This is a genomic window from Maricaulis parjimensis, from assembly GCF_016817355.1.
GTDB lineage: Bacteria > Pseudomonadota > Alphaproteobacteria > Caulobacterales > Maricaulaceae > Maricaulis > Maricaulis parjimensis.
The window spans coordinates 1-115343 of record NZ_JADOTT010000004.1 but is presented as its reverse complement, the minus strand read 5'-3'; the positions used below and the strand labels follow the sequence as shown (position 1 = coordinate 115343).

102 protein-coding genes and 4 tRNA genes (1 of these 106 running past the window's edge) are annotated in these 115343 nt (G+C 61.3%); 47 read left to right on the top strand and 59 right to left on the bottom strand.

Translation table 11 applies throughout. The annotated features are described in order from the left end of the window. From I0K07_RS08130 to I0K07_RS08050, 17 genes are all read left to right on the top strand, one after another. Positions 1-7167: the 3' portion of an Ig-like domain-containing protein gene (locus I0K07_RS08130; protein ID WP_203292342.1), read on the top strand. 2340 nt of this gene lie to the left of the window's left edge; 7167 of the gene's 9507 nt are visible here — the last part of the coding sequence; its start codon lies beyond the left edge, outside the window; it ends in the stop codon at positions 7165-7167. 96 nt (positions 7168-7263) lie between these two features. Beyond that, positions 7264-8862, top strand: coding sequence for a GspE/PulE family protein (locus tag I0K07_RS08125; RefSeq protein ID WP_203292341.1), 1599 nt, complete (start codon positions 7264-7266; stop codon positions 8860-8862). Continuing rightward, a complete protein-coding gene (locus I0K07_RS08120) occupies positions 8859-10067 on the top strand; it encodes a type II secretion system F family protein (protein ID WP_203292340.1) in 1209 nt (402 codons plus the stop codon). The genes I0K07_RS08125 and I0K07_RS08120 overlap by 4 nt, the downstream gene beginning before the upstream one ends. A 1-nt stretch (position 10068) precedes the next feature. Then, complete coding sequence (gene gspG / locus I0K07_RS08115; protein WP_238934681.1) at positions 10069-10497, top strand: type II secretion system major pseudopilin GspG; 429 nt, start codon at positions 10069-10071, stop codon at positions 10495-10497. Continuing rightward, positions 10466-10966 carry a type II secretion system protein gene (locus I0K07_RS08110; RefSeq protein ID WP_203292338.1) on the top strand — a complete coding sequence of 167 codons (501 nt, stop codon included), beginning with the start codon at positions 10466-10468 and terminating at the stop codon, positions 10964-10966. Before gspG ends, I0K07_RS08110 begins: the two co-directional genes overlap by 32 nt. Further along, on the top strand, positions 10959-11354 hold the full coding sequence (locus I0K07_RS08105; protein ID WP_238934680.1) for a type IV pilus modification PilV family protein: 396 nt from the start codon (positions 10959-10961) through the stop codon (positions 11352-11354). The genes I0K07_RS08110 and I0K07_RS08105 overlap by 8 nt, the downstream gene beginning before the upstream one ends. After that, positions 11351-11965, top strand: coding sequence for a prepilin-type N-terminal cleavage/methylation domain-containing protein (locus I0K07_RS08100; protein ID WP_203292336.1), 615 nt, complete (start codon positions 11351-11353; stop codon positions 11963-11965). The genes I0K07_RS08105 and I0K07_RS08100 overlap by 4 nt, the downstream gene beginning before the upstream one ends. Positions 11966-11967: 2 nt before the next feature. Next, entirely contained in the window at positions 11968-12909 is a 942-nt protein-coding gene (locus I0K07_RS08095; protein WP_203292335.1) for a hypothetical protein, read from the top strand. Next, positions 12906-13478, top strand: coding sequence for a hypothetical protein (locus I0K07_RS08090; protein ID WP_203292334.1), 573 nt, complete (start codon positions 12906-12908; stop codon positions 13476-13478). Before I0K07_RS08095 ends, I0K07_RS08090 begins: the two co-directional genes overlap by 4 nt. After that, entirely contained in the window at positions 13462-13878 is a 417-nt protein-coding gene (locus I0K07_RS08085; protein ID WP_203292333.1) for a hypothetical protein, read from the top strand. The genes I0K07_RS08090 and I0K07_RS08085 overlap by 17 nt, the downstream gene beginning before the upstream one ends. A gap of 28 nt (positions 13879-13906) precedes the next feature. Further along, positions 13907-15967, top strand: a complete 2061-nt coding sequence (gene gspD / locus I0K07_RS08080) for a type II secretion system secretin GspD (protein ID WP_203292332.1) — start codon at positions 13907-13909, stop codon at positions 15965-15967. A 45-nt stretch (positions 15968-16012) separates the two neighbouring features. Further along, the gene (locus I0K07_RS08075) at positions 16013-16786 is read left to right on the top strand and encodes a type II secretion system protein GspK (RefSeq protein WP_203292331.1); all 774 of its coding nucleotides are present in this window, start codon (positions 16013-16015) and stop codon (positions 16784-16786) included. Between the two features lie 39 nt (positions 16787-16825). Then, complete coding sequence (locus tag I0K07_RS08070) at positions 16826-19945, top strand: FG-GAP-like repeat-containing protein (RefSeq protein ID WP_338041045.1); 3120 nt, start codon at positions 16826-16828, stop codon at positions 19943-19945. 108 nt (positions 19946-20053) lie between these two features. Next, a complete protein-coding gene (locus tag I0K07_RS08065) occupies positions 20054-21205 on the top strand; it encodes a tetratricopeptide repeat protein (RefSeq protein ID WP_203292330.1) in 1152 nt (383 codons plus the stop codon). Positions 21206-21218: 13 nt separating this feature from the next. Then, positions 21219-22457: a tetratricopeptide repeat protein gene (locus I0K07_RS08060; protein WP_203292329.1), complete on the top strand. Its 1239-nt coding sequence runs from the start codon at positions 21219-21221 to the stop codon at positions 22455-22457. Positions 22458-22586: 129 nt separating this feature from the next. Further along, a complete protein-coding gene (locus I0K07_RS08055; protein ID WP_203292328.1) occupies positions 22587-23057 on the top strand; it encodes a hypothetical protein in 471 nt (156 codons plus the stop codon). A 23-nt stretch (positions 23058-23080) separates the two neighbouring features. Continuing rightward, positions 23081-24259, top strand: coding sequence for a hypothetical protein (locus I0K07_RS08050; RefSeq protein ID WP_203292327.1), 1179 nt, complete (start codon positions 23081-23083; stop codon positions 24257-24259). Positions 24260-24325: 66 nt separating this feature from the next. Here I0K07_RS08050 and I0K07_RS08045 read toward each other — a convergent pair whose 3' ends face one another. After that, positions 24326-25255 carry a hypothetical protein gene (locus I0K07_RS08045; RefSeq protein ID WP_203292326.1) on the bottom strand — a complete coding sequence of 310 codons (930 nt, stop codon included), beginning with the start codon at positions 25253-25255 and terminating at the stop codon, positions 24326-24328. A gap of 93 nt (positions 25256-25348) precedes the next feature. Here I0K07_RS08045 and I0K07_RS08040 point away from each other — a divergent pair, with 93 nt between their 5' ends. Genes I0K07_RS08040 through I0K07_RS08030 form a run of 3 tightly spaced genes read left to right on the top strand, consistent with a single transcriptional unit; the run spans position 25349 to position 28185 of the window. Continuing rightward, positions 25349-26566 carry an aminotransferase class I/II-fold pyridoxal phosphate-dependent enzyme gene (locus I0K07_RS08040; RefSeq protein ID WP_203292325.1) on the top strand — a complete coding sequence of 406 codons (1218 nt, stop codon included), beginning with the start codon at positions 25349-25351 and terminating at the stop codon, positions 26564-26566. Between the two features lie 9 nt (positions 26567-26575). Then, positions 26576-27292 carry a class I SAM-dependent methyltransferase gene (locus I0K07_RS08035; protein ID WP_203292324.1) on the top strand — a complete coding sequence of 239 codons (717 nt, stop codon included), beginning with the start codon at positions 26576-26578 and terminating at the stop codon, positions 27290-27292. Continuing rightward, a complete protein-coding gene (locus tag I0K07_RS08030; RefSeq protein WP_203292323.1) occupies positions 27292-28185 on the top strand; it encodes a hypothetical protein in 894 nt (297 codons plus the stop codon). The genes I0K07_RS08035 and I0K07_RS08030 overlap by 1 nt, the downstream gene beginning before the upstream one ends. Positions 28186-28216: 31 nt before the next feature. Here the strand turns inward: I0K07_RS08030 and I0K07_RS08025 are convergent, their stop codons facing one another. From I0K07_RS08025 to I0K07_RS08000, 6 genes are all read right to left on the bottom strand, one after another. Beyond that, complete coding sequence (locus tag I0K07_RS08025; RefSeq protein WP_203292322.1) at positions 28217-29068, bottom strand: MBL fold metallo-hydrolase; 852 nt, start codon at positions 29066-29068, stop codon at positions 28217-28219. Next, on the bottom strand, positions 29065-29850 hold the full coding sequence (locus I0K07_RS08020) for a TatD family hydrolase (RefSeq protein ID WP_203292321.1): 786 nt from the start codon (positions 29848-29850) through the stop codon (positions 29065-29067). Before I0K07_RS08020 ends, I0K07_RS08025 begins: the two co-directional genes overlap by 4 nt. A 4-nt stretch (positions 29851-29854) precedes the next feature. Continuing rightward, on the bottom strand, positions 29855-30898 hold the full coding sequence (locus I0K07_RS08015; protein ID WP_203292320.1) for a DNA polymerase III subunit delta': 1044 nt from the start codon (positions 30896-30898) through the stop codon (positions 29855-29857). Beyond that, positions 30895-31527, bottom strand: coding sequence for a dTMP kinase (tmk, locus tag I0K07_RS08010; protein ID WP_238934679.1), 633 nt, complete (start codon positions 31525-31527; stop codon positions 30895-30897). The genes I0K07_RS08015 and tmk overlap by 4 nt, the downstream gene beginning before the upstream one ends. Positions 31528-31534: 7 nt before the next feature. Further along, positions 31535-32680: a serine hydrolase gene (locus I0K07_RS08005; protein WP_203292319.1), complete on the bottom strand. Its 1146-nt coding sequence runs from the start codon at positions 32678-32680 to the stop codon at positions 31535-31537. Between the two features lie 99 nt (positions 32681-32779). Further along, on the bottom strand, positions 32780-33664 hold the full coding sequence (locus I0K07_RS08000; RefSeq protein WP_203292318.1) for a septal ring lytic transglycosylase RlpA family protein: 885 nt from the start codon (positions 33662-33664) through the stop codon (positions 32780-32782). 338 nt (positions 33665-34002) lie between these two features. Here I0K07_RS08000 and I0K07_RS07995 point away from each other — a divergent pair, with 338 nt between their 5' ends. Both I0K07_RS07995 and I0K07_RS07990 read left to right on the top strand, forming a co-directional pair. Beyond that, positions 34003-37293 (top strand): TonB-dependent receptor domain-containing protein, encoded by a 3291-nt coding sequence (locus tag I0K07_RS07995; RefSeq protein WP_203292317.1) that lies wholly within the window; start codon positions 34003-34005, stop codon positions 37291-37293. Between the two features lie 120 nt (positions 37294-37413). Beyond that, positions 37414-37501: transfer RNA gene (locus I0K07_RS07990), tRNA-Ser, on the top strand. Between the two features lie 22 nt (positions 37502-37523). On the opposite strand, the gene I0K07_RS07985 is transcribed toward I0K07_RS07990, so the two are convergent. The 4 genes from I0K07_RS07985 to I0K07_RS07970 all read right to left on the bottom strand — a co-directional run bounded on the left by I0K07_RS07985 (position 37524) and on the right by I0K07_RS07970 (position 42615). Continuing rightward, the gene (locus tag I0K07_RS07985) at positions 37524-39014 is read right to left on the bottom strand and encodes a RimK-like ATPgrasp N-terminal domain-containing protein (RefSeq protein WP_203292316.1); all 1491 of its coding nucleotides are present in this window, start codon (positions 39012-39014) and stop codon (positions 37524-37526) included. Further along, the gene (locus I0K07_RS07980; protein WP_203292315.1) at positions 39011-39511 is read right to left on the bottom strand and encodes a GNAT family N-acetyltransferase; all 501 of its coding nucleotides are present in this window, start codon (positions 39509-39511) and stop codon (positions 39011-39013) included. Before I0K07_RS07980 ends, I0K07_RS07985 begins: the two co-directional genes overlap by 4 nt. Next, a complete protein-coding gene (locus I0K07_RS07975; protein ID WP_203292314.1) occupies positions 39499-41043 on the bottom strand; it encodes a bifunctional GNAT family N-acetyltransferase/carbon-nitrogen hydrolase family protein in 1545 nt (514 codons plus the stop codon). The genes I0K07_RS07980 and I0K07_RS07975 overlap by 13 nt, the downstream gene beginning before the upstream one ends. Before the next feature lie 96 nt (positions 41044-41139). Next, the gene (locus tag I0K07_RS07970) at positions 41140-42615 is read right to left on the bottom strand and encodes a methyl-accepting chemotaxis protein (RefSeq protein ID WP_203292313.1); all 1476 of its coding nucleotides are present in this window, start codon (positions 42613-42615) and stop codon (positions 41140-41142) included. A gap of 245 nt (positions 42616-42860) precedes the next feature. On the opposite strand from I0K07_RS07970, the gene msrP reads away from it, so the two are divergent. Beyond that, complete coding sequence (gene msrP / locus I0K07_RS07965; RefSeq protein WP_203292312.1) at positions 42861-43871, top strand: protein-methionine-sulfoxide reductase catalytic subunit MsrP; 1011 nt, start codon at positions 42861-42863, stop codon at positions 43869-43871. 2 nt (positions 43872-43873) lie between these two features. After that, a complete protein-coding gene (locus I0K07_RS07960; protein ID WP_203292311.1) occupies positions 43874-44548 on the top strand; it encodes a protein-methionine-sulfoxide reductase heme-binding subunit MsrQ in 675 nt (224 codons plus the stop codon). Here I0K07_RS07960 and I0K07_RS07955 read toward each other — a convergent pair. Beyond that, on the bottom strand, positions 44491-44973 hold the full coding sequence (locus I0K07_RS07955) for a hypothetical protein (protein WP_203292310.1): 483 nt from the start codon (positions 44971-44973) through the stop codon (positions 44491-44493). The genes I0K07_RS07960 and I0K07_RS07955 overlap by 58 nt on opposite strands. A gap of 119 nt (positions 44974-45092) precedes the next feature. On the opposite strand from I0K07_RS07955, the gene I0K07_RS07950 reads away from it, so the two are divergent. From I0K07_RS07950 to I0K07_RS07935, 4 genes are all read left to right on the top strand, one after another. Further along, the gene (locus I0K07_RS07950) at positions 45093-46220 is read left to right on the top strand and encodes a M14 family metallopeptidase (RefSeq protein ID WP_420828483.1); all 1128 of its coding nucleotides are present in this window, start codon (positions 45093-45095) and stop codon (positions 46218-46220) included. Next, entirely contained in the window at positions 46217-46681 is a 465-nt protein-coding gene (locus I0K07_RS07945) for a YaiI/YqxD family protein (RefSeq protein WP_203292308.1), read from the top strand. The genes I0K07_RS07950 and I0K07_RS07945 overlap by 4 nt, the downstream gene beginning before the upstream one ends. Before the next feature lie 72 nt (positions 46682-46753). Next, positions 46754-48616, top strand: a complete 1863-nt coding sequence (locus tag I0K07_RS07940; RefSeq protein ID WP_203292307.1) for a M2 family metallopeptidase — start codon at positions 46754-46756, stop codon at positions 48614-48616. A gap of 70 nt (positions 48617-48686) precedes the next feature. Then, positions 48687-49148, top strand: coding sequence for a hypothetical protein (locus I0K07_RS07935; protein WP_203292306.1), 462 nt, complete (start codon positions 48687-48689; stop codon positions 49146-49148). On the opposite strand, the gene I0K07_RS07930 is transcribed toward I0K07_RS07935, so the two are convergent. Continuing rightward, a complete protein-coding gene (locus I0K07_RS07930; RefSeq protein WP_203292305.1) occupies positions 49145-49726 on the bottom strand; it encodes a HupE/UreJ family protein in 582 nt (193 codons plus the stop codon). The two genes, I0K07_RS07935 and I0K07_RS07930, sit on opposite strands and share 4 nt — an antisense overlap. Before the next feature lie 150 nt (positions 49727-49876). On the opposite strand from I0K07_RS07930, the gene kynA reads away from it, so the two are divergent. The 4 genes from kynA (at position 49877) to I0K07_RS07910 (ending at position 54133) form a co-directional block, all read left to right on the top strand. Further along, complete coding sequence (gene kynA, locus I0K07_RS07925; protein WP_203292304.1) at positions 49877-50725, top strand: tryptophan 2,3-dioxygenase; 849 nt, start codon at positions 49877-49879, stop codon at positions 50723-50725. Positions 50726-50741: 16 nt separating this feature from the next. Further along, positions 50742-51977: a kynureninase gene (kynU, locus tag I0K07_RS07920; RefSeq protein WP_203292303.1), complete on the top strand. Its 1236-nt coding sequence runs from the start codon at positions 50742-50744 to the stop codon at positions 51975-51977. Between the two features lie 113 nt (positions 51978-52090). Next, a complete protein-coding gene (locus I0K07_RS07915; protein ID WP_203292302.1) occupies positions 52091-53476 on the top strand; it encodes an L-serine ammonia-lyase in 1386 nt (461 codons plus the stop codon). Between the two features lie 129 nt (positions 53477-53605). Beyond that, positions 53606-54133, top strand: coding sequence for a hypothetical protein (locus I0K07_RS07910; RefSeq protein WP_203292301.1), 528 nt, complete (start codon positions 53606-53608; stop codon positions 54131-54133). A gap of 100 nt (positions 54134-54233) precedes the next feature. Here the strand turns inward: I0K07_RS07910 and I0K07_RS07905 are convergent, their stop codons facing one another. The 5 genes from I0K07_RS07905 to I0K07_RS07885 form a co-directional block, all read right to left on the bottom strand. Next, positions 54234-55301: an efflux RND transporter periplasmic adaptor subunit gene (locus I0K07_RS07905; protein ID WP_203292300.1), complete on the bottom strand. Its 1068-nt coding sequence runs from the start codon at positions 55299-55301 to the stop codon at positions 54234-54236. A gap of 4 nt (positions 55302-55305) precedes the next feature. Continuing rightward, the gene (locus I0K07_RS07900; protein WP_203292299.1) at positions 55306-58389 is read right to left on the bottom strand and encodes an efflux RND transporter permease subunit; all 3084 of its coding nucleotides are present in this window, start codon (positions 58387-58389) and stop codon (positions 55306-55308) included. Between the two features lie 133 nt (positions 58390-58522). Next, positions 58523-59182, bottom strand: coding sequence for a CoA transferase subunit B (locus I0K07_RS07895; protein ID WP_203292298.1), 660 nt, complete (start codon positions 59180-59182; stop codon positions 58523-58525). After that, on the bottom strand, positions 59182-59886 hold the full coding sequence (locus I0K07_RS07890; RefSeq protein WP_203292297.1) for a CoA transferase subunit A: 705 nt from the start codon (positions 59884-59886) through the stop codon (positions 59182-59184). The genes I0K07_RS07895 and I0K07_RS07890 overlap by 1 nt, the downstream gene beginning before the upstream one ends. A 61-nt stretch (positions 59887-59947) precedes the next feature. Next, on the bottom strand, positions 59948-60862 hold the full coding sequence (locus I0K07_RS07885; protein ID WP_203292296.1) for a YihY/virulence factor BrkB family protein: 915 nt from the start codon (positions 60860-60862) through the stop codon (positions 59948-59950). 116 nt (positions 60863-60978) lie between these two features. Here I0K07_RS07885 and I0K07_RS07880 point away from each other — a divergent pair, with 116 nt between their 5' ends. After that, on the top strand, positions 60979-61971 hold the full coding sequence (locus tag I0K07_RS07880; protein ID WP_203292295.1) for a helix-turn-helix transcriptional regulator: 993 nt from the start codon (positions 60979-60981) through the stop codon (positions 61969-61971). Positions 61972-62008: 37 nt separating this feature from the next. Here I0K07_RS07880 and I0K07_RS07875 read toward each other — a convergent pair whose 3' ends face one another. Next, entirely contained in the window at positions 62009-62260 is a 252-nt protein-coding gene (locus I0K07_RS07875) for a hypothetical protein (protein WP_203292294.1), read from the bottom strand. 336 nt (positions 62261-62596) lie between these two features. Here I0K07_RS07875 and I0K07_RS07870 point away from each other — a divergent pair, with 336 nt between their 5' ends. Beyond that, positions 62597-63808: a pentapeptide repeat-containing protein gene (locus tag I0K07_RS07870; protein WP_203292293.1), complete on the top strand. Its 1212-nt coding sequence runs from the start codon at positions 62597-62599 to the stop codon at positions 63806-63808. Here the strand turns inward: I0K07_RS07870 and I0K07_RS07865 are convergent. Then, positions 63805-64893 carry a CaiB/BaiF CoA transferase family protein gene (locus I0K07_RS07865; RefSeq protein WP_203292292.1) on the bottom strand — a complete coding sequence of 363 codons (1089 nt, stop codon included), beginning with the start codon at positions 64891-64893 and terminating at the stop codon, positions 63805-63807. The genes I0K07_RS07870 and I0K07_RS07865 overlap by 4 nt on opposite strands. Positions 64894-64986: 93 nt before the next feature. On the opposite strand from I0K07_RS07865, the gene I0K07_RS07860 reads away from it, so the two are divergent. Further along, positions 64987-66303 (top strand): diguanylate cyclase domain-containing protein, encoded by a 1317-nt coding sequence (locus I0K07_RS07860; protein WP_203292291.1) that lies wholly within the window; start codon positions 64987-64989, stop codon positions 66301-66303. An 18-nt stretch (positions 66304-66321) separates the two neighbouring features. Here the strand turns inward: I0K07_RS07860 and I0K07_RS07855 are convergent, their stop codons facing one another. The 3 genes from I0K07_RS07855 to I0K07_RS07845 form a co-directional block, all read right to left on the bottom strand. Next, positions 66322-66612 (bottom strand): hypothetical protein, encoded by a 291-nt coding sequence (locus I0K07_RS07855; protein WP_203292290.1) that lies wholly within the window; start codon positions 66610-66612, stop codon positions 66322-66324. 76 nt (positions 66613-66688) lie between these two features. After that, positions 66689-70189 carry a transcription-repair coupling factor gene (mfd, locus tag I0K07_RS07850; protein ID WP_203292289.1) on the bottom strand — a complete coding sequence of 1167 codons (3501 nt, stop codon included), beginning with the start codon at positions 70187-70189 and terminating at the stop codon, positions 66689-66691. A 19-nt stretch (positions 70190-70208) separates the two neighbouring features. Continuing rightward, on the bottom strand, positions 70209-70502 hold the full coding sequence (locus I0K07_RS07845) for an FAD assembly factor SdhE (RefSeq protein WP_203292288.1): 294 nt from the start codon (positions 70500-70502) through the stop codon (positions 70209-70211). Positions 70503-70579: 77 nt separating this feature from the next. On the opposite strand from I0K07_RS07845, the gene recG reads away from it, so the two are divergent. Beyond that, the gene (recG, locus tag I0K07_RS07840; RefSeq protein ID WP_203292287.1) at positions 70580-72664 is read left to right on the top strand and encodes an ATP-dependent DNA helicase RecG; all 2085 of its coding nucleotides are present in this window, start codon (positions 70580-70582) and stop codon (positions 72662-72664) included. Here the strand turns inward: recG and I0K07_RS07835 are convergent. Continuing rightward, positions 72656-73327 (bottom strand): DUF502 domain-containing protein, encoded by a 672-nt coding sequence (locus I0K07_RS07835; protein WP_203292286.1) that lies wholly within the window; start codon positions 73325-73327, stop codon positions 72656-72658. The two genes, recG and I0K07_RS07835, sit on opposite strands and share 9 nt — an antisense overlap. A 140-nt stretch (positions 73328-73467) precedes the next feature. On the opposite strand from I0K07_RS07835, the gene I0K07_RS07830 reads away from it, so the two are divergent. Continuing rightward, entirely contained in the window at positions 73468-74670 is a 1203-nt protein-coding gene (locus tag I0K07_RS07830) for a DUF3089 domain-containing protein (protein ID WP_203292285.1), read from the top strand. Positions 74671-74676: 6 nt separating this feature from the next. Here I0K07_RS07830 and kdsA read toward each other — a convergent pair whose 3' ends face one another. After that, entirely contained in the window at positions 74677-75525 is an 849-nt protein-coding gene (gene kdsA / locus I0K07_RS07825) for a 3-deoxy-8-phosphooctulonate synthase (protein WP_203292284.1), read from the bottom strand. Between the two features lie 132 nt (positions 75526-75657). On the opposite strand from kdsA, the gene I0K07_RS07820 reads away from it, so the two are divergent. Further along, complete coding sequence (locus I0K07_RS07820; RefSeq protein WP_203292283.1) at positions 75658-77118, top strand: cryptochrome/photolyase family protein; 1461 nt, start codon at positions 75658-75660, stop codon at positions 77116-77118. Here I0K07_RS07820 and I0K07_RS07815 read toward each other — a convergent pair. Further along, entirely contained in the window at positions 77115-77717 is a 603-nt protein-coding gene (locus tag I0K07_RS07815) for a DUF6134 family protein (protein ID WP_203292282.1), read from the bottom strand. The two genes, I0K07_RS07820 and I0K07_RS07815, sit on opposite strands and share 4 nt — an antisense overlap. Positions 77718-77816: 99 nt before the next feature. Between I0K07_RS07815 and I0K07_RS07810 the strand changes: the two genes are divergently transcribed. From I0K07_RS07810 to metC, 3 genes are read left to right on the top strand one after another with little or no spacing between them, the layout of a single operon-like run. Further along, complete coding sequence (locus I0K07_RS07810; protein ID WP_338041044.1) at positions 77817-78821, top strand: cysteine synthase A; 1005 nt, start codon at positions 77817-77819, stop codon at positions 78819-78821. Then, positions 78818-79642, top strand: a complete 825-nt coding sequence (locus I0K07_RS07805; RefSeq protein ID WP_203292280.1) for a sulfurtransferase — start codon at positions 78818-78820, stop codon at positions 79640-79642. The genes I0K07_RS07810 and I0K07_RS07805 overlap by 4 nt, the downstream gene beginning before the upstream one ends. A gap of 2 nt (positions 79643-79644) precedes the next feature. Then, positions 79645-80796: a cystathionine beta-lyase gene (gene metC / locus I0K07_RS07800; protein ID WP_203292279.1), complete on the top strand. Its 1152-nt coding sequence runs from the start codon at positions 79645-79647 to the stop codon at positions 80794-80796. Positions 80797-80923: 127 nt separating this feature from the next. Here the strand turns inward: metC and I0K07_RS07795 are convergent. From I0K07_RS07795 to I0K07_RS07745, 11 genes are all read right to left on the bottom strand, one after another. After that, positions 80924-81000 (bottom strand) — tRNA-Arg (locus I0K07_RS07795). A 29-nt stretch (positions 81001-81029) separates the two neighbouring features. Further along, on the bottom strand, positions 81030-81335 hold the full coding sequence (locus I0K07_RS07790; protein WP_203292278.1) for an ETC complex I subunit: 306 nt from the start codon (positions 81333-81335) through the stop codon (positions 81030-81032). 55 nt (positions 81336-81390) lie between these two features. Further along, positions 81391-81467 (bottom strand) — tRNA-Pro (locus tag I0K07_RS07785). A 40-nt stretch (positions 81468-81507) separates the two neighbouring features. Then, on the bottom strand, positions 81508-82062 hold the full coding sequence (locus I0K07_RS07780) for a DUF192 domain-containing protein (RefSeq protein WP_203292277.1): 555 nt from the start codon (positions 82060-82062) through the stop codon (positions 81508-81510). Between the two features lie 252 nt (positions 82063-82314). After that, positions 82315-82839 carry a cold-shock protein gene (locus tag I0K07_RS07775; RefSeq protein ID WP_203292276.1) on the bottom strand — a complete coding sequence of 175 codons (525 nt, stop codon included), beginning with the start codon at positions 82837-82839 and terminating at the stop codon, positions 82315-82317. Between the two features lie 335 nt (positions 82840-83174). Further along, a complete protein-coding gene (locus tag I0K07_RS07770; RefSeq protein WP_203292275.1) occupies positions 83175-83678 on the bottom strand; it encodes a 6-pyruvoyl trahydropterin synthase family protein in 504 nt (167 codons plus the stop codon). Between the two features lie 101 nt (positions 83679-83779). Further along, the gene (locus I0K07_RS07765) at positions 83780-84202 is read right to left on the bottom strand and encodes a hypothetical protein (RefSeq protein ID WP_203292274.1); all 423 of its coding nucleotides are present in this window, start codon (positions 84200-84202) and stop codon (positions 83780-83782) included. 92 nt (positions 84203-84294) lie between these two features. Beyond that, positions 84295-84369 (bottom strand) — tRNA-Glu (locus I0K07_RS07760). 66 nt (positions 84370-84435) lie between these two features. Continuing rightward, entirely contained in the window at positions 84436-86286 is a 1851-nt protein-coding gene (gene recJ / locus I0K07_RS07755) for a single-stranded-DNA-specific exonuclease RecJ (protein ID WP_203292273.1), read from the bottom strand. Positions 86287-86303: 17 nt separating this feature from the next. After that, positions 86304-87257, bottom strand: a complete 954-nt coding sequence (glpX, locus tag I0K07_RS07750; protein ID WP_203292272.1) for a class II fructose-bisphosphatase — start codon at positions 87255-87257, stop codon at positions 86304-86306. 48 nt (positions 87258-87305) lie between these two features. Beyond that, the gene (locus I0K07_RS07745; RefSeq protein ID WP_203292271.1) at positions 87306-87644 is read right to left on the bottom strand and encodes a hypothetical protein; all 339 of its coding nucleotides are present in this window, start codon (positions 87642-87644) and stop codon (positions 87306-87308) included. Positions 87645-87727: 83 nt separating this feature from the next. Here I0K07_RS07745 and phaC point away from each other — a divergent pair, with 83 nt between their 5' ends. Beyond that, positions 87728-89629 (top strand): class I poly(R)-hydroxyalkanoic acid synthase, encoded by a 1902-nt coding sequence (gene phaC, locus I0K07_RS07740; protein ID WP_203292270.1) that lies wholly within the window; start codon positions 87728-87730, stop codon positions 89627-89629. A 3-nt stretch (positions 89630-89632) separates the two neighbouring features. On the opposite strand, the gene I0K07_RS07735 is transcribed toward phaC, so the two are convergent. The 5 genes from I0K07_RS07735 to I0K07_RS07715 form a co-directional block, all read right to left on the bottom strand. Beyond that, positions 89633-89965: a twin-arginine translocation signal domain-containing protein gene (locus tag I0K07_RS07735; RefSeq protein ID WP_238934678.1), complete on the bottom strand. Its 333-nt coding sequence runs from the start codon at positions 89963-89965 to the stop codon at positions 89633-89635. Positions 89966-90062: 97 nt separating this feature from the next. Further along, complete coding sequence (locus I0K07_RS07730) at positions 90063-90578, bottom strand: DUF6702 family protein (RefSeq protein ID WP_203292268.1); 516 nt, start codon at positions 90576-90578, stop codon at positions 90063-90065. Positions 90579-90600: 22 nt separating this feature from the next. After that, on the bottom strand, positions 90601-93039 hold the full coding sequence (locus tag I0K07_RS07725) for a M1 family metallopeptidase (RefSeq protein ID WP_203292267.1): 2439 nt from the start codon (positions 93037-93039) through the stop codon (positions 90601-90603). Between the two features lie 68 nt (positions 93040-93107). Then, the gene (locus tag I0K07_RS07720; protein WP_203292266.1) at positions 93108-94430 is read right to left on the bottom strand and encodes a polymer-forming cytoskeletal protein; all 1323 of its coding nucleotides are present in this window, start codon (positions 94428-94430) and stop codon (positions 93108-93110) included. 59 nt (positions 94431-94489) lie between these two features. Continuing rightward, entirely contained in the window at positions 94490-95263 is a 774-nt protein-coding gene (locus I0K07_RS07715) for a DUF4097 family beta strand repeat-containing protein (RefSeq protein ID WP_203292265.1), read from the bottom strand. 266 nt (positions 95264-95529) lie between these two features. On the opposite strand from I0K07_RS07715, the gene I0K07_RS07710 reads away from it, so the two are divergent. Continuing rightward, positions 95530-97182 carry an AMP-binding protein gene (locus I0K07_RS07710; protein WP_203292264.1) on the top strand — a complete coding sequence of 551 codons (1653 nt, stop codon included), beginning with the start codon at positions 95530-95532 and terminating at the stop codon, positions 97180-97182. 148 nt (positions 97183-97330) lie between these two features. On the opposite strand, the gene I0K07_RS07705 is transcribed toward I0K07_RS07710, so the two are convergent. The 5 genes from I0K07_RS07705 to I0K07_RS07685 form a co-directional block, all read right to left on the bottom strand. After that, on the bottom strand, positions 97331-97990 hold the full coding sequence (locus I0K07_RS07705; protein ID WP_203292263.1) for a hypothetical protein: 660 nt from the start codon (positions 97988-97990) through the stop codon (positions 97331-97333). A 93-nt stretch (positions 97991-98083) separates the two neighbouring features. Continuing rightward, positions 98084-99271 (bottom strand): hypothetical protein, encoded by a 1188-nt coding sequence (locus I0K07_RS07700; RefSeq protein WP_203292262.1) that lies wholly within the window; start codon positions 99269-99271, stop codon positions 98084-98086. After that, entirely contained in the window at positions 99271-100671 is a 1401-nt protein-coding gene (gene lpdA, locus I0K07_RS07695; protein WP_203292261.1) for a dihydrolipoyl dehydrogenase, read from the bottom strand. The genes I0K07_RS07700 and lpdA overlap by 1 nt, the downstream gene beginning before the upstream one ends. A 146-nt stretch (positions 100672-100817) precedes the next feature. Then, a complete protein-coding gene (locus tag I0K07_RS07690; protein WP_203292260.1) occupies positions 100818-101417 on the bottom strand; it encodes an HD domain-containing protein in 600 nt (199 codons plus the stop codon). An 83-nt stretch (positions 101418-101500) separates the two neighbouring features. After that, the gene (locus I0K07_RS07685; protein WP_203292259.1) at positions 101501-101872 is read right to left on the bottom strand and encodes a cupin domain-containing protein; all 372 of its coding nucleotides are present in this window, start codon (positions 101870-101872) and stop codon (positions 101501-101503) included. Positions 101873-101937: 65 nt separating this feature from the next. Between I0K07_RS07685 and I0K07_RS07680 the strand changes: the two genes are divergently transcribed. After that, positions 101938-102360: an ACT domain-containing protein gene (locus tag I0K07_RS07680; protein WP_203292258.1), complete on the top strand. Its 423-nt coding sequence runs from the start codon at positions 101938-101940 to the stop codon at positions 102358-102360. Positions 102361-102408: 48 nt separating this feature from the next. Then, positions 102409-103086, top strand: a complete 678-nt coding sequence (locus tag I0K07_RS07675; RefSeq protein ID WP_203292257.1) for a 2OG-Fe(II) oxygenase — start codon at positions 102409-102411, stop codon at positions 103084-103086. A 172-nt stretch (positions 103087-103258) separates the two neighbouring features. Here I0K07_RS07675 and I0K07_RS07670 read toward each other — a convergent pair whose 3' ends face one another. The 10 genes from I0K07_RS07670 to eno all read right to left on the bottom strand — a co-directional run bounded on the left by I0K07_RS07670 (position 103259) and on the right by eno (position 111878). Further along, positions 103259-103495, bottom strand: coding sequence for a hypothetical protein (locus I0K07_RS07670; RefSeq protein WP_203292256.1), 237 nt, complete (start codon positions 103493-103495; stop codon positions 103259-103261). Positions 103496-103860: 365 nt separating this feature from the next. Further along, positions 103861-105153 carry a pyruvate dehydrogenase complex dihydrolipoamide acetyltransferase gene (locus I0K07_RS07665; protein WP_203292255.1) on the bottom strand — a complete coding sequence of 431 codons (1293 nt, stop codon included), beginning with the start codon at positions 105151-105153 and terminating at the stop codon, positions 103861-103863. Between the two features lie 22 nt (positions 105154-105175). After that, entirely contained in the window at positions 105176-105580 is a 405-nt protein-coding gene (locus I0K07_RS07660; RefSeq protein ID WP_203292254.1) for a GFA family protein, read from the bottom strand. Next, the gene (locus I0K07_RS07655; protein WP_203292253.1) at positions 105577-105984 is read right to left on the bottom strand and encodes a hypothetical protein; all 408 of its coding nucleotides are present in this window, start codon (positions 105982-105984) and stop codon (positions 105577-105579) included. Before I0K07_RS07655 ends, I0K07_RS07660 begins: the two co-directional genes overlap by 4 nt. Before the next feature lie 3 nt (positions 105985-105987). Continuing rightward, positions 105988-107376 (bottom strand): pyruvate dehydrogenase complex E1 component subunit beta, encoded by a 1389-nt coding sequence (locus I0K07_RS07650; protein ID WP_203292252.1) that lies wholly within the window; start codon positions 107374-107376, stop codon positions 105988-105990. 33 nt (positions 107377-107409) lie between these two features. After that, positions 107410-107820 (bottom strand): hypothetical protein, encoded by a 411-nt coding sequence (locus I0K07_RS07645; RefSeq protein WP_203292251.1) that lies wholly within the window; start codon positions 107818-107820, stop codon positions 107410-107412. A gap of 12 nt (positions 107821-107832) precedes the next feature. After that, the gene (locus I0K07_RS07640; RefSeq protein ID WP_203292250.1) at positions 107833-108504 is read right to left on the bottom strand and encodes a hypothetical protein; all 672 of its coding nucleotides are present in this window, start codon (positions 108502-108504) and stop codon (positions 107833-107835) included. A gap of 2 nt (positions 108505-108506) precedes the next feature. Beyond that, a complete protein-coding gene (gene pdhA, locus I0K07_RS07635; RefSeq protein WP_203292249.1) occupies positions 108507-109511 on the bottom strand; it encodes a pyruvate dehydrogenase (acetyl-transferring) E1 component subunit alpha in 1005 nt (334 codons plus the stop codon). Positions 109512-109746: 235 nt separating this feature from the next. After that, the gene (locus I0K07_RS07630) at positions 109747-110052 is read right to left on the bottom strand and encodes an FtsB family cell division protein (protein WP_203292248.1); all 306 of its coding nucleotides are present in this window, start codon (positions 110050-110052) and stop codon (positions 109747-109749) included. A 554-nt stretch (positions 110053-110606) separates the two neighbouring features. Continuing rightward, positions 110607-111878: a phosphopyruvate hydratase gene (gene eno, locus I0K07_RS07625; protein WP_203292247.1), complete on the bottom strand. Its 1272-nt coding sequence runs from the start codon at positions 111876-111878 to the stop codon at positions 110607-110609. A 265-nt stretch (positions 111879-112143) separates the two neighbouring features. On the opposite strand from eno, the gene I0K07_RS07620 reads away from it, so the two are divergent. Further along, positions 112144-112587, top strand: coding sequence for a hypothetical protein (locus I0K07_RS07620; protein ID WP_203292246.1), 444 nt, complete (start codon positions 112144-112146; stop codon positions 112585-112587). 82 nt (positions 112588-112669) lie between these two features. On the opposite strand, the gene rpmF is transcribed toward I0K07_RS07620, so the two are convergent. Together rpmF and I0K07_RS07610 are read right to left on the bottom strand one after the other, a co-directional pair. Then, positions 112670-112852 carry a 50S ribosomal protein L32 gene (gene rpmF / locus I0K07_RS07615; protein WP_138509963.1) on the bottom strand — a complete coding sequence of 61 codons (183 nt, stop codon included), beginning with the start codon at positions 112850-112852 and terminating at the stop codon, positions 112670-112672. A 133-nt stretch (positions 112853-112985) separates the two neighbouring features. Continuing rightward, complete coding sequence (locus I0K07_RS07610; protein ID WP_203292245.1) at positions 112986-113627, bottom strand: head GIN domain-containing protein; 642 nt, start codon at positions 113625-113627, stop codon at positions 112986-112988. A gap of 127 nt (positions 113628-113754) precedes the next feature. Between I0K07_RS07610 and I0K07_RS07605 the strand changes: the two genes are divergently transcribed. Further along, entirely contained in the window at positions 113755-115143 is a 1389-nt protein-coding gene (locus I0K07_RS07605) for a pyridoxal phosphate-dependent decarboxylase family protein (RefSeq protein ID WP_203292244.1), read from the top strand. Positions 115144-115343 lie beyond the last annotated feature (200 nt).

Below are 115343 nucleotides of genomic sequence, written 5' to 3'. Positions count from 1 at the left end.
AATATTTCGGACAATGATGTTACGGCCACGACGACGGATCACACGGACTTTGGCTCGGTGGATCTGGGTTCTACCCAGACCCGGACCTTCACCATCACTAATACTGGTGACGACACTCTGACCCTGGGCACCGACGCGGTCAGCCTGATTCAGACAGAGAGCCAGTTCGAGGTGACGACACAGCCGGCGACAAGCCTGGCAGCGTCCGCGACGACGACTTTCGTGATCACCTACACGCCAACTGTTGTGGGTGCGCGGAATGCCACGGTGAGTATCGCCAGTGACGATGCGGACGAGAATCCGTTCGAGTTCGCCATCCAGGCAGAAGGGACGGGGGGTATCGAGGCCAATCTCACCGGCAATGGCATTGATATCGTGGACGGCGACAGTGCGCCTGCAGCCGCGGACGGAACCGATTTCGGAACGGTGCAAGTCGGCGACACGGTTACTCAGACCTTTGTTATCGAGAATACCGGCACCACGACCATGACCCTGTCGCCCGCGCCGATCGAGGTTTCCGGTCAAAGCGTCGGCAGCACGACGGTGGATGTGTTCGGGTCTTCGGATTTCACCATCACCAGCCAGCCCAGTACCACAATCACGGCAGGTTCCACGTCCAGCTTTGTCGTGTCCTACACGCCGAGTTCGACCGGCACGGTTTCCGCAACCACGATCGCCTTTGGTACTGATGACCCGGACGAGCAGCGCTATGAGTTTGCGGTCACCGGTTTCGCAACCACCCCGGAAATCGCGGTATCCGGCGAAGGCAATGATATCAGCGATGGTGACAGCACGCCGGTCGCGACCGATGGGACGCTGTTCGGCAGCTATAACGAGGATTCCGGATCGGAAGCCCAGACCTTCACCATCGCCAATAGCGGTGACGGCCTGCTGACCCTGGGCAGCGATGCCGTCAGCGTCAGCGGTACAAATGCGGCTGACTTCACGGTGACCTCGCAGCCAGCCACCACGGTGGCCGCGTCCGGTGGCAGCACGACGTTCGAGATCACCTTTGATCCGAGCGGGACGGGCAGTCGTACCGCGACGGTCTCGATTGCCAATGATGATCTGGACGAAGCGCCGTTCACCTTCGATGTGGAAGGTGAGGGGCTGGATATCACGCCGCCGGCCGCTTTCTCCGTGGCGTTCGATGACAGCACGATCAATGCCGCCGAAGCGGGTTCGACCAGTTTCACCTTCACGGGTGCGGAAGTCGGCGCGAGCTATGACTTCTCGATTTCCAGTTCCGGTGGGGGTTCTGCCGTCACAGGGTCTGGCACCGTCGCCAGTGCCGGCGAACAGATCAGTGGTATCGATGTGTCCGGCCTGGGCGATGGCACGCTGACCCTCTCGGTCACTCTGGAGGATGCTTCCAGCAATTCCGCCGGACCAGAGACGGATACGGCCACGCTGGACCAGACGGCTCCGACGGTCACCATTTCAGGCCCGTCCGCCACTCAGACCGGTGCGTTCACGGCCACTTTCACATTCTCTGAAGACGTGACGGGTTTCGCTCTGGCGGACATTTCAGTGGGCAATGGTTCGGCGTCCGCCTTCGCGGGTTCGGGCGACAGCTATACCGCCACCATCACACCCGCTGCGGACGGGTCCGTCACGGTGGATGTGGCGGCAGATGCGGCCACTGATGACGCGGGCAATGGCAGTACGGCGGCGACGCAATTCTCGGTCGAGGCCGATATCACGGCACCAACATTGGCCATCACCGGCCCGTCTTTGACGCAGACCGGGGCGTTCACGGCGACTTTCACGTTCTCTGAAAGTGTCACGGGCTTTGCCTTGGCCGATATCAGTGTCGGTAATGGTTCGGCCTCTGCCCTGGCGGGTTCCGGCGATACCTATACGGCCACCATCACGCCTGCAGCTGACGGGACTGTGACCATTGACGTGGCGGCAGATGCGGCGACGGATGATGCCGGCAATGGCAATACGGCGGCCACGCAATTCTCTGTGGACGCGGATGTCACGGCGCCGGGCGTCACGATTTCGGGGCCTTCGAGTGTGCAGAATGGGGCCTTCTCGGTCACCTTCACCTTCAGCGAGGATGTGACCGGTTTCACCGTGGCTGACGTCTCGGTCACCAATGCCAGCCTGTCCGCCTTCTCCGGTTCCGGCGACACCTATAGCGTGACGGTCACGCCGGCCAGTGATGGCAGTGTCGCAGTGGACGTCCTGGCGGATGTCACGGCGGATGCTGCCGGCAATGGCAATACGGCCGCGACCCAGTTCTCTGTGGAGGCTGACCTGACGGCACCGACGGTGGGCATTTTCGGTCCGTCCGGGGCACAAACCGGTGCTTTCGTCGTGACCATAAGCTTCTCCGAGGATGTGACGGGCTTTGCCCTGGCGGATATCTCGGTGGGCAATGGATCGGCGTCCGGGCTCTCAGGGTCCGGCGGTGACTATACGGCGACCATCACACCGAGTGCCTCGGGCACGGTGACCGTCGATATCGGTGCCGATGGTGCCAATGACGAAGCCGGCAATGGCAATACGGCGGCAACCCAGTTCAGCGTGGAAGCCGACCTGGATCCGCCGAGTGTGTCGATCAGCGGCCCGAGTGCCAGCCAGACCGGTGTGTTCTCCGTCACCTTCACCTTCTCGGAAGATGTGACCGGTTTCGCCCTCGCGGACATCAGTGTGGGCAATGGCTCGGCTTCGTCCTTTGCGGGGTCGGGGGACACGTATACGGCGGATATCACGCCTGCAGCGGACGGGTCCGTGACGGTGGATGTTGCGGCGGATGTCGCGACGGATGATGCCGGCAATGGCAATACCGCTGCCACCCAGTTCTCGGTCGATGCGGATATCACTCTGCCGACCCTGGCCATCACTGGACCGTCTGCGGCACAGACCGGTGCCTTCACGGCGACTTTCACCTTCTCGGAAGATGTGACCGGGTTTGACTTGGCCGACATTTCCGTGGGGAATGGTGTCGCATCCGGCTTCGCTGGCTCTGGAGACAGTTACACCGCCACGATCACTCCGTCGGCTGACGGGACAGTGACGGTGGATGTGGCCGCCGATGCCGCGACGGATGATGCGGGTAATGGAAACCAGGCTGCCAGCCAGTTCACGCTGGAAGCGGACATCACGGCTCCGACGGTGACGATCACCGGCCCGTCTGCCACTCAGACCGGGGCTTTCACAGCGACCTTCACCTTCTCTGAAGATGTGACGGGCTTCGCGCTCGCCGATATCAGTACCGGCAATGCAACAGCTTCCGGGCTGGCGGGCTCTGGCGATACTTACACCGCCACCATCACGCCAGCGGCGGATGGCGCGGTCACGGTCGATCTCGCCGCCGACAGTGCGTCGGATGATGCGGGCAATGGCAACACGGTCGCCACCCAATTCTCCGTTGAGGCCGACATCACCTCGCCGAGTGTCACGGTCACGGGGCCGTCGACAACGCAAGCCGGCGCCTTTACGGCGACCTTCACGTTCTCTGAAGTTGTCACAGGTTTCGCCCTAGCGGATATCACGGTTGGAAATGGTGCGGCTTCTGCCTTTGCTGGCTCTGGCGATACCTACACAGCAACGATTACACCTGCGGCAGATGGATCGGTCACCGTTAATGTCGCGGCAGATGTGGCGACTGATGACGCCGGCAATGGAACATCTGCCGCTAGTCAGTTCTCGGTCAATGCTGACCTCACGGCTCCGAGCCTGACGATTTCTGGTCCCAGCGCTGCGCAGACAGGGGCTTTCACGGCCACCTTCACCTTCTCCGAAGCCGTCACGGGTTTTGCCCTGGCAGATATCAGCGTGGGCAATGCCAGTGTGTCATCCCTGTCGGGCTCAGGTGACACTTATACCGCCACGGTTACGCCGGCGGCTGATGGCGCTGTAACAATCGATGTGCCGTCGAATGTCGTCGTTGACACGGCAGGCAATGGCAATGCGGCCGCATCCCAGTACACGGTTGAGGCCGACATCACCGCGCCGGGCGTGGCGATCAACGGCCCCTCCGGTACGCAAACGGGTGCCTTCACCGCCACCTTCACCTTCTCCGAAGATGTCACCGGGTTTGCCCTGGCGGACATCTCTGTCGGCAATGGCGTGGCGTCGGGGCTGTCCGGTACCGGCGATGCCTATACGGCCACGATCACGCCGACGGCCGATGGGACTGTCACGGTCGATGTCGCTGCAGATTCGGCTTCGGATGATGCCGGTAATGGCAATACCGCCGCGACCCAGTTCTCCGTCGAGGCCGATGTCACAGCACCCAGTTTGACAATTACCGGACCTTCGGCAGCCCAAATCGCTGCTTTCACGGCGACCTTCACCTTCTCTGAAGACGTCACGGGTTTTGCCCTGGCTGATATCAGCGTCAACAATGGTGCGGCCTCTGCCTTTGCGGGTTCCGGTGACACCTATACCGCCACGATTACGCCGTCTGGTGATGGCAGCGTGACGCTGGATGTGGCGGCCGATGCGGCAACGGACGACGCCGGTAATGGCAATACCGCCGCCAGCCAGTTCTCGGTTGATGCGGATATCACCACGCCGGCGCTCGTCATTTCTGGTCCCTCCGACATTCAGACGGGCGCTTTCACGGCCAGCTTCACCTTCTCTGAAGAGGTCACGGGCTTTGCCCTGGCCGATATCAGCGTCGGTAATGGTGCGGCCTCAGACCTTGCCGGATCCGGTGACAGCTATACCGCTACGATCACGCCGTCCGCCGATGGCAGTGTTACGGTGGATGTTGCGGCGGATGCGGCCTCTGACGATGCTGGCAATGGCAATACGGCGGCGGATCAATTCTCCGTCGAGGCTGATATCAGTCTGCCGACAGCCGATAGTCTCGTGATGTCCGATACGGATCTCCGCCTTGAAGATGTTGGCGGGAACCTCACCATCACCGTCGGTTTCTCCGAAGCCATGGATCCGGACGAAGCGCCCGAGTTCGCGTTTGATCCGGGTATTTCGGACACGCTGAGTTTTGTGTCCGGTGTCTTCTCTGACGGCGACACGGTCTATACCGCCACATTCTCGATCAGCGATGAGGGGGCCAGTGTCGCCGACGTTGATGTCACGGTCAGCGGCGCCATGGATGCAGCCGGTAATACTTCGCCGGATGCGACCTTTGCCGATGTCTTCTCCATTGAGATGCGTCGTGGCTCGATCGAGGTCGTGGAAACGATTGACGGTGCGATCGACGGCAGTTTTGCCTTCACCGGTGATCTGGGTGCGTTCACGGTGGACACGTCCAGCCAGACGGGATCTGAATTCTTTGATGACCTGGTTGAAGGCACTTACGCCTTTGCCGTGTCGGCCACGGACGGTTTCACCCTGCAGGACATCGTCTGTACCGGCGGTACGACGACGGTTGATGTCGCGGCCGGCAGCGTGTCCGTGACACTGACGCCGTCGGACGCGGTGAGCTGTGACTTCCAGACCCTGGCCGATCCGGACATTGACGAGACGACGATTCCGGAAGTGACGATCGAATTGCCGGTTGAAACCGATGATCCGACCACCGAAACAGTGAGCTTCAGCCTCGATAATGTCGGCGGCGAGGCCTTCTTCTTCACCGCCTCGACGGATGTCGACTGGCTGACCATCGACCCGACATCCGGTGCCATTCCGGCCGAGGGCTCCCTGGAGTTCACGATCGAATTCACCGATGCGGTGCTGGATCTCGATCCGGGGACCTACACGGCTACGATCACGATCACGGAAACCGCCAGCGGTTCGTCCAACAAGGATTATGCGGGCGCGGAAACCCTGACCACGCTGGCCATCCCGGTCACAGTCACCTTGGAGCCGCGCGAGGGTAATCTGACCATTGTCGCAACCACGGCGCCGATGGAGGCCGGGGAAGGGCAGTTCAACTATGCCTCGACTTTGGACGGTCTGAACGGATTGAGCCTGAGCACGTCCGGTGGCACGGCCTCCTCGTCCACCCTGACAATCGAGCGGGGCAGCTATGAGCTGACCCAGCTGGCGTCGGAAGGCTGGGATCTGGCCTCGATCAGCTGTTCCGGTGACACGGATGGCGGATCGGTTGTGGATCTGGACAATGGCATGGTGACGATCGACCTCGATGCCGAGGAAGAAATCGTCTGCACCTTCGCCAACCGCCGGAATGAGGACTTCATCCGTGGCATCACCCTGTCGGCCATTCGCAGCTTCATGGCGGCTCGGGCCGACCTGATCCTGACGAATGGTCCGGATGTGTCGACACGGATGCGGGGTGACCGGGCTGGTGCAACACCGACCCGCTTCGCCGCCGATTTCCGTGATGGCCGGTTCACCGCGGATCTTTCCACCAGCCTGAGCGCGATCCGCCAGGCCACGGAGGCCAACAATCCGCAGGCCCCGGGACATCAGCAATTCTCACTGGCCGGGCAGTCGGGTCTGACCAGTGTTGATGTCTGGATGCAGGCGAGCTTCTCCAGCATCAATGACAACCGGGCCGGCCTGAATTCTGATACCGATTTCGGTCTCTACTATCTGGGTGTCGATGCCATGGCGTCGGAGAACATCCTGGTTGGTGTACTGGTCCAGTTCGACCATGCCGCCACGACGACCGGAGAATGGCGCAGCCGGGTTGAGGGGGATGGCTGGATGGTTGGCCCCTACATGGTCGCCCGTCTCAACGAGATGGCCTATCTGGATGTGCGGGCTGCCTGGGGGCAATCGGACAATACGGTAAACCCGATCGGGCTTTACACGGATGCGTTTGAAACCACGCGCTTCCTGTTTGAATCCCATCTCACCGGCGATCTGACACGGGGCAATTGGCGGCTTTCGCCCGAGATTGGCCTGGCCTATTTCTCTGAAACCCAGGACGCCTATACCGACACTCTGGGCATCTACATTCCCAGTCAGGACCTGACGATCGGTCGCCTGAATGTCGGTCCGGAGATCGCCTACCGCTTCAATGGTGCCGATGGGTCCTATGTGGAACCCTATGTCCACCTCAACGTTGTCTATGATTATGACGATGCGGACGTGTTCAATCTGAGTGGCCAGCTGCAATCGCTCGGCTTCATGCGGGGCGATGCGCGTCTCGGCGTCAATGCCCAGCTGGGTAATGGCGGTCTGATCTCCGGCGAGATTTCAATTCTCGGCCTGGGTGAGGGCGAGTTCGAGGCGAACAGCGCCATGATCCGGGTCCGTTTGCCGCTCAGCCTGCAATAGACCGGCGAACCGGCCCTGTCCGTGCCAACTGCGTACGGACAGGGTCGCTCGTCAGGCCGGGCGTGCACATTTTGCGAACTCGGTTAGATTGCTCTCATGTCCCATGACCTGGCCCGACTTCACGATCTGCAAAACGACGGTGTCCTGTCACCGGCGGATGCGGGGCATGCGGCGGAAGTCCTGCGCCGGACACATGAACCGCTCGACCACATCCTGACCCAACTGGGGCTGGTCACGGAGTCGATCCTGGCAGAATGTTTTGCCGGCAAGCACGGCATTTCGGTCTGGCAAGGGGAATTGGACGATGAGTTCGTCACGCTGCCGGATTGCCTGAACCCGGATTTTGTCCGTCGGGAGCGTGTCATACCCGTTTCACGAACTGACACATCCATCCGGATTGCCATGGTGGATCCTGAAAACGCCGCCGGGCTGGCGGGGCTGGGATTTGCGCTGCAGGCGGCGGTGGACCCGGTCGTGGTCACGGCCAGCCGTTTCAATCAGTTGCTCGAACAGGCTCTGGAAAACCAGAAGAGTTCGGGTTCCGTGACCGCGATCGACGTGCCGGATGTGTCGGCGGATACGGACCGGTTGCGGGACATCGCCAGTGCCGAACCGATTATCCGGCTGGTGAATTCCACCATCGCCAGCGCGGTGGAGGCCGGGGCCTCTGATATCCATATCGAGCCGGGGAGTCGCGATGCGGAGGTCCGCTTGCGGATTGATGGCGTCTTGCGGCCGCGTGAAAAGCTCGCCTTGCCCCAGGCGCTCGCCTTTGTTTCCCGGGTCAAAGTGTTGGCCGACCTTGATATCGCTGAGAGACGCCGGCCGCAGGATGGCCGGATATCCATTCCTGTTGCGGGGCGAAGCGTGGATCTGCGTGTGTCGGTCATTCCGTCCCAGCACGGGGAAAGCCTTGTCGTTCGCCTGCTGGACCCCGAGGCCAGTCTTCGGGATCTGGAACATCTGGGGTTTTCAGGCCAAGTGCTGAGCGTGGCACGCCAGGCCATCGCCAAGCCGCATGGCCTGGTGCTCGTCACGGGGCCGACGGGCAGTGGCAAGACCACGACACTCTATGCCTTCCTGCGTGAGCTCGCGGATGGCCACCGCAAGATCCTGACCATTGAAGATCCGATTGAATACCGGCTGTCCGGGATTGCCCAGTCCCAGACCAATGCCGCCATCGGCGTGACCTTTGCCAGCGCTCTGCGATCCTTCCTCCGTCATGATCCGGATGTCGTCATGGTGGGTGAAATCCGTGATGCGGAAACCGCCCGGACCGCCGTCCAGGCAGCCATGACGGGCCATCTCGTCCTGTCCACGATCCATACCAATGACGCCCCGTCGGCGATCGTGCGCCTCATGGATATGGGGATCGAGGACTATCTGGTCGCTTCGACCTTGTCGGCGGTCTTTGCCCAACGGCTTGTCCGGCGACTGTGTCCGGATTGCCGGGGCGAGGGATGTGCGGCGTGCGGGCATGACGGCTATCGCGGGCGGCTGGCCCTGGCCGAAGGGTTCGCTGTTGATGAGCGCGTCAGACAGGACATACAAACCGGACTCGATGAGGCGCGTCTTCGCGAAACGCTGAAACGGCAGGGCTATCGCCCCATGCTGGATGAGGGACGCGATCGCGTTGCGCAGGGCGAAACGTCGGAAGCGGAAGTGCGGCGGACAGTGGGATGGACCGGTGCATGACGATGCAGGTCTGGCGGTATACAGCAGAACAGGCGGACGGCCGGATCATCCGGGGCGAAGCCACCGCAGCGAGCCGCCAGGAGGCGGTGCAGCAGATCCGGACCCTGGGTGCCATCCCGGTAAAGGTGCAGCCCGCAAACGCCACGGGTGTATTCAGCTTTCGCGCGCAACGCCGGTCCCTGTCTTTACGCGAAACCGTCGATCTCGTACGTGGCATTGCCGATCTGGCGTCGGCCGAGCTCCCGCTCAAGGATGTATTGGCCAGTTTGGGTGAGCGTGAAAAGCGGCCCGCCCTGAAAGCCGTGATTGCCCGGCTGGAGGCCCGGGTGCGCCGCGGGGACAGTCTCAGCACAGCCGTCAAGGAAGATCCGGCGGGCCTGCCGCGATCCGTCTACGCGCTCGCCGAGGCGGGTGAGGAATCGGGACTTCTGGCCCGAAATTTCACGGATCTTGCTGAACAATTGGAGCGTGATCTTGATCTTCGGGGCGAGATCATCGGCCAGCTGGTCTATCCGGCCATCCTTCTGGTCGTCTTCATGGGGACTTTGCTGTTTCTCGCCCACTTCATCCTGCCAACTTTCGAGACGGTGTTTGCCGATGCCGGTGCGGAACCACCGGGGCTGACCGGTTTCGTGATCGCCGCGGGGGCCTTCATCCGGGGCTGGGGCGTCTGGATCCCGGTCGGTATCGTGGGCCTTGCTGTTCTGGTCCAGGCGGCCGCCCGCCTGTTTCCCGGCCAGGTGGACCAATTGCTGGCGCGCTTGCCCGCGTGGGGTTGGATACGATTGCGCCTGGACTCCGTAAGGTATTGTCAGGCGCTCGGCCTGTTGTTGTCGGCCGGGCGACCGCTGGCAAAGGCCGAGCCCATTGCACGCGAGGCTATTGAGTCTGCCGGCCTGCGGTCCCGCCACGCCCGTGCGGCCGACCGGGTGAGGGCAGGCGATGTGTATTCCAGCTCGCTTGAGGCGGTTCGCGCTCTTCCGGACGATGCCCTGCGACTGATCTCAATGGGCGAAAAGACCGGCCATCTCGATACCATGCTGATGCGCGCGGCGGCCCTGTATGACCGCGAAGTCCGTGCACGGTTGAAGGCCTATGTCGAATTGATCGGTCCGGCCATGATCATCATACTGGCCTTGTGCATCGGTGGCGTGATCGCCTCGGTCATCATCGGCGTCCTCAGTCTCAATGAAGCGGTTTTCTGATATGAAACAGGTCAATCAACGCAGTTCGGACGCCGGTATCACGCTGTTTGAAATCCTTGTGGTGATGGTCATCATTGCCTTGCTGGCAACGATCGTCGCGCCGCGTGTGATCGGTTATGTGGGACGCTCCAAGGTTGATGTGGCAGAGGCCCAGATGGCCTCCATCGCAACATCGCTGGAACTCTATTATCTGGACATGGGGCAATACCCTGATGCCGAGGAGGGGCTCGTCGCCCTGGTCGAGGCTCCCGAGGATAATCCCGCCTGGCAAGGGCCCTATTTCAGTAATGTGTCGGGGCTGACCGATCCGTGGGGGCGTCCCTATGGCTATGCCCTGAATGCGCAGACGGAACGCTATATCCTGTCGACCCTCGGCAGGGACGGGGAAGTGGGGGGTGATGGCGAAGATCGCGATCTCACCCGCAGCTAGTCGCCCGGCGCTTGGCGGCCACGACCGGAATTCGGGATTCACGCTGTTCGAACTCCTTATCGTTCTGGCGATCATGGCGGTTCTGGCAAGCTTTACCGGGCTGGCTGTCATCCGCGCCGTTCAGGGGAATGTCCTGGAGCGGACGGCCGCTGGGCTGACCCAGGATTTGCGGCGTGCCCGCCGTGATGCTGTCCAGCAAGGCGTTGATGTCCAACTCGAGGTGACGGAAACAGGTTACCGGATCTGGACGGACGGCGACGCACAGGCGCTCATGGCCTGGCCTGCCGATGTGGAAGCCAGCTTGGCCTTTGACGAGGGGCAGGGGTGGCAGCGGGTTTCCAGCGTCGCCATTCCCCAACAGGGGATCCCGCTCTTCCTGTTCCGCCTGGTCCTGACGCAGGGCGATCAGAGGCAGACCATCCAGCTTGACCCGATCAGTGGTGAGGTGCGGCATGACCGGAATGACTGAAAGGCAAGTCCGCCAGTCCGGCTATGCCCTAACCGAAGTCCTTGTGGCCGGAGCGATCGCCTCAGCGGTCATCATGGCAGGCATGGGCGGGCTTGGACTGAGTGCGCGTGGAAGCAACCGCGCGGATATGGCCCGTCAGGACGTTTTGGAGGCCCGCAATATTACCGCGCGGCTTCGTGCAGGGATCGACCCGGCTCAGATCGCCGAAGCCTATCCTGATTGGCAGATCGACATTTCCCCCCATGACCGGCCGGTCGATCCGCTGACGGGGGCAACCCTCAGCCAAGCGCGCTTGCTGCGCCCGCATGCCGGTTCCGCCGATTTCACCCTGTTCCTGGTTTTTTTGGAGGCCGGGCCGATCGGTCAGGAAGAGGGCGGGCAGCCATGAGGCGGGCGTCTGATCACGAGGCTGGATTCACCCTGCTTGAAGTTCTCATGGCAGGCGCAATCCTGGCGGCCATCGCCGCGCTTATGCTGCCGGTTATCCGTATTGCCAGCCAGGCAGAAACGCGTGTGACCGAACGGGTCGATGTACGAAACACGCACGCTGCGCTGGAAGAGAGTATGCGGGAGTTGCTGGCGCAGGCCCAGACGGCTAGCGCTGACATGCACGGCCAGCTGCTCGCGGGCGACAGTGTCCAACTCAGCTTCCTGACCCGTCCGCGTGGGCATGACGGACTGTATATGGCCGTTCTTGCACTCCAGTCCGACGGGGTTGAAATTTCGGTGTCTCCCTATCCTGATGGCACGGCCTTCCGGACCCGTTTCACCCTGCCGAACCAGGACTTGCGCCTTCATTATTTCGGCGACCCTGCCGACGGGCTTGCGCCGGTCTGGATGGATGAGTGGGACCGGGAATGGATGCCGAGACTGGTCGTACTGGACATGACAAGGCAGGACGGGCAGTTACGCAGGATCGAAGCCCTCGTCGGGGGACAGGCGCCGGTTGATTGCGAATATGATTCCGGGCAGGGGATTTGTTTGGGGGCGGATTTTTGAGTGTGCAGTCGCAGGTAACCAGGCTGGCAGAGGCAAGTGCCGATATCTGGCGTTGGGCGCTGGATGTCGTTCGCTCGGGATTGCCAGAGGGGCTGCAAGGCCTCGGTTGGCGGCTCGATGCCGGTCTTTGGTCCGTGGGCGAGGATGGCACGCGCAACGCAATCGGCATTCGTGAGATATCCTGGATGGGGCAAAGCCGGATCCGGCCTGCCGACAACAGGACGGTTGCCGCTCTGCCCCGTCAGGTCTTGGTGCTTGCTGAGGCCTTTCAGTTCCGCACGGACCTTACCTTGTCGGCGATGGCGGCGCGACGGGGGCGTGAGGCTTTGGACTTGCGGCAGGACCGGTTCATGCCGTTGGCGGACGGGCAGGGTGTTTACGCGTTCGAGGTTGATGAACTGGACGCTGAGGCGCGTGTCCCCGTTTCGCTCAGGATTGCGCGGCAAGCGCAGCTATCCGCGTTGGTCGATGGGTTCCAGCCTGGGGTGTGCTGGGAACTTGCCGGTGAGCTCGGACCGCGCGGCGAGAGCCGGTATGTCTTTAGCAAGGGTGGTCACCGGCCCGCATCCGGTCTCTTGAAATTCGGATTGGTTTATCTGCTTGCCCTGGCTGCGCTTCTGGTCTGGTCAGACCGTTTCGAGCGCTCCGCCGATGCAGCCCTGGCCGATCGCGGTGGCCAGCTTGAACGCATTCGGGTCCTGAGAGGTGAAAGCGAGTTGCTGGACCGGATTGAGTCGGCGCGCGAACTGGCCGGTGAGCCGGTTTATCTGGGCGATGTCATGTCGGCTTTGGCCACACTGCCTGATGCGCTGGCGGAGGAGCAGAGGCTTGAACGCGCGCGTCTGGGGCATGCCGGCTCGTTGGAACTGCTGCTCTCACGGGGTGAAGGCGAAGCGCTACAAGCGACCACACAGACACTTCAGACCGGCGAGGGCGAACCATGAGATTGCCTCTCGCCACACTGCCGCACGCTGCGCGGCCCCTGATTGCCTGGAGTCTGGTTCTCGGTGTTGCACTTGGCCTGGTCGTTCCGCTTGCCGGGCTCTTTGTGAACATGCTGGTCCAGTATGATAGTCTGGCTCGCCAGTCCGCGGAGGCCGGGATACTGGAGGCGCGCATCCAGGAAAATTGGGACGAGCTGCAATCGCGCGCCGGGATTTCCGCGGCCACGGATTTCGACCTTCAGGCCGCAAGGAACCCGGTCGCAGCCCGCAGCCGCTTCGCTGGACAAATGGAGACCCTGGTCCGCGCTCTGGATGAAGCCGGAATTCAAGTGATGTCGGCTGGTCCGGTCATCGAGGATGAATTGGGTGATGGCTGGCGGGAAGACCGCTTCCTGTTGCGGATGCAGGGGAATTCGGATCTGATCCTGACCCTGTTATCCCGTCCGGATCTGGCAGGCTTGGATACCGTCCGGTTTGACCTCAATGCCCACCCGGAACCCGGGCAGGTCCAAATCGATTTGGAGTTTCGCCTTGTCAGCGCGGAGGTGGATGATGCCCAGGACCGCTGACCTTCTGACAGGCATTCTGGCGGCCGGTTCGCTGGCGATTGTCATTGCCGGTGTTTGGCCGGCATCTCGTGCTGACCTTGCTGACCAGCCAGTCTTGCAGGGGCAGCCTGTCACCGGGCCTGTTGCCGGTGACTGGATTCCGGCCCTGTCCGGACGCATTGCCAGGGCGGAACGGCCGGTTCGTACGGTCACACAGGACCGGGACCCGCTCGCCGGGTTTGAATTGATCGGTCTGGTTGAAACCGGCGATGCGCAATGGGCGCTGATGGCCGGGAACGGCGAAAGCCATACGCTGGAAGTCGGCGACTGGCTGAACGGGTATGAATTGGTGCAAATCCTTGCAGACAGGGTAGTATTCGCCCTAGACGGGGATCAGCGCAGCTTTGAGCTCAATCGCTGACCAGGTTGCGGATACGGGGAATCCGGTGATGGTGTTTCGCAGTTTCATGCTTTCGGTCTCAGTGATGGCCGCCAGCCTTGCCCTTTCGGGTTGTGAAACCCTGGTGCCGGATGCCAGCCGGATTCACGCGGATCGCTATCCGCAAGCCGAGGCCGATCGAGCCGGGGCAGCGGCGACCAGTTCCAGTGCTCAGAGCCAGACTGCCGACACTTCGGAAACCGCAAACAGTCAGGCGCAGGTTGATGAGGGTGGCGCGGATCGTCTGGTCTATTTCGAGCAGTCGAACGGACCACGTCTGGCTGCGACAGCCGGCCGGAGCGCCGATCCCAACCGGACGCTGCGTCTGAATTTCGTGGACGCACCGGTGGTCGAAGCTGTCCGCACGATTGTGGAAGAGGCGCTTGGCGAGACCGTCATGGTGTCGGACGGGGTGGGCGGCCGGATCACCCTGACCTCTCAGGAGCCCGCCGCCGTTCCGGTCGCTCTGTCGGCGCTGGAAGCCGTGCTCGCTGAATCCGGTCTGGCCCTGATCGAACGGGAAACCGGTTATCTTTTGACGCGCGCGGATACGGCGCAGCCCAATCTGCCGACCCAGTCCGGCCAGCTGGGTTATGGCGGCCGGATCGTTCCGGTCGTCAATACCGATCCGTCATCCATCCTCTTGCTGATCGATCCCTTTCTGACGGACCAGTTGGAGGCCATTCCGTTGGATGAGGCCGGTGTCATCGTGCTGGCGGGACCGGGCAGTGAGGTCCAGTCTGCGGAAAGTGCCATTCGAACCTTTGACCGGCCTTTCCTCACCAATCGCGTCTTCGGCATGTTTGAGCTTCGCTATGTGAATGCGCAAACGGCGAAGACGGAAGTGGATGCGGTGCTGGAAGGTCTGGGCGTGTCTCGCAATGCAGCGCGGACCATTGCCTTGCCGCGTCTCAACCTTCTCTTCGTGACCACACGTGACCGTGGCCATTTCAATCAGGTTCAGGATTTCATCGAACGCTTTGACCGTCCTTCGGGCGGTGATACGCGCCGGCTGCGCTATTACGTGGCGCGCAATGCACCGGCTGCGACGCTGGCTTCCCAGATTTCAGCCGCCTTCGCCGGCAGCGCAGCAGGTTCGCAGAATGGCGCTGAACCGAGATTTGCCGGTGACGACCAGGCGCCAGGAGCGGGGGATTCCGAGGAAGAAGGGCGTCTCGCCATCATTCCGGATCTGTTGAACAATGCCCTGATCATCCGCGCGACGGACCAGGAATATCGCGAAATCATTGAACTGGTAGAGCGGATGGATGTCATGCCGCCCCAGGTTCTGATCGAGGCGACCATCGCGGAAGTCCGGCTGGTGGATGGGCTGGATTTCGGTGTGCGCTGGTTCTTTGAATCCCAGAGCGGGGAAGGGGATTCCGTCACCAGTTTCATCGACAATGAATCCGGCACGAACACACCGGTCTATCCGGGCTTCAACTATGCGTTCACGGGGACCAATTTCCAGGCCACGCTGAGCGCACTCAATTCGATCACGGACGTGACCGTGTTGTCGGCTCCGTCGATCATGGTCCAGAACAATCAGACCGCGCACCTCCAGGTCGGCGACGAAGTGCCGATCGTGACGCAGACGGCCACCTCTGTTGCCGAGAACAATGCCCCGCTCGTTTCCTCGATCGAATTGCGCGAGACGGGCGTGATCCTGGAGGTCACGCCGCGGATCAATGCCAGCGGGTTGGTCGTCCTGGATGTAAACCAGGAAGTGTCCACGGTTAGACCGACCACGACATCGGGGATCGACTCACCGACCATCCAGAAACTGGAATTCACGAGCACGGTCGCCGTGCGTAGTGCCAACACGATTGCGCTGGGTGGCCTGATCCGGGAGACGCGCTCCGACAATGAAGCCGCCATCCCGCTGATCAGCCGGGTTCCGGGACTGGGCAATGCCTTCCGCAATCGCCAGATGTCCAGTGAACGTAGTGAACTTGTTATCTTTCTGACGCCGCGGATTATCAACAATGATGATGACGCGGCTGCCGCGCTCCAGCATTTGCGGCGCGAGCTGGAAGCGCTCGAAGCGCGGCAACAGGATCTGTTCGACTAGATGATCGGCCCGGCCCGGATATCCCGAAGCCGGGGGTCCGCCCTTTTGATTGTCCTCTGGCTGAGCCTCTTGCTCTCCGTGATCCTTTTGGCTGTGACCGTGCTGGTGCAGTCGCAGATTCGGGTTGCGCGGTTTGAACGGGAGGCGGCACAGACGCGTGAAATCCTCCGCTCTGCGCTGGATATTGCGGCGTTTGATACGGCCTTGATCGGTCGCACAGCGCTCGCCGAGTTTCCCCGCACGATCAGCGTGGCGGGGCAGACGGTTCTTGTGGATCTTTCGCCCTCCCAAACCCTGCTGGATATCAATCTGGCCAATGATGAGGACTGGATGGCGTTGTGGATCCGTCTGGGCGAGTCGGAGACGGCCGCCCGGCGATTGGCGGACCATATTCTCGATTGGCGGGACCCGGACACGCTGCCTCGCGCGCTCGGCTTCGAAGGCAGTGACGGCGATCACGCCCCTCAGAACCGTCCTTTTGTCAGTGTCGAGGAATTGGGACGCGTGGCTGGTGTCAATCCGCAAAGACTGGCGTGTGTGCGGCCTTATGTGACCGCGCTTGGAGCGACTCGCATGCCGGAACTGGATGACCTGCAAGGGGCTGAAGCCCTGACCATGGACGGTATGCGAACCGTTTTTCGGGCCCGAGTGACGGGAAGGGGCGGGCGCGTTGAAAGCATGACCGGGCTTGCGCTCTTTGCCAGGGGGCAGGACCGGCCTTTTGAGTGGGTCAGTTTCGGCGTTGACCGGCCTTTGTCCGGAAGCTGTGGAGAAGAGGCCATGTCTGCTCTGGATACGCAACCGGACGCATGGCATTAAAGGTCACGGCTGGGGACGCCGGGTTGGGGGAGTTGGAACGTGCAGGCAGGTAATCTCATTAAACGCGGAACATCCGCGCGTCTGCTGTTTGCGGCCATTCTGGTGGCGGTGCTCGCCATCTTTTTCTGGACCCAATCGCGTTACCCGTCGCTCGATGAGAAAGCGATGATGGGTGGGGCCATCCAGCTCGAGGACCCGCTCAGTTTCGAGGCGCTTATCCCGCTCAGCCCGGATATGGGGCCTGTTGAACGCGTGTCGGTGTCTACGGTGAACTGGATCGACACCAACAAGAAGGGGATGACGTTCGGTGTCCTGTTCGGCTCCGCCTTCCTGACCCTGCTCGGATATCTGCGGCGCCGGCATTTCGCCGGACCCTTTGCCAATTCGCTTTACGGCATGTTTCTCGGGGCGCCTTTGGGGGTGTGCGTGAATTGCGCCGCACCAATCGCGAAGGGGCTTTACCAGGGCGGATCCCGGGCGGAGACAACCTTGTCGGCCATGGTCGCATCCCCGACCCTCAATGTGGTCGTGCTGACGATGGCTTTCTCGCTGCTGCCTTTCTACATCGCGGTCACAAAGGTCGCGCTCAGCCTCGGCGTCATCCTGGTCGCTGTGCCGATCATCTGCCGCTTCATCCCGGAAGAGAAACTCCTTCACTCCGTCAAGAAAACGGGCCCGTCACCCATCCCGCCCATGCTGGCCGCCGATGCGGAAGACAGCGTGGATGACGGAAGTCTTCCTCGGTCCTTTATTGAATTCCTGCGGGATTTTGCCCGGAATCTCTGGTTCATCGTCCGCACGACTCTGCCCCTCATGCTTCTGGCCGGATTCCTGGGGGCATTGGCGGCGAGTTTCCTGCCGGCCGGGGCGATCGCGTCGTGGGATTTCGGTCCGCTCCAGGCAGCCATTGCGGCTATTGTCGGGACCTTTTTTCCTGTGCCGATCGGGTTTGACGTCGTGCTGTCCGGCGCGCTCCTGAACGGGGGTGCCAGCCATGGCATGATCATGACCCTGGTCTTCTGCCTGGGCAGTTTTTCGATCTACTCCTTCTTCGTCGTTTCGACCTCGATCGGCTGGCGGGCCGGGTTCATCCTTGGCGGAACCATCATGGTTCTGGGTTTTCTGGCCGGTCTCGGTGCGGACGGCTGGCACCGCTACCAGACCGAACGGGCCCTGCGGATCCTGACGGAGGATTTTGCCCAGACCGACATTCAAACGGATCTGACAGATTTGGCCCAAACAGTTGATGCGGACGTGCCGGTGGCCAGCGGTCAATCGGAAACGTCGGGGGCAAGCCTGACGGTCCAGCGGACACCTTTCCAGACGTCGACCGGGCTAGGAGCTGACGGGTTCACCCGGATCGAGGCCGCTGAGCTGGGAATTGATCATCCCATCGAATTTTCCTTCGCCGACATGTGGCCCCCCTTCTGGGAAGGTCGCAGCCTGTCATCCGGCGATATCGATGGCGATGGCGATACTGATCTGGTCTATGCCTCAACGCATAATGGGCTCTACATCTATGCGAATGATGGGAGCGGCCGTTTCGAGCCGGTCGTGCTGGATCTGGGCCAGGTCGCCCATCTTCCGGTCTTCAATGCCGTGCTGGTCGATATCGACAATGATGGCTGGCGTGACCTCTTCCTGACAACCTACCGGCGGGGCCTGTATATCCTCCCCAATGAGAATGGACGGTTCAATCCGGACGGCTTGCGTCAGGTCACGAACCGGGATGATGCGATCCTCGCCCTGTCGGCTAGTTTCGGCGATGTGGACCGTGATGGAGATCTCGATCTTGCACTCGGAAACTGGGCAGCGGGCTGGTATCGGCGTGTTCCCGGTGAGGAGAGCCGCAACCGTATCGTGTTCAATACGGAAGAGGGGCTGACCGGCGATGCCTTTCTCGATCTGCCCGGCATTCCGGGGGAGACGCTGTCGATCCTGTTCAGCGACATGAATCAGGACGGTGCCCTCGACCTCCTCGTCGCCAATGATTTCGAAGTGCCCGATTATTTCTATCTCGGGAATGGCGAGGGCGGTTTCGAGGCAATCACCCGTCAGTCCGGTCTGATCCCGGAAACCACAACGACCACGATGTCGCTGACCACAGCGGATCTGGATAATTCCGGACGCTATTCCATCTATGCGGCCCAGATTGCAGGCCGCGCTTCGGGAATTTCCAATCGGCTCCACATGCAACCGATTGAGCGGTATTGCGATGGAATCCAGGATGAAACGGCCCGGGAAACCTGTCAGCTGAACATGGATATCAAGCGCTGGTACCGGCCGGGCAACAGCCTGGATCCGTCCTATGCCAGCCGGTGTGCCACGCTGAACGAGCCTTACCGGTCTGAATGCCAAGGCATGCTGGTGAAAGATATCGCCATCCAGAACCAGAATCCGGCCCTGTGTGAACTCATCCCGGTGGGTCAGGAGCGGGCGCGGGCCTATTGCGATATCCATTTCATGCCATCGCGGCCGATGACGCCGGAAGAACAGGACGCGGCCATTCCGCAAATCCTAGCCCGGAATGTCCTGCTGGAACCGGTGGGTGATGGCCGGTACGCAGAGACAGCCGGTGATCGCGGGCTGGAAGTCGGGGGGTGGAGCTGGGATGTCTCCACCGGCGATTTCGACAATGATGGTTGGCAAGACCTCTATATCGTCAACGGAACCTGGGTTCCCAATGAGGTCACGCCGTCGAACATTTTCCTGCGCAATCAAGGCGGTGGACAGTTCGAAGAAGAGACGGCCGCTTGGGGGCTGGATGATTATCTGATTACGGCCGCCGCCAATCTGGTCGATATCGACCAGGATGGTGATCTGGATGTGTTCACCGTGCCGGTGAACGGCCCGCCGATCGCCTTCATCAACAACCAGACCGGCCAGAATGCACTGTCCGTCTCGCTCGAGGACCATGTGGGTAATCGGGACGGTATCGGGGCGAGACTCGAGCTGCGCCAGGGCGAAACGCGCCAGGTGCGCGAGCTGCAGATCGGCGGGGGGTTCATGTCATTTGATGCGCCCATTGCGCATTTCGGGCTGGGAGATGCGGACCAGGCGGACAGTCTGACGATCATCTGGGCTGACGGCAGCACGACCCAAATCAGTGATAACCTCACAGCGGGTGCGAACTATCACATTATCCGCCGGAGCCGCTAAGCGGTCCGGCGAGGAATTGACCCAGGAGGGACGACGTTGAGACGAGAGCTCCTTGGAGCGATGGCTGGTGCAGGCCTTCTGCTTCTGATTATTGCCGGATACTTGGTCGTGCGTTCATCGGGCGCTCCGGATGCCGAAGCGATCGCCGCGCAGATGCAGGAGGCCGAGGCCGCCTATGCTCGCGGGGAATATGCTGAGGTCGCCGGCATCCTGGAAGCACCGGCGGAAGCCGGCAATCCGTTGGCCCAATTCCGCCTGGGCATGATGTACCGTCAGGGGTTCGGCGTCGGGGTCGACCGGGAACTGGCCATGGGTTGGCTGGAGGCGTCCGCCGGCAACGGCTATGAGGATGCGATCGAGCCGCTAATCGAGATCTATCTTGAAAAGGCGTCAGAGGCCGACACGCTGGAAGACGGGGTGGAATGGTTTGACCGGGCCGCCCAGCGCGGCAGTGTCGATGCTCAGGCCGTTCTGGGGTCCTACTATCTCACCGGCACGGCCGTTACGCGGGACACGCGCCGGGGCATCTCGCTCCTGGAGCAGGCAGGTGAGGCGGGGGATCTGCGCGCCCAGACCAATCTGGGTTATGCCTATATGCAAGGTGTCGGCGTGCCGCGTGACTACGAGCGGGCCTTCCAATGGTACCGTATGGCCGCTGAAGCCGGCCTTGTCCGCGCGCAGCCGGTCCTGGGCATGATGTATCAGAATGGACAGGGGACGGATGTCGATCTCGCCGAAGCCATCCGCTGGTATCTCAATGCCTATGATGCCGGTGCCAATGGGGCGGATGCCTTGTTGGGCAATCTGGTGGTGGCTGGAAGCATGTCAGCACGTGAGCCTGGAGAGGCCGTTGTCTGGGTGGCGGCAAGTGCCACACACGGCAATTCTGATGCGCTTGACTGGCTGGAAAATCAGGCTGACGAAGGCAATTCTGATGCGCTCAGCGCACTCGCCGCATTGTATGATGAGGGTGAAGTCGTGCCGCAAAACCAGGCCCGCGCCCTGGATTATTACGCCCGGGCAGCTGAGGCCGGAATTGCCCGCGCCCAGCTGGAAATGGCTGTTCGTTACGCGGCTGGAGAAGGGGTTGAGCAGGATTATGTCCAGGCGCACATCTGGGCCAATCTTGCCGCGGCGGCAGGCCTGGAAGGGGCCACGAATGAGCGCAATCTGATCGCGCAATTCCTGACTCCGGAGCAGTTGGCTGAAGCCCAGGCGCGTGCCACGCAATGGCGCGAGGAGCATGCCCGCGATGGCTAGGTGTCTTGTTGCCATGCTGGCTGCGCTGAGCCTGGTGGTTTGGGCACCGCAGAGCGATGCGCAGACGCGGAATACCCAGGCAGTGGAACGCGCCGAATCCCTCATTGCGCAGGCCCAGTACGTGCAGGCCCGGGATGTTCTGGCCGAGCCGGCACAGAACAATAATCCAGCTGCTCAGGCCTTGCTGGCACGCTTGTACGAGCGGGGCTGGGGGGTGCCTCAGGATTTTGCTCAAGCAGCGCAGCTCAACCGTGCTGCTGCGATGGCCGGTGATCCAATGGCGATGAATGCGCTCGCGCGTGCCTACGCAGAGGGTCTAGGTGTGGAGCAGGACCGGGCGCTCGCTCTGGACCTCTTCCGACAGGCGGCGCAATCCGGCGAGGCGCGTTATCAGGCAGACTACGCTGTTGCCTTGGAAACCGGTTTGGGCGAAGCCGGGCGACCAGAACTGGCCGTTGAGTGGTACCAGCGTGCTGCAGATCAGGACTACATCCCGGCTGTTACCAGTCTTGGTGTCCTTCATTTGGAAGGCAGTGGTGTGCCCCGAAACCCGGAAACTGCGCTGGAATTGTTCGAGCGCGCCGCTGATGCGGGCGATGCGCGGGCGCAGAACAATCTCGGTCTCATGTACGTGCGGGGAGAGGATGTTGAACGGGATTATGATCGCGCTTTTGCCCTGTTTCAGGCTGCGGCGGATCAAGGGCTTCAAGCCGGGTTGAACAATCTGTCCGTCATGTATGAGAACGGGTTTGGCGTTGCTGTGGATGAAGCCCGGGCCCGCGAATTATTGGCGGAGGGGCGCCGGGTTGGCGGATTGTCGCTTCAATCCCGGCTGCAGGAACTGGGGATGCCGTTCGACCAGCGGATCATGCCGGATGATTGGACACGCCCCCCACAGGCCAATGAGGTTTTGGCTGCGGCCAATGGTGACCCTGTTGCGGGATATCGCATGGCATGGCGGGAATTGAATGGGTATGGGGTCCGTCAGGATATCTATGCGGGACTGTCTCGGCTGGAAGCACTGTCTGCTCAAGGTCTCGGCAGCGCCCGTCTTCTTCTCGGACTCATCCATGCAAACGGCTTCGGCGTGCCGCAGGATTATGCAGAAGCTTATGTCTGGTTCAGCCTTGCCGCCTATGGGGGGGCGGGCCTGGCTCCTCTCTTGCGTGATGAATTGGCGCTTCAACTGCCTCCCGCAAGGGTTGAGCATGCGCAATCGCGTGTTCAGGCTTATCTAGAGGAATTCGAATAGGGCGCCGAGCGTGTTCAGCTTTAGGTTTATACAAGACGACGCGATGTTTCTGAGGCGAATTCCTCAAAATTTGTGTGCAATTTCTGCGCGCCGTGTCTATTGTAGCGTCGAATTGCAACAGGATTCGGTATGAAGCCCTTCGCCACGAGATTGTCTGGCCTTGCCACCAGTTTGGCTATTGGCATGGTCATGTGCGGCTTGACCCCGACAGCTGACGCCCAGTCAGACCGGTCTGTTCGGCAGTACCGGATCCAGGAACAGGTTGTAGGTTCACGCCTGCGCTTCGATGCAGATCCGGCTCTTTTCAATTTCACGCTCAGCGTGGCCGGGCCGGACGGGTATTATGGTCAGGTGACATCGGCCCGTGTTCCGCCAAGCTTCCGGCTTGCGGATCATGGTCAGGTGCCGGATGGCCTTTACCAGTTTGAGATGACGGCGGCGACGCCGGAGCGCCGACAAAGTGCTTCGCCACGTGAAGCTGCATACAACGGTCGGGAGCCCAATTCGGGCACGGCCTATCTCGGTTACAGTTACACAGGTTCGTTCCGGGTTGTGGACGGACGCATCATCGAATTCGACCAGTCCGAACAAGAAGGCTAGTTCGGCACCAGGAGGGGCTCAACATGAAGAAATTTCTGACTCGGACCGCGCTGACAGGCGTTCTCGCGGCGACGGCCATGGCGGCATCAGCGACAAGCGTGAATGCCGATCAGGTCTTCGTCGACGATGTGATTATCCAGCAGAGCCTTTGCGTCGGCTTTGACTGCGTCAATGGCGAGAGTTTCGGTTTCGATACCCTGCGCCTGAAGGAAAACAACCTTCGCATCCATTTCGACGACACCAGCAACTCTGCCAGCTTCCCGAACAATGACTGGCGAATTTTGGTCAATGATACGTCCAATGGTGGCGGCAACTACTTCGCTATCGAAGACTCCACAGCTGGCCGCCAGGTTTTCCGTGTCGATGCCGGTGCTCCGTCCAACTCGCTGCGGATTGATTCTGCTGGTGATGTCGGTATCGGGGCCGACAATCCGGTAGTGGAGTTGCATGTTCGCGACGGTGACAGTCCGACCCTGCGCCTTGAACAGGATGGCTCGGCCGGCTTCACGGCCCAGACGTTCGACCTCGTCGCCAATGAGGCCAACTTCTTTATTCGCGACGTGACCAACGGGTCTCAGCTTCCCTTCCGGATCAAGCCGGGTGCGGATACGGATGCACTGTTCATCGCGGCCAATAACAATGTTGGTGTTGGCACTGACAATCCGGGGGCAGCTCTTCACGTCCGTGGAACGGATGGTGCCACAAGCCTCAAGGTTGAGGAGGTGGGTAGCGCCGGCTATCGAGAGATGCTCAACCTAACTAACAATGGTGGATCTTGGATCACCATGACAAACTCCGCGACAACGCGGAACTGGTATTTGGTCCACGAGGATACCGCTCCGCAGCGCTTCATCATCGATACTGACGACACTGCAGGACCAGAATTCCTCCTTACAGGCGATGGTGACCTGACCATCCGTGGGGAACTCACTACTGCCGGGTCCTGCTCGATCGGTTGTGACCGGGTCTTCGCCGATGATTATGAACTGGCCTCGATCAGCGATCATGAAGCTGCGATGTGGAATAATGGCTATCTTCCGGGAGTTGGCCCCACGGCGGAAGACGGACCGTTCAATGTGTCGCAGAAAATGGGTGGCATGCTTAATGAGCTTGAGCACGCCCACATTTATATCGCTCAGCTGAATGCGCGCGTGAACGAGCTTGAAGCTGCGATCCTGGCGAGTGCGGCTGACAGCCAATAGAAAGCATTCTATCCCTTTCCACGGGTCGTTGCCTTAGCCACGCTGATCCCATGCAACAGCCAAGCGCTAATTCGAGACTCGTGGGAAGGGATATTTGCCATTGGTCACGGCGCGGACGTGCGCTTGGAAGCGTTCATTTGAACCTTCGAGTTGCATGCTGAGAAATGCGTCGAAAGCCTCAGCGCTTGCAAAAATCTCACTCCGCGAAAACAGTTTCGTTCTCAGATAGTGCATGAAGACAATCTGTTCGAGATCGTCAGGGTAGAGCTGATCCGCCAGCGGGTCGTTGGGGAAGTTATAGCGCATGGGCAAAGCCAGGGTCGGCAGATCCAAGGATGAGCACGTCAATGCAAGCCCCACTTGATAACACCAGACATCCCCCACTTCCGCCCGAACGAGCGGGCGAAGGCTGCGTTCCCGGGTGTCGAATGCTCGCAATTGCTTTGGCGATCCCGCAAACACGCCATAATTGATGTAGAAGGGGGCCTCAGCCCCCGTCTGAGGTCGTTTCAGCGTGTAGCTGTATTCAGGCGTGAACGATCGTCCAAGCAAGCGACGATAAAAGTAGCTCCAGTCCTTCACCGCATCGCCACTGCCAGCATCCCAGGGAAAATGGTAGTGAGCGATGACACCCGCGACAGCCTGCGTGGTCATGACCTGGCCAATAAGCTCGTCCATCGGTGCGAGAATGGCAACGTCGGCATCAACCAGCACGCTCACATCGGCGCTGTCATCGATGAGTTCAAACCGTCGTTCATGCTGCGCTTCATGGTAGGGGTTTGGTGCGCCCGGTTCATGGGCGAAGCAAACCTCAATGCGGTCGAAATAGGGGGCCCACTCACTCGGAAGCTCGTTTGTTTGATGGTCCCCAAGTGATGCGACCAAGCGTGCCTGCTGATAGTCGCCACCCAGAAAATCCAGGCATTTTCGGAAGAACGCGATCTGTGACAGAAAAGAATCGTTGAGACTGCCGCAGATCAGAAATTCGAGCTTCATTCGGGACTCTTCAAGGAGGATAATTGGCTGGTTTTGTTCGTGAACAAAGGGCTCGTCTAGGGTCAATGCAGATTGCAGAAGAGCTGTAATGCCATGAGAAAATCAAAAAAGGATGGGTCAGGGAAGGCGCATGTCGCGTCGACGATCAATGAGCCTCTCTATGTAAACCGCCCTGTGGCGGTGAACAAGCAGGGCTTCTTGTCGCGTTTTGATGAAATCTGGGATGCGCGCTGGTTCACCAATGACGGACCGATGGTGCAGGAGCTTGAGCACGAACTCGCAAAGTATCTGGGGGTAGGGCACTGCGTTCTTGCAAGCAACGGCACTGCCGCGATGGGGTTGCTGATTGATGCGTTGGGGCTTGGAGGGAAGGTGGTCCTGCCGGCCTTCACATTTGTTTCGACTGCGCACCTGTTGGCCCTGAGGCGAATGGAACCGGTATTCTGTGACATTTATCCAGATGGGCATGATCTTTCGGTCGAACATTGCCAGGAACTTCTGTCCGACGAGACCTCTGCGGTCATTGCCACGCATATTTGGGGGCGTCCTGCCAAAATCGAGTCATTGCAAGCTCTGTGTGACGAGGCTGGCATCCCCCTCATCTTCGATGCGGCCCACGCGTTCGGAACGCGTCATGGAGAGCGAATGATTGGTCGTTTCGGTCGTGCCGAAGTGTTCAGTTTCCACGCGACCAAGCTTTTCCATACATTCGAGGGTGGAGCTGTGACAACCGAATGCAGTGAATTGGCGGAGCGCTTGAGGCAGCTCAGAAATTTTGGCTTCACTGAATATGATCAAGTCGATTGTATCGGGACCAATGCGAAAATGTCCGAAGTCCATGCGGCGATGGGCTTGGCTAATTTGGAGTCCATTGAGTCGATTATGATGGGCACGCGCGATGTCTATGAAGCGTATGAGCGCGGGTTGCGTTCTATCGAAGGGCTGACCCTCGCAAGGCCGCGGAGCAAAGCGGAAACCAATAATTATTATGTTCCTGTCCTTGTCGATGAAGCGAAGTTTGGTGTTACACGAGATAAACTCGTGTCAGTCCTGCACTCCGAAAACGTATTGGTTCGTCGATACTTTTACCCAGGCTCCCACAGGCTTGCGCCCTACAAGGCAATAGTGGGTGATATGATCAGCCTTCCCGTCACCGACTTTGTCAGCGAGCGGATCATGGTCCTGCCCGGGGGTGCCAGCTTGACGGTTGAAGATGTTGAGGCAGTTTGTTCTTTGTTGGAGCGAATCCATTTGAAACACGCAGACAAGGGCGATCGGCCGCCCTTGTCGGATAACCCTGGTTTGGGATGACTTCCTGGCATGGACTGGAACAAACAGTATCGCGACCGCATCTTGAAGAGCCCGGGTGAGGATTACCTGTCCCAAGTCGGCCATACCGAACAGGGCCAGCCCATAACGCAGGAACAGTTCGAGAATCTTTTCAGTCAGATCGTCCAGATCCTGGATATAGGACCGGATGACTGGGTTCTGGACCTTTGCTGCGGCAATGGGCTGTTCACGCAACGACTCGCGAAACTGGCCAAGGGTGCGGTCGGTGTCGACATGTCAGCGGAGCTCATCGACATTGCCCGGTCGGACCATGCGGCTCCGAATTTGAGCTATTACACGGCCGACGCCCGATGCATCGATTCACTGCCTCTGGCTTCCGACACCCGTTTCAGCAAGGTCATCATGTATGCAGCGCTGCAGCATTTCCAAGAAGATGACTTGCGCGTGCTCTTGCAGAAATTGATAGGTCTGACCAAGCCGAAATCGGTTTATTTAATTGGTTTTATTCCCGATTTTGACTTAGCTGACCGCTTCTACAATACGCCTGAACGCCGTGCGGAACGAGATCGCCGAATTGCTGATGGCACCGATCCAATCGGAGAATGGTGGAAGCGCGATACCTTGCGTCGATGTGCACGGGAGGTTGGACTGGACTGCATGTTTGAAGATGTGCCAGCCGGTCTTCACGCGTCTTGCTACAGGTTTCACGCTGTTCTGAAACGCCCTGAGAGCGAACATTCGGGCTGATGGCAAATCTGGATGAGAATCCTTACTTCAAGCCGGACTATGCGCACGTGGCGGCTCGTGGTCTCCGTGTCGTTCAACTTCAATCCATCAATACGGCGGTCATTGTACGCCCAACTCCGGTCGGGCAAGCATTTGACGCGATTGGACCTTACCCCTTAGCCAGGGTGAGGGCGCCTGTTTGTGTTCAGGGGCTCAGGGACGAGTTGAAAGATAATGGACTTGTCACTCTGTCCTGGGTTCAGGACCCGTTTGAAGTGCTTCCTCCGGAAGCGAAAGGGTTTGACCTCAAAAGGGCCTACAAAATCCACCATGTCTATGATCGCGAACGCGGGGATCCTGTTTTTCCCGGCATCCACCAGCGAAACACAAAACGCGCCCTGAAGCTTTGCAGCGTCCGTGAGATCGATCTCCAGGACCATTTGGAGGCTTGGTGCGGGCTCTATGATAACCTCATCCAGCGGCAGTCACTGACAGAAGCGCATGCCTTTGATCAGGCTTATTTTGAGAGCCTGGCGAACATAGTGGGTTTTCGGACACTTGGGGCCTTCGTGGATGAAACGCTCGTGTCCGCGCATATATGGTCTTGCGCTGGTGACCGGGCGTACAGCCATCTCGCTGCTTCGTCGGCTACGGGTTACAAAGCGGGCGCTGCCTATGCCGTCAATGCGTTCGCATTGTCACATTTTGCCGGCTACCGGTTCCTCAATTTTGGCGGCGTTCCGGATGGAGGAAATGCCGAGGGTTTGGAAGGGTTCAAAAAAGGGTTCGCGAACACGACCAGGGAGGCATTCCTTTGTGGCGCGGTCGGGGACAGAGCTGAATATGATGCGCTCAATTTGGTCGGCGCTTCCGGAAAATCCAGATCGAGCTACTTCCCAGCATATCGCGCATAATGAATATTATGAGAAATGTGATGTGAGCGTATCAGGGCTCCAGACGGAGTTCTCTAGCGACACATGTAATCTGCAATCCATCATAGCCGGCATGTACATGAGCGGGCAGCTGAGCGGACAAACGCGCATGATCCAGCGTGATGTGCATATTGGTCAGAACGCCCAGCGATACGCCGGCACGATCGATTTCATCCAAGGTCTCGGACAGACAGAAATGCGTGGGATGCGGTTCTTCGCGCAGCGCGTCGACGATCCAGCATTGAACGCCGTCCAGCAAAGGCCGCGAGCTGTCAGGCAGCTCATTGATGTCCGGCGAATAGGCCAAGGCGCCGATCCGGAATCCCAATGAGTGAATCCGGCCATGGCGCTGCGTAATCGGAATGATCTCCACAGGCCCGCCAGGACCGGTGACGGTCAGGGCTTCGCCACTCGCCGGCATGGCCCGCTTGTCCAGGATGGGTGGATAGCCGGAACCGGGCGGGGTTTCGAACGTGTAGCCGAACCGGCGGGACAGCGTTGAATCCGTGGCTTCGTCCAGCCAGACCGGAATCCGTTCCCGCTGCAGGTAGGCAAAAGCCCTGAGGTCATCAATGCCATGGGTCTGGTCGGCGTGATCGTGCGTGAACAGGACGCCGTCCAGGCGCGGCACGCAAGCGGACAACATCTGTTCACGGAAATCGGGTGATGTGTCGATGACAAGACGTGTGACAGCGGAACCCGCTTCAAGATCAGCGAGGCTCGCGGCGCCTTCCACCAGAACCGAACACCGCCGGCGCCGGTTTTTCGGATTCGCCGGGTCACAATCGCCCCAATCCCCATTGGCACGAGGCACACCGCCAGACGATCCCGTGCCCAGCAAGGTTATCCGTGTTGCGCGGCTCATTGCGGGCGGGACACCCGGTCAAACAGGGCAAAGAAATTCTCGGTTGTGCGGTGTGCGCAGGTCTCGATGTCCCAGCCTTTGACCGATGCCAGTCCTTGGGCCACATCCGGCAGGAAGGCCGGTTCGCAACGCCTGCCGCGATGCGGCACCGGGGCGAGATACGGGCAATCGGTTTCCACGATGACCTTGTCGTCCGGCACGCAGTCACGAAATACGGCTCGGACATCTTCCGCCTTCTTGAAGGTGATAATGCCGGAGGCTGCGAAGAAGGCACCCAGTTTGGCACCGCGGCGAGCCAGATCTGCACCGCCCGTATAGCAATGCAGCAAGGGCCGGAAGGCCCCCTTCCCCATTTCCTCTTCCAGCAGATCGGCCATTTCATTATCGGCATCGCGCGTGTGCAGGATCAGTGGCAGATCGGTTCGGCGGGCCGCCTCGATATGGGTCCTCAAACTGCGGTATTGTTCATCGCGCGGCGAATAGCCGTAGTGAAAATCCAGCCCGGTTTCACCTATGCCGACGACCTTGGGATGCTGGGCGATTTTAACCAGTTCCTCGACGGGTATATCCGGGCGGTCCTTGGCGTGATGAGGATGGGCACCGATTGTGCAGTATATGTCCTCATGCGCGTCTGCGATGGCAGAAACGGCTTCAAAGTCGGATAGTTGACAGCAGATTGTGATCATCCGCTGCACGCCGGCATCGCGGGCTCGCTGGATCACATCTTCGAGGTCCTCGGCGAATTGCTCGCCATGCAGATTGACGTGGCTGTCGATAAACATGCGCTCAGACGGTTTCCTTGCGGGCGGCGTTCCGGGCCAAGCCCAGCGCCGTCAATGCGGTCTGTTTGGGATCCAGATAGAGCGCGTCGGCATCACGAACAAGCGCAGCGAGATCCCGCCAGGCTTTCAGCCAGCCCGTGACGTCCTCACCGGCGGCAGCCCGTTGCCGGGCCTGGTCGCGGAGGCCCTGTGCCAGAGCTTCATAGAACAGGCCGCGCAGAGCCTCGCCGCCCTTCCCGCTTATCCGGTCAGCCAGCGTGCGCATTTCCGGCTCGGCCAGTGTGGCGCCGCGTGCGAGGGCAGACTGGACATCCCGCGCCAGCGCCACGCCGCCCGATACGGACAGGGCGAGTGCCCGCCCCGGTGCGCCATGGGCCAGTCTCGCCGCAGCTTCGGCATCCGGCCCGGCAATCGCGTGCTCGCGGGTGAGCCATTGCGTCGTCTGTTCCGGGGTGGGCGCCCGCAAATCCAGGCGCCGGCAGCGTGACCGGATCGTGGCGGGAAGCCGTCCGGGCGTATGGGTTACGAGGAAGAGAACGCCGCGTTGAGGCGGTTCCTCCAGTGTCTTGAGGATCGCATTGGCCGCATTCGTGTTCATGTCGTCAGCGCTATCGACAATGCAGACACGCCAGCCCCCTTTGGCGCCGGAGCTTTTTTCAAAGAAATGCGGGGCTTTGCGCGCCTCTTCCACGGTGATTTCGGCTCGCCAGCGCTTGCGCTTGTCGTCCCAGGGTGGCCGTAGCAGAAGAAGATCAGGATTGGACTGGGCTTCCAGCAATTTGCAGACGGGATCCTGCGGGCTGGCCCCCAGGGGGCCAAAGGCTGCGTCCGGAGCGGCCCCGAGAATGCGCCGGGCAGCCCGCCAGGCCAGCGTTGCCTTGCCCACGCCCTTGGGGCCGGTGATCATCCAGGCATGATGGAGGCGGCCGCTTTCCCAAGCCCGGGCAAAACTGGTCTCAGCCGTTTCATGGCCGAACAGGTCATAGCGATCACGCGGCGCGAGACAGCCGGGTTGAACGTCCGAACCAATGTCCGGATCCTGGCTCATACCGTCTGGCCCAGGCGTGTTTCGATCGCGGCGATCGCCTTGCTGGCGACGACATCCTGCGTATCAAGGGCGTTGAGAACCTCGCACCGGTTCGGCTCTTCGGCGGCAATATCAAGAAAGGCCTGGCGAAGCTTGTCGTGGAACTGGGTATCAAAGCGTTCAAACCGGGTCGCGTCTTCGCCCCGCGCGACGGTGCGCGCCAGACCGATTTTGGGATCAAGATCGAGAATAAGCGTGAGATCCGGCTGGAAATCTCCCAGAGCGGCGGTATGGATCTGGGATATCCGCTCGGCCGGGACACCGCCGGCAACGCCCTGATAGGCGCGCGTGGAGTCGGCGAAACGGTCGGAGATCACCCAGCAGCCACGGGCCAGTGCCGGTTCGATCAGGCGCTCGACATGGTCCACTCGAGCCGCATACATGAGCAAGGCTTCGGTCACGGGGGACCAGCGGTCCGTTGCGCCATTGAGAAGAATGTCGCGCAAGACTTCCGCACCCGGCGTTCCGCCGGGTTCCCGTGTCACCACGACCTCAATGCCCTGACTGTCGAGCCAGCGCTTGAGAGCCTGGATCAGGGTCGTCTTGCCGGCACCCTCGCCGCCTTCCAGGGTCAAAAATCGTCCGCGCATGATGGCATCAGCCCCGGATCATGTGCGCCAGAGCGGCACCGATACGCCCCATCAGGCCTTTGCGCGCCACATCTTCGGTCGCCACGAGCGGATATTCGTGGGTTTCATAATCCGGTGCCTCAACGCGCAGCGTACCCACGACATCACCGGCCGCTATCGGTGCGACCAGCGGGCCGTCATAATTCACGGTGACGCGAAGATCGCGGCGCGAACGGCGGTGCAGACCGGCCGTGACATCACCCTGCACCTGCAGGCCGATACTGTCAGCCTCGCCCATGAAAACTTCGGCGCGATGGTCGACCGCATCGCCATCCGAGAAGAGATGATAGACACCGTAATCACTCAGCGCTGCGCGCATCATTCGCTCGGCTTCGGTCGCACGATCGGCATTCGACGGCATGCCATTGAACACGATGATGCGGCGTTCGCCATCACGTTCGGCCGAACCGACCAGGCCATAGCCACTGTCTTCGGTATGGCCGGTCTTCAACCCATCGGCACCGGAGAACACGCCCAGAAGCGGGTTCCGGTTGTACTGGCGGATGCCGTTATAGGTGAATTCCCGTTCGGACCAGAGACCGTAATAGTCGGGATGGTCGCGGATCAGGATGCGCGCCAGCTCGGCCAGATCCCGTGCGCTGATCATCTGGCCCGGGTCCGGCCAGCCGGTCGCATTGGCAAAGCTTGCACTGGTCAGGCCCAGCTCATGGGCCCGGTCCGTCATCATGTCGGCAAAGGCGCTCTCACTGCCACCGATCGCCTCGGCCAGCACAATGCACGCATCATTGCCGGACTGGATGATCACACCATGAAGCAGGTCTTCCACGCGTGCCCGGCTGTTGACCTCGAGGAACATGGTGGAGGAACCGGAAGCGGCGCCGCCTGTGCGCCAGGCATGCACCGAGACCGGCAGCTCGTCATCGAGGGACAGGGAGCCCGCTTCGAGCGCTTCGAGCACCATCAGCACCGTCATCATTTTCGACATGGAGGCCGGCGGCATGGCTTCATCGCCATTGTGGTTGAACAGGACCTCGCCTGTTTCATAGTCCATGATCACGGCATGACTGGCTTCGGTCTGGAAACCGGGCTGTGCCAGGGCCGGAGCGGCCGCGGTCAGGAAAATGAGGGCAATTGTCCCGAAAATCTTGCGCACGTCTGGGCTCCTCCGCCGGAATCGAGTGGGTCAGGTTCGATAAGTCCAGCATAGAAGCGCGGCAAGAGCATGGCGTCCAGCGCGCGGCGTGTCTTGAACTCAGTGAAGGTCGACAATTCGGGCGTCATAAACGCCCCAATCCGCCAGTGTGGAACGCGCAGCATGGGCAGAGCCCTCATCGCTCCAGCGTCCAAAATAGACACGATAGATCGCCGCATTCCCGGACTGTCCGGGCTGGACCCAGACCTGGCCGGCCGACTCAATCCGGCTGGCAAAGCGTTGGGCATTGTCGGGGTCGCTGAACGCGCCGATCTGCAGGGTGAAGCGCTCACCTGCCTCGGGAATCCAGGCGGGCGTCTGCGGCACCGGTTCCGATACGGCCTGGGCATATTGCGTCGCCGGTTCCGGAGCGGGACTGGGAGCTGCCTCATTGGCGGCATACCAGGTGCGGGGTGGTGGAGCGCCCTGCTCCAGGGCCGGCCCCAGATAACGCACGCGAACTTGGGCCAGTCCCCGGCCGATATAATCCAGCTCGGTCGCCGCAGCCCGGCTCAGATCGATGATCCGGTCATCCACGAAGGGGCCACGATCATTGATACGAACGATGATGCTGCGTCCGTTTTCAAGATTTGTGACTTCAGCGATCGACGGGATCGGCAGCGTGGTGTGCGCAGCCGTCATGAGATTCTGGTCGAAGTGTTCGCCATTGGCCGTTGGGCGACCATGGAAATTTGGCCCGTACCAAGATGCAATCCCGATTTCGTCATAGCGGTCATTGCGAGCGGGATAATAGGTGCGGCCCGCCACGGAATACGGATTTCCGACTTTCTGGTGGCCGCTGGACCGGGCCAGAAGAGCCGAAGCATCGACATGGCGGGCCGGGTCTGAAGCTGCCTCGCTCGCCGGCGCCCAGTAACTGGAACTGGAATAGGATTGGGTCGCGGGTTCAGAAAAGCTGCGTTGCGGCGCAGAGGCGCAGGACACAGCGAAGATTGCCAGTGGCAGAACGAATAAAGATCGAAGTCCGGGCACGTCAAAACCGCATCAAAAGACCAAGCCGGAGTCGAGAATAGCGCGGATTGGTGAAAGGGTCGTAACCAGATTTTCGGCCTCGAAACCCTGGGCGCCCTCCGCGTTCTGCCGCATGCCCGTGCATGTCTGCCGCAGGATTGCGCAAGCCAAGAGCCAGATCAGTTGTTCGTCGCAAAAATGTCTCCAATCAACGCCGAACATCCGAATGTGATTTTCGGGATCATTAAGCGTGTGAAATATTCCTGAAAGGTTCTTTCGGACCTGACGGAGCAAACCTTGGAGGGGTCACTATGAAAACCATCCTGTCTGCTAGTACCAGTGCACTGGCGATTCTCGTCGGCGCGGCCAGTCTCGGCGCACCGGCTTTCGCTCAGGAAGATGAAACCGAAGACACGATTGTCGTGACAGGTTCGCGGATTGCCCGCGACCCTAATCTGGTCTCCCCGGCCCCGGTTCAATCCGTGTCCGGTGAGGACGTGGTCCTGTCCGGCGACATTTCCATTGCCGACGTCGTGAACGACCTACCGGCCCTTCTGGGCTCCAACACCACCGCTGACAACGCCAATGCCGGCGTCGGTGTGCAGGGTGCGGCCACCCTGAACCTTCGTAATCTCGGCACCAACCGGACACTGGTCCTGGTGGATGGCCGTCGTCACGTCTCCGGCCAGGCCGGTACCGCCGCCGTTGACGTGAACACCATTCCTTCCGCACTGGTTGAGCGCGTCGAAGTGCTCTCCGGTGGGGCCTCGGCCGTATATGGTGCCGATGCTGTGACCGGTGTGGTCAACTTCATCCTCAAGGATGATTTCGAAGGCACGGAATCGCGGGCCCAATTCGGTATTTCCGATGATGGTGATGCCCAGAATTTCACCTTGCAGACGACCTGGGGCGAAAACTTTGCTGAAGGCCGTGGTAATTTCACCTTGAGTTTTGCGGCCGAGCGCTCCGAAGGCATTTATGCCGGAGACCGTGAGCATTCCGCCGGGGACCGGGCAGCGTCTGACTGGCCTAACCCGGTGCTCTTCATCCAGCAGGCTGATATCGACCAGTATGGCATCGACCAGATCCTTCTGGGCGACAGCATCAGCGATCATTGCGGTGTGGGCTCCCTGCCCGTCTCTGCTGAGACGGCCCTGTGTGATCGGATCAATGGCGTTCCGGCACGGGCGATCTTGGAATACCCGCGCTTCAACCTGTCCAGCTATGGATCTCTGATCGGTGTTGACTGGTTCGGCTGGACCTTCCTGGCCGACTATCCGAATGACCCGAATTCCGGTTTGAACTTCGGCGCAGACGGCACGATCTTCGACTTTAACAATAATGGCATTGATGACTGTCTGGAGACGATCAACGGCACCCAGCTCCAACGCTTCGGCGGCTATGCCGGCTGTCACGTTGCCCGCTCTCCGGGTGGTCCGGCTGAAGTCTTCCAGGACGGTCTCATCGCCGGGACGCAGAACGCCTTTGGCGGCGACGGTACCGGCTCGGGCCGCGATCTTCGCAGTATCACGCCGAATGATGAGCGCTTCACGATCAACTTCACCACGCGCTTCGATGTGACGCCGAACCATCGCTGGTATCTGGAAGCCAAACTGTCGGCTTCCGAGACCACGACGAACAATTCCCAGGCCGTTGGCGGTTTCTTCGACTCCTGGGTGATCGAATGGGACAACCCTTACATCCCGAGCAATCTGCGAAATGCGATCACGACCTTCGTCAATGACAATCCGGGTTATACCAATCTGGAGGACGTCAACATACTGGTCGGTCGTGACATGACCGATCTGGGCCGGGCGCTCAGCATCACAGAACGTCAGACCCTGCGTTTCGTTACCGGGTTCGAAGGTGAACTCGGCGACAGCGCATTTGGCTATGACGTCTACCTGAACTATGGCCGCACGGACATCGACTCCACGCAGGAAGGCCAACTCCTGATTGACCGGGTTTATGCCGCGGCCGACGCGGTCGTGGACCCGGTCTCCGGCGACATTGTCTGCCGCTCGGAAATCGACCCGTCGACGCCGCCGATCGGCTCCTTCCTGTCCAGTGCAGGTTACTGGTCCGGTTACAACACTTTCACGCCGGGCATGGGCAATTGTGTGCCGATGAATCTCTTCGGCATCGGCGCTCCGACGCAGGAAGCGATCGACTGGGTCACTACGACGACCTCGCGCTCGCGCACCCTGGAGCAGACCGTGCTGTCCGGCGTCATCTATGGTGACACATCCGACTTCTTCGAGCTGCCCTATGGCCCGATCGGACTGGCCTTTGGTGCCGAGTACCGTGAGGAAGACAGTGAGTTCAATCCGGACCCGCTGGAAAGCCCGAACGGCGCCGCTTCGACCAGCTCGCTGATCTTCCCGGTCAACGCGCCGGTTAATCCGGTCGTCGGCGGTTTCGACGTGACGGATCTGTTTGCCGAATTCTCGGCACCGCTCCTGATCGGGGTACCCTTTTTCGAAGAACTGACCGTTGAAGGTGCGTATCGTTATTCCGACTACTCCACCCTTGGCGGTGCGGAGAGCTGGAATCTGCGCGGTACCTGGGCGCCGTACAGCGATCTGCGTTTCCGTGGCACGGTCTCCCAGACGGTGCGGGCTCCGAATGTGAACGAGCTGTTCTCGCCCCTCACCTCGACGACGGCCCGCCCGCTCGACCCGTGTGATGCCGGCAATATCAATAATGGATCTGCCAATCGCGTCGCCAATTGTGCGGCCGATGGTATTCCGGTCGGCTGGACCGATCCGCTGACCGCCCGCGTCGGTGGTTTCACCGGCGGTAATCCGGACCTGGATGTGGAAACGGCTGATACGGTTACGCTGGGCTTCGTTTTCGAGCCGAGCTTCATCCCGGGCCTGTCGATCACGGCAGACTATTACACGATCGAGATTGCTGATGGCATCGCCGCGGTGGGCCTGCAGGAAATCCTGGAAGCCTGCTATGACAGCACCAGCTTCCCGAACCAGTTCTGCGGCCAGTTCGAGCGTGACCGGACGTCCGGTTCACCGACCTTCCTGGGGCTGTCGAACTTCACCACGGGTCAGCTGAACTTCGCGGGTATCGAAACCGAAGGCTATGACTACCAGATCTCCTATACCTTCGATTTCGGCGATCTGCTGGAAGCCATGGATGGCTGGGGTTCCATGGAGCTCTCCGCCCTCGGCAACCATGTGGAACGTCTCGAGCGTTATGAAGACCCGACCGATCCGAGCATTGTGAATGACCTGCTTTATGAAGGTGGCCAGCCGGCGGACAGCTATGTCCTCAATGCCCGCTGGATGACGGATCGCCTGACCCTGAACTGGCAGGCCTCCTACTGGGGTGAATTCCTGGCCTTCACGCCGCGTATCGAGATCGAGACCGCGGACAACTTCACCAATGCCTGGACGGGTGACCTGTGGCGTCACGACATCTCGGGCTCCTATCAGGTCAATGACCGCGTGATGTTCTATGGCGGCGTCAACAATGTGTTCGAGGAAGAGCCGATCTATGGTTCCATCTCCTACCCGGTTGGCGCGGTTGGCCGGACCTTCTTCTTCGGCATCAATGTCACGACGGGCTCCATCGCCGGCCGCTTCTAGGCAGGACGATACTCCCGAAACAAGAAAGGCCGGGCCCTGTTGGGTCCGGCCTTTTGCTATCACTCGTGAGCAGTGGGCTGCTTGCGCGGTTCCCGGTTTACGCCTTATCTGATGCTGACCGGAGGGGTGGCAGAGTGGTCGATTGCGGCGGTCTTGAAAACCGTTGAACCGCGAGGTTCCGGGGGTTCGAATCCCTCCCCCTCCGCCATCACTCGACCGGAGCGTCCAGCTCAGCTGGCGCGCAGGGAGGCAGGTGCGCCTGTTCCACCGATACGCCCGCCCAGACGCCGTTCGAAACTCTCGATCAGGGCTTTCCACAAGCGGTCCTTCAAGACAGCGCCTTCCACATCCATGTCCAGATTGGGATTGTCATTGATTTCGATGACGAAGACGCCGCGTTCATTCTGTTTGAGGTCGATGCCGTAAAGGCCGCCCCCGATCAGTTTGGCGGCTCGCACGGCGATCTCGATAACGTCCGCCGGTGCATCCTCCACCGCCAGCGTGGCGGATCCGCCCTCCTTCACCGAGCCGTCCGTTCCATGCTTGATGATCTGCCAATGGCCGCGTGCCATCTTGTACTGGCAGGCAAAGAGCGGCTCGCCATCCAGCACACCGACACGCCAGTCATAGGCTGTCGGCATGTATTCCTGGGCAATGATCAGGGCCGTGTCCTCGAAGAGAGCGGCTGCGCGCTCCCGTAGCTCGGCTTGATCGGACACTTTGTGGACCGAGCGAGAGAAGGAACCATCCGGTGCCTTCAGAACAACGGGGGTTCCCAAACGGTCCATCAAACCGTCCAGGCTTTGCGACTCGTCGAGAACCTCTGACCGGGGCATGGGGACACCGCCCTGCTCCAGCAACTCCTTGAGAAAGACCTTGTTGGTGCAGCGGATCATCGAGGCCGTATCATCGATCACCGGCATGCCTTCTTGCTCGGCCCGTCGCGCGAAGCGGTAGGTATAATTGTCGATTGCCGTCGTGGCCCGGATGAAGAGCGCATCATATTCAGCCACACTCGCCAGATCCCCGGGACCAAGCGGCGCGACTTCCACACCCATGCGGGCTGCGACCTGCGCCAGGCGTTTCAGACTGACCGGACTGGACGGTGGCAGGGCTTCTGACGGATCGGTCAGCACGGCGAGCGACCAGCGGGCGGGCGTTTTAGTCTTGGCGGCGACCCAGGCGCGTTTGGTATGCGTCTCCAGGCAGTTGATGAAAAAGGTCCGGGCGTCGCCTTTCAGGGCATTCGGTGCCAGCGGCCGGATGCGGCCGATCTGCAAACCGGCTTTGTCGACACGGATTTCCAGCACCGGGACCCGGAACCAATCGAATACCAGCCGGGCAAATTTCTTCAGACCGCTGCGATCCGCTTGGCCAAACGCCACAAGGAAATGCTCGCCCGGCTCAACATGACCCATGCCATCGCGGGTCAGTATCGCGTCCAGCTCCGGCAGAGCCTGGGCGTAGAGCGTCTTGCGCGACAGTTCGACCATGGTCTGGGCGCTGGGAATGATACGGTGTCCACGAGCCTCTGCCAGAAGCGAGGCGTAATAGCCCTCGGACTGGTAGGCATAGGACCGGGCCAGGTTGAGGATGTTGGGACGGCGCCCGGTGAACAGGCGCGGATTGGCCAGATAATCCCGCACGCGCAGGACTTTGTGGGGTGTTTCGTGCTGGCCCAGATCGGCCGTGTTTTCGACGAGAATGAGCCAGTCGCTCACAATGGGTCGGTCTCCTGTACCCGGTCAGCCGGGCGGACGAGGATACGCTCGTAGCGCAAGGCTGTTTCGCCGTCCTCGTAATAGGATGGCCGTGCGGAAATCAAGCGAAATCCGAGGCGCTCATAAAGCTTGATCGCCCGTATGTTGGATTGCCGGACTTCCAGTCGAAGCGCGCGGCAGTTTTTCTGAATGGCGGTGCGGCTGACCACGTCTAAAAGGGCTTGACCGACGCCCTGGCCTGCCTGGCCAGGGAGCACGGCAAGCGAGTAGAGGCGCGCAATGCCGGTGCCGCGCCGGAAGCAAACCGCCGCATAGCCAGCGTCCTGATCGTCAACGCTCGCCAACCAGAAACAGGTCCGCCCCACGCTCAGCATGCGCCGCAGATTGCGGCGCGGGAACCGATCCTGATCAAAACAAGCGGTCTCGATCGCGTCGATCGCATCCAGGTCAGACCGTTTTGCCGGGCGAACCCTCAGATCAGAAGCTATTTTGCCCATTTCACTGAATAGAGATCAAAGCGCCGATCGCGAAGATTGCGCACCGTGCCCTCCAGCCGGGCCCAGTCCAGATCGGTCAGGTCCAGATCGGCGATGGACACGGTTTCGACATTCTCCGTGCATTCCTCGGCAATCCCGTCACGCGCAAACGGGAAGTCGCAGGGCGTCAGGATGCAGGACTGGGCATACTGGATGTCCATGTTTTCCACGCCTGGCAGATTTCCCACATTCCCGGCCATGACGACATAGCACTGGTTTTCGATGGCCCGGGCCTGGGAGCAATAGCGTACCCGCATATAGCCTTGGCGGTTATCGGTGCAGAACGGGACGAAGAGGAGCTTGGCTCCGGCATCCACGAGTTTGCGGGCCAGCTCGGGGAATTCACTGTCATAACAGATCAGCACACCAATCGCGCCGCAATCGGTCGGGATGGTGATGATCTCGTCGCCGCCCTTGATGTTCCACCAATGCCGTTCCGAGGGTGTCGGGTGGATTTTTTCCTGCGCGTGAACGGACCCGTCACGCAGGAAGACATAGCCGACATTCTGGATCTCGCCATCCTCGGTGCGTGTCGGGTGGGATCCGCCGATAATGTTGATGTTGTAGCTGATCGCCAACTGGCGCATCGCTTCGGTGAAGAGCGGTGTGTATTCGGTCAGGCGCTCGATGGAGCGGGCCGGCGTCAGCGGGGTCTCTTCCAGCGACAACAAGGCCAGGGTGAAAAGCTCCGGGAACACTACAAAGTCCGAGCGATAGTCAGACGTCACGTCCACGAAATACTCGATATTGGACATGAATTCTTCGAAGCTGGAGACGCGCCGCTGCTGGAACTGGACCGTCGCCACACGCACAACCTCCTTCGCCCCCTTGGTCGGGTGATCATCCCGATTGCGCTCGACGGCATAGGGGTTCCGCCAGACCATATGCGTGGCGAACCCGCCGGACGCCTGGTCATAGGGCAGATAGCCTTCCAGCACGCCGATCGGCTCAAATCCCATCCGCGTCTGGAACCGGATGACGGGGTCACTGACTTCCTGGGCCATCACGGCGTTCAGATAGTCCTGAGGCTCGGGGTATTGCTTTCGCTTGCGTCGCCAATTGGGCATGCGGCCGCCGAAAACGATGCCCTTGAGCTCATGGCGTTCCGCCAATTCCTTGCGGGCATCATAGAGCCGCTGACCGATCCGCAGGCGGCGGCGATCCGGATCGACACAGATTTCCATGCCATACAGCCATTCACCTCGCGGATTGTGGCGTGAGGCATAACCGCTGCCGGTGATCTCGCTCCAACTGTGCGGGCTCAGGGCCGCCTCTTCATCGATGAGGAAGGAGGCGGCATAGCCGACGATCTCGTCCTCATATTCGACGACGACCTGGCCATCCGGAAAATTGATGATCTGGCCCTGGATCATACTGTCCGAATAGGCACCCATCTCCGGGTAGACCTTGCCGCTCAGAGCGACAATTCCGGGAATGTCAGACAGTTCGGCTTTGCGGACATTGAGAGTGGGACGTGAGGCTTGGCGAGGCATGCGAAAATCCGTGTCGCTACGCCCTCACCAGAGAAGCATTCCGCGCGCGCCGTCAAGCGGATTGACCTGTTTTACGCCCGGTCCCGAAACGGGCGCTTAGCGGATCGCGTTGGCCGCTTCCGTTACCTGGCGGGTTGAGTCTTCCGCGGTCCGTGTCGCCTGGGCAATATCTTCGATCGCAAGGGTGATCTTGGACACATTCTCCGCCGCATCCTGCATGTTGTGACTGATGTCCTTGGTCACGGCGGTTTGCTCTTCCACAGCGGACGCGATCGAGGCCGCAATCGAGTCGATCCGGCCGATCACGCCGGCAATCTGGCTGATCGCCTCAACGGCCTCGTTGGACGTGCCCTGAACAGCTTGCACCTGTTTGGAGATGTCCTCGATGGCCTTGGATGTCTGGCTCGCAAGCCCTTTCACTTCATTGGCCACGACAGCAAACCCCTTGCCCGCCTCTCCGGCCCGGGAGGCCTCGATCGTGGCGTTGAGAGCGAGGAGATTGGTCTGGTCGGCAATCGTGTTGATCAGCTCCACGATCTGGCCGATCGACAGGGTCGCATCCGACAATCCCGTCATGATCTGCGAGGTGCGCTCTGATTCCGAAACGGCTTCGCGGGCAATGGTCAGGGCTTCGCTGGCACTGCGAGAGATCTCGGCGAAGGATGCGGCCAGTTCTTCCGCGCCGGCCGCGACGGACTGGACATTGGTGGCTGTGCCATTCGCATCGGCAACAGCGGCCGAGGCCTGACTGTTGGACTGGGTGACGGCAGCGGAAACATTCTGCAGACCGGAATAGATTTCAGTCTGGGCACTCTCGCGCGCCTTGCGGCGCATTGCGATGGCCGTGATATCAGTCGCGACTTTCACAACCTTGATGGGTTTGCCATTCAGGTCGAAGACCGGATTGTAACTGGCCTGCAGCCAGACTTCCTTGCCGCTGCGTGTGAAGCGCTGGAATTCACCGGCCTGGAATTCTCCGGAGGCCAGGGTTTTCCAGAACGTCTTGTATTCATCCGACCGGGCATAGTCCGGATCACAGAATTGCGAGTGGTGCGTTCCCACCAGCTGGGCGGCATCATAGCCCATGAAATCCTGGAAATTCTCATTCGCCTTTAGGATGTTTCCCTGGAGATCGAACTCGATCACGCATTGCGAGGCATTGATGGCATTGATCTGGCTTTGATAGTCGAAACGGCGCAGTCGCTTTTCGGTGATATCCGTGGCCAGTTTCATGACCCGGTCGACCTGGCCATTGGATTTGAAGATTGGCGAATAGGTGGCCTCAATCCAGACCTCGCGGCCACCCTTTGCGAAGCGTCTGAATTCCGCGGCATGGAACTCACCCCGGCGAAGCGTATCCCAAAAGGTCTTGTATTCCGGGCTCGACGCATAGCGCTCGGACAGGAATATGCGGTGGTGCTGGCCGATCACTTCATCGGCTTCATATCCCATTGTCTCCAGGAAGTTCTTGTTGGCGCTCAGGATCCGTCCGCTGGTGTCAAACTCGATGACGGCATAAGCCCGATCTATGGCCTCAAGGCGTGGATTGCTTCGATTGAAGAGGTCTCGCATGCAAGTCTCCAGAATATCTCAGCAAAGTCGGCTTGCTAGGTGTTTCCATTCGCCAGTGCAACCTAAAGGTATTTCGTATATGGTTAACGCCAATTTACCATCAGGTTGCTTCATAAAATATAATTACCCCTGATCTGACGCCGGATCGCGCTGCGCTAACGCGGGATCACAATCCCGTCGCCCCTACAGACACTTGGCGAAAACACCCTACAATAAAGGGGGTCAAGCGATGGAAGGTCTGCGCAATGTTCATCAAACGATCCAAGCCCTGGCAGGGTCTCGACTCGGAAATCACCCCCAAGAACCTGTTTCTGGATCGCCGCCGCATCATGCAGGCCGGCGGCGCCATGGCGCTAACTGGATTGCTCGGATGCGGCAGTTCGGAAAGCCAAGCGGAAAACACCGCTGAAGCCGCATCGGAAAGTGCCGCTTCCGGTCTGCAGTCCGCCGATCCGATGACCGGCCTGCGATACCGGGAAACGGCCTATTCCGTATCTGATCCCCTCACCCCGCTCGACGCGGTCACGGGCTATAACAATTTCTACGAGTTCGGTGTCGGCAAGGACGATCCGGCACGCTATGCCCACCATATGACAGTGGACCCTTGGTCCATTGAGGTGGAAGGGCACGCAGCCAATATCGGCCGGTTCGATCTGGAAGACCTGGTCGACTTCAATGCGCTGGAGGAGCGCGTTTACCGCCTGCGCTGTGTGGAAGCCTGGTCCATGGTCGTCCCCTGGATCGGTATTCCGCTCGCCGACGTTTTGCGCCGCTTCGAACCCACATCGGATGCCCGGTATGTCGCGTTCGAGACCTATCTCAACCGTCCGGAAATGCGCGGTACGCGCTTCCCCGTGCTCGACTGGCCCTATGTCGAGGGACTGCGGATGGATGAGGCCATGAACGAGTTGGCCTTCCTGGCGGTCGGCCTCTATGGCGACCTGCTCCCGAACCAGAATGGCGCGCCCATCCGGCTCGTCGTGCCGTGGAAGTATGGCTACAAGTCGATCAAGTCGATCACCAAGATTCGCTTTGTCTCCGAACAGCCGCCGACCTCCTGGAATATCGCCGCGCCGAATGAGTACGGCTTCTATTCCAATGTGAACCCCAACCGGGCTCATCCGCGCTGGAGCCAGTCGAGCGAACGCGTCATCGGCGGGGCCTTGTTCTCACGGCGGGAAACCGAAATGTTCAACGGCTATGGCGAGCAGGTGGCGCACCTCTATGCCGGCATGGATCTGATCGAGAACCATTGATTATGGCGCGCAACGCATTCCTGCGGGTGTTCGGGCAACACTGGCTGAAACCCCTCACCTTCTGGCTTCTCGCACTTCCGGGCCTTTGGCTGATCTGGCAGTGGACCCTTCTGCTGACCGGCATGCCCAATGATCTTGGTTTTAACCCGATCGAGACGACCCACCGTTTCCTGGGCGATACGGCGATCCGTATCCTGTTGATCACTCTGGCTGTAACGCCGTTCCGGGACATCACACGATGGCTTCCCATCGTGAAAGTCCGCCGCCGGATTGGCGTGGCGGCGTTCTGGTACGCCCTGCTCCACGTTCTGGCCTATCTGGGACTGGACCTGTTCATCGCAGCGGGAATGAGCGTGACCGGCGCGCTGGCCGGGCTGTGGGAGGATGTCGCGGAGCGGATCTACATCACGTTGGGCATGATCGCCTTCCTGTTGCTCATTCCGCTGGCCGTGACCTCATTCAATGCCTTCATCCGGCTGATGACACCCACGCGCTGGCAACAGCTCCACTGGCTGGTCTATCCGCTGGCGATCATTGCCGTCCTGCACCACGGCTTCATGGCCAAGGGCAATCAGATCATGCCCTGGGTCCATGGCGGGATACTGGCCCTCTTGCTGGGCTACCGGCTGGTACGCACACTGCGCAAGAGAGCACAGGCCAGGGCGATTGCGTCCTGACGCTTGAGGATCAGAAGGGTCAGGCATGACAGCCAGACCAGGCAGGCGGCCACGAACAGGCCGCCGCCATCCTCATTCGGGTCGATACCCAGGGGCGTGAAGAGGTGGAAATTCACTGCACCCGTCATGATCGCCAGACCCAGAGCACTCGCCAAAACCTGCAGGCGGCGCAAAGACGGGATGAAGCCGGCCAGGAATAGTGCTGATGCGACGAGCTCTGCGGATCCGATGACATACTGGCTGAACAGACCGGTTTGACCGAACAGGCCGGCAGCGCCCCAGCTGGCGGCCCAGCTGTCCAACAGGCCGAAAATCACCTGAGTCTCCGGCGCATCGGTGAATTTGTAGCGCAGGGAATCCAGGAAAATCGCACAGATAAAGAGCGGCAGGCCGATTTGGACAATCCGGTTGATCCAGACACGCATGAGTGAGCTCCCTCGTTACAGCGTCCTGCAGGACGCCCCATGTTCGCCTTGGCCAATATGGTCTATCAGCGTCACGAGCCAGTCACCCTTTCGCGAGCTTGGAGCCCCTCGAGATGAGCCTGCACATCACTGACGCCTTCGACAGCGGCAATATTGACGTTCTGGATGCGGCCCAGCCGGATCGGATCCGCCTGGAAATCCGCAAGGATAACGGGTCGGATTTCTATCAATGGTTCCATTTTCGGGTGACCGGCGCTCATGGCACACCCCTGACCATGGCCATCGAGAACGCCGGCGGTGCGGCCTATCTGGAAGGTTGGCCGGGTTATCGCGCCTGTGCCTCCTATGACCGGGAGACCTGGTTCCGCGTCGATACGACCTATGAGAATGGTGTCCTCAGCCTGCACCACACGCCGCAGGCGGATACGATCTGGTTTGCTTATTTTGCCCCCTATTCCATGGAGCGCCATCTCGACCTGATCGCCTGGGCGCAAGGTCATGCCGATGTGCGCCTGAACGTGCTGGGCAACACGCTGGATGGACAATCCATGGACCTGCTGTCCGTGGGCGAGCCCGGAGACGGAAAGCGCACGATCTGGGTCACGGCCCGTCAGCATCCCGGCGAGACGATGGCGGAATGGTGGATGGAAGGCTTCCTGGCCCGCTTGCTCGATGACCAGGACCCGGTGGCGCGTGTTCTGCGGGACAAGGCCGTATTCAACATCGTCCCGAACATGAACCCGGATGGTTCCAAGCGTGGGCATTTGCGGACCAATGCCAAGGGCGTCAATCTCAACCGCGAATGGAACAAAGCGACACCGGAAAACTCACCGGAAGTGTTCCATGTGCTCAACCGGATGCGGGAAACGGGGATCGACCTAGCCTTGGACGTCCATGGCGACGAAGCCCTGCCCTACAATTTCATCGCTGGTGGTGAAGGCGCACCGAATTTCGACGCCAAGGGCCAGACCCTGCTGGATGGCTACAAAGCCGCCTTGAGCGTCGCCAGCCCGGATTTCCAGACCGCGCATGGCTATGATGTTGATGCGCCTGGCACGGCAGACCTGTCGATCTGCACCAATTATCTGGCCAATGAGTTCCGCTGTCTCGCCATGACGCTGGAAATGCCCTTCAAGGACAATGCCGACCTGCCGGACGAGGAACAGGGCTGGTCGCCGGAGCGCTGCCGCAAGCTGGGCGCCGCCAATCTTGACGCCATGCTGGCCCTTGTGGACCAGCTGCGTTGACCCTCTACATCGATGCCGATGCCTGTCCGGTGAAGGATGAGGCGATCCGCGTGGGTGAGCGCCACCGCACCGAGATCATCTTCGTGTGCGATGGCGGGCTGCGCCGTCCCAATTCGCAATGGGCCAAACTGGTCATCGTGGAACAGGGTGCAGATGCCGCTGACGACTGGATCGCGGAACGCATCGGGCCCGGCGATGTTTGCGTGACCGGTGATATTCCGCTGGCCGACCGTTGTCTCAAAGCTGGCGGCTTGGCGATCGATCATCGCGGCCAGCTCTGGACGGCGGACAATATCGGCTCGGCGCTTGCCATGCGGGATCTGATGACGGATTTGAGATCCGCCTCCCCACTGGACGGACCGAAGGGCGGTGCAAAGCCTTTCGCGCCCAAGGATCGTTCCAGCTTTCTGGATGGGCTTGAACGTGTGATGCGTCAGGCCGCCTCAGTGCGCAAAGCTTGACCTCTTCCCACTTCCTGTGAGGATGGCGCCGGGTAAGCCAATCGCCCGGTTGCCGGGCATGGGGAGAGAGTTATGAAATCACTTTTGGGCGGCGTCGCGATCGGTGCCATTCTTGCTGGTGCGGGTGTCTATTATTTCACCAATGACGCCGCGGCTCCGGCCGGCGAAAGCGCTGTGCCGCATGTTGAAACGGATCAGGCTGTTACAGTCGCCGATGCCGAAGCCTTTCTGACCGAGTCGGTCGCCGAACTGCGCGAATTCAGCGAATTCGGTGCGCGGACGGCCTGGGTGCAGAACAATTTCATCACCTATGACACGAACTGGCTGCTGCAGCGCATGGGCGCCCAGGGCACGGAAATGGCCGTGCGCATGGCGACCGAGGCTGGCCAGTATGCCGATCTTGATCTGACCGAGAGCCAGTCCCGCCAGATCAATGCCCTGCGCAATGGCATCACCCTGCCGACCCCGAATGATCCGGCAGCCGCGGCGCGTCTGGCCGAGCTGACCACGCGCATGGGGTCGTCCTACTCAGCCGGTCTGATGGAAATCGACGGCGAGATGGTCGATCACAACGAGCTGGAAAACATCATGCGGACCAGCCGTGATCCCGAATTCCTGTCCTATGTGTGGAATGGCTGGCGCGAAGCCTACGACCCGCAGCAAATGGCGACCGACTATGCCGAAATGGTGGAAATTGCCAACCAGGGTGCCCGTGATCTCGGTTTCGACAACCTCGCCCAGATGTGGCTGTCGAACTACGACATGCCGGCAGATGAAATGGAAGCGGAAGTCGAGCGCCTCTGGGGTCAGGTGGCGCCCTTCTATGAACAGCTTCACTGTCATGTCCGTTCCAATCTGAACGAGCTGTATGGCGATGAGGTGCAGGGACCGGATGGTGCCATCCGTGCCGACCTTCTCGGCAATATGTGGGCCCAGGGTTGGGGCTCACTGGCCGATGTCGCCGGTGTGGGCAGCGGTGAAGCGGCCTACAGCCTGGATGACCTCCTCGTCGAAGCGGACTACACGCCGCTGCAGATGGTGGAGACGGCCGAGACCTTCTTCACTTCGCTGGGTCTGGAAGACCTGCCGGACACGTTCTGGGAACGCTCGCTGATCACCCAGCCGCGCGACCGTCAGGTCGCCTGCCACGCTTCGGCCTGGAACCTCGACAGCGAGGAAGATCTGCGGATCAAGATGTGTACCCTAGTCAATGGTACGGACTTCGTCACCGTCCACCACGAGCTGGGCCACAATTTCTACCAGCGGGCCTATAATGATCAGGAATTCCTGCTGCAGGGCGGTGCCAATGACGGCTTCCACGAAGCCATTGGCGACTTCATCGCGCTCTCTGTGACACCGGAATACCTGGTCCAGATCGGTCTTCTGGATGAAGCCGACATGCCGGGTGCGGATGCTGACCTGTCCCTGCTGATGGACACGGCGCTCGACAAGATCGCCTTCCTGCCCTTCGCCGTGATGATGGACCAGTGGCGCTGGCGTGTGCTGCGCGGAGAGATCCAGCCGGAAGACTATAATGCCGCCTGGTGGGAGCTTCGTGAGAGCTATCAGGGCATTGTGCCGCCGGTTGATCGTCCGGCCGACGCGTTTGACCCGGGCTCCAAGTATCACATTGCCAATAATGTGCCCTATCTGCGCTATTTCCTGAGCCATATCCTGCAGTTCCAGTTCCACCAGGCCGCCTGTGAAATGGCGGGCTGGGAAGGTCCGCTGCACCGCTGCTCGATCTATGGAAACGAGGAAGTCGGTGCCCGTTTCAACGCGATGATGGAGATGGGCGCTTCGCAACCCTGGCCGGATGCGCTGGAAGCCTTCACCGGTACCCGCGAAATGGACGGGTCGGCGATCATCGCCTACTTCCAACCGCTTATGGATCATCTGGAAGCGGAAAACGCTGATCGCAATTGCGGTTGGTAGAGCTGAACTGAAAGCCGAACGGCCCTGTCACTCTGGCAGGGCCGTTTTGCTATCCGGCCCGGAGCGCTGAATGGATTGGAGCCTCGCCGATTATCTGATGGCCGCCACGTTGCTGGCCCTGCTCGTAGGTGGTGTGGTTTTCCTGTTCTCCAAGCGATGGTGCCTTGCCTACCGGATGGGCTGCGCCCTCAGCATCGCCACGGCCGTGATCCTGTTTTGGGTGAGCGGTGCCGTCGGGATCATCGGTGCTTCCGAAAATGACGCCAATCTGGCTTATAGCGCCTTGCTGGCACTGGGTTTTCTGGCCAGTTTTGCCGTGCGGCTGAAGCCCGGGGGCATGGCGCTCAACTTCGCTGCACTGGCAGCCGGACAATTCCTGATCGGCCTGTTTGCCCTGATCATGGGGTTGGGCCGTGAAGGCGTCAGCTGGCCCTATGACATTCTTGCCGCAACGATCGTGTTCAGCCTGCTCTGGCTTGGGTCGGCGATTGCGTTCCGGTTGGCCATGAAACCGGCTGCGGAGACGGTCTAGCCCAGAAAGACCCGTTCGAAGGTCCACCACAAAGCGATACCGGCAATGGCCAGCGACACGGCCCGGACGAGCCAGGGATACCAGCTTGCATCCCGGAAACGGTGCAGGACCAGCCAGCACGCCAGAATGATGGTCAGCTGGCCCAGTTCCACCCCGACATTGAAGCTGAGCAAGGCGGGGACAAGGTCTCCTTGGGGCAGGCCCAGTTCGGACAGGACACCGGCAAAGCCCAGCCCGTGAAACAGGCCGAAACCGAAGACGAGGGCGGGACGCCAGCGCGTCATATCCTTGAAAACCAGATTCTCTATCGCGACGAAGGCGATGGAGAGCGCAATGATCGGTTCCACGATCGAGGCCGGTAGGCTGACCAAGCCCAGCGTGGCCAATGCCAGCGTCAGCGTGTGGGCCAAGGTGAAGGCAGAAACCTGCCAGATCAGGGGCTTAAGCCGAGTCGAGGCAAAGAAAAGCGCCAGGACGAAGAGGATGTGATCCAGCCCTTTGGGCAGGATGTGCGTGTAGCCCAGCTGCAGATACAGCGTGATGACATCGAGCAGTGTTTGTTCCTGCGCAACCAGCATGGATTTTCCCCGTATCAGGCCGGGGGACGCTAGGGGCAGACCGGTCCGCCTTCAAGCACGGCTCGCGGTTCTCACGCAGCCGGGTTACACCGGGGATAACAGAGCGAATCTCAAAGAGCCGGGGCCGACCTGGCCGATCAGGGAGTGATCATGAGCGATCAGTTCAAATCCAGTGTTGATGTCTCCGGTGAGGACATCCACTGGGATTTCAAGGACGCGATGTCCTATGGCGGATATCTGGGGCTGGACCGGCTGTTGAGTGCCCAGAAATGCCTGACCGAAGAGCATGACGAGATGCTCTTCATCATCATCCACCAAGTGGGTGAGTTGTGGATGAAGCTTCTCATCCATGAAGTTGAAGGCGGGATCGCCCATTTGCAGGATGACGAGATCGGGCCGGCCCTGAAAATGTTCGCCCGGGTCTCCCGCACCCAGGAACAGCTGATCCAGGCCTGGGATGTGTTGGCGACGATGACGCCTGCCGATTATCTGGCCTTCCGTGATGCGCTGGGTCAAAGCTCCGGTTTCCAATCCTTCCAGTATCGTACGCTGGAATACCGGCTGGGGAACAAGAATGCCGCCCTCTCCCGTGTGCATGCGGATAATCCCCCGGCGCACAAGATGGTGACGCGGGCCCTGGAACTGCCCAGCCTGTGGGATGAAACCCTGCGCCTGCTGGCCCGCAAGGGCTATCCCATCCCCGATGAAGCGGTGGAGCGGGACTGGACCCAACCCTACAAACCCTCTCAGGCCATCGAGGATATCTGGCGGGATATCTATCACGACAGCGAAACCCATTGGGAAGCCTATGAGTTGGGTGAGAAGCTGGTCGATCTGGAACACAAATTCCAGCAATGGCGGTTCAACCACATGAAAACCGTTGAACGCATTATCGGTTTCCGACGCGGGACCGGTGGGACATCCGGTGTGTCGTATCTCGTGAAAGCGCTGGATCTGCGCTTCTTCCCGGAAATCTGGACCGTGCGTACCACGCTCTGACCCGACAGGCCCCAACATGAGAAACCTTGAAGAGATTCAACGGCTTGATGCGGAAGACCCCCTCGCCGCATTCCGCGACCGGTTCGAACTGCCTGCGGGCATGATCTATCTGGACGGAAATTCCCTGGGCGTGATGCCCAAATCCGCCCCCGCAAAAATGAAGGACGTGGTGGAAACCCAATGGGGTCAGCACCTTATCACGTCCTGGAACAGGCATGACTGGATCGGATTGCCGCGGCGTCTGGGCGGAATGATTGCCGGGCTAATTGGAGCGAAGCCCGAAGAAGTGGTGGTGGCCGATTCCACCTCCATCAATATTTTCAAGGCGTTGAGTGCAGCACTTCAACTCAATCCGGACCGGTCTGTGATCCTTTCGGAGAGCGGCAATTTCCCGACCAATGTTTATATGATGCAGGGTCTCAGTGCGAACAGTTCGGGATCAATCCGGCATCAAATAGTGCCCACAGGCGAACTGGAAACGCACTTCAATGATGACGTTGCGGCATTGCTGATCACCCAAGCGCACTACAAGACGGGTTATCTGCACGACATGCAGGCCATCACCAAGGCGGCCCAGGAAAAGGGTATCCTCGTGATCTGGGATTTGTGCCATTCCGCCGGCGCCCTGCCCATCGACCTCAATGCCTGCAATGCGGATATGGCCGTGGGTTGCGGGTATAAATATCTCAATGGCGGACCCGGTGCTCCGGCGTTCATTTTCGTGGCGGAGCGTCACCAGGAAAAAGTGATGCCGGTCCTGTCCGGCTGGTTGGGTCATGCCCATCCGTTCGACTTCTCCGACCAGTATGAACCGGCGCCCGGGATCGACCGGTTCAAATGCTCCTCCCCTTCCATTCTGGGCATGTCCGCCCTGGAGTGCGGGCTGGAGATCGCGGTAGAGGCTGACATGACTTCCGTCCGGATGAAATCGGTGGCCCTGACCGAACTCTTCATCGAACAGGTGGAGGCCCGGCTTGATGGGCACGGGTTTGAGCTGGCCAGTCCGCGCGACCCGGCCATCCGGGGCAGTCAGGTCTCCTTCCATCATGAAAACGGCTATCCGATCATGCAGGCGCTCATCGATCACGGCGTGATCGGCGATTTCCGGGACCCGGACATTCTGCGCTTCGGCTTCACCCCGCTCTATACCAGTTACGAGGATGTCTGGCGGGCCGCGGAAATCCTCCAGGACATCATGGAAAGCGGAGCATGGCGCGAGGCGCGTTACAGCGTGCGCGCTGCGGTGACCTGATCCTTTTTGCGGTATTGATGCACTGGCGAAACCGGCTCTGTACCAAACGGAGCGGCATTCTCTTTGCGCGCCGACCCGTCTAGGTTCAGCGCGGAAAAACACGGGAAACTCTTATGCATTTCGGTGTCTTCGACCTGTTCAAGATCGGCGTCGGTCCGTCCAGCTCCCACACGGTGGGACCGATGAAGGCCGCCAAGGTCTTCGTGGAGCGCGCAATTGCCGATGCGGGCAGTGCCAAGATCCGCCGGCTCGAGACCGAGCTCTATGGCTCCCTCGCTCTGACGGGGCTGGGCCATGGTACCGACACGGCCGTCCTGCTGGGACTGGAAGGCCATGACCCGGCCCGCATCAATCCGGACACGATCCCGCAACGGCTTGAGCGCATCCGCACAGAGAACACGCTGAAGCTCACCAATGGCGATGAGATCGCTTTCGAGGAACGCCGGGATCTCGACTTCCGGGGCGATATCCGCCTGCCCTTCCACTCCAATGCACTGAAATTCAAAGCCTATGGGGATGGCGAGGAAGTGATCCGGGAAGAAGTCTGGTATTCGATCGGCGGGGGTTTCGTGATCGATGAGACCGAGGCTGGCAAGAATTCCGCGGCCGATGTGAAAGAGGGCGAGCCCTTCCCCTTCAATTCCGCCGCCGAGCTCCTGGCCATCGGCGAGCGCGAAGGTCTCTCAATCCATCGCATCATGCTGGCCAATGAACGCACCTTCCTGCCCGAGGACACGATCCGGGCCGGTGTCGACGGCCTGTGGCGGGCCATGGAGGACTGTATTGATCGCGGCCTCACCCAGGACGGTATTCTGCCCGGCGGGCTGAATGTGAAACGCCGTGCCCCGAAGCTTTACCGTGACTTGAAGGAAAACCCGGTCGACCCGGCCAAGGATCCCCTCGCCCCGATGGACTGGATCAATCTGTGGGCGATGGCGGTGAATGAAGAAAACGCGGCCGGCGGACGTGTGGTCACTGCGCCCACCAATGGTGCCGCAGGTATCATTCCGGCGGTGGCCCGCTATTTCGACAAATACCATCGCGATCCCGATGATGAGGAAGCCCTGCAGCGTTTCTTCCTGACGGCGGCGGCGATCGGTTCGCTCTACAAGAAGAACGCCTCCATCTCCGGTGCTGAAGCGGGCTGCCAGGGTGAAGTTGGCGTCGCCTGTTCCATGGCCGCCGCGGCGCTCGCAGCTGCCATGGGCGCCAATAATCACCAGATCGAGGACGCCGCCGAGATCGGCATGGAGCACAATCTGGGCCTGACCTGCGACCCGGTCGGCGGCCTGGTCCAGATCCCCTGTATCGAACGCAATGCCATTGGGGCCATCAAGGCGATCGATGCGGCGCGGTTGGCGCTGAAAGCGACGTCGGAAGACATGAAGGTCTCGCTGGATCAGGTCATCGAGACCATGCGCCAGACCGGTATGGACATGCAGGAAAAGTACAAGGAAACCAGCCAGGGCGGCTTGGCCGTCAATGTGGTGGCGTGCTGACGCCACACCCGGCTGGCCCGGTTTGTTCAAAAGGACAAGGTAGAGTAGTATATTAGCGCCTGACATGTTTCAGGTGCGTAGTTCGCAGTGCGTTGTGTGTTCAATCCACAGTCGAAAAGGCGAACGATAATGACTTCTTCTCACAGCAATACCGTCACCCTGGAATCCGAACTGATCGAGTCGATCTCCTATATCGATGGGAGTTTCGTGATTTCGGAAGGCCAGCCCTATGAATCCGGCCCGACGCCGAAAAACCAGGGCAATGGCGTCTGGGAAATCACGGTGAATTGCGGCCGGCACAAGACGTCCGAAGTGGCCGATAAGTTCAACACGATGTGCGGCGGCGAGTATCATGAATACGCGCCCAAGGGCGGTGGCGGCACGCCGGACGAGCTGAACTTCATGTTCGGCGTCACGGTGACCTTCAAGGACGCCACACCGATCACGCTCTATCTCGGTCAGGGCAGCTATTCCAGCCACAATAATTGGTGGATCGGTGGGCAGAATGTCGTCAATGACGGCAAGCCGGACTTGGTCCTGATCTCCAACAATCAGCCCATCCAATTGCTGCGCATGTCGGGATCAACCTCGACCATCGCCTTCGAAACGCTGGCAGCCAGTGCCAAAGCGGCCAAGAGCCTGGCTGGCGCCAGCTGACCCTGTCCGAAAGGGCGGCCGCACCTTCCAACCCGCCCTGACGACAAAAAAGGCGGCCCCGAAAGGAGCCGCCTTTTTCTTGTCGGGCTGTGACCAATGATCAGGCGTCTTCACTCAACTCCTGGACCGGGCGGCCATCGCTGAGGGTTTCCGCACCAGAAACGACGACGCGCTGGCCGGCTTCGATGTCGCCGGCAATGGCGACATAGCCATCTTCCCGGACACCGGCCTCAACCGGGACCTGACGGGCGATATTCTCCGCGTCGACCACGAAGACATGGGTGCCTGTCGCACGCAGCACGACCGCATCATAGGGCGCGGCAAACTGAAGGCGCGGTGTTTCCGCCGGAAAGGCGACCCGCGCCGCACTGCCGACTACCCAGGGCGAGCCATCCAGATCGATGCGGACCTCGAATGTCCGCGACACGGCATCACCCACCGGGATGATGGCCCGGATCGGCGCGTCCATACGCTCGCCATTGGCCAAAGACAGGGACACGGACTGGCCGACACCGAGATAGGGGGCCAGCGCAACCGGCACCTGGGCGACGGCTTCCTTGTGATCAATATCGACCAGACGGACGATTTCACGGCCCGGCGCCGAGATTTCCCCGACCTGGATCAGGCGTTCCGCAATCCGGCCAGCGAAAGGCGCCGTGATACGGGTGCGCTCCAATTCCAGCTCCGCGCGCATGACCGCGGTGCGGGCTTCACGCAGATCCTGATCAGCCAGATCGCGGGCCAGTTCGACTTCCCGCAAACGGTTGGCCGGCACGGTGCCATTGGCGGCCAGGCCTTCATACCGGTCCGCTTCGGCATTCTGGTAGCGGGCATTGGCATTGGCCCGGGCCAGACGCGCCCGCGCCTCTTCCAGTTGGATGCGTGCCTGGCGGTCATCCAGCTGGGCGATGAGACCGCCCTCTTCCACCACATCACCCGGTTCAGCGATCAGCGTGACCCGCCCGGCGAGCTCGGCCGCGATACGGGCATCATTGCGGGAAATGACGCTGGCCGGCGTCATCACTGTGCGGGCCATGTCCTGTTCGATGATCTCACCCAGACGCACAATGGCCGGCGGCGGACCGCCCTGGGCCAGCGCTGACGTGGAAAGACCGAGACCCAGCAGGGCTGCGGAAAAAAGGGAGCGGAGCATGGTTGAGGCTTTCATGGTCTTACTCCGCGGCGACAGGCGCGGGTGCACCGGCCAGTCGGGCCTGACGGGCTTCGCCCAGGCGCAGGAGACAAGGGATGAGAACAAGGGTGAAGATGAGGCTGACACTCATACCGCCCACAATGGCGGCGGCCAGGCCGCGATAGATCGCGCTGCCCACGCCGGGAACCAGAAGGAGGGGCAACATGCCCAGCAGGCTGGTGAGGGTCGACATGAAGATCGGGCGCAGGCGCATGCGCAGGGCCTGATCGACGGCAGTGCGCCGGTCCAGGCCTTCGCGCTCACCCTGGCGGGTCTGATCCACCAGGAGGATGGCATTATTGATCACCAGTCCCAGCAGGATGATGAAGCCCATCATGGTCAGCAGATCGAGGGGTTGGGCGACAAAGAGGTTGAGAATTTGGAGCATGACCACCCCGCCGACCCCGGCCAGCGGAATGGAAACCAGCACGAGGAGGGCATCGCGCAGCGAACGGAACATGCCGGCAAGGATCAGGAAGAGGATGATCATCGCCATGCCCATATTCATCAGCATGGTGTTGATGGCCCGGTTCAGGCTGTCGGCACTGCCGCCATAGGTCACGGAGCCATCGGCCGGCAGTTCCGCCCGCATGGCCGGTTCGACATCGCGTTGCACGACTTCCAGGATTTCCTCCAGCGAAATGCCTTCGGGCTGGTTGATATTGATCGTGACGGTCCGGCGGCGGTTGAGGCGCTGGATGGCCCCTGCCCCGACTTCCTCGCGGATATCCACCAGATCACCGAGCGGAATGATCGCTCCGGACGGGGTGGCGATGGGCATGCCGGCCAGCTCGTCCGGCGTATCCCAGCCGGTCGTGCGCAGGATCATATTCATCCGGCTGTCGCCATCGAAATACTCACCGATGAAGGCGCCATCGCCGAGCATGGACATCATGCCGGCCACATTCCGCCGGGCCCAGCCGGCTTCCTGGATACGCCGGTCATCGGGTACCAGGGTCAGCCGCGGCTGTGTCGCCTGAGGCGGCGGGTTGGCGTTGATATTGACGCCCGGGAAGCGCTCACGCAGCAGGGTCAGCCCGGTCTGGACCGCCCGGTTGCGCGCGTCGGCATCGGCGGATTGGACATTCACCTGGATATTGCCGCCCTGGGAAAAACCGCCGAACAGATCGCCCTGCTGGGCAAAGCCGAACACGTCCGGAATGCCGGAGATGATTTCCTCGCGGACAATCCGCTCCAGCTCGCCAACCTGTGACTGGTCCTGCGCGCGTACACCGATCGTGGCGCCTGAACCGCCCGGGAAGGTCCCGAAATAATAGTTCAGCAGGGCCGGCTCCTGTTCGCCCGACATATAGGGTTCCAGCCGCTCGATGACGGTGGTGGCGACCTCGTCCTCCACCCAGTCCAGATTGGAACCGGGCGGGAACATCATGAAGGCGTCCACGGCATCGCGCTTCACCGGCGGCAGATAATCCATGGCCGGCCGCATGAACCAGGTCAAAGCGAGCGGGATGGAGATCAGCAGGGCCGCAACGGCGATCCGGCGGATCGGCGAGTCCGAGATCATCATGACGAAATCGGCGACCTTGCCGAGCAGAACCTGCCGGGTCTGCGTCTTGCGGTCCCGCACCCAGTATTTCGTCACCACGGGCAGGATGGTCACCGCGACCACCATCGACACGGCGACACCGACAGCGATCGTGACCGCCAGATCGGCAAAGATCTGACCCTCGGCATTCCGCGTGAAGATGATCGGCAGGAAGATTGCCACAGTGGTGGTCGTGGAGGCCAGCAAAGCCCCCCAGACCTGACCGGCACCCTTGGCCGAAGCGGTGTCCGCATCCTCGCCCATTTCACGGCGGCGGATGATGTTCTCCAGCACAATGATCGCCGCATCCATCACCATGCCGGTGGCAAAGGCGAGGCCCGCCAGCGAGATCACATTGAGGGAGCGTCCCAGCAGGAAGAGCACGATCAGGGTGGACAGGAGGGAGACCGGGATTGCCAGAGAGATGATCAGCGTGGCGCGCGCCCGGCGCAGGAAGAGCCAGAGGCCGAAGATCGCCAGCACCACGCCGAGAACGAGATTGGTCCGAAGAAGGTCCACAGCGCGCATGATGAAGACCGAAGCGTCGAAGGACGGCGCCATGACCAGCTGGCGGTCCGCCAACAGGCTCTCATTGATCAGCGCCACTTCGGCTTTCACCGCGTCCAGGGCTGCCAGGACATTGGCGCCCGGCTGGCGGCGGATCTCGATCCCGATGGCGGGATTGCCGTTCTGGTAGGTGAAATTATTGCGCTCGCCATAGGCCACTTCGACGGTCGCGACATCGGACAGGCGGACCGGCGTGCCATTGCGCCAGACGATGACCAGATCGCCCATTTCGGAGGGTTCGAACTCGCCCTCGAAGCGCATCTGGTAGGAACGGCGGCCGATGGCGGCATTGCCGCCGGAGACATCCTGGTTATTGACGATCGCGGCGGAAATCTGCGGCAGGGTCACGCCGAGGGAAGCCGCGCGGTAGGGATCGACCGTGATCTGCAATTCCTCGGGCCGGTTACCCCAGCCGATATTCACCGAGGCCACGCCCGGAATGGCTTCAAGGCGCGGAATGACCGTGTCCTGCACGAAGGCGGAATAGTCATGGATTTCATTCGGATTGCCCGGCAGCGCCTGAACGAAGAACCAGATCAGGCTTTGCTGGGCACTGCCGCCGAACCCGCCGATATTCGGGCCGACCGCATCGCGCGGCAGGGGCGGCAATTGCGACAGGCGATTCGAGATCTCGATCGCCGTCTGCGTCATGTCGGTTTCCAGCGCGAAGGTCAGATTGATGAAGGCATTGCCTTCACTGGTGAAGACCCGCATCTCCTCCAGCCCCGGAAGGCCGGCCAGCAATTGCTCTTGCGGCTCGACAATCTCGGATTCCATTTCCAGCGGCGATGCCGAGCGCCAGAAGGTCGCGATATTGACCTGGGGACGTTCCGTATCCGGGAAAAGCTGGACAGGCAGGCGCGTGAACGCGACCACGCCCATGAGCACGATCAATGCAACAGCCACCATGACGGCAGCAGGATTGTTCAGGGACAATCGGGTCAAAGGCATGGGGTTTCTCCTCGCATGCCTCTCATACCACCCGATTTCCCGGGTAGAATTAAACAATGTAAAGGCGGCTCACGCTTTGGTGAGCCGCCTTGCATTTCAGTAACTTGCCGAGATTACGATTTGGACAGGCGGGTCAGGCAGCCTCGTGTTCGACCAGTTTTTCCGCCACCGTGTACTTCGCCTCGGTCTTCGCGGCGATTTCATCGAGGCTGGTGCCCGGGGCCAGTTCGATGAGCTCCAGATGGTCGCCCTTCACATCGAACACGCCCAGCGTGGTGATGATGCGGTGGACGCAGGCCTTGCCGGTCAGCGGCAGGGAGCATTCCTTGAGAAGCTTCGGTTCACCGGCCTTGTTGGCGTGATCCATGATCACGACGACGCGCTTGACGCCGGCGACCAGGTCCATGGCACCGCCCATGCCCTTCACCAGCTTGCCGGGGATCATCCAGTTGGCGATATCGCCGGTTTCCGAGATCTCCATCGCGCCCAGGATGGACAGGTCGATATGCCCGCCCCGGATCATGCCGAAACTGTCGGCAGAGGAGAAATAGGAGGTGCGGCGCAGTTCGGTAATGGTCTGCTTGCCGGCATTGATCAGGTCCGGATCCACCTCGTCATCATAGGGGAAAGGCCCCATGCCCAGCATGCCGTTTTCCGACTGCAGGGTGACATCGATTCCGTCCGGGATGTGGTTGGCCACCAGGGTCGGGATGCCGATACCGAGATTGACGTAGAAACCGTCTTCCAGCTCTTGCGCGGCGCGTGCCGCCATGTCGTCGCGGGTCCAGGCCATTATGCGCTCTCCCTTTCGCGAACCGTGCGCTGTTCGATGCGCTTCTCAAAATCGCCCTTGAACAGGCGCTGCACGAAAATGCCCGGCGTGTGGATCTCGTCCGGATCCAGTTCGCCCAATTCCACGATTTCCTCGACCTCGGCGATCGTGACCTTGCCGGCCGTCGCCATCATCGGGTTGAAATTGCGGGCGGTCTTGCGGAAGACGAGATTGCCCTGCGGGTCCGCCTTCCAGGCTTTCACGATGGACACATCGGCTTTCAGGCCGGTTTCCATGATGTAGGTCTCGCCGTCGAATTCACGGTGTTCCTTGCCTTCCGCGATCAGCGTGCCGACACCGGTTTTCGTGAAGAAGCCCGGAATGCCCGCACCACCGGCGCGGATGCGCTCGGCCAGCGTGCCCTGCGGATTGAATTCCAGCTCCAGCTCGCCGGACAGGAATTGGCGCTCGAACTCCTTGTTCTCACCGACATAGGAGGAGACCATTTTCTTGATCTGCTTGGCGTCGAGCAGGATGCCGAGACCGAAACCGTCGACCCCGCAATTATTGGACACGACCGTCAGGTCCTTCACGCCGCTGGCGTGCAGGGCGGCAATCGAGTTTTCCGGAATGCCGCACAGGCCGAACCCGCCGGCCATCAGCGTCATCCCGTCAAACACAAGCCCGTCAAGCGCGGTCTTGGCGTCCGGATATACCTTGTTCATGCAGACCTCTGTGCAAAGTTGATATCTGGTTCATGTTTTATATAGCGGCAGGCGGGAAAAGCTAGTCGGCCCCTGCGTTCGCCGAATTGTCTTGCCGCGCTGCCTGCCGTCGGGCGTCCACTTCGATGGCCAGTGCACCACCGAAAAACACCGCATAGGCGGACCAATAAATCCACAGCAGGAAGACCACAAGGGCACCCAGCGAGCCATAGACGGAGAAGTCCACGATCTGGGCGACATAGATGGAGAAGCCCTTCGACAGGCCCAGCCAGAGTGAGGTCGAGACCAGAGCGGCAATCGTCGAGGCGCGCCAGCTGACCGCCTCATGCCGCCGCCGCATCGTCATGCGGTAGAGCAATTCCAGCGCCACGAACATGACCAGGGCCGCCGTGGTCCATTCATTGAAGAAGCCCCGGATATCCAGCGGATCCAGGCCGAGAAAATCGAACACCTGACGCAGCACGACCGGGATGACCAGAACCGCCAGATTGGCGGCCGTCAGCAAGGCTCCGCCGATCAGGACCGATCCCATGGCCAGAATGTTGAAATGGATCACATTGCGGATGTCCTGGTCTTCAGCGAGGTGATTGAGCCCGGCGATGATCGCCTTTACCCCCCTCGAGGCAGCAAACAGGGCAATCGCCAGGGCGATCGCGCCATTGACCGACAGGGCGGAGATCGGCGCTTCTGCCAGACGGCCCAACTGGGCGAGGACGAAATCCTGCGCGCCGGGCGGCATGATCTCGGCGATACGCGCGATCTGTGCCTCGGCATCTTCGATCGAGTTGGTGAGACCATAGACGGACATGGCCAGGGCCATGGCCGGAAACAGGGCCAGCATGCCGAAATAGGACGCGCCGCCGGCAAACAGCATGACATCACGCGCCATGGAGCGGCTGATCGCTGCCACGATCACCGATGCCACTGTAAACAGAGGGTGTGTCCGCACCCTGTCCATCTTGATCTTCCTGATCATGTCTTCGCCCCGAAACCCCTGCCCCGTTTTTACCGGGGCCGCTATCTTACGGGAATCGGTAAATATGTCGCGTGGTGCAAGCGGGAGTGGCCCGATTGCGGTGACAGGATAACCCCATGTCCTTTTCCAAGGCAGTGGAGCTGCTGCAACTGGCGAAAATGGCATCGAACTATGCCGGCGTCTCCCTTAGCGAGATCGAGTCGGAATTCGAATGCGTGCGTCGTACGGCCCAGCGAATGACGGATGCGCTGGTGCGGGTCTTTCCGGACACCGAGGATTATGTCGACAGCCAGGGCCATAAGCGCTGGCGCGTGCCACGGCGCAAGGTCGCCGAATTCTTCGCGCCGACGGCCGATGAAGTGGCAGCGCTGGAACTGGCCGGCACCACGCTGGAGCGTCAGGGTCTGGGTCCCGAAGCCGCCCAGCTGCGCTCCCTGCGTGAAACCATCAATATGCTGCTGCCGGACAAGCGACGGCCGGGCCTGGAAGCCGATGAGGAAGCCTTGCTGGAAGCCATGGGTCATGCCGCCCGCCCCGGCCCGCAGCCCGTCTCCGATCCGCGGATCGATGGCGCCATCGCCGAGGCGCTCAAGGGGCCCTTCGTGCTGAAGATCCGTTATCGCGGCCGCCAGGACCAGGAAGCGAGCACGCGGGAAGTGGAACCCTATGGGCTGCTGCTGGGCGCACGGCGCTATCTAGTGGGACGTGACCGGGTGCGCGGTGATGGCATCATGCGGCACTACCGGGTCGAGGATATCGCGGAGGCGGAGGTTACCGAGGACTGGTTCGCGCGGGATGAGGATTTCGATCTGGAAACCTATGCCAATCGCTCATTCGGGGTCTTCCAGAATGCGGCGGAGTTCGGCGAAGTGGTCTGGAAATTCACACCGCGGGCTGCGGCCCATGCGGCGCGCTTCCGCTTTCATCCCGACCAGACCAGCGAAACGCTGGAGGATGGCTCCCTGATGGTCCGCTTCATGGCGTCAGGATTGCTGGAAATGTGCTGGCATCTCTATGCCTGGGGCGATCAGGTCGACGTGATCCAGCCGCAGGCCCTGGCGGACATGGTCCGGGATCACCGCCGCAGCGACTTTCCCGGACTTCCCTGAACAGGACTGCCCCGAGCGGAGAGCCGTCGCCGATGCATCAGCGGACGGCGATACGGACCTGGTCGGAGTTCTGCCAGGAGGGCATGGAATGGCCGTCGGCGGCACTCATGGCGAGCTGGTAGCCCTTGGCCAGATAGCGGCAGATCGAGCGGACATCTTCCACATGGACACAATCGATCGTGTCACCGGGACGCTGCATGCGATAGAAACCGTCACGGAAACGGTGCGGGACCATGTTGCGCAGTGCGCCACCGGCACCTTCGACATAGGCATTGATTGCGATCGCCATCGGGCTCTCCATCTCGTGTGTTCTTCGATGATTGGAGAATGCCAGAGCGCCCGGACAAAACCTGTCACCCCTCAATCGGCCTGTGCAGACACGCCAAAAAGAAGAAGCGCCGGTCGTTGGGGGCGACCGGCGCTTTGGGCTATCTATTCGATATAGAGACCGGCCAACGAGCGAGGGACTACAGGGTGTTCGCCGTTCTCGAGATTGACCCTAGGTCCTGCGCGCTGAACCCGACATGAACAGAAAGCTGAACGAAAATTTTTACGGCTTCATGCGCTTGCTTGTCAGGCCAAATCGGCTTGGCTATCGGTCAATCGGACGGGTGACGGCGACGCAATGAATTCGGCTCGGAAACAACAGGAATGGACACAGGACCGGCTTGGCCAGGCCCAGGCCGCGCATCTGCGTTTCCTGACCGGCCAGCCGCAGGGACGCCGTGCGGTGTTCTGCGGCGACAGTCTGCAAGGGCTCGACCTGTCGGGCCAGGATTGGCGCGATGCCGATTTCTCCAATTGCCTGCTCGATGGCTGTTGCCTCGATGGCGCTGATTTTTCGGGTGCCAAACTGGCCGGTGCCTCGCTGAAACAGGCCAGCCTGATCGCCACCCATCTGGACGGGGCCGATTTGCGCGGCTGCGACCTCACCGAGGCCCGCCTCATTGCCTGTACGGCACTGGGAACGGACTTCCGCGAATTCGCCTCCAGCGATTCTGACGGGAAATTCTCCAGCAAGCCTGCGCGCCTGGATGGCGCCGACCTCGCCGGCGCGGCGCTGGGCAAGGCCCGGCTGGCCGGTGTGAGTGCGCAAAAAGCCTGTTTTGATGATGCCGATCTCGGTCTCGCCCGGCTCAATCGGGCGGATTTGTCCGGCGCCAGCCTGCGCGGTGCCCGTCTCAAAGGCAGCGATCTGGGCAGCGCCAATCTGGAAGGTGCGGACCTGCGTGGCAGTGATGAGCGCCAGGCGCGGACCGAACAGGCGAGCACGCAGAACTGTCAGACCGGTGCCGATCCCGCTCGCCGCGAACCGCCGGAGACCCGCCAGCCGGACCGTCCGGCCGACACCCTGTTCGACAGGCATGAACAGCGTGTGGCCGGCCGCAAGCCGGACGAGGTGGATCTGTCCGGACTGGATCTGACCGAGGCCCGAGAAACCCGGGGACGCGCCCTCACCGCGCTGCGCGCGATGGGTTCGGACCTGTCCGGCCTGGATCTGACGGGCGCGCAATTGCAAGGCGCGCGCTTGTCTGGCTCCGATCTGCGCAGCTGTATCCTGCACAAGGCGGACCTGCGCGGCGCCGACCTTTCGAACACGCTGATGTCCCATGCCGATTTGTCCGGAGCTGATCTGTCCCCGCTCATGCTGGGCGCTGGCCGGGTCCTACCGGTCAATCTGTCCGGGGCCAGCCTGCGCTTTGCGGATCTGAGCGGCGCGCAATTCGACCAGACACGGCTGGACGGTGCGGACCTCAACTATGTCCGCATCGACCGGGACAGCCTGACCGCACTGGGTCTGCCCGGTGAGCAGACCCGCACGGCGATCACCCGCTAGATATCCCAGCTGTCCAGAATGGCCTCACGGTCGGATCCGGGCACAGGTGCCGGTCCCTGGATCGCGGCCGGTGTGCGCGAGAAACGCGGCGCCGGTGCCGGATGGCGAAACCCGTCCATGTCCTGATAGGTCCCGCGCTCCACCATGTGCGGATGGGCGGCGCTTTCCTCATAGGTCAGGACCGGTGCGAAGCAGGCATCGGTGCCTTCCAGCAGGTCGCACCATTCATCCCTTGTCTTCTGCTTGAAGATTTCCGCGAATTTTTCCTTGCCCGATTCCCAGCCCTTGCCGGTCCAGTCATTGGGATAATCGGCCATGTCCACGCCGAGCTTCTCGCAAAGCAGGGCGTAGAATTCCGGCTCCAGCGGACCGACCGAGACATGCTGGCCGTCCGCGCATTCATAGACGGAATAGAAGTGGCAGCCGCCATCCAGGAGATTGTTTTCGCGCTGGGTGTTCCAGATCCCGGCGGAGATCAGCTGGTGCTGGGAGGCCATCAGGGAAACCGCGCCGTCAACAATGGCGGCGTCGACGACCTGCCCTTCCCCCGTCGTTCGCGCATGGGTCAGGGCGGCCAGCACGCCGAAGCCGAGATACATGGCGCCGCCACCGAAATCACCGACGAGATTGAGCGGGATGGCTGGTTTTTCCTTCGGCCCGATTGCGCCAAGGGCACCGGTGATGGAGATATAGTTGAGGTCGTGACCGGCGGCGTGGGCCAGCGGACCATATTGGCCCCATCCCGTCATGCGGCCATAGACCAGGGCCGGGTTTTCCTTCAGGGCGACATCAGGCCCCAGGCCCAGGCGCTCCATCACGCCGGGACGATAGCCCTCCAGGAGAATGTCGGATTTGGCGATCAGCTTGCGGCACAGGGCCAGCTCGTCTTCATCCTTGAGATTGAGGGCAATCGAGCGCCGACCGCGCCCCATGATATCGCCGGAACCGCCGCCATGGGCGCCCGGACGGTCGATGCGGACCACGTCTGCGCCCATGTCGGACAACATCATTGCGCAGAAGGGTGCCGGTCCCAGACCAACAAACTCCAGCACTTTAACGCCTTTTAGAGGACCTTGGGGTTTCATATCGCCAACCTTTGATTCGTCTGTTCCAGAAGCGTGGCACTTGTGACAAACTCACGAAATACGGCATCAGCAATCAAGTCGGCAGGGGGACGCATGGGACGCACGCTGGATGTCCTCGTATTCGGTTTGTCCGAACGAGTGGACACCTTGGCGGACCAGCTGGGTCGCCTTGCCCTGACTTGTCGCATCGTACGCGCCGACACTCCGCCGGCCCGGCGCAACCAGTCCTGGGCCGGGGGCATTATCCTCGCCGATTGTGACAATGATGTCCGCGATGGTCTCGCGGCCTTCTCCCGTTTTGCCGGTGAGGATTATCCGGTTCTGGTCGTCGGCCCGACAGGTCTGACCGCCGATGAGCATGTCGATGCCTGGCTGCGCGAACCGGCTCCCGCCGTGCAGATTGCGGCGCGTATCCGCGCCCTCTTCCGCCTCAGCGTGATGGAAACCATTGCCGAGCGCCGGACTGAAGTCACCCGGCTCTATGGCCAGCGCACGCCCGCCGCAGAACGTGAAGAAACGCCGCCGGCCATCCTCTATGTCGGCGAAGCCTCGCCGCGTTTCATGGGGTTGAAGCACGCGCTGGAAACGGCCGATGCCGATGTGGTCGCCGCTTTCTCCTCCTATTCCGCCTTCGACTATTTGCATGAACGGCCGTTTGATGCGGTGGTGCTGAATGCGGTCGGCAAGCGCGATATCGCCTTCACCATTTCCTCGGCCATGCGCCGCAATGCCCGGCTCTATCACACGCCGGTCCTGCTGCTGGCCGACACGCTGGACAATCAGGCGGCCGAAGAAGCCTTTGCCCGCGGCGTGTCCGACATCCTGCCGCCCAAGGCGGATGATGAAGAATTGCGCGAGCGCGTGTTGACGCTGACCCGCGAACGCCGCCGTCGTCGCCACGCCAAGAACGCCCTGGAAGCCTGCCGCGATCCGCGTTCGCTGGAAATCGAGACCGGTCTGTTCAATTCCGGCTTCCTGACCTCGCACATCCAGGATCTGCTCAATGGCGCAGCGCGGGATGAACTTTATTTCGCGATGATCGCACTTCAGGTCGTGCTGCCAGAGGGCTCCAGTGCCCCGGATTCGGTCTCGGCCGAGAAAGCCCGCCGCCAGTTTGCCGCCATGCTGCGGCATTTGCTGCGCACGGAAGATGCCGCGGCCCGTTTCTCCGAAGATACCTTCCTCGCCGTCCTGCCCTTCACGGACACGCCCGGCATTGATTGCGTCGCGGCCCGCGTGGCGGCGATTGCGGAATGCACAGCCTTTGAAAGTGATGATCCGCTTCAGCCCTTCCGGCTGAGTGTCCGGGCTGCACCGGTTCAACCGCGTCCGGGTGAAACGGCGGAAGCCCTCGTGGAACGCGCCCTGCGCGGCCTCCAGCGCCCCAATCTCATTACGGCTCAGGCCTGACCTGACGACCGGATCCAGTCAGGCCTTCTGTTCGCGGACCCACAGCACCAGACCACCCGCCAGCAGGAGCAGGGCTGCAAAGACAATTCCGCCACCGCCGAGGATAAAGGGTGTGGCCTTGTTGAGCGTGTTTTCCTTGCCGGCCCAGGCAAAGGCCAGCAAGGCCAGGGGCAGGCAGAGAATGGCGGCCTTGAGGCACGCTCCGGACAAGCCCTTTAAATGGGCCCGGACCTGCAGCATGGCGGCCAGAAAAGCCATGAAGCCGAGGCCCGTGAAAATCATGAAAACCGGTTCCAGATAGTCTTTCACCGCTTGCCTCCCCGTTTGATCTGACAGGAGATTAGCGAATAGCGGCCTGTTGATGATCCCCCGAACGGGGGAGGCTTCAAACGGTCTCTTCAGCGGCTTTCCGGGCCCGCACGGCGATATCCGCCAGCGGCGACAGGGCCCGTTCAACGGCCCGCAAGCGATCTTCCGGCGCGTCCCATTCGGCGCGCAGCACGATCTTGTGGTCCGGACGGATTTTCCAGAGCGCCGGATTTTTCTGCAAATGACCGACAAGGCCCGGCGGATCGATGAATTTGTCGCCGCGGAAGCTGATGACAGCCCCCTTCGGTCCGGCATCCACCTTCTCCACACCGGCATGCTTGCACAACGCCTTGACGGCGACGACACGCATCAGGGTTTCCACTTCCTGCGGCAGCGGTCCGAACCGGTCGATCAGCTCGGCGGCAAAGGCTTCGCGCTCGGTCTTGGTATCGAGTGAGGACAGGCGGCGATAAAGCTGCAGGCGGACATCGAGATCCGGCACGTAATGATCCGGGATGAGAACCGCACCGCCGGCATTGATCTGCGGCGACCATTCGCCATCGCTCTCTTCCTCGCCGCCACCGCGCAGGGAGGCGACCGCCTCTTCGAGCATGGACTGGTAAAGCTCGACGCCGACATCCTTGATATGGCCGGACTGTTCCTCGCCCAGTAGATTGCCGCCGCCGCGCAGATCCAGATCGTGGGAGGCCAGGGTGAAGCCGGCACCCAGACTGTCCAGAGACTGCATGACTTTCAGGCGCTTCTCGGCGCTGTCCGTGATCTTCTGGCGCATCGGCGTGGTGAGATAGGCATAGGCCCGCGTCTTGGACCGCCCCACCCGTCCGCGCAGCTGGTAGAGCTGGGACAGGCCGAACCGGTCGGCCCGGTGCACGATGATCGTATTGGCCGTCGGGATATCGATGCCGGATTCCACGATTGTCGTGGACAGAAGGACATCATACCGGCCCTCATAGAAGGCGGTCATGATGTCTTCCAGCTGGCTCGGCGCCATCTGGCCATGGGCGGCGATGAAGCTGACCTCCGGCGCATTATCGCGCAGGAAGGCTGCCGTATCCTCCAGATCGGAAATGCGCGGCACCACAAAGAAGGCCTGTCCTCCCCGGTATTTCTCGCGCAGCAGGGCTTCGCGGATCGAGACCGGATCGAAGGGGGCCACATAGGTGCGCACGGCGAGACGATCGACCGGCGGGGTCGCGATGATGGACAGGTCGCGAATGCCCGTCAGGGAGAGTTGCAGCGTCCGCGGGATCGGGGTCGCCGTCAGGGTCAGCACGTGGACATCGGAGCGCATCTCCTTGAGGCGTTCCTTGTGCTTCACCCCGAAATGCTGCTCCTCATCGACGATCAGCAGGCCGAGATCGGAGAATTTCACGGTCTTGGCGAGAAGCGCATGCGTGCCAATCACGATTTCGGCCTTGCCGGCCGAGAGTTCATCGCGGGTTAGCTTGGCTTCCTTGGAACTGACCAGGCGGGAGAGCTGGCGCACCTTGATCGGCCAATTGCGGAAACGCTCCTGGAAGGTCTTGTAGTGCTGCCGGGCCAGGAGTGTGGTCGGTGCCACGACCGCAACCTGCTGGCCGCTCATCGCCACGACAAAAGCCGCACGCAGGGCCACCTCGGTCTTGCCGAAACCGACATCGCCGCAGATCAGCCGGTCCATCGGCCGGCCCTTGGCCAGATCCCCGAACACATCCTCGACTGCATTCAGCTGATCATCGGTTTCCGCATAGGGGAAGGCTGCACAAAACTCGTCGAACACGCCGCTTTGCGGTTCGATCGGTTCGGCCTTGCGGGCCAGGCGTTCCGCCGCGATCTTGATGAGCTGGTCGGCCATGTCGCGCAGGCGTTTCTTGGCCTTGGCCTTGCGCGCCTGCCAGGCGACCCCGCCCAGCTTGTCCAGCTGGGCCGTCTCGGATTCCGCGCCATAGCGCGAGAGCAGTTCGATATTCTCGACCGGCAGGTAGAGTTTGGACTGCCCGGCATATTCCAGCTCGATACAATCGTGTGGCGCATCGCTGACCGGCAGGGTTTTCAGCCCGATGAAACGGCCCAGGCCATGGTCGGCATGGATGACCAGATCACCCGGCGAGAGCGAACCCGCTTCGACGATGATATCCGCAGACTTGCGCCGGCGGCGGGGGCGCGCCAGGCGATCACCGAGAATGTCCTGTTCGGACAAGACAGCGATCTCGGCCGTCTCGAAGCCGCGCTCCAACGGCAGGATGACCCGTGCCACCTTTCCAGGCTGGAGCTTGGCGACGTCCTGCCAGTGCTCGCAGGCCACGACACCGCTGATGCCGTGATCGCCCAGCACGGCGGCCAGACGTTCCGAGGCCCCACCGGACCAGGAGGCGAGCACGACGCGTTTGCCGTCCTTGGACAGGGCGCGGACATGGGAGGCTGCGGCGTCGAAGACATTCGTGTCCTGGGCGGCGCGTTCGGCGGAGAAGGTCTTGCCCTGCTTGCCGCCGGCATCAATCGTCTGCGGGCCCGGTTCCTGGAACGCCGTATAGCGGCGGACGACGCGATCCTTGAGGGCGGACTGCCAGTCGGTTTCCGTGAAATAGAGCGCGTCGGCCTTCAGCGCCCGGTAGGTGGGCGCGGAGAGCGCATTGTCATGCTTGGCTTCGCCGGCCGCGATCCTGGCCTCATAATAGTCGGAGACCTGGCTGATCCGCTCATCCAGCGCATCTTCGCTGAGATGATCGAGCGCGACCATGGCGTCCGCCGGCAGGAAGTCGAAAGGCGTGGACAGCGTGTCGTAAAAGAGCGGCAGCCAGTGCTCCACCCCGGCGGGACGAGCGCCGGCGCTGACCTGTTCATAGATCGGGTCGTCATGCACTGCGCCGAAGGTCTTCACAAAACCGGAGCGGAAGCGTGACACGCTGGCCTCGTCCAGCAGGACCTCGCTGACCGGGGTGAAGGCGATCCCGTCCATCTGCTTGGTCGAACGCTGGGTTTCCGGATCGAAGGCGCGGATGGATTCCAGCGTATCGCCGAAGAAGTCGAGACGGACCGGTTCCGGCGCGCCGGGCGGATAGACATCGACCACACCGCCGCGCACCGCGAAATCACCCGGTTCCATCACCGTGGCGGTGCGGGCATAGCCATTGACGCTGAAATGCTGTTTCAGCGCTTCCACATCGACTGTGGCGCCCGGACGGACCGAAATGCCGGCATCCGCCAGCACGGCATGCGGCGGGCAGCGCTGGGCCATCGCATTGACGGTGGTGACCAGGATGGAGGGAGATTTCAGATCGCCGGAGGCCAGACGGGCCAGGGTCGCAGCGCGGCGGGCCGCAACGCGCGGAGACGGCGAAATCCGGTCATAGGGCTGACAGTCCCAGGCCGGCAGGCGCAAGACCTCGATATCAGCCGCGAAGAATTCCAGCGCCGAGACAAAGGCCGCTGCGCGCGAGTCATCACGGGCAATGAAAACATTGAGCCCGCCATGGGCGCGGGCCGTGTCCGCGAAGATCAGGGCATCCAGGCCTTCCGGGGCCCCACAGACCGTGGCGGCACCCTTGGCCCGGGCGATCATTTCAATATCGACCATTGCGCCCTGCTCTTTTCAATCAGCCCTTCGGCCCGTCACCAAAGGCGGCATCGGTGTGGGGACGATAGGCTTTGACCCGGTCCATGATCGGCGTGTCGAATTCTTCCGGCGTCGGCTCGCGGCCGATGATCCAGCCATACAAGTCCTGGTCCTGCTGGTCGAGCAATTGCTCGAAGACCAGAAGCTCATCCGGCGACATGCCGTCGATATTGTCGTCGCAGAACCGGCCCAGGATCAGGTCGGCTTCCTTGAAGCCGCGCCGCCAGGCCCGGATGCGAAGTTTCTTGCGGAGGATTTCGGGGCTTTCACTCATGTCCGGCGATATAGTCTGCCAGAGCCGCGACGTCGACCGGTGGCAGCGGCTGAACTTGCCGCTAAGGTGCGGTCACGATGCGTCCCGAGATTCTCTTCCCCCTCTTCCAGGATGTGACCGCCCTGCCCGGGATCGGTCCGCGCCTGGCCACACTGCTGGCCAAGCTGACCGGTCCGCGGGTGAAGGATGTGCTCTTCCACAAGCCCGTCGGAATGGTCGACCGGACCCGCCGGACCACGGTGGAAGAGGCGCCGGAGAATGAGATCGTCACGCTGAAAGCCGAAGTGGAAGAACACATTCCCGGCCGCCGTCAGGGCCAGCCCTACAAGGTGCGCATGTATGACGGGACGGGCTTTCTCCACCTGGTGTATTTCCATGGCCGTCCGGATTATCTGAAAAAGCAATTGCCGGTCGGCGAAACCCGGATCGTCTCGGGCAAGTGTGATCGCTATGGCTCGGAAATCCAGATCCTGCATCCCGATCTGGTGATGACCGAGGAAGAGGCGGACGAGACCCCGCTGCTGGAGCCGGTCTATCCGCTGACGGCCGGCATCGTCGCCAAGACGATGCGCAAGGCGGTACACGGCGCGGTCAACCTCTGCCCGCCCCTGCCGGAATGGCTGCCGGACAGTCTCAAGGACCAGCATGCCTGGCCTGACTTCCAAAGTGCCGTGCGCCAGCTGCACGCACCGCAATCCCTCGCCGATCTCGATCCGGAAACCCCGGTGCGCGAACGCCTGGCTTTTGATGAAGTCTATGCCCGCCAACTGGCGCTGCAGCTCGTTCGCTCCCGCCGCAAGGCCCAAGCCGGACGGCCCCTGCAGGGCGATGGGAGCAAGGTGAAAGCCCTGTTGGCGGCCGCGTCCTTTGCACCGACCGGTGCCCAGACGCGGGCCTTTGAGGCGATCAAGGCGGATATGGAATCCCCGGCTCACATGACCCGGCTCCTGCACGGGGATGTCGGTGCCGGCAAAACCTTTGTGGCGGCCCTTGCCGCCGCGCAGGCGGCCGAGGCGGGAACGCAGACGGCGATCATGGCGCCGACCGAGATTCTCGCCCGCCAACACGCAAAGACCCTGGCACAACTTCTTGAACCAGCCGGGCTTTCCGTGATTGCCCTGACGGGCCGGGACAAGGGCAAGACGCGCGCAGACCTGTTGCAGCGCATGTCAGAGGGTTCGGTGGATGTGATCTGCGGCACGCATGCGCTTTTCCAGGAAGGGATCGAGTTTGGCGATCTCGGACTCGTGGTGATCGATGAGCAGCATCGTTTCGGCGTTTCCGACCGCATGCGCCTGACCGCCAAGGGCCGCCGTCCGGACACGCTGGTGATGACAGCGACACCGATCCCGCGCACCCTCTCCCTTGCCGTATATGGCGATCTGGACGTCTCACGGCTGGACGAGAAGCCCGCCGGGCGCATCCCGCCGGAAACCCGGCTGATCAATATGGAGCGGTTGGACGAAGTCGTGGACGGGGTCCGGCGCGCCATTGATCGTGGCGACCGCGTCTACTGGGTCTGTCCGCTGGTCGAGGAATCGGAGATGTCGGAACTTTCGGCGGCGGAGGATCGCTGGCGGCATCTCAAGGCCCAGCTGGGGGAAAACCGCGTCGGCTTGCTGCACGGGCGGATGAAACCGGCGGAAAAGGAAGCCATGGCCACGGCCTTCCGCGCCGGGGAAATGGATGTCCTGGTGGCCACCACAGTGATCGAAGTCGGTGTCGACGCTCCCGATGCCACTGTGATGATCATCGAGCATGCCGAACGCTTCGGCCTGGCCCAGCTGCACCAATTGCGCGGACGGGTTGGCCGGGGCGACAAACCCTCTTCCTGCCTGCTTCTGTACAAGGGGCCGCTGGGCGAAACCGCCCGCGCCCGTCTGGAAATGATGCGGGCCACGGATAACGGCTTTGAGATTGCCGAAGAAGACTGGCGCCTGCGCGGGGCGGGTGATCCGCTTGGCCTGCGCCAGAGCGGCTTACCCGCTTTCCGGCTCGCCGACATGGAACGCCATGGCGATCTCATCGCTATCGCCAATGACCAGGCCCGGCTGGATGTCCATAATGACCCGGAATTGGCGGGTGAGCGCAGTGAGGCCCTGCGGGTCCTGCTCTATCTGTTCGAACAGGACCAAGGCGTGCGCCTGCTCAAATCAGGCTAGGTTTTCCGGATCGGTGACTTCAGGTGGCAGGGTGTCCTGCACGTCAGCCGGAAGCTTGTCCGGCGAGACCATGCCGAAGGAAATGATCAGCTTGGCGGCCTCTTCCACCGACATATCGATCGGCACCGTATTGGAACGCGGCGTATAGAGCAGGAAGCCGGACGTCGGGTTCGGCGTGGTCGGTACGAAAAGGCCGATCACATCCTCGGCGATATTCTTGCGCAATTCCGCATTGCCATTGGCCGAGACGAAAGCGACGACCCAAGTCCCCTTCATCGGGTATTCGATCAGCACGACTTCCTTGAAGGAATTGCTCTTTCCGGAAAATACCGTCTCCACGATCTGCTTGATCGCGCCGTAGATATTCCGCACCAGGGGAACGCCCGCGAGGATGCGTTCGCCCAAGCCGATGATCGAACGACCAAAAATATTGGCTGCGAGGGCGCCCAGCAGGGTCAGCAGAAGCACTGCGATCAGCACGCCCAGGCCCGGAATGGTGAAATCACCGGGCAGGTAATTCTCCGGATTATATCGGGCGGGGATCAGTGGTTTGACGACATTGTCGACGAAATTCACGAATGTGACGATGAGATAGAAGGTCACGCCGAGCGGTGTGACGATGACAATCCCGGTCAGGAAACTATTGCGAAGCCAGCGAAACATGGCATTCCCGTTCAAGAACAAGGCGCGAAGCGCAAACTGGATGATTCCCCCAAGCGGGGAATACACTACGTGATGGTTGCGGTGCCGCCAATCGCGCGCAAGTCTGTCACGCTGGCAATGCCCGGAAGAGAGAGATTCTCATGCTCGCGAGTCCCGTAACCCTGGCCCGATGGATGATCCTGACGGGTGCCGGCATTCTGCTGGGCCTAATCCTGGCGGCCAGCTGGCTGCTGCGGGACCAGATCTTCCAGACCTTCCAGGACCCCGGCGAACCCTTTCAGACCTATACACCGCCGCCTGGCGCCGATTATGCCAGCGCGGAGGCCTGGTATGCCCGTGGCGATTTCACAGATGCCGATGAACCCGCCGTCTTCTTCGTGCACCCCACCACCTATTCCGGCGGCTCCAACTGGGTGGGTGAGCTGGACAAGGCGAGCACGGTGGAGGCTGTGGAGCGTTCCGCCCTGCCCAATTACGCCGCGCCCTTCGCCAATTCCGGCGTCCTCTTCGCACCCCGCTATCGTCAGGCCTCTCTCTACACCCTGATGAATAATCGCGAGGATTCCCTGCTGGCCCGCGAATTTGCCTATGGCGATGTGCGCATGGCCTTTGAGGCCTTCCTCGCCCAGATTGGCGAGGATCGTCCCATCCTGCTCGCAGGGGTCGGCCAGGGCGGGTTTCATGTGCTGGGCCTTCTGATGGAACGGGTATCGGGTGATGAAGACCTGCGGGCCCGCCTGATTGCGGCCTATGTGCTGGAAACCCCGGTGCCGCTGGACCTGTTCACCGGCCCGCTTGCCGATATCCCGCCCTGCGAAACGCCTGCAGATGTGCGCTGCGTGATGGCCTATTCCTATGTCGAGCAGACGGATGATCAGCGCATCCGGATCCTCACCGAACGCATGATGACCTGGACGGCGCCCGGGCAATTGGATTTCGTGGACGGGCGCGGTCTGCTCTGCGTCAACCCGATCCTGGGTACACGTACGGATGAGTATGCTTCGGCCCGCCTGCATCGCGGTGCTGTGGCTGCCGAAGGCCTGCCGCCGGACGCCACGCCGGCGCCGCTGTCCGGGCAGACCGGGGCGCAATGTGCGGACGGGCTGCTCTTCATCGAACCGCCCACCTCGCCCGCCCTGCAGCATGGCCGCCGTCTGGCGGAAGAGTACCGGGTTCCACCCTTCAATCTCTTCTATGAGGATTTGCGCCTGGATGCGGCGCGGCGCAGCCTGAATCTGATCACACTCCTCCAGGACGAGCGGCGCTGGGCGCCGCCCATCATGGATGTGGAGGATGTGGAAGACTCGCCCGTCGTGCCGATCCCGGACCGGCGCGAATACTGATCAGTATCAGTAGCCCTTGGCGAGCTGGTCGAATTCCAGCAGGCGTCCGATCAGGGCTTCGAACTCGTCCAGCGGAACCATGTTCGGACCGTCAGACGGGGCATTGTCCGGATCGGGGTGAGTTTCCATGAAGACGGCGGCAACGCCGATCGACACGGCGGCCCGTGCCAGGGTCGGCACGAATTCGCGCTGACCGCCCGATGTGGTGCCCTGACCGCCCGGCTGCTGCACCGAATGGGTCGCATCGAACACGACCGGAGCCCCGAAGCTCGCCATGATCGGCAGGGACCGCATGTCGGAAACCAGGGTGTTATAGCCAAAGCTGGCACCGCGCTCGCAGGCCATCACATTCGGATTGCCGGCCTCGGTCACCTTGGCCAGGACATTCTTCATGTCCCAGGGCGCCAGGAACTGGCCCTTTTTGACATTGATCACCTTGCCCGTCTTGGCGGCGGCGACGAGAAGATCGGTCTGGCGGCACAGGAAGGCCGGGATCTGGATGACGTCGACGGCCTCAGCGGCGATCGTCGCCTGTTCGGCGGTGTGCACATCGGTCAGCACCGGAAGCCCGGTCGTCTCACGAATTTCGTTGAACACGGCAAGCGAGGCATCCAGCCCCATGCCGCGCGCGCTGGAGATCGAGGTGCGATTGGCCTTGTCATAAGAGGTCTTGTAGATCAGGCCCACGTCCAGACGGTCCGCGATTTCCTTGAGCCGGCCGGACACTTCCAGACCATGTTCCCGGCTTTCCAGCTGGCACGGACCCGCAATCAGGGTCAGGCGCTTGTCATTGCCGATCTGGATCGGATCGCGTCCCGGACGCGGGACGGAAATCACGGAATTGGGCTGGCTCACTTCACATTCTCCTTCGCGACTGCGTTCCGCGGTTGAGGCCGCTCCCCCGTTCAGGGGATCGCAGTCCGGTCTGATCCGATATCGGATCGGGGTCGTAGACAGGCAAGACCCTTATCAAGCGACAGTACAGTAATGGCAACTCCCCCGGCCACCGCGCCTGCACTCCTCTGGTTCCGACGCGATCTCCGCCTGGCGGACAATCCGGCCCTGCACGCCGCCATACGCTCCGGGCGACCGCTCGTCTGTGTCTACGTGCGCGATCTGGAAACGGGTCACCGATATTCTCCGGGCGCAGCGTCCGACTGGTGGCTGCACCATTCCCTGACGGCCCTGAATGCGGACATCGAAGCCCGGGGCGGCCGGGCAATCAGTCTTCATGATGGCGATCCGGAAGTCGTCATTCCCGAAATCGCCACCCGTTTGGGCGTCGCTGAAGTGTTCTGGAACCAGACCGGATGGCCTTGCCAGAACGAGCGTGACACCCGCATCGCCGACAGTCTGAAGGATGAGGGCATCACGCCGCGCGGCTTCAAGGGCGTCACCCTGGTCCACCCGCCTAAACTGCTCAACGGCTCCGGGGCGCCCTACAAGGTCTTCTCCGCCTTCTGGCGCGCCGCGCTCAAGGATCTGGCGCCCAAGGATGTCCTGCCTGCACCTGAGAGCCTTCCCAAGGGCCCGGACTGCCCCGGCACCGATCTGGAAGACTGGGGGCTTCTGCCGAGCAAGCCGGACTGGGCGACAGCGTTCGGACCGCGCTGGACCCCGGGTGAAGCGGCGGCCCACAAACAGCTCGATGCCTTCCTGGCCGAAGATCTGGCGGACTATCCCACCCATCGCGACCGGCCGGACCTGGATGAAACCTCCCGCCTTTCCCCGCATCTGGCTTGGGGCGAAATCTCTCCCCGCGCGGTCTGGCACCGGGTCAAGCTGCAGGCGGAGTCCACGGGTCAGTTCAAGGCCGCCGACAAGTTTCTCGCCGAGATCGGCTGGCGCGATTTTGCCTATTATCTCGCCTGGCATTTCGAGGATTTGCGCACGATCAATTTCAACCGGGATTTCGACCATTTCCCCTGGCGTGACCATGCGGAAGGGCTGGAAGCCTGGAAACAGGGCCGAACCGGTGTCCCGATGGTCGATGCCGCCATGCGTCAGCTTTGGCAGACCGGCTGGATGCATAATCGCACCCGGATGATCGCCGCCTCCTATCTGATCAAGCATATCGGCTGTGACTGGCGTGACGGCATGAAATGGTTCGAGGACACGCTGGTCGATGCTGATCCGATGGTGAATGCGGCCAGCTGGCAATGGGTTGCCGGATCCGGTGCCGATGCCGCCCCCTATTTCCGGATCTTCAATCCGGCCACCCAGGGCGAGAAATTCGATCCGTCGGGCAAGTATGTGCGTAAATTCGTGCCGGAACTCCGCAGTCTGCCGGACCGTCACATCCACGCGCCATGGGAGGCGTCCGAGGGTGAATTGCTGCGGGCGGGTATCGTGCTGGGCAAGTCCTATCCGCGTCCCGTCGTCGACCTCAAGGAAGGCCGGGAACGGGCGCTGGAAGCCTATCAGAGCATGAAAACCGCTGTCGCCTAGTCGTTGCGGAGCACGTAGCGGATATCCTGCCCGCGCGCCTGGAAGGCACATCCGACCCAACGGCCGGTCTCGTCATACCAGAGATCGGCCGTCAGCGTTCCCGTGATCCGGATCCGGCGGGCCTGCACCGCACCATTCGGCGTCTGCAGCGTCTCGATCCCGAAATCCTCGATCTCGACATCCATCGGCTCGCCGGTCTCGGTGTTGAACACGCGGTCCAGCTGCGGGTCATAGCCGCGCCAATGGCTGGACAGAGGCAGGACCGGCAAATCGCCTCCCGAGAGCGTCACACCCGTCTCCTCGCCATCATTGAAGGTTTCAGCAATCAGGCTGACCAGCTCCCCATCCCGCCAGATTTCCCGGGAATCATGGCTGTAGCGGAACAGGGTGATCGGCCCCAAGCCTGCGCGGAGGCGGACATCGACATCCACTTCCAACTCTCCGTCCCCCAGCTCGCGGAAGCGGACAACATGCTCACCGAAGGGCGTGCCATTGCGGTAGACATCAAACACGATGTCATCCGGGGTATCGGCGTAGGCGCTGGCAGGGGCCAGCCAGAGGGCGGCCATCAGGCTCACAATCGCGTGTTTCATGCTCATGGATACGTTCCGAATGTGCAAATGGATGCCTCGCGCATTGAATTTTCCGGTCCACTGGACGACATAGGCACTCAATCGAGAGCCTTTGGGAGCAAAATCGTGTCCGCTGCAGCCTCCGTCATCGACCTGATCGGTCACACGCCCCTCCTCCGTCTCAACAAGGCATCCGAGGAGACCGGGTGCGAAATCCTCGGCAAGGCAGAATTTCTCAATCCGGGCGGTTCGATCAAGGACCGTGCTGCGCTCGGCATCATACGCGCTGCACAGGCCGATGGCTCGCTGAAACCGGGCGGCACGATCGTGGAAGGCACGGCGGGCAATACCGGTATCGGTCTGGCGCTGGTCGGCCGTGCGCTGGGCTATCGCGTCGTGATCGTCATGCCGCGCACCCAGACCCAGGAAAAGAAGGATGCGATCCGGCTTCTGGGCGCTGAACTGATCGAAGTGGATGCGGTCCCCTATTCCAACCCCAATCACTATGCGCGCTATTCCGGTGTGCTGGCCGAGGACATGAATGCCAGCGAGCCCAAGGGTGCCATCTGGGCCAACCAGTTCGACAATACGGCCAACCGGCATTTCCACGCTGCCACGACGGCGCAGGAAATCTGGCAGCAGACCGATGGCAAGCTGGACGGTTTCATCTGTGCTGTGGGCTCCGGCGGTACGCTGGGCGGGGTGTCCGATGGACTCAAGGCGCTCAACCCGGACATCCAGATTGGTATTGCCGATCCGGGCGGGGCGGCGCTCTACGGCTATTTCGCGCATGGCGAGCTGAAATCGGAAGGCACCTCCATCACCGAAGGCATCGGCCAGGGCCGGATCACGGCGAACATCAAGGATGTTGTGGTCGACAAGGCCTACCGCATCCCGGACGAGGAAGCCCTGCCGATCATTTTCGACCTGATCACCGAGGAAGGCCTGTGCCTGGGTTCGTCCTCGGGTGTGAATATCGCCGGTGCCAAACGTCTGGCCCGCGATCTGGGTCCCGGCCACACCATTGTGACCGTGCTGTGCGATCATGGCTCGCGCTATCAGTCGAAGCTGTTCAATGTCGCCTTTCTCAAGGAGAAGGGCCTGCCCTACCCGGCCTGGCTGGACACATGACCGATCCGATCATCACCGCAGCCGAGGCCGTCGCCCTGCACAATCAGCCCGGCACGGTCTTTCTCGATGCCAGCTGGACCTTCAGCGGCGGGCCGGAATACCGGGCCGAGGGCTATATCCGCGGCGCCCGCCCCTTCGATATCGACACGGTCAAGGATGAGGCCAGCGATCTGCCGCACATGCTGCCGGCACCAGACGTGTTCGAGCGTCATGCGCGCGGTCTTGGCCTGAAACAGGATGACACGCTGATCGTCTATGACCGGATCGGCTTTTTCTCCGCGCCGCGGGTCTGGTGGATGTTCCGCACGATGGGATTTGAACGGGTCCGCGTCCTGTCCGGTGGATTGCCCGCCTGGATCAAAGCGGGTGGGCCGGTCGACGCAGCGCCAGCCACGATCTGGCCGGCCGGAGACTTCACGGCAGACTTCCAGCCTCACCGTGTCACCGACCGGGCTGGGGTGCTCGAGGCTATCGAGACGAAGTCCCACGCCGTGCTGGATGCCCGTCCGGCAGGCCGTTTTTCCGGGCAACAGGCCGAGCCCCGCGCCAGCATGCGCAGCGGGCACATGCCCGGAGCGTTGAACCTCCCTTTCGGGCAATTACTGGATGCGGACTGGCACCCGCATGGCGAGATCGAGCCCTTCTCCGCGGCAGGCCTTGATCCGGACGCGCCCGTCATCACCACTTGCGGATCGGGCGTGACCGCCTGCATCCTCGCCCTGGCCCTGGAACGCGAAGGCCGGGTCGCGACCGTATATGACGGGTCCTGGTCCGAATGGGGCCGCCGTACCGACACACCGATCCACACGGATGAAGAGTGACCATGAAAGACGAAACCCAGCTGACACGCCTCGGCCGCCCGCATGATGAACGCGGGCAGATCAACCCGTCCGTGGCGCGCGGCTCGACCATGCTCGCCCCGTCTGCCGAGACGCTCTACAATTTCCCTGAAGGCCGCACGCATTACGGCCGGGTCGGACTGGAAACCCATAATGCCTTGCGCGACGCGCTGTCAGGCCTGCAGGGCGGTGCCGGAACGGCGCTGACCTCGTCGGGACTGATGGCGAATACGCTGTCCATCCTGGCCTCGGTTGAGGCGGGCGGCCGTGTGCTGGCGGCCGATTGCATCTACGGCCCGGTGCGCAATTTCCTGACGACGGTCCTGCCGAAATTCGGTGTGAAGACCGAATTCTTTGCCCCGGACATGGGTGCCCAGATCGCGGACCTGATCACGGATGATGTCCAGGCCATCCTGCTGGAAAGCCCGGGCAGTCTGACCATGGAGCTGCAGGACATTCCCGCCATTACCAAAGTGGCGCGGGAAAAGGGCGTGATCACCATTATCGACGATACCTGGAGTGCAGGCCTGACGCTGAAACCGCTCCAGCTGGGTGTGGATTATGCGGCCCAGGCCCTCACCAAATATATCGGCGGACATTCGGATCTTCTGATGGGCGCCGTCGTCGCCCGTGACGAGGCGCTGTTCCAGCGCCTGCAGAGCACGGAGCGCAGTTTCGGTTTTCATACCGGTCCGGACGATGTCTATCTCGCCCTGCGCGGCATGCGCAGCCTGGCCGTTCGCATGGAGCGCAGCTTCCAGTCCGCCATGACGCTGGCCGCCTGGCTGAAAACCCGGCCCGAGGTCGGCCGAATTCTTCATCCGGCACATGAAGATCACCCACAGAATGCTCTGTTCAAACGGGACTTTTCTGGCGGGTGCGGCCTGTTCTCGGTCGAGTTCCCCGGCTGGGATATCCCGCGCTCGGAACGCTTCCTGGATGCCCTGGATATCTTCGGCATGGGCTTTTCCTGGGGCGGTTTCGAAAGCCTCGCCATCCACTGCGACCCGCAATTGAAGCGCACCCAAACCGCCCACAAGCATGAGGGCGCGCTGATCCGCTTCTCCATCGGCCTGGAAGCCCCGGAAGACCTGATCGCAGATCTGGAAAAGGGATTTGCGGCGGCGAACGGCTGAGGCGCTGTACGCTTTGGCGCGTCATCATACCCGCGCCAAAAGGCGCGCAAGCGCGACCGCGCGCCGGCGCCTGATGCGCCGCCCCATCGGAGGCGTGAGCGAAGCGAATTGCCGTGAGATCGGGAAATGGCGCCCCCGGCAGGACTCGAACCTGCAACCATCCGCTTAGAAGGCGGGCGCTCTATCCGGTTGAGCTACGGAGGCGGATGCCGTGTGGCGGAAGACTGTCGAGCCTAGTGCGACCAGGGCTGTTTGCGGTCGGCCGAGAAATTGTCGGCATAGGATTTTTCATACCGCTTGGGCTCGTGTGGCTCGACCAGCTGGAAGGGAATGCCTTGGCGCTTGGCATAGGCCACGGCCTCTTCCTGGCTTTCAAACTTGAGCTTGATCTGGCTGCGCATGTCGGAGCTGGAGGTCCAGCCCATCAGCGGATCCGGCTTGCGAGCCATTTCCGGCGAAAATTCCAGCACCCAGTTCTTCATCTTGCCGCGACCGGACTGCATGGCATTGCGTGCCGGACGATAGATTTTCGCAAACATGCGGCTCTCCCGTTCAATCCCGTCAGTCGTGGACCGTTTCGGCCCGTCCTGGCAATGGTCGGAGCGGCAGGATTCGAACCTGCGACCCTCTGGTCCCAAACCAGATGCGCTACCAGGCTGCGCCACGCTCCGTTCAGCGCCCTTATGTAAGCGCGCCCGTCTTTAGGCAAGCCTAAGGCGTATCCTCAGATGCATCCTCTGCAGCGGGCTCTTCGGCGACCGGAGCCGCTTCGGCTTCGACATTGCCGAAAATGGCATGCTGGACGGTGTCACCGGGGCGCAGGCCCAGCTCGATGGCCTGACCGGCCGCGAGTTCCAGAACGCCCGCCACATTGGCATTGGCCGGCAGGCTGCGGCGCGATTCGGACTGGGCATAAGCAATGATCTTCACGATCGTGCCGGCCTCATCGATATAGACCAGATCCAGATCGACCAGCGTGTTCTCCATCCACATGGAGGCGCGCTGCGGCGGGTTGTAGTGGAACAGCATGCCAGTACCGGCCGGAACCTCTTCGCGCCACATCAGGCCGCGCTGCATCTGCTCCTGCGTGGTCGCCAGCTCCGCCATCACGGTGAAGCGCTGCTCCCCGGATGCCAGAATGACCGGTTCGGGACCGCCGAATTCAACAAGGCTTTCTTGCGCTGTCGGATCGACAGGCGTCTCCGTCTGGGCCCAGACCGGCTGGGACAGGCCCAGGATGAAAAGCGGAAGGATCAAAGTACGCATGGCGGCGAAGCTAGCCCCAGCCTGCGGGCGGTGCAATGCTTTCGCGCAACCGGAATGCGCCTTGTGCAGCACGACTGGCCGGGCGGGTTTGCGCCGCTTCTGCCGGGACAAAAAAACGGGTCTCTCCGGTTGGAAAGACCCGTTACAGCTTGGCCGGCCCCAGGTCGCCGATCCGACCCGGGCCGAACGGCCATGCGGCTCAGCCGCGGCCGTTGAAGATGTCCCGGAGGGAACGGGACAGGACAGGCGCGATCAGCCTGCCGAAACCGGTTTGATTTCCGCTGCGAGCGCCCCTTTGGGCCCCTCCACGCAGCGAACCTCCAGCGGATCGCCCGGCTGGACATCTTCCAGGCCCGCACGCCGCAGTGTGGCGGCATGGAGGAAGACATCGCCTTCGATCTCGACACAATTCACGAAGCCATAGCCCCGAAGCGGGTCGAACCACTTCACGACGGCCTGACTGAATGGTGCATTGGAGACAGCATAGGGATGAAAACGCCGCGGACGGCTGGCCGCCTCGCTGTCCCCGCCCGTCATCTCGACAAGTTCCACGGCCTGGCGACCCTTGTCGCCATTGACGGCCTTGCAGATGATTTTTGCGTTGGGAAGCGCCGGTCCCTGTCCGAACCGCCGTAAACAGCTGGCGTGAAGCAGGATATCCCCCTGCCCGTCCTCCGCGTCGATGAAACCGTAGCCGCGTGCAGGATCATACCATTTAACGCGGCCCTCCAATTGAAGAACTTCAGTGTCTTCAAAAACCTCGTGAGCCAGAACCATAACTTCACTCGCTTAGACAACCCTCAAGAGAAGTTTTTATAGCCAAATATCAAAACCGAGAGAAGCCGATTCCACCAATTAGTTGCTTAGAAAGACTTCGAAATCTAGGTGTTGAGAGCCATTCTCAAAGGAAAACCCACAATATGTTGGGGTTCATACAATTGTCATCCGCTACCTGATGAGATTATTCATAGTTAATTAAAAGTGAAAATTTTCGCCTGATACGCGAAAAATAAGCGAGTGACCGGTGTTCACTTAACGGTAAGGCTGCCGTAATGCGCGCAGAGCGTGTCGGTTTCAGCGATCAAAATTCAAAAAACCGGCCAGCAGACGGATCAATCGAGCTGCGCTCTGAGTCGATCGCTCTCCGCGGCGCGCTCCACGGCCTCGCTGGAGCGGTAGATCGCGCTGTTGGACCCATGTTCCGAACATTCCACGGATTCCACCCAGCATCGTCCCTGCGTCGCCTGACGGACAATCTCATCAGCCTTGTTGAAGGCCAATTCCGCCATGCGTTCACAACTCGTACCCGGGACGATGCGGACATCGGCCAGCCCCTTCGCGCCCAGCGCTTCCAGCGTAGGCCGCTCCGGATCATCTTCAGCGACCAGCAGGGTGTGATCGAACATTTCGTGCAGCCAAGCCTTGATCAGGCCGAAACCGCCCTTGCCGAAATCCAGAACCCAGCCCCGCTTGTCCAACTGTTCCGCCGCGAACACGAAATGGAAGCCGAAGGAATAGCCATGCAGGAGATTGCAATGACTGTCCGCCGCCCACTGGCGCGAACAACAGGTCAGGCCACGCTCATTGCCATAGGATTTGGTGGAAAGATGGGCCATGCCCGTGCACTCCTGAACCTTGCTTGCCCAAGCTTCGCCGGGCGGAGAGCGCCTATAGCCTGCCACGCCTGCAATCGCAAATCTGCAGCATCCAGGCGCGTCTAGCTGACCAGTTTCTGATCAAGCAGCCAGCGGCGCAGCAACAGCGATAGCACAAGCGCATCGACCAGGAAGAAAATCCAGTCCGGTGAAAACCCCTCGTAAATGGGATTACCCGTGAATTCGAACCACATGGCCACGCGCAGCACGAAGGCGATCCCGAAACTGACCAGAGGCGCCATGCGATACCCGGTCAGGAAAACCAGACCAACGGTCACCGCAATGCTGGCTTCCCGACCTGCAATCGCGAAACGGAGCCAGTCCGGCTCCAGTTGGAGAGCCTGGGCCGTGGGCAGGCCGAGCATGGTGTTCTGCGGATCGAGCGTGTCGAGGATCAGACTGGTCAGCACGAAAATGCCGAACAGGAATTGAAGTCCCAGGAGCGTCTTCAGAGCTATTTCGAGAAACCGCGCATACGGGTTCAAACCGCACCCCATCCAAGCTAGCAAGCCCAGCGAGGAAAACAGCAATTGCTGTTCCGAACAAGGAATATTGATGTTGGGAGTTCAAGCACCGCTGGCAGGCCCTAGGGGAATCGAACCCCTCTTTCCAGGTTGAAAACCTGGCGTCCTAACCGATAGACGAAGGGCCCGCGGCGATGAGGGCCGTCGTATAAGAAAGCTCGAGACGGCTGGCAAGCAGGAATTTCGGAAAAACGTCACTCTTGTGCAGTGGCCAGGTCATCCAATTGCAGTTGCACCCTCCGGCGCCCCTGCCAGGTATCAAGTTTTATGCGGCCGGAGGCATGGAAGAGCCCCTCGCCCGCTTTCAGCAGTGCTTCACCCATGGGCTCATCGGCACAGCGAAAGGCAATGCCCTGGACCGGTGTTCCGGCCATGTCCTTGAGCGTGAAGCGAACATGATCCTTGCCGACCCGTTTGGCGAACCCTACCCGCATGCGCGGCAGGACGAAGCGGGGCTCCGGATTGGCCTGGCCATAGGGTTCGGCCCGGGACAGAAGCTCAGCCAGCTCCACGGTCACGCCAGCGGCGCTCAGCACGCCGTCCAGCTGCAGGGCCATGGCATCCCCCGCCGCAGCCAGTTCCGGCGCCAGGCGCTCATCCAGGAAGGCGACCAGCTCATTGATGCGGTCAGCCTCCACGGTAAGCCCGCCCGCCATGGCATGTCCGCCGCCGGCGATCAGCAAGCCGGCTTCGCGGGCCGCTGAAATCGCACCGCCCAGATTGACGCCGGGTACGGAGCGTCCGGAGCCTTTGCCGGTACCCTTGCCGGTCTTGCGATCGAGGCCGATGATGATGACGGGTTTGGAGAACTTCTCTTTCAGCCGGCCTGCCACGACGCCGATCACGCCGGGATGCCAGTCTTCACCCGAGGCGACCAGAACCGCCCGGTCGCTGCCCTGACGCTCCAGCTGCGCCAGAGCCGCCTCCTGCACGTCCTGCTCTATCGCGCGGCGTTCTGCGTTGAGGGAATCCAGTTCCCGGGCCAGTCTTTCGGCCAGTGCAGTATCTTCGGTCGTCAGCAGGCGCGCGCCCAGATCGGACCGGCCTACCCGGCCGCCGGCATTGATCCGGGGGCCGAGCAGGAAACCGGCATGATAGGTGGAGGCCTCGCCCTCGACGCTGGACACGTCGGCCAGGGCCTTCAGGCCGGTTTGCTGCCATTGGCCCATCACACGCAGTCCCTGGGCCACCAAGGCGCGATTGATACCGGTCAGGGCCACGACATCGCACACCGTGCCCAGAGCGGCCAGGTCGATCCATTGCAGAAGGTCCGGCTCATTGTCCGGCGTGATCTTGCCGCGGCGGCGGCCTTCGCGATTGAGGGCCGCCAGCAGGACGAAAGTCACGCCCGCCGCGGCGAGATGACCGCAGCCGGATGTGTCATCAGGCCGGTTCGGATTGACCAGGGCGGCGGCGGGCGGGAAATCATGATCCATCAGGTGATGGTCGATCACCACAATATCCAGCCCGATCCCGGCGCCATGCTTGAGGGCTTCATGGGCGGCGGCACCGCAATCGAGCGTGACAACCAGCTCGGCACCGCGTTCGCGCAAGGTTTCAAACGCCGCCGCCGAGGGGCCATAGCCCTCTTCGATACGGTCGGGGATATAGATCTCCGCCTCATGACCGAAATGCTGCAGCCACCGCCAGAGCTGGGCTGCGGAGGTGGCGCCATCGACATCATAATCGGCGAACAGGGCCATGCGGCGCCCGGATTCCAGCGCATCCCATATCGTGGCCGCCGCCAGATCCATATCGGCCAAGCTGGACGGGTCGGGGAAGCTGTCACGCAGACGCGGGGTCAGGAAGGCCTGGGCGTTTTCTGGCGCAATGCCCCGCCCCGCGATCACGCGGGCCAGGGCGTCGGGAATCTGCATTTGCCGGGCAATGATCGTGGCGGCGCTTTCATCGGCCTCGCGCAGGCACCATTTGCGCCCGCACAGCGAGGTTTCCACGCCCAGAAGGGCCTCGGCCGCCGGAGGGGCAACAGCGGCCGCAGGGGCCGCTGTCACGTCCAGGACATCATCGCTCGTCGTGGTCGTCATATCCCCTCGGCATCAACTCAGGCCGGACGGGCGGTCCGGATGCGGCGCACGGAATAATCCGCTGAGTCGAGCAGAAGCGTATGCGTATTGACCAGACCACCGGATTTGGTGACGCCGTCCACGAGGTCACCATCGGTGACACCCGCTGCCACAAAGAGGCAATGGCTGGCAGCCAGCTCGGACAGATCATATTTGCGATTGAAATCGGTCACACCGACGCGGGTGGCGCGGGCTTTTTCGTCTTCATTGCGGAAAACGAGGCGGGCCTGCATCTGACCACCGATACAGCGCAGGGCCGAAGCCGCCAGCACGCCCTCGGGCGCACCGCCCTGGCCGATATACATGTCGACACCGACACCCAGACCGGCCGCGCCCATGGCACCGGCGACATCGCCGTCGGGGATCAGGCGGACACGGCCACCGACCGCCTTTACGCCATCAATGATCGGCTGGTGACGCTCGCGCTCGAGCACGCAGACCGTGATTTCCGACACGTCGACGCCCTTGGCCTTGGCCAGGTTCTTCACATTCTCTTCCGGGCTGGCATCGAGATCGATGACACCGGCCGGCAGGCCGGGGCCCACCGCGATCTTGTCCATATAGGTATCCGGCGCGTGCAGCAGGCCGCCGCGCAGGGCGAAGGAGACCACGGCCAGGGCATTGGCCTGACCCTTGGCGGTCAGCGAGGTGCCTTCCAGCGGATCCAGCGCAATGTCGATTTCCGGACCTTCGCCGGTGCCGACTTCCTCGCCAATATAGAGCATGGGGGCTTCGTCGCGCTCACCCTCGCCGATCACGATACGGCCCTGCATGGGCATGGCATTCAGACCGGTACGCAGCGCGTCCACGGCGGCCTGGTCAGCCAATTCCTTCTCGCCCTTGCCGATCCAGTCGGACGCGGCCACAGCCGCAGCTTCGGCCGCGCGGACAGCCGCAAAGGCCAGGCTGCTTAAGGCATTCGTATCGCTCATCTCATGTCTCCGGTAGTGACCGGTCCCCCCGGGACAGGTCCGTCTTGATCAATGTCCTGTCTCGTCCTGCGGGGGCGTGGTGCGGGCCTGCCCCTCATTGACGAATTCATCGGCGCTGGACTGACCCGGCTCCCGGATCAGGCGGTTGGCCTCTTCATCCAGCTGCTCACGCGCCTGGATCAGTCGCAGGGCTTCCCGGTCCAGCGCATGGGCTTCCTCTGGTGAAAGCGATGTTACCGGTACCACCGTGGGCGCATCCCGTCTATCCCCGTCCGCCAGACGGTCTTGAACCCAGTCAGGCCGGTCGGCTTCATCGGCCACGAGGCCGGAAGCGGCGCAGCCGGTCATCAGTCCGGACAGGATCACAAGCGTGACAAAGCGATGCATGGCGACTCCTCGCGCTGGACGCGCGTTGCGCTTTCTATACGCTGTTGCCTGCCTGAGTCACCCGCGAAGAACAAGGATTCGCCATGGCGAGCCCGTCCGATACCGACACCAAGACACGCAGCAATACCGGAAAGACGCAGGACAAGGCTTCATCCGCACAGGACGCCTGGTCCGCCTTCTCCGACGCGGAGATGGAAACGCTGGACCACATGTCCCGCAATCTCATGCAAGCCTCCCTGATGTCGCAGGAATTGATGAGCGATGTCATGCAGAAGGCGCTGGAAGGTGACCCTGTCCTGCCCAATGCCGACCCGTTCCACGCCGCTCCGGAATTCAATGAGGTCTGGGCGAAGATCGCCAACCAGCCCGAATTGATGATGCGGGCCCAAGCCGATCTGATGAAGGGCTATATCGATCTCTGGTCCAACACGACCAAGCGGGTGATGGCCGGTGAAGCCGATCCGGTGATCGAGCCGGAAAAAGGTGACAAGCGCTGGCGTGACGAGGATTGGAGCGCCAATCCACTCTTCTCGGCGATCAAGCAATCCTATCTGCTCAACCAGCATTTCATGCTCGGCCTGGTCCAGTCCGTGCCCGGCGTGGACGAGCGCACGCGCCGCAAGGTGGAATTCCTCACCAAGCAGATGACGGACGCGCTCTCGCCGACGAATTTCGCCCTGACCAATCCGGAAGTCCTGCGCGAAACCTGGAAATCCAAGGGCGAGAATCTCACTCGCGGCCTGCAGAATCTACTCAAGGACCTGGAAGCCGGCCATGGCCGGCTCGCCCTTACCCAGACTGATATGGACGGGTTCGAGGTCGGCAAGGATCTCGCCACCGCGCCGGGCAAGGTGGTGTTCCAGAATGATGTGATGGAGCTGATCCAGTACGCGCCGAGCACCGAGACGGTGAAGAAGCGCCCGCTGCTGATCGCGCCGCCCTGGATCAACAAATTCTACATCATGGATCTGCGGGAGAATAATTCGATGATCCGCTGGCTGGTCAGCCAGGGTTTCACGGTCTTCCTGATTTCCTGGGTCAATCCGGGGCCGGAGCTGAAGGACAAGACCTTCTCCGATTACATGCATGAAGGCCTGTTCGCCGCCCTGCATGCGATCGAAGCAGCGACCGGCGAAAAGAGCGTCAATGCCGTGGGCTATTGCGTGGGTGGAACCCTGCTCGCCACGGCGCTGGCCTGGCTCAAGGCAGACGGGCATGAAGACCGGATCGCCTCGGCGACCTTCTTTGCCGCCCAGACCGATTTCGAGCAGGCCGGCGATCTCTGCCTCTTCGTCGATGAATACTGGCTTGGCGAGATCGAGCGGATCATGGACAGCCAGGGCGGCATTCTCGATGGCCGCTCCATGGCGGACACGTTCAACCTGCTGCGCTCGAACGATCTGATCTGGTCCTTCGTCGTCAACAATTACCTGCTCGGACGCCAACCGCAGGCTTTCGACCTGCTGTTCTGGAATGCTGACCAGACCCGCATGCCCAAGGCCCTGCACCTGTGGTATCTCGACAATCTCTATCACAAGAACAAGCTGGCAAAGGGCGAGCTGGAACTGGATGGTCACAAGATCGACCTGTCCAGCGTGAAGACGCCGGTTTACATGCAGGCCTCACGCGAGGACCACATCGCCCCCTACCCCTCCGTCTACCGTGCCGCCAAACTGTTCGGCGGGCCGGTGCGCTTCCTGATGGCTGGTTCCGGTCACATTGCCGGGGTGATCAATCACCCGGACGCCAAGAAGTACCAGCATTGGACCTATGACAAGCTGCCGGCCAAGGTTGAAACCTGGGTCAAGAATGCGACCGAGCACCCCGGATCCTGGTGGGAGGATTGGCGCGACTGGCTCTATCAGCGCGCGGGCGAGGATGTCCCGGCCCGCGAGCCGGGTGCCGGCGATCTCAAACCCCTGCGCGATGCGCCGGGCGAGAATGTCATGGTGCGCTCGGACGAACGGCTGAAGAGCACGCCCTGACGCTTAGCGGCAGCGCTGTCCGCGTCCGGCAGGGTCTGTCCGGTTATTCGTGTGCGGCGCATCGCTGTCCGTGCAAGATCCTCGCGATCCGCCCCGCCCGCCATTGACCGGATCCCCCGGATCCACATCCGTCACCGATCTCGGCTGTTGCGTCCGTTGCGGCGCACGTGGCGCATTGGGCCCGCGTCCACATCCGGCACGGTCGGCATAGCGCCCGTAATCCCGATCCGTCACACCGGAACAATTGGGATTGGTGGCACAGCCGGAAATCACGGCGCCAGCGCCCACCATCAAGCCTGCCCCGGAAACCCGGGTCAGGAAAGAACGTCGATTCATGGGTGTTTTCTTGGCCATGCCCTATCCCCTTCATGTCCGGGGGCCAGCATAGTCACAATTTGCAACCAGGCGATACCCTGTTCGGGGGAGGTGCGGATCAGCGCTCGAAGCTGACCCGTACCGGCGCCCGGCGCCCCGGGCCCTGCATGGCTGTGCGGACCAGGGAATTGAAGCGCAGATTGGTCATCATGACCTGATCATCGAAATGGTCGGCCAGCAAATCATTGTCGACGATGAATTCCGCTTGGCTGTCCGGTGCCGGTGCGGAGAAATAGATCCAGGCAAATTCGCCATCTGCCTCGGCCCCGATATAGGTCAGATCGATCAGATTGCCGGCACTGTCACCCATGCGGAAATAGGTCGCGGCATACTCGCCGATCGCCGCCAGACCGGCCTCGGTCTGCAGCCAGGTTTCCGCCGGTTCTGACTCTTCACCGACGGCTTCAAGCAGATCGTGACCATAGACGCGATGGATGACTTCCATCTCACCCGTGCGCGGATTGACCGAAATCTCGGTCACGCCGGCATGGACGCGGTGCGCACTGGCGGGGGCTGCCAGAAGCAGCATCCCCGCCAGAACGGTCATCCAGGTGCGAAGCCGAAGCTTGCGCATGCGCTCTCCTTGTCCTTGCGGACTATTGCGGACGGGTCCGCACGGAATCGCGGCTGACCCGCTGATCCATGTCGCCCATCAGGTTCGACGGCGTCGAGTTGGACGACCGGTAGACTTCCAGCCGGGTCGGCTCGATCCGCGGCGGGTAGTAATTGTCCGAACGGTCGGCATCGGCGGTTTCCCAGAACGGATCCAGTTCCACACTGACGACCTGTCGGTCGGTCATGTAGGTCCAGGTCACATTGTCCGGGTTATAGCGCCAGACTTCGGCCGGAATGCGGACGATTTCCGTGTCGCCATCCGCGAAGGTGAATTCCAGGATGATCGGCATCACGACACCGCCTTCATTGGTGAAGTCGAGATAATAGATCCGCTCATCGGAATTCAGGATGTCGGCTTCCCACTCATCCAGCTCGCCCTGCAGACGCTCATAGGCCTCTGCCTGACGGTTGGTGACGATATTGGCGTCGGTGCGGGAGTAGAAATCCACGACTTCCGGATTGCGCTCGGCATAGGTCGACAGACCCGCTTCACGGTTGGAGGCCTGGGTCAGGCTTTCCGGTGCCGCGTCAGCCTCGGCCGCAGCCAGGGCGTTTTCGATTTCCGGGTTCTCGGTGTTGAATGTCCCCTCGAACACGCGGTCCAACGAGATGTCGACATGGTCCGTGGAATAGAACCAGCCGCGCCAGTACCAGTCGAGATCGACGCCGGACACTTCTTCCATCGTGCGGAAGAAATCATAGGGCGTCGGGCGGCGGAAACGCCAGCGTTCGGCATAGGTCTGGAAAGCCTCGTCGAACAGCTCCCGGCCCAGCACGGTCTCGCGCAGGATGACCAGGGCGATCGTCGGCTTGGAATAGGCATTCGGGCCGAACTGCACGATCGAATCCGACTGCGTCATGATCGGCATCTGGTTGTTGGACACCATGTAGGAGGTGATGGAGTGCGGATCGCCACGGCGAACCGGGAAATCCTCTTCCCACTGACGCTCGGCCTGAAATTGCAGGAAGGAGTTCAGGCCTTCATCCATCCAGGTCCACTGACGCTCATCCGAGTTCACCGTCATCGGGAAATAGATGTGGCCGATCTCGTGGATGATCACGCCGATCAGGCCGCGCTTGGAGCCCAGGGAATAGGTCAGATTGCCATCATCATCCGTCACCGGACGGCCATAGGTGCCGCCATTGAAGGTGATCATCGGATATTCCATCCCGCCCTGCGGACCGGCGATCGATTGCGCGACCGGATAGGGATAGGGGAAGGCAAAACTGTTGTAGACGTCCAGGGTGTGCTCGACAGCCCGGGTCGAGAAGGTCGACCAGAGCGGCTCGCTCTCATTGGGATAAAAGGACATCGCCATGACGAGGTCCGGCGCATCGCCCTGCCCGTCCTGTTCGACACCCACGGCGTCCCAGATGAATTTGCGCGAACCGGCCCAGGCGAAATCGCGGACATTCTCGGCGCGGAACTCCCAGGTGGCGCTGGAGCGCGTGCCCCGGCGCTCATTGGCGCGGGCTTCGGCGGGCGTCACGATGAAGACCGGCTCATCGGCCGTGCGGGCTTCTTCCAGACGGTCCCGTTGGACCTGGTTGAGGACCTCGTCCGCATTCTGCAACTCACCGGTCGCGGCGACGATGAAGTCCTGCGGCACGGTGATGGAAACCTCGTAATCACCGAATTCCAGACCGAACTCGCCGCGGCCCAGGAAGGCCTTGTTGTGCCAGCCTTCATAATCAGAGAAGGCCGCAGCCCGCGGGAACCATTGGGCGATCTGGTAGATGCAATCGCCGCCGGTATCTTCGGTTTCCTCAAAGCATTCCCAGCCGGCGCGGCCGCCGATCACCTGGGTCTCCACCAGGCGGTAATCCCACTCGATGGTGAAAGTGACGCTGTCACCCGTGCTCAGGACATCATCCAGATCGATCCGCATCAGCGTGTCGACGATGGTGAAGTCCATCGGCTCGCCATTCGCGTCGGTGACACCGGTGATGTTGTGGCCATAGCCGTTTTCAGCAATCTGCTGACGGCGGCGTACGGAGGAAGCGGACACGCCTTCCGGATCACTTCCGCCAGTGCGGCTGGCCGAACGCCCGCCCCCGCCGACGGTTTCCGTCATGACCGCGATCGAATCGGGGCGGAAACGGTTCTGGTCCAGCTGGAACCAGAGGAAGTCCAACGTATCCGGCGCGTTATTGGTATAGGTGACCGTCTCGGTGCCATAGAGGTGCTTGGCGTCTTCATCGAGGCGGATATCGATGTCGTAATCGACCTGTTGCTGCCAGTAATCCGGCCCCGGCGCACCGGTGGCCCGGCGTTCGCGGTTCGGCGTCGGCCAATCCTCGTCCTCAAGCTGACGGAAGGCATCGCGCCAATCATTGACGGTCTGCTGGTTCGGCTGAGCGGCCGCGACATTCAAGGTCGCAGCCGCTGTAGCCAGAACGATCAGGTTCAAACTACGCATCTTGTTCCCCAATTTTCCCAGGGTCGAAACCCAGTATGGGGAACAAGTAGCGCGCAGTCCTCAGGGCGTCACCCCTGCGTTACGGTATTGTCATGATGCATGGTGCCACCCGGTGACACGGGAGCGACCGGTTCTTTCTGGCCCAGGGACAGCATCCACGCTCCGAACCCGATGAAGACCAGGAACAGGCCGACAATCGCACCCAGCCCCGGGATCACGCCCAGTGCTGCAGATCCGGCCAGAACCAGCAGCAGGGACAGAAGGCGCATGCCCAGGCCCAGAGGCGTTTCCGGATCGCGATTGAAGATCAGATCACCGACCGCCATGGCACCCATGCCCAGGCACAGCAGCAGGAAGGGCCAGAACAGCACCCACAGGAAGGGGATAAGAACGACGCCGATCACCGTGATCGCCAGCAGGACGGTCAGGACAACCAGCATGACCGGCGAGAAGGCGAAGGCGATGAAGCCGACAAAACCCGACACCAGCGGCTGACGACGGAAGGTCCGTGCCACACGGCTGATCCCGTTCGGGGCCATCACCACAGCCAGGAAGCCCAGCAGCAGGGCGGCACCCGGAATGGCAAAGCCCAGGAAGGCAAAGGGGGCACCGATCAGTTCCCACGGACCATCGATCTCGATGTCGATATCGTCCCAGTGCTTGGCGCCGAAATTGAACGCCTCGAACTGGTAATCCAGATCACCGATCTGGGCATTGGGGGCAATGACCGGCTCGACAGGGCTGCGGATTTCCAGAACGCCATCGATACGGGCCGTGTCGAGGATGTAGACCTCTTCCGCCCGGATCTCGACATTCCCGGTAATCGTGCCGGCGATGGAAATCTCGGCCGCTTCCGCGTCCAGATCACCATCGATCAGGCCATGAAGCTCAACCTCGCCACCGGCCAGTTCCACACCGTTCCGCATTTGCGAGGCCGAGGACACGCGGATGGCACCGCCGGCCAGATGCGCCCGGTCTTCGACGATGGCGTCAATTTCGACACTACCGCCTGCGGCCGACAGCGAACCGCCCACCGTGCCTGAGACATTCACATCACCACCGGCCACGGCGACATCGCCACCGACATCGGCCTGAATCTCGACATCGCCACCGGCGATTTCAATCTCGTCACCGACCGTGCCGCGAATCCGCAGATCACCGCCGAGGAAATTGATCGAACCACTGACATTGGCGTCGATATCCCCTTCCCCGGCCAGCGCAGCGACATCGCCTTGCACATCACCGCGAACGGTCAGTTCGCCACCGAGGAAAATGACATCGGACCGGTGACCGTCGATATCGACTTCACCACCAATCATCTGAGCGGAGACGGCAGACGTCCCCAGACCGATGGCCAGCCCCAAGGCCATCACATAACGCTTGATATTCATCACTTTATCTCCCTGTGCCCCCCGGCTTCAGGTCGTGAATTGAAAACTGACGATTGGCCCTAATCGTCGATGAGGTCGTCGCAATGGCGACGGTTGCGCGGACGGTATTCAAGGCCCGGAACTTGCGCACCGGAACGAACATCCGGCTCGTCCTGGGCATAGACCACCAAGGGTCCATCGATCCGGGCGCCGCTTTCAAAGACGACGGAGATCGCGCAGATCTCACCGCCATCATGGGCGTTGCCATCGAAAACGATACGGCCTTCATCCCCGCGATAATCCCGGTTGCGGCGCATTTCATTGATAGCGGTCAGCACCATGCGGCCATGGACTTCGCCGGACATGCGCATGGTACCGGCCGACGCGGTGAGACCGTCGTTGAACGCGGCTTCCAGCAGCATGTCACCAGCCGCCAGGGCAGCCCGGCCATCGATCTGGCCGCGCACATCAAGATCGCCTGCCGCCAAGCTGAGTTCATCACCGGCGCGGCCGTTGAAATTCACATCACCACCGGCAATGGACGTCTCGCCATCGACCGAACCGGTGAAATCCACATCACCGGCCGCGATCGAGACATCGCCGCCGATATTCATATTGTCGATTTCGACATCGCCGGACACCAGGCTGAGATCGCCACCCAGGCGGCCGCGGAGTTTCAGATCACCGCTCAACCGGCTGTAATCACCATCGCGGTCCAGCACGATATATCCGTCGGACGAGCGGGTGGTGTGACGCATTTTATTGCCGTCATCATCATCGCCGACAACGATCACGCATCCCGAGGTCAAAAGCGCGCCGGACAGGGCCGTTGCCGCAAGCCAGAACTTGGCCATTTATGTCTCCGTTACTCACGGCCCGCCGCCTTTTTGGCGGTTCTTTGCATCGGACCTACGCTCCCCAGCGTTGAGTCGCAGAATACATTATCGAAAAACGATATCAAGAAGTTTTTCCGTTTTTCGATAAATCCTTTATGAAAAGCGAGATGCCGGCCGCCCGCCCTCAACCGCGTGCTACAGACAAGCCTTCCCTATGCGTCAGCCGCGGCTAATATCAGTCCAAAGACAAACGCCTCCAGTACGAGGCGTGATGGGAGGATGACATGGCTGAGACATCAGCTGCCGGCTCGGCACCGGCTTCCGAAACGCCTGTTTCCGAAGGTGAAATTTTTCATGGTGCGCCATTCGACCTGAAGCGGATCCGCAAATCCGTCTTCGCGTCCATGCTGGAATCCAAGTCGCGCTATGGCGGCAAGCGGATCGCCGCCATCGATGCAGACGGCCGCGAGGTCAGCTTCAACGACCTGACCAAGGCTGCCTTTGCCCTGGGCCATGCCCTGAAGGCGGGCACCGAGCCTGGCGAAGCGATTGGCGTGCTGCTGCCGACCGGTGCCGGTGCGATCATCTCCTTTTACGCCCTGACCGCCTATGGTCGCGTTCCGGCCATGCTGAACTTCACGGCCGGTGAGCGCGCGCTGAAAGCCGCCTGCCGGGCGTGCAAGGCCAAGAAGATCATCACCGCCCACCGTTTCATCGAGCTGGGTGAGCTGGAAGAGCTCGAAGCCGAACTCGCCAAGGATCACGAGCTGATCTATCTGGAAGATGTGCGCGAGAACCTGTCCCTGATGGACAAGATCGCGGCCGCCGTGGGCACGGTCCTGCCCGGCCTGGTCCGCTCGCACCCGGACCCGGACAGCCCGGCCGTCTATCTCTTCACCTCCGGCACGGAGGGCGACCCGAAGGGCGTCGTACTCAGCCACGCCAATCTTCTGGCGAATGTCGAGCAGGTGCGCGACCATATCAAGATCCTGCCCACCGACGTCCTGTTCAACCCGCTGCCGACCTTCCACTGTTTCGGTCTGACCGGCGGTGTCCTGGTCCCGATCGGCCTGGGTGTACCGGCCATCTGCCACCCCACCCCGCTGCAGGCCAAGACGATCGTGAAGCGGATCGCCGAGACCAAGGCGACCATTCTTTTCGCGACCGATACCTTCATGAACCAGTATGCGCGGGCCGCCGATGAGGGGGATCTCTCCTCCCTGCGCTTTGCGGTGTGCGGCGCCGAACGCGTGAAGGACGAAACCCGCTCGGCCCTGCGCCGGCGGTTCAATCTGGAGATCGTGGAAGGCTATGGCCTTACCGAGGCCGCACCGGTCCTCTCGGTCAACCAGCCCCAGAACAATCGTCCGGGCACGGTCGGCCAGCTCATGCCGGGCTGCCAGGCCAAGCTGGTCCCGGTTGAAGGCATTGATGATGGCGGACAGCTGCACATCAAGGGCCCGAACATCATGAAGGGCTATATCCGGCCGACCAATCCGCTCGCGCTGGAAGCGCCCGAGGGCGGTTGGCACGATACCGGCGACATTGTCTCCATCGATGAGGACGGTTTCCTGCGCATTCGCGGCCGGGTGAAGCGCTTTGCCAAGCTGGGCGGGGAAATGGTCTCCCTGGCCGTGGTCGAAAACTGCGCCACCTCGCTCTGGCCGGACAATATGCACGCCGCCGCGGCCATTCCGGACAAGCGCAAGGGCGAGCAGGTCATCCTGCTGACCGATTACGACAAGGCCGACCGCGCCGATCTGGTGGCCTTTGCCCGCAATCACGGCATTTCCGATCTCGCCATCCCGCGCAAGATCATCCATGTCGACAGCATCCCCGTCCTCGGCACGGGCAAGACCGACTATGGCACGGTCCAGAAAACGGTCGAGGCGATGATGGCGGAAACCCCGGCACCGGCCCCCGAACCGGCGGAATAATTCCGCGAAGAGAAAAGCCCGCCGGATGGCGGGCTTTTTTTATGGATTCGGGACCCGGTGACAGAACTGGCCGGTTGTGTGAGGGAGACGGAACCGGCTTGGCCTAGGGAAGACGGCCTGCCCGCCGGGTCCCGAAATTCGTGCGGGGTCAGACCCGGTCGCAATCGCGCCCATTGAGCGGTTCATAGCGGAAACCGTCACCGGCCGGCCGCGTATCGGCGATGACCAGAAGATCACCCTCAATCCGGGCCGTGCGGCGAATTTCCACCTCGGCGGCGCAGATCATCCCGCCCTGGGCCAGGCGGCCGGAGAGTTCAACACGGCCATTATGCTCGTCATTGCGGCCATGGCCGCGGATGGCGACAGGCCCCATGACCGTGCCACGGAGATTCATGTGGCCGGCATCCATGTCCAGACGGCCACCCAATTCGCCGTCCAGGGTGACGCGGCCAGCGGCAATTTCCGTATTCCCTGAAATCCGGGCATTGAGATAGGCCGTGCCCGCGGCAATCTCGGCATCGCCACCCACCGTTCCGGTGAAGCGCACCCGCGCGCCCTCGGCGATCAGATTCCCTCCGACATTGGCGCTGGAGCGGACGCTGGCACCAGCCAGTTCCAGATCCCGGCCAATATCGCCTTGGGCATTCACGATCATGCCGGCAAATTCGGCATCACCCGGAACATCCACATTGCGGGAGGCGACCACGCCCGCACTCTCCACAGAGCGGTTCTCGGCATGGCCGGAGACGGAATAGGTGCAAGCCGGCAGCAACATCAGGGCGGCGGCGCAGAACAGGGCATGTTTCATCGGAGCATCCTCACAAAGATGATTTTGCTCCTGGGATGCATGCCGGTGCCGTTTTGGATGCAAGGTTTCAGTTCCAAGCACCGGACAGAGCGGTCAGGCCCCCACGCCGAAGGAGCGCTGATAGGCAAATGCCATGCCCGCGCGCGCATGATTGGATGCGAAATTGATGCCGGAAGGGCCGAATTTCAAAAGAACCGTTTTCCCTTCGCGTGCCGAGAAGACCGGGAATTCAAACGTGTCAGCCCCCTCCAACAAGCGCTGGATATTCATCCGCTTCCAATCGAGCATAACAATATCGCGGTTCTCGTGACGGTCCTCCGCACTATTCATCCAACGCTGAGCTACCGCGTACCGGTCCAAGGGCAGCACACCGAAGAACAGGAAAAGGGCCTCGGCGCGGAGTGTATCAGTCACCACGCTGAGCAATTCGAGATCGGTATCAGCGACCTCTTTCCTCAGCAGGCCCAGCTCATCGCCCATCGCCCGCTGGATCGTGATGAAAGGATTGGGCTCTCGGTGATAACAATCGCTGGCCGACGGGTCCTGAAGCGACCGGTACATGCCTTCTGCCACGGAAAGATGGAAGCCATGAGGAACAATCGCTTGGCTTGCCGATCGCAAGGACAAGATGACGGCATTGTCCGATGTGAGCAGAACACCCGTCGTTCCGCCCCGAAACTGGCAATCCAGATCATAAGCCGCGTCCAGCGACAGGACGGATCGGTCCAGACCATAGCGCTGGCGCGGTGTCGCTCGACCGTTCTCGAAGTCAATTTTTTCGTCGAGGCACAGATTGGGATAGAGAAAACGATAGAAATCAGTCTCTTCAAAAAAGAATGTGTAACGGTTAGTGCGAGGCCCGGAATCCCGGCGTTCGACGCGAAACCCGTTGCAGGCGAAGCTGCCATTATTATCGCAGGTCTGACCACGCTCAATACGTTCGCGGACGATATTGGCGGTTATCCTCACCGCCTCCTCATCATGCGCTATCGGGTGTCTATCCGCGCGCGGTCGCAAGGCGGTTTTGATGTCGTTCAGACGTGCGCCGTGGCCACCTTCCGTAAAAAAGCGCACCTCATTGCGGATATCGGGAATGTCAAACCGCGTGAGAATATCTATCGAGAACTTGTCATTTCGCACGCCCAACCACTGGACCAGTTCACGCCATAAATGGACAAACCCCGCCCGCTCGTTTGGCCGGAAATAAGCGATGATGCTGATAAGGATCGGAACCAGGGTTACGATCAGCACCCACAAAGAGCTTTCAAGGACAGAACGCATTAAATGTGGAGCGCCTTCCCATAGGCATCGAGCACGCTCTCATGCATCATTTCCGACAGGGTCGGGTGCGGGAAGACGGTGTGCATCAACTCAGCCTCAGTGGTCTCCAGCTGGCGGCCGACGACATAGCCCTGGATCATCTCGGTGACTTCCGGCCCCACCATGTGGGCACCCAGGAGCTCGCCGGTCTTGGCGTCGAACACGGTCTTCACCAGCCCCTGATCATCGCCCAGCGCGATCGCCTTGCCATTGCCGACGAAGGGGAAGCGGCCGACCTTCACGTCATGTCCGGCTTCCTTGGCCTTGGCTTCGGTCAGACCGACCGAGGCCACCTGCGGATGGCAATAGGTGCAGCCCGGAATATTGCCCGTCTCGAAGGCATGGACATCCTGGCCGGCGATTTTCTCGACGCAGACCACGCCTTCATGGCTGGCCTTGTGCGCCAGCCAGGGCGGACCGGCGACATCGCCGATCGCGTAGAGGCCTTTTACATTGGTCCGGCCATACCCATCATTGACGACATGGCCGCTGTCGATTTTCACGCCCAGCGCTTCCAGGCCCATATTCTCGATATTGGCGACAATACCGACGGCCATGATGACCTTCTCGACCTCAACAATCTCGGTCTTGCCCTTGGAGGTCTTCACATGGACCTTCACCGTCTTGCCGGACTTGTCGAGTTTTTCGACCTGGGCGCCGGTCATCAGGTTGAGACCCTGTTTTTTGAAACTCTTGGCCGCGAAAGCCGAGATTTCCTCATCTTCCACGGGCAGGACGCGGTCCATCATTTCCACCACCGTCACATCCGCGCCCATCGTCTTGTAGAAGCTGGCAAACTCGATCCCGATCGCTCCCGATCCGATGACCAGGAGGGATTTCGGCATGGCATCCGGCACCATGGCCTCGCGATAGGTCCAGATCTTGTCGCCATCCGGCTCCAGACCGGCCGCCGGAATGGTGCGGGCCCGGGCCCCGGTGGCGAGAATCACATGCTTGGCCGTGTAGCTGTCCTTGCCGACCACGACTTTGGGGGCGTCGCCGCCCTTTTCCAGTTTCGCCGTGCCTTCAATGACCGTGATCTTGTGCTTCTTCATCAGCATGCCGATTCCGCCGGTCAGACGGCTGGAGACCTGACGGGACCGCTTCACAATGGCCTGGATGTCAAAGCCGATCTTCTCGGCGCTCAGACCGAAATCCGCAGCATGTTGCATGAGATGGTAGACTTCCGCCGAGCGCAGCAGCGCTTTCGTCGGAATACAGCCCCAGTTCAGGCAGATCCCGCCGAGCTTGTCGCGCTCGACCACAGCGGTCTTGAAACCAAGCTGGGCCGCACGGATCGCGGCGACATAGCCCCCGGGCCCACCACCAATCACGATCACGTCGAAGGCATTGGAACTCATGGCAGGCCTCTTTGTTTGCATGCGAATTAACTAAGGCATTCGTATTCGCTTCATAGCCGGACTGCCCCCGACGATCAATGATCGGGAGATTGATTTATCGTGCCACTTCACCCTGATGACCGGAACACCGGGCCCAGCCGTCTGCCCTACTCAGCGGCGTCGGTTGCCTCGGCATAGATGGACTGGCGCGGACGGGCGAGGACGCGGCGGACCATGGGCTCGAAAAACGCCAGGTCTTCACTCTCATAATCCGGATCAAAGGCCGCCTGGTCATACAGGTGGCAGAATTGCGCACAGGCCGTGAAGTGCGGGTGATCGCGATATTGTTCGCGCATATCCCGGTCCAGGCCGAGATGATGGAAGAAGTAATAGCCCTGGAAAATCCCGTGATGGGCGACGATCCAGTGGTTCTCCTCCGACACGAAGGGTTTCAGGATCGCCGCGGCAATGTCGGGATGGTTATAGCTGCCCAGCGTGTCACCGATATCGTGCAGCAGGGCCATGACGACATATTCCTCGTCGCGGCCATCACGATGGGCCCGCGTCGCGGTCTGCAGGGAATGCTGCAGGCGGTCGATCGGGAAGCCGCCATAATCCCCGTCCAGCAATTTGAGATGGGCCAGGACCCGGTCCGGCAGATTGGCTGCAAAGGGACCGAACTGGGCCGAGATCGTGCCCCAGTCTTCCTGGGTGCCCTCGGTCATTGAACGGAATTTCGCGCGCGGTGCGTGCTGATCGTCGGCCATGTTTTCCTCCCGGTTTTTCCATACCGTGACGAGGAAAGCGCCCAGAGGCAAGCTACCCGGAGCCGCAACTCCGGGACGCAGGCTCAGAGGTCTTCGATCACCTGGGTCAGATCCGTGTCCGGATTATCCCCGGTATTCACCACCCCGGCCTTCTCAATCAGCATGAGATGGACCTCATCGGTCTTGGCGACCGGCCGGTGCCGCACGCCCTTGGGAATCACGCAGAATTCGCCCGGGCCCAGCGTGATCGGATCCTGACCTTCAATCTCGATCTTCAGAATGCCGCGCGTGATCATGAAGAACTCGTCCTCATCCTCATGCGCATGCCAGGCAAAATTGCCGACCGCCTTGGCCAGTTTGATCTCGTAATTGTCCAGCTTGCCCACGCGCTTGGGTGACCAGGCTTCATGGAATTGGGCGTGTTTGTCGGCAAGGGAAACGGTTTCGACTGGCATGCTAGTCTCCTGCTGCCCGCCATGGCGGGAGATTCGTTTTGTCACTTTACCATGTGGGATGCCAGATGACGGACAAGCGGGACCAGACAGTGGCCAGTCTCCTCCGGCGCATGGCGCCAAAACTGGATCCCGGCCTGTATGCCTATACGGTCCTGGCCCCGGACACCGCCCCGCCCGACGGTCTGACACCGCTGATGACCTGCCGTGAAGCCGAAGGCCTGACCCTGGTCCTGCCGCTCGATCAGGCGCAAACAGCTGGCCTGGCAACACGCTTTCCCTGCCGGCTTATTACCCTCACCGTCCACTCCGAGCTCGACGCGGTCGGCTTTATCGCGGCCATCGCGCCGGAACTCGCCCGCCACGGGATCAGCTGCAATGTCATCGCCGGCTATCACCACGACCATCTCCTGGTGCCGCAGGAACGCGCGCAGGACGCGATGGCCGTCCTGCAGACGCTCAGTGATACGAATTCGATTGACGAGGCCTGAGACCGGCCCTAAACGCGCGCATCCTTGTTTAATGGGGCGCTGACCTTATTGAGCCTGATCGCTCTGGCCGATACCACCGGCCTGCCTGTCTTCGATGCTCAAAACGTGTGTGCAGACCTCTCGCAGCAGGGCTGGAGCCTTTGCCGTCTCGCCGACAGTGAATTGCTGGCCGCCCTGCGCAGCGAGGCCGAAACGCTCTGGCAGGCCGATATCCTGACCCCGGCCGGAATTGGCCGCGCCGAAGACCATGACATCGTCCGCAAGATCCGCCGCGACCTGACCCATTGGATGGATGGCAGCACGCCCGCCCAGGCCGGCTATCTGGCCTTCGCCGAAGCCGTGCGCCGTGAGGTAAATTACCGCCTCATGCTGGGCCTGTTCGCCTTCGAGGCCCATTACGCCGTCTACGAGCCCGGCGGTTTCTACAAACGCCATGTCGACAGTTTCCGCGGCGCCCGCAATCGCATGCTGTCCAGCGTGCTCTATCTCAATCCGGACTGGGATCCCAGCGATGGCGGCCTGCTGCGTATCTATGCGCCCGACAGCGAGGATGTGATCGCCGAGATCACACCGGAATTCGGCACCCTTGCCCTCTTCCTCTCCGAGGACATCCCGCATGAGGTCACCCCGGCAAGGCGCGACCGCTTCTCCATCGCCGGCTGGCACCGCTGCAATGATCGCGGGCTTGTGCCGGCACTGCAGGTGAAGGGCTTGCCGGTCGCGTGATCCGCCCCTCCTTCCCCTTGATGGGGAAGGTGGATTGCCGCACAGCGGCAAGACGGAAGGGGTGAAACGCGTAGCGTTCAGTTTGTGGGCCGGTCACCCACTCCACCAGTGCTGCGCAATGGTCCCCCTCGCCCATCAAGGGCGAGGATGGGTCTCACATCTTCGATCTGAGCTAGTCCGCTGTTCGAAAAAGATAGCCTGTGCCGGTCAGTTCCAATCCGCCATCACCCTGGCGCTGCCAACGCTCAAAAAACGTCATATCACCTTCGGGAGGCGCCAGATAGATGATCTGCCGGACGACATCGCCCGAATCTGGAACCATCTCCCGAAGCTCGATCACATTTCCCGACCGCCCTCCCGGGAAGCCGGGCTCATCAAACGTTCGGGCCCTGAAATAGCCGACACGCACGCCAGGAATTCCGAGCCGGGCGCTAAGGGACTCGCCTGCACCACAGCCCCATAAAGAATAGGATCCATGGCCGGGCTCTGACAGGAGGACATCTTCATGCACGCATCGCATCTCAGCGACGCTTTGCCAGGCATGTTCGGAATACTCGTCCCAGCTGATGATCCAAGGACGCCAACTGTCTCGCCGGTCCATCGACACGCGAATGCGGGCCTCGCCCGTTTCAGTGACCCAGGCCCCCGCGTAGGCCGAGAAATTCCCCTGAGCCGGACCTGCCCGGTCGGGCGCAGCGCTACACGCAGCAAGAAGCAGGCTGGCGGATGCTACGAGGAGACGGACTCTCCGGCAGGAGTTGTTCCGCCCCCCAATCACATCAGCATCGTCATCGGGTCTTCGACGAAGGTTTTGAAGGCCTGGAGCCATTGGGCGCCGGTGGCACCGTCCACCACGCGGTGATCGCAAGTCAGGGTGACGGTCATCACCGTGGCGATGGCCAGGGCGCCATCCTTGACGACCGGGCGCTGTTCTCCGGCGCCGACCGACAGGATCATGCCCTGGGGCGGGTTGATGATGGAGGAGAAGCTGTCGATGCCGAACATGCCCAGATTGGACAGGGAGAAAGTGCCGCCCTGGAATTCCTCAGGCTTGAGCTTTTTCTCGCGGGCGCGGGCGGCCAGATCCTTCATCTCGCGGGAAATCTCCACGAGACCCTTGAGATCGGCATCCTTGACGATGGGCGTGATCAGACCGCCCTCAATGGCCACGGCGACGGAGACGTCGGCATGCGTGTGGCGCGCGATATGGCCGCCCTCGATCCAGGAGGAATTCGCCGCCGGAACCTTCTTCAGGGCCAGGGCTGACGCCTTGATCAGGATGTCATTCACGGAGACCTTGGCACCATCCTTCTCGGCGGCGGCATTCACGCGCTTGCGGAAGTCCAGCAGGGCGTCGATCCGGCAATCCACGTTGAGCGGGAAGTGCGGAATGTCGCGGAAGCTCTCGGACAGGCGTTTCGCGGAGATCTTGGTGATATTGTCGGCCTTCTCGACCTCGTAGCGGTCGCGGGCAATACCATAGGCCTTGAGCGGATCATCCAGATCGACCGGAGCCGCCGACGGCGCCTCAGCAGCCTTGGCCGGTGCCGCAGCAGCGCCCGGCTGGGCGTTCTCGACATCGCGCTTGACGATCCGGCCATAGGGGCCCGATCCATCGATGGCAGAAAGGTCAAGGCCCTTGTCGGCGGCAATCCGGCGCGCCAGCGGGCTCGCCTTGATGCGGTCGCCGTCCTGAGACGGTGCGGCCGGAGCCTTGCTGGCTGCAGGCGCCGGCTTGGGCGCTTCGGCGGGTTTGTCCTCAACCTTCGGCGCTTCGGCAGCGGCCGGCTTTTCCGCCGGCTTGTCGAGCGCGCTTTCGTCCTCGCCCTCTTCCAGCAGGATGGCGATGACTTCATTGACCTTCACGCCCTCGGCGCCTTCCTCGACGAGGATCTTGCCGACCACGCCTTCATCCACGGCCTCGACTTCCATCGTCGCCTTGTCGGTCTCGATCTCGGCGATGACCATGCCGCTCTCGACCGTATCTCCGGTTTTTACATGCCATTTGGCCAGCGTGCCCTCTTCCATGGTGGGCGACAGGGCGGGCATCAGGATTTCAATCGACATGGGTCTCGTCCTCGTGGTCGGCCTAGTGGCCGCGCTCCGAATTGATTTGGGCGATATTCTCGTCCCAGTTCGCGCCATCGAATTCCTCGAAGCGGAGCTGGAGGTTGGCGTCGGCATCCAGGCAGCGCAGATTGACCGACCAGCTGTCCGGGTGCGAGCGCGGCACATAGAAGGCCTTCACCCCGCAAACCGAACAGAAGGTGTGCTTTGCCGTATGCGTGCCGAATGTATAGGTGGTCAGGCTTTCCGCCCCGCGCTCAATCTTGAAGTCGGCCTTGTCCACGATGAGGTGGATGAAGCCGGTCTTGGCGCAGATCGAGCAATTGCACGACAGGGCGACGACACTGTCCGGCAGGTTCACGGCAAAGCCGACCTCACCGCAATGACATTCGCCATGACGCCAGGATTTGGTGGGGGAGTTGGTCATGCCGCTTCACCGTAGATCGTGCGAAATTCTGGTTCATCTTCCGCGACAATGTGTACGCATTCCTGCATCGTCATGATGACCCAATGGCGGGCCTTCACACCCTGCTCCCGGTACAGAAACTCATGGGTCAAGAAGCCCGCTATGACAGGCGAGTTCGCGACCTCGAACATATCACCCGGTCCGTGAGCCACCAATTGCTCCTGGTACTGTTCGTCATTGACGATGCAGTGCCATACCGGCTTGGATGTCAGCTCACAGGCGAAATCTTCGCCCGGCTTTTCATGTCTCCGAACCAGTTTCACAGCTAATTCCCCAAGCTCCAGCTTGCTGGAAACAAACTCGTATTCCCCCGCCGGAATGGCCGGGTTCCATGCTTTCAGTTCCGATTTCGAGAAATCGAACACACCCTACTCCGCGTAGCAGACAGCCTTGGCCGCCTTCACGATATCCGCCGTGCCCGGCAGGGAGAGTTTTTCCAGATTGCCGGCATAGGGCAGCGGGACGTCTTCCTGGTGGACGCGGACCGGCGGGGCGTCGAGATAGTCAAAGGCTTCGGCGGTGACGACGGCGGCGATCTCGGCGCCGACACCCATGCGGCCCCAGCCTTCCTCGGCGCAGACGATGCGATTGGTCTTCTTGACCGATTGCACCACCGTGTCGGTGTCGAGCGGGCGCAGGGTGCGCAGGTCGATCACTTCGGCGGAGATGCCCTCTTCCGCCAGGATGTCGGCGGCTTCCAGGGCAAATCCGACCATGCGCGAATGGGCGGTGAGGGTCACATCCGTGCCTTCACGGCGCACCTTGGCCTTGCCGATCGGCAGGACCCAATCCTCCACATCCGGCACGTCGAAGCTTTCACCATAAATGAGCTCATGCTCGAGGAAGACGACCGGGTTCGGGTCGCGGATGGCGGCTTTCAGCAGGCCCTTGGCATCGGCCGCATCATAGGGCGCGATCACTTTCAGACCGGGCACATTGGCATACCAGGCGGAATAATCCTGCGAGTGCTGGGCACCGACGCGGGAGGCGGCACCATTGGGGCCACGGAACACGATCGGACAGCCCATCTGGCCACCGGACATGTAGAGCGTCTTGGCGGCGGAATTGATGATGTGATCGATCGCCTGCATGGCAAAGTTGAAGGTCATGAATTCAACGATCGGCTTGAGCCCGTTGAAGGCCGCACCGACACCCAGACCGGCAAAACCGTGCTCGGTGATCGGCGTGTCGACCACGCGTTTCGGACCGAACTCGTCCAGCAGGCCGCGGGTGACCTTGTAGGCGCCCTGGTATTCGGCGACTTCCTCACCCATCACGAAAACGGTGTCGTCCAGCCGCATTTCCTCGGCCATGGCGTCACGCAGCGCGTCACGAACCGTGGTTTCCTTCATCGCCGTGCCCTCAGGCACGTCCGGATCAGAAACGCTGGCCACATTGGCCGCCATCTGGGCCGGGCGCTCATCAAGGGCCGGGGTCGGATCTTCCGCCGGGGCCGCTTCTGCCTCGGCCGGTTCGGCCGCAGCCTTCGGCGCATCCAGATTGGCCGGGTCCTCGCCATCCTCGGCCAGGATGGCGATGGCGGCATTCACCTTCACGCCTTCCGTGCCCTCGGCGACCAGAAGCTTGGCGACCACGCCCTCTTCCACGGCCTCGACTTCCATCGTGGCCTTGTCGGTCTCGATCTCGGCAATGACATCGCCACTTTCGACGCTGTCACCTTCCTTGATGAGCCATTTGGCCAGCGTGCCTTCTTCCATCGTGGGCGAAAGCGCCGGCATGAGAACTTCGATCGACATGGCTTCTTCCCGTGTCCTGTTCGTTAGGCGAGGTCAGCCATTGGCTGCCTCGGGTTTGTATCGGAGCGCATGCTCACGCATGCGTTCCGCAAATTCCACCAGCGTGTTCAAGGGCCGCATCAGCACCTCGATCCGCGTCATCTTGCCGGCATCATCAACCGTGATCCGGTCAAAGCCGACCAACCCCTTGCCATCCACCGTTCCGGTGAATTCCAGGATCAGCTCATTCCCTTCAACCCATTGTTTGCGGTAGGAAAAGTCTTCCACAATGGAGATCACACCCATCAGGATGTGCAGGATATATCGGGTGTCGCTGGACGGTTTCCAGACGACGGGCGAATGCAATTCGCAATGCTCGGCCATGATGGCCTTGAGGAGATCGGCATCGCGCTTCTCAACGGCGTGGTGCCAGGTCTCCAGAAAGTGTTTCACTTGCGGTGTCATCGTGTCGCTCCCCTAACCGATCGCGCGCCGGGATGACCGGGACGCGATGTAGAAGTCGACAACTTGGGTGCCACCGAAGACAAGGTGAAGGGGAATAGTCAGTGCGGCACCCGTGAAAAGGGTAAGACCGAGCATCATTACAACGGCACTACCCTCGAGGCCGTAAGACAAAAAACTGAGATATCCCAACATTAACATGAGCTTGCCTTTGAACAAAAAGGCAAACGGTGCGAGTATGAGCGGTGGCAGGGCAAAAGCGCCCATTCCAAGCGTAAACGACTGGAGCCAGGTCGGTTCCACCTCATAAAGGTCGTTGTCAGCATAGCCACCAGCGGGCAGAAACCGCTCATCAGCGAAATAACCGGTTTGGAGAAACAGGAATTCTCGGCCGAAGACATCTTTTCCGATGAGCAGAAACATGACTTTTGCCAGGCCCAGTATGGCTAGCACCACCGCCAGCCCCGGCACCAGAATGTAGGCAAGAACCACGGCGAGATCATTGCCACTCATCGCGGCCCCAAGGTCCTGCGTCAGAGGCATGACCAGACCCGCAGCTATCGCCAGACAGAAGAAGAAATAAACGGACACGACCACACCCGCTGCGAAACACACACCCAGGGGTGTTTCACTCAGACCGAGCGCCTTTCCGGCTCGTTCCAGATTGATGTGGACGCTGAGGCTCAAAATCAGACCTCCACCAGCACGTCCGTATAGAGTTCGCTCGGATCCGGTTCCGGGCTGTCCTTGGCGAACTGGGCGGCGTCGGCGACGATCTTCTTGACCTCCTTGTCGATCTCCTTGAGGTCCTCCTCGCTGGCATGTTTGCCCTCGATGAGACGCTTCTTGATCAGGTCGATTGGGTCATGATGGGAGCGGATATCGTCGACTTCTTCGCGCGTCCGGTATTTGGCCGGGTCAGACATGGAGTGGCCGCGATAGCGATAGGTCTTCATCTCCAGGATGAAGGGCCCCTTGCCGTCACGGGCATGCTTGACGGCTTTCGCGGCGGCGCGTTTCACGGCCTCGACATCCATGCCGTCGACTTCTTCACCCGGGATCCCGAATGAGGCGCCGCGCTTGTAGAGATGTGTTTCGGACGAGGCGCGCTTGACCGCCGTGCCCATGGCGTACTGGTTGTTTTCGATCACATAGATGACCGGCAGATCCCAGAGCTTGGCCATGTTGAAGCTCTCATAGACCTGGCCCTGATTGGCGGCGCCATCGCCGAAATAGGCCACGGCGACCTTCTTGTTGTCCTTGTAGCGATCCGCAAAGGCCAGACCCGTGCCCAGCGCGACCTGCGCGCCGACAATGCCGTGACCGCCATAGAAGTTTTTCTCGCGGGAGAACATGTGCATGGAGCCGCCCTTGCCGCGGGAATAGCCGCCTTCGCGGCCGGTCAGCTCGGCCATGACCCCATTGGGATCCATGCCGCAGGCCAGCATGTGGGCGTGGTCGCGATAACCGGTGATGACCTGGTCACCCTCTTCCATCGCGGCCTGGATGCCCGTCACCACGGCCTCCTGGCCGATATAGAGGTGACAGAAGCCGGCGATCAGCCCCATGCCGTACAACTGACCCGCCTTTTCCTCGAATCGGCGCATCATCAGCATGTCGCGATAGTATTTGAGCAGCTCGTCCTTGCCCGCACCTTTGGCGGCGGAGGACTTGGTATTTCGCTTGGCGGCCATTATTTCGCACGCGAACCAAACAGCCCGCGCTCCCATCTGACTGTGTTAGCGCCATATCAGATGCTTGACCCTGACGGCAAGCTTCAGGGCCAAAAAAGGGCAGGATCGGGCGATTGATTGAACGGCAGGGACAGGTTTTGCGGCATGCCTGCCTGCGGTTTCAGCAAGCGATTAGATACGCCGGCCACGCCTTGGGCCACAGGATTTCCGGAAGAATAAGGGTGCGCCGGAGCACTCAGTGCTGCGGAGAGGGCTCGATCTCAACGATGATTTCGCGCGGATGGGCGACATTGAGAATATCGCGGGCCCGTTCCTCGACATAGTCCAGGTCGAGACTGTCAGAACGCAGGCGGGAGGCCGTATCTTCCAGCATTTCGCGTTCGGCAACGGCCAGATCCAGCTCGGCTTCCGCGATGCGAATCTCGTTTTTCACGACAATCCAGTTGAGCACGCCCTGCTCACCCGTCAGCGCGTGATAGCCGAAATAGGCAATCGCCACTGCGAGAAAGACAGTCGTGCCATATCGCTTGATTGCGTCCAAAACCAAACCACCTCGAAAGCCGCGACTTCCCCTGTCGCGTTGTGTTGAGAGTGATTCAACACGATCACGCTTTAGGAGTCGTGAATCCGGGATTCAGTATCGGGTAAGATTCAGGGAGGAAATGCGGCAGCTCCGACCGTGTCAAACACGTCGGATTGCCAGGCATTACAGGCGGTCCCGCAGGACATATGACGTTGTCAGATAGTCTGGAAAATCCTGAAGGACCGCCCGCAACGCGGTGAAGCTGATTAAGGAACGATCCGGCCAGACCCGTCCCAGCGCCACCCGCCCCGCCCGGTCCGTGCACAGATTCGGTCGAAACGTGGCGACAGTATGGGCCGGGATTGGCGGGGTGGGGATTGGGGAGGGTTTATCCGGCGGAAAAAGTTCCACTTCTCCCTGGGGAGAAGGTGCCCCGGAGGGGCGGATGAGGGGGCAGAGCGAGGTCTTCGCGATTATCTGCCAGCACCGGGATTTCCCCCTCTCCCGGCGCATACGCGCCACCCTCTCCCCTAGGGAGAGGGGCACGTCATGTTTTGAGGTTCGCGAAACCCTCAGGCCAGGCCGCTATCCCCGGCATAAATACCGGTATCGCCCAGCAGCGATTCGATGCGCAGGAGCTGGTTGTACTTGGCCGTCCGGTCAGAGCGCGCCAGGGAACCGGTCTTGATCTGTCCGCAATTCGTCGCGACAGCCAGATCGGCAATCGTGGCGTCCTCGGTCTCGCCGGAACGGTGGGACATCACGGCGCCATAGCCCGAGCCCATCGCCAGATCGACGGCATCGAGCGTCTCTGACAGCGTACCGATCTGGTTGACCTTCACCAGGATGGCATTGGCGGCACCCATTTCGATACCGCGGGCCAGGCGTTCCGGATTGGTCACGAAGAGATCATCGCCGACCAGCTGGCAATGATCGCCGACGCGCTCGGTCAGGGCTTTCCAGCCCGCCCAGTCATCCTCGGCCATGCCGTCCTCGATGGAGACGATCGGGTATTTGCCGACCAGTTCTTCCAGATACTGGGCGAAACCGGCCGAGTCGTGGGTCACGCCAGCGCCTTCCAGCACGTATTTGCCGTCCTTGAAGAATTCCGTGGAGGCGACGTCGAGGGCCAGAGCCACATCTTCGCCCGGCGTGTAGCCAGCCTTTTCGATAGCGGCCATCAGCACGTCCAGCGCCTGTTCGGCGGAGTTGAGGTTCGGGGCGAAACCGCCCTCATCGCCGACATTCGTGTTCAGACCATCGGCCTTGAGACGGGATTTCAGCGAATGGAAGATTTCCGCACCACAGCGCAGGGCTTCAGAGAAGCTCGGCGCGCCGACCGGCATGATCATGAATTCCTGGAAGTCGATCGGATTGTCGGCATGGGCGCCGCCATTGATCACATTCATCATCGGGGTCGGCAGGATGCGGGCATTCATGCCGCCCACATAACGATAGAGCGGGATGCCCTGCACGTCGGCAGCGGCCTTGGCGACGGCCAGGGAGACGCCCAGCATCGCATTGGCGCCCAGACGGGCCTTGTTCTCGGTTCCGTCCAGCTCGATCATCATCTCGTCGATACGGCGCTGGTCCTCGGCATCCATGCCGGCCAGGGCCTCGAAGATCTCGCCTTCGACATTGCTGACGGCCTTGATCACACCCTTGCCGCCATAGCGCTCATCGCCATCGCGCAGCTCAACCGCTTCGTGGGCGCCGGTGGAGGCTCCGGACGGCACCGCCGCGCGGCCAAAGGAGCCGTCTTCCAGCAGGACATCGACCTCAACGGTCGGATTGCCGCGGCTGTCGAGGATTTCCCGGGCGACGATATCGATGATGGCGGTCATGGCGGCCCCTTCGCACACTTGAAAAGTCTTGCCGCTTCATACCCGCACCGGGCCTGCACGCAAGACCGTCAGCGGCAGAATCCGCATGTTAGCGAAAACAATCGACTTTCCTGCTGCAACAGGGTCACTCAGCCGGCAATTCCATCAAAATTGAAACAGCGGATTAGAGGAATCTCAAAACCCCTCTGGCAAGGTGACTGGGCACGACAAGAAAGACACCCGAACCGGACCAAGCGGTGAAGGGTGCCCATCCCGCAGAGGCCGCATGTCACAGAAGCCGAAGATCGAAGCTGTAGAACCCGTTTTTGACGGCCGTGCGGTTCTGATCCGGATGAGCGGCGAGCAGACGATGGAAATTGCCACGCCGATGCGCAAGCTGGTCTACTGGCTGTCCAGCAAGGGAAAGCGCCACTTCATCTATGATCTGCGCGAGGTTTCCTTTCCGCATCAGCACCTGGCGGAACTGGCCAATCAGAATATCGAGGCGTCCCGCGTGCTGCCTCATTTTCATGTCGCCTTGTGGCATGACGGCCAGGACCCGGACGCCATTCGCGCCTTGTTGAGCGCCAATCGCCGCATCGGCAATCAGGTCGTTGATGTGCTGTCCCTGGACGAAGCGCGGAACTGGATGTTCCCCGGCCTCGTCGACCTGGATGCCTATGATGATGACGGGTTCGACCTGGATTCCCTGGAACGCCGCAGCGCCTGAGACCCCACCGCCAACCCGGCAAGAAAAAACGCCCGGTCGTTTGACCGGGCGTTTTTCTGTGCCGTAAAGCAGAAAGAACGGATCAGTCGTCCTTCGGCTCCAGGATCTGACGGCCACGATACATGCCGGACTTCAGATCAACATGGTGCGGGCGACGCAGCTCACCGCTGTCCTTGTCTTCGATGTAGACAGGGGCAGACAGCTTGTCGTGGGCCCGGCGCATGCCGCGCTTGCTCGGCGTGGTTTTTCTCTTAGGGACGGCCATGAGCCTCTCCACAGTCTTGAATCATGCTCCGGACAGCCAGCGCTATCCGTTCGAGCCGCGCGATGTACATGAAGAAATGGGGGTGCGCAAGCGCCTGTCTGCTTTGAATGCAGGCATTTGCGCGCCGGTTTCCTCAGCCTTCACCCGTCAAACGAATGGAACCGCCCATCGAGGTGCGGGTTTCATAGTCTGACGGCCGTCCGGCCACCCGGACAGAACCGCCCATGGAGGCCCGTGCCCGCAGGCTTTGCGTTGCATGAGTGCGGGCATCTGCGCCAGTCGACGCGCTGACCTCGACATGTTCGCACACCAGGTCCGACGCGTTGAGCGCGGCACCCGTGGAGGCGTCCAGTTCCAGCGTGCCACACGTCCCGGACACCCGGGCGGATGAGCCCGTCGAGACGTCAATTTCCAGATCACCGGCCTCGATACCGCTCACCCGGGCCGAAACGCCGCGATTGAAATCCAGCTCGCGAATCTCCCTGGCTGTCACCTGAACGACGACATCCAGCGAACGGCGGCGTGTGAAGAAACCGCTGTCCTGCTCGATTTCCAGCCGGCCATTGCGAACCCGGACCTCAACATCCTCGAAATCATCCGCATCACCGACAAGGCGCACGGACTCGGTGTCACCCACAACGATCTCCACCTCGATACCGCCACCGGCATCAATCCGGTCAAAGCTCTCGACAGGAATGGTCTGATTGTCCTGCGCCAAAGCGGTTCCGCCCAGCAGGACCGCAGCGCCAAAGCCAGCCTGGATCACCTGTTTCATGTGCAAACTCCCTGTTCGCCCCCCACGCCATCATAGGGGTTTCCCCATGAGATGCGTGTGAAACCCTGTTCAGATGCAAGAAAGGTCAGGAAACTTGGCTGAGTCGGCATCAGGACGGGGATAAGCCATGGACAGCGCGGAATTCGAAGACTGGTCGAAACGGATCGCCGAATGGTCAGCCCAGTATCGCGACAGCCTGCGGGACCGGCCCGTCCGGCCGAATGTGAAGCCGGGTGAGACCTTCAAAGAGATCCCCGTGTCTCCGCCGGAGGATGGCGCGGCGTTTTCATCAATATTCGCAGAATTTGAGCGCTTGATCCCTGATGCCATGACCCATTGGCAGCATCCGCGCTTCTTCGCCTATTTCCCGGCCAATGCCGCCCTGCCCTCCGTGCTGGCCGAACAGATTGTCTCCACCATCGCCGCGCAATGCATGCTCTGGCAGACCTCTCCGGCCGCCACAGAGCTGGAAACCCGGATGATAGACTGGTTGCGCCAGGCCATGGGCCTGCCGGAAGGCTGGCGCGGGGTGATCCAGGACAGTGCGTCCTCCGCCACCCTCTCCGCCGTGCTGACCATGCGCGAAAGAGTACTCGATTTCAAAGGCATCCATACCGGGCTGAGCGGCCACAAGGCACCGCGCATCTATGCGTCAGCGCAGGCGCATTCCTCGGTCGACAAGGCGATCTGGGTGGCCGGGATCGGGCAGGACAATCTGGTCAAGATTCCCACCCGCGACGATTTCGGCATGGACCCGGACGCCCTGCGCGCCGCCATCGCCGAGGATCGCCGGAAAGGCCTGCAACCGGCTGGAGTCATTCTGTGTGTCGGGGGGACCGGCATTGGCGCCTGTGACCCGGTGGAGGCGATTCTCCAGATCGCTGCGGAGGAAAATCTCTACACTCATGTCGATGCTGCTTGGGCGGGTTCGGCCATGATCTGCCCGGAGCAAAGAAGCCACTGGAAAGGCGTAGAAAGTGCCGACAGCATCGTCTTCAATCCGCACAAATGGCTGGGCGCCCAATTCGACTGTTCCGTGCAATTCCTCAAGGATCCGACCGACCAGTTGAAGACCCTGACCCTGCGACCGGACTATCTGGAAACCCCGGGCTTTGACGATGTCGTCAACTACTCCGAATGGACCATTCCACTGGGGCGCCGTTTCCGCGCCCTGAAACTCTGGTTCCTGATCCGCTATTACGGGCTGGAGGGCCTGCGCCAACGCATCCGCAATCACATTGAATGGGCCAAGGAGGCGGAGCAGCTCATCCGGGAGACCGAAGGGCTTGAGGTCGTAACGCCCTGCTCTTTCAGCCTTTTCAGCTTTGCCTGCTCAGAGGGCGACGCCGCAACAGCTGCCCTGCTCGAGCGCATCAACAAGGATGGCCGGACCTATCTCACCCAGACCCAGCACCAGGGACGCTTTGTCATCCGTTTCCAGGTCGGCCAGTTCGATTGCACGCGGGAGGATGTATTGGCGGGGGTGGCGGCCATCCGGGCGCTGCATGAAGGATAGCGCCACGGCGTGTCCGCCTGGCGGTATGAGAGGTGTGCGGGAGGCCGGCGACTGTCTGCCGGCGATTGTTTCGAGTGTGTGTGACAGGCACTTGCCTCCCGCACGCGGAGATTTCCCGAACGCTCTCGCCCCCGTTTCCAATCCGGCCGGTACTCAGGTCGGGCGTTTAGTGCCGTCAGACCGGGCCGGACGCCCTGCCG

Bases quoted from the DNA above. Each gene is read 5' to 3' on its own strand.
- I0K07_RS08125 (WP_203292341.1), top strand. From the start codon at position 7,264: ATGTCCCATGACCTGGCCCGACTTCACGATCTGCAAAACGACGGTGTC.
- I0K07_RS08120 (WP_203292340.1), top strand. From the start codon at position 8,859: ATGACGATGCAGGTCTGGCGGTATACAGCAGAACAGGCGGACGGCCGG.
- gspG (WP_238934681.1), top strand. From the start codon at position 10,069: ATGAAACAGGTCAATCAACGCAGTTCGGACGCCGGTATCACGCTGTTT.
- I0K07_RS08110 (WP_203292338.1), top strand. From the start codon at position 10,466: ATGGCGAAGATCGCGATCTCACCCGCAGCTAGTCGCCCGGCGCTTGGC.
- I0K07_RS08105 (WP_238934680.1), top strand. From the start codon at position 10,959: ATGACTGAAAGGCAAGTCCGCCAGTCCGGCTATGCCCTAACCGAAGTC.
- I0K07_RS08100 (WP_203292336.1), top strand. From the start codon at position 11,351: ATGAGGCGGGCGTCTGATCACGAGGCTGGATTCACCCTGCTTGAAGTT.
- I0K07_RS08090 (WP_203292334.1), top strand. From the start codon at position 12,906: ATGAGATTGCCTCTCGCCACACTGCCGCACGCTGCGCGGCCCCTGATT.
- I0K07_RS08085 (WP_203292333.1), top strand. From the start codon at position 13,462: ATGCCCAGGACCGCTGACCTTCTGACAGGCATTCTGGCGGCCGGTTCG.
- gspD (WP_203292332.1), top strand. From the start codon at position 13,907: ATGGTGTTTCGCAGTTTCATGCTTTCGGTCTCAGTGATGGCCGCCAGC.
- I0K07_RS08060 (WP_203292329.1), top strand. From the start codon at position 21,219: ATGCTGGCTGCGCTGAGCCTGGTGGTTTGGGCACCGCAGAGCGATGCG.
- I0K07_RS08055 (WP_203292328.1), top strand. From the start codon at position 22,587: ATGAAGCCCTTCGCCACGAGATTGTCTGGCCTTGCCACCAGTTTGGCT.
- I0K07_RS08050 (WP_203292327.1), top strand. From the start codon at position 23,081: ATGAAGAAATTTCTGACTCGGACCGCGCTGACAGGCGTTCTCGCGGCG.
- I0K07_RS08045 (WP_203292326.1), bottom strand. From the start codon at position 25,255: ATGAAGCTCGAATTTCTGATCTGCGGCAGTCTCAACGATTCTTTTCTG.
- I0K07_RS08040 (WP_203292325.1), top strand. From the start codon at position 25,349: ATGAGAAAATCAAAAAAGGATGGGTCAGGGAAGGCGCATGTCGCGTCG.
- I0K07_RS08035 (WP_203292324.1), top strand. From the start codon at position 26,576: ATGGACTGGAACAAACAGTATCGCGACCGCATCTTGAAGAGCCCGGGT.
- I0K07_RS08030 (WP_203292323.1), top strand. From the start codon at position 27,292: ATGGCAAATCTGGATGAGAATCCTTACTTCAAGCCGGACTATGCGCAC.
- I0K07_RS08025 (WP_203292322.1), bottom strand. From the start codon at position 29,068: ATGAGCCGCGCAACACGGATAACCTTGCTGGGCACGGGATCGTCTGGC.
- I0K07_RS08020 (WP_203292321.1), bottom strand. From the start codon at position 29,850: ATGTTTATCGACAGCCACGTCAATCTGCATGGCGAGCAATTCGCCGAG.
- I0K07_RS08015 (WP_203292320.1), bottom strand. From the start codon at position 30,898: ATGAGCCAGGATCCGGACATTGGTTCGGACGTTCAACCCGGCTGTCTC.
- tmk (WP_238934679.1), bottom strand. From the start codon at position 31,527: ATGCGCGGACGATTTTTGACCCTGGAAGGCGGCGAGGGTGCCGGCAAG.
- I0K07_RS07995 (WP_203292317.1), top strand. From the start codon at position 34,003: ATGAAAACCATCCTGTCTGCTAGTACCAGTGCACTGGCGATTCTCGTC.
- I0K07_RS07980 (WP_203292315.1), bottom strand. From the start codon at position 39,511: ATGGGCAAAATAGCTTCTGATCTGAGGGTTCGCCCGGCAAAACGGTCT.
- I0K07_RS07975 (WP_203292314.1), bottom strand. From the start codon at position 41,043: ATGCCTCGCCAAGCCTCACGTCCCACTCTCAATGTCCGCAAAGCCGAA.
- I0K07_RS07970 (WP_203292313.1), bottom strand. From the start codon at position 42,615: ATGCGAGACCTCTTCAATCGAAGCAATCCACGCCTTGAGGCCATAGAT.
- msrP (WP_203292312.1), top strand. From the start codon at position 42,861: ATGTTCATCAAACGATCCAAGCCCTGGCAGGGTCTCGACTCGGAAATC.
- I0K07_RS07960 (WP_203292311.1), top strand. From the start codon at position 43,874: ATGGCGCGCAACGCATTCCTGCGGGTGTTCGGGCAACACTGGCTGAAA.
- I0K07_RS07955 (WP_203292310.1), bottom strand. From the start codon at position 44,973: ATGCGTGTCTGGATCAACCGGATTGTCCAAATCGGCCTGCCGCTCTTT.
- I0K07_RS07940 (WP_203292307.1), top strand. From the start codon at position 46,754: ATGAAATCACTTTTGGGCGGCGTCGCGATCGGTGCCATTCTTGCTGGT.
- I0K07_RS07935 (WP_203292306.1), top strand. From the start codon at position 48,687: ATGGATTGGAGCCTCGCCGATTATCTGATGGCCGCCACGTTGCTGGCC.
- I0K07_RS07930 (WP_203292305.1), bottom strand. From the start codon at position 49,726: ATGCTGGTTGCGCAGGAACAAACACTGCTCGATGTCATCACGCTGTAT.
- kynA (WP_203292304.1), top strand. From the start codon at position 49,877: ATGAGCGATCAGTTCAAATCCAGTGTTGATGTCTCCGGTGAGGACATC.
- kynU (WP_203292303.1), top strand. From the start codon at position 50,742: ATGAGAAACCTTGAAGAGATTCAACGGCTTGATGCGGAAGACCCCCTC.
- I0K07_RS07915 (WP_203292302.1), top strand. From the start codon at position 52,091: ATGCATTTCGGTGTCTTCGACCTGTTCAAGATCGGCGTCGGTCCGTCC.
- I0K07_RS07910 (WP_203292301.1), top strand. From the start codon at position 53,606: ATGACTTCTTCTCACAGCAATACCGTCACCCTGGAATCCGAACTGATC.
- I0K07_RS07905 (WP_203292300.1), bottom strand. From the start codon at position 55,301: ATGAAAGCCTCAACCATGCTCCGCTCCCTTTTTTCCGCAGCCCTGCTG.
- I0K07_RS07900 (WP_203292299.1), bottom strand. From the start codon at position 58,389: ATGCCTTTGACCCGATTGTCCCTGAACAATCCTGCTGCCGTCATGGTG.
- I0K07_RS07895 (WP_203292298.1), bottom strand. From the start codon at position 59,182: ATGGCCTGGACCCGCGACGACATGGCGGCACGCGCCGCGCAAGAGCTG.
- I0K07_RS07890 (WP_203292297.1), bottom strand. From the start codon at position 59,886: ATGAACAAGGTATATCCGGACGCCAAGACCGCGCTTGACGGGCTTGTG.
- I0K07_RS07885 (WP_203292296.1), bottom strand. From the start codon at position 60,862: ATGATCAGGAAGATCAAGATGGACAGGGTGCGGACACACCCTCTGTTT.
- I0K07_RS07880 (WP_203292295.1), top strand. From the start codon at position 60,979: ATGTCCTTTTCCAAGGCAGTGGAGCTGCTGCAACTGGCGAAAATGGCA.
- I0K07_RS07875 (WP_203292294.1), bottom strand. From the start codon at position 62,260: ATGGCGATCGCAATCAATGCCTATGTCGAAGGTGCCGGTGGCGCACTG.
- I0K07_RS07870 (WP_203292293.1), top strand. From the start codon at position 62,597: ATGAATTCGGCTCGGAAACAACAGGAATGGACACAGGACCGGCTTGGC.
- I0K07_RS07865 (WP_203292292.1), bottom strand. From the start codon at position 64,893: ATGAAACCCCAAGGTCCTCTAAAAGGCGTTAAAGTGCTGGAGTTTGTT.
- I0K07_RS07860 (WP_203292291.1), top strand. From the start codon at position 64,987: ATGGGACGCACGCTGGATGTCCTCGTATTCGGTTTGTCCGAACGAGTG.
- mfd (WP_203292289.1), bottom strand. From the start codon at position 70,189: ATGGTCGATATTGAAATGATCGCCCGGGCCAAGGGTGCCGCCACGGTC.
- I0K07_RS07845 (WP_203292288.1), bottom strand. From the start codon at position 70,502: ATGAGTGAAAGCCCCGAAATCCTCCGCAAGAAACTTCGCATCCGGGCC.
- recG (WP_203292287.1), top strand. From the start codon at position 70,580: ATGCGTCCCGAGATTCTCTTCCCCCTCTTCCAGGATGTGACCGCCCTG.
- I0K07_RS07835 (WP_203292286.1), bottom strand. From the start codon at position 73,327: ATGTTTCGCTGGCTTCGCAATAGTTTCCTGACCGGGATTGTCATCGTC.
- I0K07_RS07830 (WP_203292285.1), top strand. From the start codon at position 73,468: ATGCTCGCGAGTCCCGTAACCCTGGCCCGATGGATGATCCTGACGGGT.
- I0K07_RS07820 (WP_203292283.1), top strand. From the start codon at position 75,658: ATGGCAACTCCCCCGGCCACCGCGCCTGCACTCCTCTGGTTCCGACGC.
- I0K07_RS07815 (WP_203292282.1), bottom strand. From the start codon at position 77,717: ATGAGCATGAAACACGCGATTGTGAGCCTGATGGCCGCCCTCTGGCTG.
- I0K07_RS07805 (WP_203292280.1), top strand. From the start codon at position 78,818: ATGACCGATCCGATCATCACCGCAGCCGAGGCCGTCGCCCTGCACAAT.
- metC (WP_203292279.1), top strand. From the start codon at position 79,645: ATGAAAGACGAAACCCAGCTGACACGCCTCGGCCGCCCGCATGATGAA.
- I0K07_RS07790 (WP_203292278.1), bottom strand. From the start codon at position 81,335: ATGTTTGCGAAAATCTATCGTCCGGCACGCAATGCCATGCAGTCCGGT.
- I0K07_RS07780 (WP_203292277.1), bottom strand. From the start codon at position 82,062: ATGCGTACTTTGATCCTTCCGCTTTTCATCCTGGGCCTGTCCCAGCCG.
- I0K07_RS07775 (WP_203292276.1), bottom strand. From the start codon at position 82,839: ATGGTTCTGGCTCACGAGGTTTTTGAAGACACTGAAGTTCTTCAATTG.
- I0K07_RS07770 (WP_203292275.1), bottom strand. From the start codon at position 83,678: ATGGCCCATCTTTCCACCAAATCCTATGGCAATGAGCGTGGCCTGACC.
- recJ (WP_203292273.1), bottom strand. From the start codon at position 86,286: ATGACGACCACGACGAGCGATGATGTCCTGGACGTGACAGCGGCCCCT.
- glpX (WP_203292272.1), bottom strand. From the start codon at position 87,257: ATGAGCGATACGAATGCCTTAAGCAGCCTGGCCTTTGCGGCTGTCCGC.
- I0K07_RS07745 (WP_203292271.1), bottom strand. From the start codon at position 87,644: ATGCATCGCTTTGTCACGCTTGTGATCCTGTCCGGACTGATGACCGGC.
- phaC (WP_203292270.1), top strand. From the start codon at position 87,728: ATGGCGAGCCCGTCCGATACCGACACCAAGACACGCAGCAATACCGGA.
- I0K07_RS07735 (WP_238934678.1), bottom strand. From the start codon at position 89,965: ATGAATCGACGTTCTTTCCTGACCCGGGTTTCCGGGGCAGGCTTGATG.
- I0K07_RS07730 (WP_203292268.1), bottom strand. From the start codon at position 90,578: ATGCGCAAGCTTCGGCTTCGCACCTGGATGACCGTTCTGGCGGGGATG.
- I0K07_RS07725 (WP_203292267.1), bottom strand. From the start codon at position 93,039: ATGCGTAGTTTGAACCTGATCGTTCTGGCTACAGCGGCTGCGACCTTG.
- I0K07_RS07720 (WP_203292266.1), bottom strand. From the start codon at position 94,430: ATGAATATCAAGCGTTATGTGATGGCCTTGGGGCTGGCCATCGGTCTG.
- I0K07_RS07715 (WP_203292265.1), bottom strand. From the start codon at position 95,263: ATGGCCAAGTTCTGGCTTGCGGCAACGGCCCTGTCCGGCGCGCTTTTG.
- I0K07_RS07710 (WP_203292264.1), top strand. From the start codon at position 95,530: ATGGCTGAGACATCAGCTGCCGGCTCGGCACCGGCTTCCGAAACGCCT.
- I0K07_RS07705 (WP_203292263.1), bottom strand. From the start codon at position 97,990: ATGAAACATGCCCTGTTCTGCGCCGCCGCCCTGATGTTGCTGCCGGCT.
- I0K07_RS07700 (WP_203292262.1), bottom strand. From the start codon at position 99,271: ATGCGTTCTGTCCTTGAAAGCTCTTTGTGGGTGCTGATCGTAACCCTG.
- lpdA (WP_203292261.1), bottom strand. From the start codon at position 100,671: ATGAGTTCCAATGCCTTCGACGTGATCGTGATTGGTGGTGGGCCCGGG.
- I0K07_RS07690 (WP_203292260.1), bottom strand. From the start codon at position 101,417: ATGGCCGACGATCAGCACGCACCGCGCGCGAAATTCCGTTCAATGACC.
- I0K07_RS07685 (WP_203292259.1), bottom strand. From the start codon at position 101,872: ATGCCAGTCGAAACCGTTTCCCTTGCCGACAAACACGCCCAATTCCAT.
- I0K07_RS07680 (WP_203292258.1), top strand. From the start codon at position 101,938: ATGACGGACAAGCGGGACCAGACAGTGGCCAGTCTCCTCCGGCGCATG.
- I0K07_RS07665 (WP_203292255.1), bottom strand. From the start codon at position 105,153: ATGTCGATTGAAATCCTGATGCCCGCCCTGTCGCCCACCATGGAAGAG.
- I0K07_RS07660 (WP_203292254.1), bottom strand. From the start codon at position 105,580: ATGACCAACTCCCCCACCAAATCCTGGCGTCATGGCGAATGTCATTGC.
- I0K07_RS07650 (WP_203292252.1), bottom strand. From the start codon at position 107,376: ATGTCGATCGAAGTTCTCATGCCGGCGCTTTCGCCCACGATGGAAGAA.
- I0K07_RS07645 (WP_203292251.1), bottom strand. From the start codon at position 107,820: ATGACACCGCAAGTGAAACACTTTCTGGAGACCTGGCACCACGCCGTT.
- pdhA (WP_203292249.1), bottom strand. From the start codon at position 109,511: ATGGCCGCCAAGCGAAATACCAAGTCCTCCGCCGCCAAAGGTGCGGGC.
- eno (WP_203292247.1), bottom strand. From the start codon at position 111,878: ATGACCGCCATCATCGATATCGTCGCCCGGGAAATCCTCGACAGCCGC.
- I0K07_RS07620 (WP_203292246.1), top strand. From the start codon at position 112,144: ATGTCACAGAAGCCGAAGATCGAAGCTGTAGAACCCGTTTTTGACGGC.
- rpmF (WP_138509963.1), bottom strand. From the start codon at position 112,852: ATGGCCGTCCCTAAGAGAAAAACCACGCCGAGCAAGCGCGGCATGCGC.
- I0K07_RS07610 (WP_203292245.1), bottom strand. From the start codon at position 113,627: ATGAAACAGGTGATCCAGGCTGGCTTTGGCGCTGCGGTCCTGCTGGGC.
- I0K07_RS07605 (WP_203292244.1), top strand. From the start codon at position 113,755: ATGGACAGCGCGGAATTCGAAGACTGGTCGAAACGGATCGCCGAATGG.